The following is a 101,794-nucleotide window of genomic DNA, read 5'->3' on the forward strand; positions in this document are numbered from 1 at the left end:
AACTGAAGGGCACCGTCTTCAAATACAGGCAATCCGTCCTCCTGAATTTGAACATATTCATACGCACCTGCTGATGGAATGCCACGGGCAAACAGGTTGTTTCCGACCTCTCCACCTGACGTTTCAACCAAAAACCCCGGTATGGATTGCAATACGTTGGCCGTTGTGGGTGCTGCATATTCGCTGATTACTTTAGCATTCAAAGTCGTGATGGCCACACTGGACGACAACTTGGTCTTGGGATTGGAAGCGCCGGTAATTACTACTTCTTCCAGACCCAACAGATCATCCTTCAGCACAAAATTGAGGGTAACGGGTCCCTCTGTTATATCCACGGTTTGGACCAGGGTTACGAACCCAACAAATGAAGCTTCAACCTGGTAGGTGCCCGATTCAAGGTTAGCGATCTCAAACGAACCATTCATATCTGCCGAAGCTCCGGTTGAGGTATCTTTGATTTTCACACTGGCACCAATCAAGGCAGCACCATAACTATCCAGGACTTTACCAGTTATACTTCCTCCTTCGAGCACTTCTATATACGCTTGATCGTGTTTACTGGCTTTCACCACACTAATATTATTATTGACTTGTCTGAAATGTAGATTGGCCTGTCTCGACATCTCATAAAGGAGATCTCCTATGGTGATACCCTTGCGGTTTATATTGATTTTTACCTTTCGGTCTATCTCAGAGTTGTTATAAGCAAATTCAAAATCGGATTGTGATTCAATCGCTTTGAAGGCCTCTGCTAAAGAAGAATTTTCAAAATTTACTGAAACTGTTGCTTCGTAAACATTCATTCTGTGCTGCGCATTTCCGCTGCTGGCTACTACCAGTGTCAGGGTGAGACATTGCAAGAAAAATCCAATAAAAGCGTAAAACGAGCTCATGATTAGTACATGCAGTATTAATTTTTTCATAACTTTAAATGTTTAATAATGTAAATGATTAAGTATCTGTTTTTGATATTTAAGAGTTTAGAGAGCGGATATTGGCGTATCTGCTCTTTTTTTTTCTAACTGGTATTGGTTTTTGTCATATATGCTTATTGTTTTTTGAAATTTATTTTCACTGATTTCTCATTGATTTCATGATCAAAATTGAGAGCAAAACCCATACTGATCAGTATGTTGTTCAAGCTTTCATTCCTGTATCGGGTCGAGAAGCTGATATTGTCATTTACTAACCCCTCCGGACTAATTTCCACATCAAACCATCTTTCTAATTTTTTTGTGATGGTTTCAAAATCATCATATTCAAACACGAGGACGCCCTCTGTCCAAAGCCCCATATCCTCAGTGGCCATGGTCGATAGCTCAGCCTGCTTTTTTCGCTTATCGTAAACCAGTTTTTGACCTGGAACCAGTATGTAGGTCTCTGTAGTATTTGCCGTACCAGACACCTCTACTTTAAGTTTTCCGGTTTTCAATTGAATCCTCGATACGGTTTCATTTCGATGCGCTTCTATATTGAATGAGGTACCAAGAACAGTAGCACTCAGTTCTCCTAGACGTACTACAAATGGGCGTTGGACATCCCTGTTTACTTCAAAAAACGCTTCTCCTTCCAACTCTACTTCCCGGAGATCGGAGTCAAATTTGCTCAAATAACGTAGTGAACTGCCAGCGTTTAAAGTTGCCGTCGACCCATCTGAAAAGGCGAGTTTAGACTTTCTTCCATACGGATTGATTTTAGCTATGGCATTTTCTACTATAGCCTCATTTTTCGAATCCATCTCATTGTAAAAGAAAACATAGGAGGCAATCATGAGGAGGGTTAGGGATGCCGCCACTCTGGCCGTCCATTTCCACTGATTGCTTCGGACCTTTTCAGACATAGAAATAACCCTGGATTCATTTCCCTGTAGCACCTTTTGCAACACCTCGTTGAAGTCAGATTCTGAGGGCTCTGATTTTTCAAAATTCATGGCCAGAATCAATTCCTTAGCCTGTAGAAATGCATCCTTATTGGTAGGGTGAGAGTGCAGCCACTCTTTCCAAAATAAATTCGACTCACTATCAGGTCTCTTTACCCACATTACAAAAGCCTCGTTTTGCAGGAAGTAATCAATGTCGTAGTTGTTTTTGTTCATTTCTCCTTGTATTCATCTATAGAAGGAGCGAAACATCAGAATGACATCAATATTTTTTGATTATTTTCAACTTTCCTTAAAAAAACAGCTCAGAAGCCTCAGGACAGGTCTTTCAAAGCTTCTTTTAATTCACCAAGTGCTTTATATATCAGGTTTCTGGCCGACTTCACATTTTTCAGTTCCATCACTTCAGAAATGTCTTCGTAGGACATACCTTCATAGTAAAAGTGGTACACAACTTCCTTCTGTCTGGAAGTCAAGTGTGTCAGCGCTACGTTGAGTTTCTCTACTTTTTCACTGTTTAGTTGCTGCTCGATGAGCTTGTGCTCATGCGAAAAGACGAAGGAGAAGTTGTACCCGTCTTGCTCCGGAGAATATTGAACAGATTTCTGTTTGCCTTTGTAGTAAAGTACTTTTCTTCGAATAGATTTAAAAAGATAGCGCTTGATTGAGTCGGTAGCTGACAGGTTTGTTCTTCCTTTTCTCAACTCAATGAACAAATCCTGAATAGCATCCTTGATAAGATCCTTATCGTGGGTAAATTGGCTAGCATATTGATAGAGCAGTTTAAAATATTTGCTGTAAATGAATATAAAGGCAGACTCGTTATATTTTTTGAACTCTGTCCAAATTTCACGGTCTGGTTTATTCTCAAAGATACTTGACCCTTCCTGGTCGAATCCAATCTTTGTAGAACCTTCTTCAGAACTAGAATTATCACCGTGAAAATGTATGGATGGCATGGTGCCAATTTATGGCTAATAATAATATTATCAAAAATAGGAATACGAAGTTGCCTGCCAGAAATGAGTAAAATAGTCCATTTTGAGACTGAAGAGGGGGGAAATCAGCACGCTTTGCATAAGTGCGCCAGTGGGAATAAAAAGGTGTAGTTGCGCCGAAGGCATCCCTTTGGGACAAACTACACCTAGCAACTGCCTATTTTTTCATTCTACACTCTACACCCAGTGGGGGTTCAATACGCCAGAACAATATGGAAATACTAAATATTCAAAATGCGCTTAACCTATTGTCCACTTTTTTGTTGCAAGTCCGTGGCATCCTCGTTACGCTATCGCTAAACGAGGACGATTGAGGTAATAGGGCCGCACTGTCACGCTTTTGCAAAGTGCGACAAATCTAATCAAGCATTTGCCCTGCGATCTCCCGAATAGTCTCTTGCACTGCTAAACACATAATCATGAGGTTCATACACATAACCCTCTTCAACTGGATTTTGATGATATATTCTAATCGTTGATCTATCATCTCATTTGACGATAAATGTATGGGATGAAAGCCGTCTTGCCGTACCTTGAAATTGTTCCCCTCTGGTCTTCGCTACTCGGTCCACTAAGACCTATTCAATAAAGTGTACATCAATTTTCCCTTCAATTTCTTTTGATACTACCCATAAGTGAATATAGCAATAATAGCAGGCCCGTGCGGACGCTCTTCCTCATTATAGGTCGTAGGACCGCTGCGCTTAACCTAAGACCAGAGGGGTGATAACCTTCAATGGGCATTCTTTCACAACTTCTAAATGCTATCTTAAATTTCTTTATTCTGAAGAAACAAGACGAAAATGGAAAAGAGATTACTTGGGCAGATAACATCATCTCACCAACAGCTAAAATTGCACTTATCGCTGTCCTAATTATTCTAATATTGAAGGCTATAACCTTTCTGATAATAATGATGTAACTAACCACCAAAGCCCAACCACAAGGTCAGGCTTTGATTTGAATGACTTCGAAAATCCTGCTAAAAGCTCAATTTACAAACTTGCCAGTCGTGGGTTAACTAATTTTCAATTATTTCAAGCTCTTTCATTTCCCATTCTTGACCCTTCTTATTGAAAACAGAAGTGACTTTTATCCCTTCAATTGAATATTTAAAGACAAGTATTATTTCATTTTCATTACGTGTCAAATTCACCAATTCAATTATGGAGCCATCATTACCACCAGCATCTAAAGATGTTATAATATTTACAGAATGTCCAAAACAACTTATCTCAAAACTTTCTTCTACATTCCCTTTAAATAGCACCATTAATGGCAGTCTTTCCATCAGTTCAAAATGAAAATACTTTTTAAGTTTTTCTGTATTTAGAGTTTTCTCGACGACCCATATATCGGCTGTACTCAAATCAATATTAGTATCTTCATTTGATATTGTTTGAGCCTTTGAGCCTAAAACAAAGAGAACTGAAAACATCATTGGTATTATTAACTTTTTCATACGTTAGGGTGATTTTTTACTTGCTTTATGTGCTTTTCTCGCCTTCCTTTTTTGATTTCTATAATCTTTTCTGGCAGCTCTCATATTTCCTTCATCTACAACAACCCCAAAAGAATCTCTTTCCATCTTACTACCTTCTTCCCCTGGATAATCTTTACCATTTTGATCATCTCCCCTATGGGTATCTTCGTGTAATATTGTAACGCCAGTCAGAAATTTATAATCTTTCTTTTCCTCACCTTTTGCTTCGTCCTGCTTCTTAAGTAAATCTTTATCGACCCTTAATTCATCTGAACCTATACCAGGCGTAAACTCTCCATAAGCTCCAGTCAAACTTGCAACTTTTACTAATGGGCCTTTACCCTTCCTTAAATCAGCCTTTAGTTGCTTTTTATCAAGTTGCCCGTATTTTGCCATGGCTTTTTGAACTCCCTTACTCCTTACAAACTTACGGATCTGTCTTACAGCTTGTTTTATGGCTCTCTTTTCTTTTCTCGTAGCACTAGGATCTATCACAAAGCGCCCATCTGGATCAATGAAGGAAATAGGATTATTCATGACATAGTTGTAAGAACTCCACTCATAATACTTCTCCGCAAGTGGATCCACATTGAACCATCTCCCAATATCAGCCATATACATCCTAGCTCCATAATCATGCCAGTTTACGCCCAAGTCATTAATCTCTTCCTTCCCATTATACTTAAAGTTCTGGCTTGTACTCGCCGGTCTATTATAGGAAGTAAACGTCAACCCAAAGGGATAGTAATCATCCTTGCTCACAATAGGGCTATGTGTATGCGTGACCTTCATATCATCAAAGTACACTGGACTTGACACATCACTTTGCATGCTGGTGTAAATATACAAATAGCCCGCCTGATCAAATGTGATGTTATCTAAAAACAAGCGCTCATGGTTGAATGAGGCACTACTACTGATCTCATGGTACCCGGATTGTAATTCGTTGTAATTGTCATCGAACAGGATGTAAGACAGGTAGGCTGCGGGCACAGCATCATTGCCACTACCGCCTATGCCACCTGCTCCGGCAGTCACTGCGTCATTCACACCATCGAAGATGGCTCCTGATTCCCCACCTGCCCCACTGGCTCCACCGAAAGTACCAGCCAGGGACGAAATGAAGCTGGCCAGGGTTACCTGATTGTTGTAGCCTGTGCCGCCTTCGTAATAGGCATGCACTTCCAGGTCGATGGTATCACCTGGTAGCACCCGCAGACTGATGGCCGGTCCGATCAATTCACTGTTATCCAATGCTGCAGCTTCGTTGCCACTAGTGGTGTAGTTTGCACTGCCGTTGGTGGCCCTGGTGCTCAGGTTTTGGAAGTAGGGACTTTCAGTGGCATCGCTTTCGGTTTCCATCGTGGCCAGGTATTCGTCAGTGTCGATAGTGGTTTTGAAGGTGGAGCGCACGTTGCCCAGGTGGTCTTTGAGGTGGTACTGATAATCATAGCTTGAGATTGCTTCTCCCGCCCCTGGCGGGATCGCAATGACGGGTACAATGCGGCCTTCATCATGCTGAATAAATTGCAACACGCTGTCCTCATAGATGAAGGCACCTTGATAATCAGTGCGCTTGGTCAAGGTATCAGCACCATAGACCAGCTGCGCCATCTTGATACCTGCTGCATCGTAGATGTATTCGATACGGTTTGAGCCATCCGCATTCATTTCTACTTTCACAGGTAGATTCAAGTGATTGTACTCAATCTTTTCTATGCCTTTATTGGCATCGCTGATCATGTTGCCGTTGGCATCGTAGACATACTCTTCCGATGTATTCACCCCGTCTTTGAAGCCGGTATCTTTGCCTGAGGCATCAGTGACTTTGGTGAGCTGGTTGCCGACATAGTCGTAATCCAAGTCATCGAATAATTGAGCTACCTGATCGTCATGAACACCGGTTCGCTGTAGGGTCAGAATGTTGCCGTTAGCGTCATAGCTGATGTTGTTCACATCAAAGTCAGCTGCGCCGACCGTTGAGCTGTAATCGGCGCTTTTGATTCGGTTGACGGGGTCATAACTGTAGTTGTAGCTATTGACTGCTGCCTCGAACGGATTTTTCCAGTTCGTGGCTCCAATGTTGCCGTTGTACTGGCCGGCGTCATCATATTTGAGCTGCATATTAAAATAGTCGCTGGCATCCGGCGCCACAGGATCATTGATCTTTGTGAGCCAGCCTCTGATGTTGTATTCATAGTCTATCTCCTGGCTATATTGCCCTGCACTCTCTTTGTTGAGCTTCTTAGTGATCAGCTCTCCCAGCTCGCTGTACTCGTTTTCGATAATGACTACGGCAGTTTCATCGTTGACCTGGTGGGTTACGCTCATCAAGCGATCGCCATGATCATGGGCATAATCCATGGTGATAGTATCTGATGTTTGGGTTAAGGCACTTTCATGATAATGCGTGGTTTTGACAACCAGTGGATGCAACAGACTATAGTATTCATTGACCAGGGAGTCATAGTTGCCTTGATAGTCTTTGGAAACTGTATCGGTCATCCGGTTTCGGCTGTCATAGAAGGTGGCGGATTCGTTCCAGCCCAGGCCAGGAACACTCACTTTAGTACCGGTAACCAGGGTTTTTACCTGGCTTGCACCGGTATAGTCTCCTAACGTCCAGTGATTGCCATCAGAAAATTGGTAGTTGTCGTAATAGGTCACCGTCATCAGGTCTGCTGCTGTGGCTGCAGATGGATAACCCGAACCATCATAACCCATCAAAGCCCCGATGCCAGTATAACTTTCATAAAAATCCGAACCTGCCTGAGCGTTAATCTCCGACTCAATCGCTGCCCGATTTCTGCTGTCTGCGATGATTCCGGTAAGTACAGGTCGGTTTAGTTGGTCATATTTAGTGAAGGACCATTCGCCACCGGCTCGCTGATTGCCATCTCGCGTCAGGACCAATCGGTCTCGTTTGTCATAAATCATCTCTACAGAATCTGCGCCCGGTACCTGTTTCATGACCATGCGTTGACGCTCATCATATCGGTATTGGAAAGCAAAATCTTCCATAAAACCAACCGTGATGTTATTGAAATTCACCGTTACGGTCCGCTGATCTTCTTTGACGCAATGGCCATCGGTATAGGTATAGGTCAACTCGTGTGTACCTATTCCAGCCACATCCGGATCAAAGTTATCAGTGCTAACCCCAGTACCAGACCAGGTACCCCCTGCTGGTGAGCCGGTCAACGCCACTAATCCCTGATCGTTCATTATAGTTTGATTTGATCCGGCATCCACGGGTGTCGTTCTGATGTTAATCAAAACTGTGTTCGAGTAGGCCTCGCAGTTATTTTCGGTGCTTACCCTTCTATAGTACAAGGTCGAAGCAGGAGGTAAATAATTTTGCTGCGTGGCACCTGCCACGTCCTCCCATGTTGAGCCATGGACTGAAGATTGCCATTGATAGGTCACACCCGGCTGGTCTGTACCAGTCATTTCCGTTGGGCTTACCCCCACGCATAAGTCCTGAGCTCCGGCTATTGTACCTGGATCAGGAAGTGGCACAAAAGTGACCAACACTTCGTTGGATACATCAGTGCCACACCCGTTTGAAACAGATCTTCTGTAGTAGGCACTTTGAGTGAAACTCGAAAAGCTCAAATCAGCAGTGGTTTCTCCGACCACTGGGCTCCAACTGGCTTGATCTGTCGACGACTCCCATTGATAGGTAAAAGCTCCCATACCACCGGAAGGCGCGCTTCCGGTCAAATCATTGGGCAAATCTTCGTCGCAAATAGATTGAGTTCCTGAGATCGTACCGGCGTCAAGCGTCACGGCAATACTAATCTCAACGGCCGGGGTAATCTCTGTACCACAGCCAGCACCGGAAGTCGCTTTTCTTCTGTACCAGGTAGTCTGTGATAATGACGAAGGATCGTAGGTTTCACCCGTTGCTCCACCGATATCGGTAAAGCCGTTCGAAGCGTCTGTCGTTGATTGCTGCCACTGATAGGTTATAGCGGTGCCTCCTGTAGCGGAAGCCGTACTTGTTAAAGCTGTCGGATCACCCAGGTTACAAAGTGACTGTATATTACCTATGCTACCAGCTGATAAATCATCATAAATGGTAATGGCCAACGCACCACTATACTGCGTGCCACATCCTGAACCTGAAGTTACTTTTCTTCGGTACCAGGTGGTTTGAGTTAACGCCGGAGGATCATAGGTACTGCCTGTGGCTCCACTAATATCAGAAAAACCGCTGGATGAACTGGTCGTAGACATTTGCCACTGGTAAGTATTTGAGATACCCCCTGAGGCAGATGCTGTATTGGTCAATGCAGTTGGATTGCCATTATAACACAGGGTCTGGGCATTGCCAATGCTACCTGAAGTCAGATTGCCATGGATGCTCACCTTGATAACATTGGTGTATTTCGTTCCACACCCCGAACCGGAAGTCACTCTTCTTCTATACCAGGTCGACTGTGTCAAGGCCGAAGGATTGTAGGTACTACCCGTCGCTCCGCTAATGTTAGCGAATCCACTGGTACTGCCTGAGGTAGATTTTTGCCATTGATATACTCTGGAGGTACCACCGGAGGCTGAAGCTGTGTTGGTCAGGGTGGCTGGGTCACCATTGTAGCAGAGGGTTTGCGCATTGCCAATACTACCTGAAGTCAGACTACCATAGACTGTAATTTTTTGACTGGAGGTGTATTTGTATTGACTACAGGAGTATACTCTTCTTCGGTAATACCTGGTAGCCGTCAAATTGCCGGGTGAATAACTGGTCCCTGTTGCGCCCGAAATATTGGACCAGCTTGAATTGTTAGAAGAAACCTGCCACTGGTAGCTGTAGCTCCCATTGCCACCTCCAGCGCTTGAGGAATTGCCTAAGGTTCCGGCCGAGGCACCATAACAGATCGTCTTGGCACCATTGATACTCCCGGAACTCAAGGAAGACCTTACGGTGATTTTTTCACTTGCCGCATAAGCTGTTTTTCCACAGGAGATCACCCTTCTTCTGTAGTATCGGGTAGCGGTCAGGTTGCCGGGGGAGTAACTGGTTCCTGTTGCGCCGGATATATTGGACCAACTTGAATTGTTGGAAGATACCTGCCATTGATAGCTATAGGAGGATAGCCCCCCACTCGCACTGGAAGAGTTGCCCAAGGTACCGGCTGAAGCGCCATAGCAGATTGTCTTGGCTCCGCTGGTATTACCTCCGCTGAGCGTGTTTGGGTTCACTGTCACATAGACGGATTTGTAACTTCCCCATAGATTATTCAAGGGGGCAAAAGAACGAAGATATACCGTTCTTGAGTTGGTCACTGTATAGGAACTACCCTGATAGCTTTTACTGGTTCCACTGGAAGAGGTTTGCCAATACCATACGATGCCGGCAGGAGCACTAGAGGTTCTGCTTACTACCGTTGAATTACAGTTGTATGACTGGTTAAAACTTGTACTGGGTGCACTAGGAGGTGTTCCCCCGCCACCACCGGGAGGCGCTGCCGGCCCTTGGGCAAAACTGGTCGCGCCACTAAATGTCATCAGTACAACTAAAACGGAAAGAAATATTTTTATGGATTGCATTTGCATAGTCTTTAGTCTTGAAAAAAGGGTTGACATGGCTTTAGTTGTTTATAAATTCTAATGCCGCAGGAGGAAGCACAAATCTTAGATTTGACAGGTCATCGTAGATGTAGTAGGTCTGGAGCCAATCGTTATCATTGACTGGCGCCCCGCTGGATACTTGCACTTTTTTGAGTACTACCTGTCCCGTTTTGTTTTTAAATTCTTCTACCCGACTGCCATTTTCATCAGTGATTGTCGTTTTGTACAATGAGCCTGCTTCATAATGTCCGGATTTTACAATTGAACTTCCGGCAATCTCAAATAGAATCACCTCATTGAGATTATTGTCCCTGTAGCTAAAAGCGACCGGTTTATCGCCATTATCCTTGGCCCAGGCCGCACCGGGAGCATAGGTTTTAAGGGAGCGATTGAGCGGTGAGTTTTCAATTTCAGTCTCGCTGAAGGCATAGTCTCCTGAATTTCCATTAAAAATTCCGTCATAATAGGTATTCTGGTCGGCGAGCATGCCAGGCTTAAAACTTCCGTCACTTACTGGACTTCCTCCCAGCTTGGCCGGATCCAGCGCATAGGGCAGGTGGCTTTTTTTAGCACGACCCAGGTGATCATATTCGATGGGCTGAACGACATCAAATGATCCCGGCGACCCTTTCTTGATTACTGATTGTACAGGACGTCCCAGACCATCCAGATATTGGGTGCGCTCTCTGAACTTATTCTCATTGGGAGCGTTCAGGTCGCTAAACTGTGACAGACCTTCATCTACCACCGCATAGGTCTTCACCTGATTATAATCCGTGGCCACTGTAGGCGTTATCAGCACAACAGACTCAGAAGTCTTGCTCAGACTATTTAGTGTCACGCGTACCTGGTAGGTTCCAGGATCACCGGCTACTAATGTTGGATTTGTTTCTCCAACTACATCTGCCCCGTCTTTGATCCACTGATAGCTGTCATAGCCGGCAGGACTGGTCACCAGGTTAATACTATCCTGGTAGTCCATAACCAGTCCTCCCTTGGTCAGAATTTCCGGATTCGCGTATACCACATTCGTGGCTACAGCGGAATAGGCCTCCTGGCAGTAGCCATTGATGGCTCTGACTCGATATTCCGTATCTTCAGTATTGGTATAACCATGACCTGTACCATAGTTGCCTGAGTCTATCCACTGTGTACCAACCTTCTTTTGCCACATGATATCTCCGGCAGCTCCTGTCACCAACAAACTCCCATTCATTTCTCCAAAACCAGTGGTGTAGCCTGTAATTACACCTCCATTACTGGCCGGCACCAAGACCACAATCAGGTCATCTCTGGTGCTTTCACATCCGGTGGTTTGATTATAATGAGAGACATAATAGGTATTGGCAGCTGATACGGTGTAACTATTGCCGGTATGGAATGTTGTTCCTCCAGTTTCGGTTGTATACCATTTGATGTCATGTCCGGGCAACGGGGTAATCGTAATGGTTTCTGTATCGCCAGCACAAACTGAAACATTAGCGACAGTCGGCTCCGCAGGAATATCTTCGATGGCATAGCTTATTTCTGTCGCTGTTGACCAAAAGCCGAAAGTATCATTCCTGCTTCTTAAATAATGTTTTCCGTTGTTGAGAATTTCCTGTGTGGTGGTCAGTGTAATGATTTCTTCATCAGAATTTATGCTTTCACCGGAGGAAGTACTTTGCCAGTACCAGGTCTCCCCTGAAGGCGGAGTCCCACGTTGTACCCTCACCTCACCGCAACTCGTCAATATTGTTGGTTGACTCGGAGCGGCTGGGCTTTGCTGAATCTGATATCCTATGGTCCTTGCATCAGACCAGCATAAGGAGAGTTTGTATCTGGATCTTAGGTAAATGGTATTCCCTGATGTCACAGTGAAGGTTTGACCTTTGTACAATGGGTCTGTTTGAGTCCCGGAAGGCGTCAATTGCCAAAACCATTCTTCCAACGGATCTGCCGGGTCGGTTCGGGTCAAGGTGGTTGAGCCAACTTGATAGCTGCTTGTAATTGAAGCCGAATTGGGGACATCTGGCTTGGTTTGAACACCATAACTCACGGATACGGCATTCGACCAACAACTGTTGACATCGTGTCTGGCGCGCAAATAGTAAACTATCCCCGAGGTCCGTGTAACAGATACTGCAGAATTGCCTGTATCCGTGCCTGTCGCACTGCTTTGCCAATACCAGGTCACGTTGGTTGGTGGATTGCCCCGTGTGAGTACTGAGCCGCCACAATCATTGGATACCGAAGGTGCGGTAGGTATACCTGGTTTGACTAAGAAATTCGATAAACTTACGGTCACGCTCAAAGATGAAACGCTCCATAGGTCGTTAAGCGGATCATAGGCCTTCAGATAGTATACCGCGGCACTGCTGGCCTGATAGGTGGCCAACTGATAACTTTTACTGGTTCCTGAATTAGAAGTTTGCCAGTACCACAGGACCCCGGCAGGTGGATTACTAGAGCGGGTAATGCTGGATTGCCCACAGTTATGTGATTGTGTAAATGAAGTAACGGGTACTGCCGGTGGATCATCCCCCTCTCCTGAGGGCGGTTGTCCGAGAGCGGTTGTAAAAAGGCTCAAAAGGATAAACATGACCATCGCACAACGTGAAGCGTAATTGACAATATGTCCAGATGATTTTTTCAAAATGGTTAGCGAGTATCTTTGCATTAGTTTCATAAGTCGAGGTCTTTTATTGAGCGGAAAGGTCAGCATAGTGGTAATCATAAGCCTGGCGTACATGACCATCCTGATCCTTGATCAGTTTAAGTCTGCCCAGGTCATCATATTCGTAATAGGTGATCTGTCCATCCGGGCCGGTTTCAGAAGTAAGCCCAATCGCAGGATCGTAGGTATAGGTGGTGATCAGCGCATCAGACAAAGCGGATGCGTTTCTCATCGTATCCAGCACAGATCTCAGGGTTTCTTCATCACAATTACTCCCATCCTGACAATGATCATCATCGGCATTCGATGCCGATTGAATCGCACTTACAAATCCCGAAACATCAGCATAAGCTGCATTCACCACTTTGGCCACAACCTGGGATTTTTGATAGCCCCAGATGTAGGAAACAATCAGATCATTTTCTTTTTGCAGCGATAATACATGGCCCTTATCATCACGCTTCAGTATGGTTCCGGTTGATCGGTAAGAGTTAAATATCTCTCCATCTGCAGAGCCAGAGAAGCTGGCCGAAGGTGCATCCGTATCATAGGTATAAAAGGTCTTCGGTACGAACAGGTCATCCGTGGTCAAATGTTCATATTGCACGGCACTGGCCGAGGCCACCAAACCATCTACGGTATTGATCTTTTCTATAGGAACTGCGATAATATTTCGATTCACCATAGTGTCCAATACCGAGTTCTCCAGATAAGGATAGTCTTGCGGGTATTTGGTTTGACTGATCAACTGCTGGCCCAGGCTATTGGTGGTGATCTGTTTTGATAAGCCGAGATGATCAGGATTGTCATAGACAAAGTCTGTGACTGTCGTCACCGGATTCTGACCATTTTCATCATAGGTGACCTGGGTAGATTTAGACAAGTAGCTCCAGTAATCTTTGAAGCTATATTCCATGATGTCGGTGGCTTCAAGAGATCGGGTAACGATTACTGTATCAGCTGAAGTTTTGTTGTAACAGGGCAGTATGGCTACTACAACATCTCTATTATCACTATCCGGCCTCCTGCAGCGCCAACCCCGCCAAAATAGACTCGTCCCTCTTGCATGTATATGATTCGCTACACATATGTTGTCAATGATTTCGTCATTTGTTGAATCGTTATCACAGACTTTTACATAATCGCTATGAAATGGAAAGTCATATCTCTTATTGATTACCAAGCTGTTGCCAGCACCCTGCTGACGTTGGTCCAATTGGTATTCATTCGTTGTTTTTGATAAAATGATGTTTTGATCCTGATCACGTTTGTAGAGGATGGTCTCAAGCTCTTGTCCATTGTCCCAGGCAGAATTGTTGAGCGGCTGATTTTGGAAGTAGGAACCATAGATCAGTTTTCCGGGGGTATCGACAGATATCCTAAATTGATGCTGCTCGCCTCCTCCCTCAAAATTTTCTCCATGGCTTACATTCACATAACGATAGGTAATGTGACTTCCACCCGTCAGATATAGATTGTGTACACTGCTGGAATGCAATTGACCATAAACCAGTATTTGATAGTTTCCAACAGGACCGTCTGTGCATTGTTGTGATTGTTGTGTCTTCACAAAATATGCTGGCTGATGCCTGACTTCTCCAGATGAAGTAGCCAAGTCATTCATAGGCCCGTAGTAATAAGTTTTAATGTTATTCTTATCACTCAAATCATGGTTGGTTAATCGTTTGATCCGAAGGCCGCCTACTTTTTTTGACACAGCCTTCAAATCCGGAGCAGCAGAATAGTAATCAAATGAAAAATTGATCTGCATCCCTCTTTCTGCACTTACTTCCAGTGCGTATCTATGGCCGGCAGTGACCTCAAAAGTACCTGAGAGGCTCTCTCCGTCGCTGACATTGATACTCAGGGCTATGCTTCCATCGGTGATATCCAAAATAGTCGCCCAAGTCATATCATGAATGGGCATGGTCACAAAAGCCGACGAGTTCACGTTGTATTCAATAATCTGTCCGTGGGCGAACGTACCCAACTGGTAGGTCTGAGTTGTTACTTCAGGAAGTGCGTTGAGTGCAGCACCCTGGACTGATTTCGCAATATTAGTAGTAGCATGATAGACCAGTTCCTGAACTTCTGCCTCATTGAGCTCAAAATCAAAGGTGGTACTACCTCCGGTAGGGTAAGTAATTCTCTTTAGAACCCCTTTTTTTGTCGCTTCGAGGTTAGGTTCGCGGTTAGCGTTATATGAAGCGAAAGGATACGGGCCTAAAAATTCATTTTCATGTCCTTCTCCATCGAGCAACGTGGTATTGCCAGCAGCATTGTAGTATCCCCAATGATCCCGATCATAACTCAATAAGGCGGGAAAGGCCTCCTGATCTTCATACTCAAATGCATGAACTCTGTGAGACACCTGGCTGGCATCCTTTTCGGTAACGGACGTCAAAAACATACGGTTATTGGTCGTGGTCACATAGGATAGATCAAACTGCCTTCTTAGTCCCTGCACCCCTGAGCTATCCAGTACCGATTGTAGCATTTGTGTTGCTCCCCGATCGAATAGGATCTGCCCATAGCCCGTCGAATAAATCCTGGTTAATCGTCTTTCTTTTACCTCAACACTAGAGGTACAGGTCGTTGTAGGATAGCTGGGTGGCTGAGTATCGCTTGCACAAGCCTGGGACTTAGAAACCAGGCTTTTAGCCGTCTGACTGATACCGGAATTATAGGTGTGATGATAGAGGTCATATTCAAAATTCACTTCACTACCATTCGGATTCTCGATTTTTACTAAATAAAAAGCTGTCTCTGTGAAGGTATCGTAGTTTTTGCCGCAACCAGCCCCTGACCAGCTCGATTTGGAATATTCAGTACCGTTGGTTCCTCCAAAATAAAACACAGTCCCGTCGCTGGCGATAATCTTAATACTATTGTCCTGAGTAGCTGACTCGTCTACCTGTCTTTCGACCTGGAAATTCTGCCTTGGATAGATATAAGTCTCTCCATTTCTATCCATGACAAATCTCCCCGAATAACCCAGGAAGTTAAATGAGTAAGTATCTAGTTCAGAATCAAAATGGATGTTTTCATCATCCTCGGCCAGGTCGATATAATGAAGGGCATCAAAATCATCCATAGACATATTTTCGGGGTATGGCACCTGACCCGGTCCATCAGGTCTGTCTTTCACCGTTCGGGTGATTACTCCCCCTGCGTTCAAAGACCAACCCATGCCTACCCAGCTGGGAGATTGGTCTACTTTCAGTCCACCGGAATAATAGCTCAATGAAATAGGCACCTGGATATCTCCGGTACTAAACACCGTCAGCGGAATAGAAACGCTGGGCAAACCTGACGATAAGCTAACTGGGATTTCTCCGTATTTGCCTAAAGCGGCGGCCGTAGGAGAAGGAGGCAAAACTGCAGCCTCTATTTCATCCATACTAAATTGGGCAGCCGAATATGGTATCCAAAGTAACATAGCTGCTGCAAAGGATAATACCGAGCGATGTACCCTCCTTCGGCTTCTAACATCAGAGTTAATTTTCATCATGATTTTGTATTCTTGAAGTGTTTAGCCCTGTATTGCCAGAGCAACTGCAGGACGACTATTTGATTTCCTATCAGGGAGTTTTCGGAAGGGTATAAACAGATGTCAAAAAGGTAAACATCTACCTGGCATTTTTTTCAATTAAGTTTCCATTGTTTACTTTTATCCCAACATCATATTACTTTATTGAAAACCATTTCACTTGAACAAATAAGGGCAGAATTAGCCACAGGCAATAATGACTGTCTCAAAGTAATATTTGATAATTACGCCCTTTATTGCGTCGGACTACTGATCAAAAAAACAGGTTGTTCGGAAGAAGATGCTGAAGATATATTGATGGATGCAGTACTTAACTTTAGAGAGAAGGTACTGCATGGACAAATTGAATACCTCACCAACCTTAAAGCCTATCTTTTTTCTACTTGTTACCACATGTGGCTGGCGAGATACAATAAAGAAAAAATACAGCGTAAACAGCTTAATGAGGTTTATGATGAACTATATGACAATGACATGATTATTTCACGCAAGGAAAATCATCGTAAAATCAGTTTTCAAGCTTTAAACCGCCTGGGAGATAAGTGTAAAACGCTATTGACGTTGTTTTACATTGAAAATAAGCGAATGACTGAAATAGCCGAAATTATGGGTTTTACTGGTGCCGACGTAGCTAAGACTTCCAAATCACGATGTTTCAAAAAACTTCTTTTGGAAGTAGACCAGCTTCAGAAAAATATCAAAGATACCCTGGTGTGATGCAACTTTCTGACTACGATATTACCTTAATTGAGAAAAACTTGGACCATGAGCTATCGATAGAGGAAAAGAAAGAATTTCAACAGAAAGTTGAATCTTCTGAGTCTTTTGCTGCACAATGGCAACGTGCGCAAACCACTCTTGCAGATCTAAAGCACGAATCACTCAAAAAAGAGATGCGTACCATCTATTATCAATCTAAGGAGGACACAGTCAAACGCATCAATTATAAAAGAATAAGTCTTGTTGCAGCTTCTGTAGTTATTTTAATGACTTTAGGGTTGTATTGGATAAATGTAGCAACGCAGCACGATAGATTATATCAGGCCTACTATGAAGTTTATCCACCTAACCCCAACTTAAGAGGAGAACAAGAAGATACCCAGTCTGCAATGGAACATTATCGCAGGGGTGACTATCAAAAAGCTCTCGTAGTTTTTTTGGATAAATACTCCAAAAGAAGTGAAAATGAAGATCTAGCCATTTATATAGGTAATTGCTATCTCGAACTGAATCAGCCTTATGCTGCCATCGAGTACTTTTCTTTGGGCACAAAAAATCAGGACAAGATAACCAGCCACAATAACCAATGGTATCTGGCACTAGCCTATTTGAAAAACGATCAGGTAAAATTGGCCAAGAATGTCTTAAACCATATCATAGATCAAAATCAGCTGTTTAGTCCCGAAGCAACCATCTTAGTTCAGGAGCTCGAATAGCAAGGAAAAATTTCTATCTTGCGATTTACCAAGGAATAATTGAAAATGCTTAAGCCTAAAAAGAGAATCGTGCTAGCTTTTACATTAACTATTTTGCTGGCAACATCACTTCATGGCCAAGAGTCATTGAAAAGTGATACTACTTTGGCCAATTATTACTATCAACGTGGAGACTCACTATTGAGCCAGGGTAAATACGATAGTGCACTTCACTATCTTAATTCGTCAGTCGACCTATTTAAGAGCACTCTGTACACGAAGAGATATTTAGAAAGTCTTGCCAAGCTAGCAAAAGTTTATTCCAGATCTCATGATTTTGCTCGTTGTCTTGAAACCTCTCATCTGGTTTTAAAGGAGATTGGTGAAAATATTGAAGGAAAGGAATCCCTTTTGGCTGCTGGATATTTAAATATTGGTAATGTTTATGTCACTATTGGTTCCTTGGATTCGGCACATTTTTACTTAAACAAGGCCCTTGCCATTCTTAATGAACACAAGGGAGATCCCTACGACTTATCCAAGGTCTATGCTAACATTGGTCGATTATATACAGAGGAAGGTAAATATGATCTGGCTCTCGAAAACCTGCTCTTGGCACTCTCAATCATGGAGGGAAATATTCAATCTGATGATGCTCAACTAGCCATTGTTTATAATAATATTGGTAATATCTACTCTGATATAAACTCCTATGAGTACTCACTGAAATACTTTAACAAAGCAATTCAGCTAACAAAAAATAGATATGGGACTGAGCATCGACACCTTGCTTACTTTTATAATAATATGGGGCTTGTTTATTTTAGAATGGGCATTTACCATATGGCACTTGAATATTACCTCAATTCAATCGAGATCGTTGAACAAGCCGAATTTGTTGATGACATGAATAGAGGCTTTACGTATGCTAATATCTCAGATACCTACCGGATGCTAAAGCAATATGATCGTGCGTTGGAAGTTCATCAAAAAGCCCTGGATCTGATTATAGGGCATTTTGGATCTAATCATTATTACGCAAGCATGCACCTTTTTAATAAAGCAGAAATTTATTTTGATCAAGGGAAATACAGGGAGGCATTAGAACAAAAACTGAGTACACTTAAACCATTGGTTGATCAATTTGGAGATACACACCCTTTGATAGCGGAAAGCAGGGCAAGTGTTTCACTGATTTATTCTAAGTTGGGAGACTATAACCTGGCAGCGAGCCAATTATTGAAATCGATCAAAACATACAAGCAGTTACATGGAAATAAAAATGCAGCTTTGGCAAAAATTTATTACAACCTGGGTATTGTACGTTACGATCAAAAAAACTTCAAAGAAGCCGGTCAATACTTTCAACAAAGTCTGATCGCCAATGTGTCAAATTTTAATGACACTTCAACCTTAGTCAATCCTTCTTTAAATAATTCCTTTGATCCGCTTTACTTGCTACATGCACTCAAATCAAAAGCGCTATGCTGGCTGAAGAATCCCGAAATTCGTCTCGATCAAGATAAACAAAGGTTGGCATTGTCTACCTTTGAACTTTGTGATCAACAGGTTAATCAATTGAGAAGATCATTTCTCAACTTCGAGGATAAAATTGAATTAGCCAAAACTTTTTCTGTTATTTATGAAGGAGCTATTCGATTGAACCTGGAATTATATGAAGTCACTCAAGATCCGGTCTATTTAAATAAGAGCTGGCAATTCATGGAAAAAAGCAAGGCGGCTCTGCTCTCAGAATCAGTTCGGGCCAAAGAGGGCAAAAGAAGGGGGCTCTTACCAGAGGATTTAATTGCCACAGAGCAAAATAACCTTACCGAACAAGTCTATTTCAAATCTAAAATATTGCAGAAATCCAACGACTCGCTCGATAACAAGCGATTCAAGGAAAAGTTGTTTTCACTGAGACGAACCCATGATTCCTTGGTTGAAGTTTTTAAGAAAAAATACCCTTCATATTACCAATTAAGATACCAGGAAGCTTCTGTAAATATTTCCGACTTTCAAAAAGAGCTAGCAGCTAACACGGCAATGATAGAATATTTCGAAGGTGATAGCACTTTCTATGTTATGGCCATTTCCAAAGATCAAGTCCGAACCGCTCAAATAGATAAAAGTGATAAGATTAACCAAAGCGTTGATGGCTTCAGACAGGTCGTTGATCTATGGAGTAAAGGTCAAAATACTGAAGAGACTTTTAATCAGTTTATCAATTACTCTCATAAGCTATACGCTTTGTGCTTTGCTGATATCATCAATCAAATCCAAATCGATAACTCTATCCAGGGACTCATTATTATTCCGGATGGGAAATTATACTATGTGCCTTTTGAAATCTTACTCAGCAAACCTTCTGAGAGCCAAACGGGAGATTACAGGGCGTTAGATTATTTGATTAAAAATTATACTATTAGCTATGGATATTCAGCTTCGTTGGTTCATAAAGATAATGGGTCATCCGAATCAATAAGTAACAATTACATAGGTTTTGCTCCTTCTTATCCCAACCCCACAGGCGATCAAACTCTTTACGAAGCTGGCCAATTTAGAGACGCGGTAGCGGATTTGCGATGGAATGAAAGTGAAGTGGAAACCATCGCCAACTTATTGGATGGAAAATCTCAACTAGGTTCAGAGGCACGGGAGGATTTGTTCAAGAAAGAGGCCGCTAATTCAAGTATCGTTCATTTGGCTATGCACGCGCTGATTGAGGATAATGACCCCATGTATTCGAAATTGGTATTTGCGCAAAGCGAAAACGACTCTATCGAAGATGGTTATCTGCATACATATGAGCTGTTCGGTATGGACCTAAATGCTGAAATGGTAGTATTGAGTGCTTGCAATACAGGTTTTGGTAAACTGGAGAGAGGAGAAGGCATACGAAGTTTGGCTTATGGGTTTACCTCAGCGGGGTGCAAAAGCACGGTAATGAGCCAATGGTCTGTAGATGATCAATCAACTAACCAGATCATGAACCTATTTTACCAAAACCTGAACAAAGGTATGACAAAAAGCAGGGCGCTCAGTAAAGCGAAACTTGAATTTCTTCAAAGTGCTGACAAGGCTTATGCCAATCCTTTTTATTGGGGAGGCTTTGTGGTATTTGGTAATACTTCCACAATTGAATTCGATAGGGATAATGCCTGGACGTATATTTTAGCCTCAGGAGCATTTTTGATCCTGATCAGCCTTATCTTTTTTAAATCAAAAAAAAGAAACTATTCCTGACTTTATTTCATATAATCACTATTGAAATTCCCATGCTTAAAAACAAAAAATCCCGCTAATGCAGGACTCTAAAATTTCTTAGCGAGTCTTCCTATTACAATTACACCCGATTGATCTTGATCTGGAAAGTGAAATAGGAATATTCACTATTTACCTTATCAAATTTGTAGTTGAGCTTCTCTCCTGTTTTACGAGCCAACTGTATCAGCCCCAAACCGGCAGTCCCCTTTTCGGAAAACTCTCCATTGCTCAGCGTCTCTTTATATAGGGCTCTAAGGCCATCTTTGTCCGTATTATTCACCTCTTCAATCTTGTCCTTCAAATCATAAGTGTGTTTTGTAGGGATAAAATTACCAGTGATAATGTTATAGTATTTTTCCTTAGCGATAACGGTAATCAGGCCAGATTTAGCATCGTGCTCTGAAATCTCTTTGAAGTGTCCTTTCACTTCATCCATATGATGATAAAGATTGTGCACACATTCTACTGCTGCACTGTAAAACATCTTCTGAACCTTCTTGTCAGTCTCAGTCATGTTCACCTTTCTGTCAAGTGTTTCGATCACCGAGGTTACTAAATCAAACGTGATTGCGCCTTTATACATGAGCAACACATTTTCATTATATATTTTATTGTACAAATCGAAACTGTTAACATTTTTCGTTTCTGCCTCAGATTCGCTCTTTTTCTTTACATCTTCAATCATGTCGTGTTGAGTAGATTTTTCCTCCTTCCATTCATCGAAGGCCCCGAGCATTTCATTTGTTTTTTCATCCATATAGTTACAAACCCAATACTACGGTATAGGTACACTATGGTTTAAATCTACAAAAATAATATGTTAAACTCCAATTATTTAAAATTTGGAAATAAATAGGTCCATTTTTTAAAATTATAAAAATGGATATTAAGAAATATCAGGCAAAGATTTTTGCTCTGACGAGTTTGCCTATCTTTGGAAAGTGAGGATAATTAGAAGCATTTCCTTTGCGGTTCTATTGTTTTTTCTAGCCTTTGGTGCTACTGGGTCAGATTTGACTTGGAAAGAGCTCAAACAGAAAAAAGACGGAACCGTGACCATTTACTATCGGAGTACAGAGCCGTTTCTTATTCGCGAAACGGATGGTTCTTTGCGCGGCCTTGAATATGAGATGATGGTGGGCTTCAAGTATTTCTTATGGAATAAGTATGGCATTCGCCTCAATCTGGACTGGCAATCTAAGGAAAGTTTCAAATATGTTTTTGGGCTCATAAAAAATAACCCAAAGGAGGGTGAATTTGGCCTCGATATCATATCGAGAACCTCTACCCGGGAAGAGGAGGTGGGCTTCTCAAACCCCTATTTTCCTGATATCCAGGTATTGGTTTCTGACAAGTCTATTCCAACTGTCAGTTCTCTTGATGAGTTCAAAAAAACCTTCCACAAATTCACCGCAATATCGGTGGCAGAAACAACTTATGATCAGTACTTGAAAAATATCAGGGAAGAACACGATTTGGACTTTGCCATCATATACAAAGAAACAAGTAATGAGATTTTGGAAGGAATCCTTGAGCAACCAGGTAGATTCGGATATATGGACTTGCCCAATTACCTGATTGCACTCAATCAAAATCAGGAAATCAAGCGCCAACCCATTTTACCGATTAAGGGGATTGGTTTTTGCGTTATTTTCAAAAAAGGGAGCGATTGGGAAATACCAATAAATGAATATCTCGCCAGCCCGGATTATGAAATTTTAAGAAATAAAGGTATTCAGAAATACCTGGGTAATGATGTCTATGACCTGATCGAGAACATTTCCAAAGGCGAAGATGAAGGAATGGTTCTTTTGCTTAAAGAGAAGGAACTGGTGGACAAAGAATTGTCAGAACAGTCCAAACAGGTACAAAGACAAGCTTACATCACCAATATGTTACTAGCCTGTGTGGTAGTGGTAATGATCTTTGCATTCGCATTATTCAACAGAAGCAGAGTTAAATCAAAGGCGAATGAAATCTTGACTGCTCACAGAAATATGATTGAAAATCAAAATGAGTTGTTGAGTAAGAGAAACAATGAACTTTTAGAACTAGATGAAGAAAAAAATAATTTCATTAACATCCTTTCTCACGATCTAAGAGCTCCAATTAACAATATTAGTGGTCTGGCCGGGCTGCTAAAAATGGATGAAAATCTAACTGAAGGTCAAATTAATTCAATAGAACATATAGCCTCCGAGTCAAGAAGGTTAAATAAGATGGTGACCAGAATATTGGATGTAGAACGGATTGAATCTAAAACAACAGATGATTTTAGGGAAATTGATTTAACCGATGTCTTAAACAGGGTGCTTGGCAACTATAAACAACAAGCTCTCAATAAAAAAATCACACTGGCCTTGCACACTGAGGAAGGGCAAAAAGTATTTGGCCTGGACCAGTATCTTTTTCATGTGTTTGAAAATCTGCTTTCAAACGCCATTAAATTCTCCCCTCTCGGTGAGGCGATTTGGGTCAAAGTAGAAACTGTTAACGGAGTTCATCACATTAGCTTCACGGACGGAGGTCCAGGACTAACTGAAGAAGATCAGAAGCGGATGTTTAAGAAATTCCAAAGACTTAGCGCTAAGCCTACTGCCGGGGAAAGGTCGACTGGACTGGGACTGTCGATAGTCGCAAAATATACGGGACTGCTGGGAGGAAAACTAGAATGGAAGTCGGCACCAGATCAGGGAACAACTTTCATTGTAAAGCTCAAGGCAGTATAACAAAAAAGGGGAATGCCCCCCGACATCCCCCTGTAACCCAAAACTGTCTTTATTATTTTAAAAGAACTACGCTTCCTCTGGCAGGTAAAATGAGCGCCGACTGGCTCTTCGAAACCTCACCTTGGCTCCAAACTATCGAGCTGTAGTCCGATAGAGTTTGTGCACCCAGTTCTACTTTCTGATTTGAGAGATTATGAACCACAGCCGCAGATGTTTCACCATAATTTCTGGTAAACGCTACGATATTGTAGGTTCCAAAATCCAAATTCTGAATATCTCCCAATGAAAAAACGTCTCTTTTTTTCAGAGATATGAGCGATTTATAATGACTTAATAAGGACTGGTCGTCTCTAACCTGCTTCATTGCAGGCTCTACAGATGTCGCAGTCGTGTAAACTGGTTGCATCCATGAAGTTCGCGCACCATCAAGCTCATCTGCATCCCAAACCATGGGTTCTCTAATATTTTCATCAGGCTTCAAGCCAAGCATACCAATCTCTTCTCCATAGTAGATATAGGGAGTCCCCGGCAACGTAAATAGCATAGATGCAGCCAGTTTAATTTTGGACTGATCATTTCCTAAAACTGACGCAACACGGTTTTGATCATGATTGCTGAGAAAACTCGCCTCCACAAAATTCTGATTGTACTTTTCAAACCATGGCAATGAGGTGTTGATAACGTCCGCAAGGTTAGCAGTAGAATCTATTTGATAGCTGTGTCCGGCGATATTGGCTGCTACCACCCTTTCTTTGTTGATTGATTCTAAAATGCTGAAAGCCCGATCAAAGTTAAATAGCGAGGTGAATCCTGCAGCATATGGGGACGCTGTGTTCGCATCGGCCCAAACCTCTCCTATCAGATATACGTCAGGATTTATTTTTTCCATTTCCGTTTTAAATTCTTTCCAAAAGGCGTGACTATCCTCAGCCCTGTCGTCCGGATATATATGCTTAGCCGCATCGAGTCTAAACCCGTCAACACCCACGTCGGTCAACCAAAACTTACCGGCCTCATACATCTCTGCTCTGACTGCTGGATTATCATAGTTCAAATCAGGCATTCCTCCATAGAAGAAACCATAATAATGCTCCTTAGTTGAATCTCCATTTACAGGATGCCATTGGCGAATATTGTCAGAGTCAAAAGACGTCACCTTTTTTGCCATTTGCTCTACAATCGAGTCTTTGTCTGCCCAGACGTAGTAGTCCCTGTACTTGGCGTTTTTTCCTTGCATGGCATTTTGAAACCATGGATGATCATACCCACTATGATTGATTACAAAGTCCATGACGACTTTTATGTTTTTCTGATGAGCTGCCTGGATAAAGGCTTTGAAATCCTCTATGGTTCCATAATCGGGATGAATTCCCAAATAGTCAGTCACATCATATTTGTGATAACTGGGAGAAGGAGACATTGGCATCAGCCAAATGGCATCAATACCCAAATCCTTGAGGTAGTCCAGCTTGGAAGTCATACCATTAATATCCCCGATCCCGTCGCCGTCAGAGTCGGCGAAAGATTGCACAAAAATTTCATAGAAAACAGCCTGATTCCAGGCTACAGGCAAGCTCTTATTCTCAGCATCCTGACTCATCTCACGGCCACCACAACTGGTAATGATCAGCAGGAGGATATAATATATTAATTGTTGTTGTAGTTTCATAAAGCGGCTTGTTTTGATACCTGAGGTTTATTTTTTGATAAATTTAGCGGATAAGGATTGTTGTCCATTTTCGATCCTGAAGGAATAAACACCAGCAGGCAACCTTGAGACATTGAGGTCCAATTTTTGTGCGTTTAGCTGCCCTGACATTACATTTTGTCCAACTAAATTAGTGATTGTCCAATTTTGATTTTGAAAGTTTACGCTACTTGCCACCAGACTGATGTTTAATGTCTCTGTGGTTGGATTCGGATAGCATAGTACTCCATTACTGATATCAGTGAAGTTAATGGCCGTAATAATTCCTTCCTCTGGTGTATGCAATTGGTGATCTGTGTAAATATGAAATTCACCTGGACTCATAGTAATTACGGCATTTGCGTCTGTTACATCAATTTCTTTCCCTGAAATGAAATCATACCAAGTACCAGTGTGCTGGAAATTCGGGTTGATTGTACCCTCAGCTACATCAAAATTGCCAAGTATCACGACACTTGTATCTGAATTGGTAATATGAATCGACTTATAGAGGCCGTCGGGATTCCATGTAAAGTCTCCTTTGGTAAAGACGTCATATTCATTTCTAAGCTTAATTAGCTCTTTATAGGTAAGTAATAATTCCTTCCTCTTAACATTTTCCAGATATTCCCACTTCTCCGGTTTTCTTCCCGTTCGGCCATTTTCATCAATAGAAATATCGTATCCAAACTCGCCCCATTGCCAGAACATTTTTGGTCCAGGTATTGTAAAGAAAAAAGCCGCCGACAATTTCAATCGATCAATGGCATTGCTGAATTCCCTCACTCTGTATACACCTGCCTCAACTCCAAGTTTCAACAGGTTATACATCTGCCGTTCCTCATCATGACTTTCCATATATGAAATCAGGTAGTTGTTTGTCCAGTCTCTTTCTTTATAGTATCCCCAAGCCAGAGATTTGTTTTCTCCTAAACCAAGTGCGGCATCATTGTAATCATGATTGCTGTTCCCCCAAAGCATCATTCCATAGTCTGACAATTCGAGCTCTTCATCATTATCCGCGAAATGCTCCAATATCACATAGGCATCTGGAGTATGCGACCAGATCGCATCGGCCATTCTTTTCAAGATTGCAATTCGTGAATCATCCTTTTTACCCCAGTTGCTTACACTACCTGCTGCGTCCACTTGCGTAAAGCCCTTTGACAGGTCGAACCTATAGCCGTCAAAGTGGAACTCGTTGAGCCAGTAATGATTGATCGAATCAAGCCAATTCTTCGTGTAGGTGCTCTCATGGTTGATATCTGAAAACACATTGAAGGGGTGCTTGGCTTCCTGATTAAACCAGGGGTTTTCAACGGTCGGAACGAAATCATCATAATCAAAGTACATCTGAGCATATGGGGATGGAATATCATTCTGGTTCATCACCATATCAAGAATCACCGCCATTCCCAATCCGTGCGCTTCATCAATAAATTCTTTCAGGTCATTCTTTGTACCATAAGCCTTGTCGACAGCAAACATAAAAGTGGGATTGTATCCCCAACTATCATTGCCATTGAATTCCATAATTGGCATGAGTTCTATGGCATTCACGCCAAGACCTTTAATGTAACTCAAAGTATCGATCAAAGACTGGTAATTCATATGATCTTCGCCTAAGAAATCTCTTACGAGTAATTCGTAGATCACAAGTTCTTCCTTTTCCGGTTTCGTAAACGAGGGATTTTTCCAGGAAAAAGGTGTTTGATTAGTTTGCAATACTGAAGCCCTGTTGTGATACCAGTTGGCATGAATAGCACCTTCGGGATAGGTCATCAAACCAGGATAAGTTGTCTCCGGAATCCACTTGTCGTCTGTGTCCAGAATTTTATCTGCATGTGGGTCTGCAATCCAAATTTCTTCATCTATCAAGTACTGGTAGGCATATTCTTCTCCACTTGTCAGCCCTGAAATTTCCAACCAAAAATGCTCGCCGTCTTTGGACATTTGATAGGCGGGATCAATTTTCCAATCGGTAAAATCGCCAATCAGATAGACTGAAGACTTCGTTGGAGCCAAAAGAGAAAGAATGACCTTAGTCTTGTCACTCTGATAATTGATGCCGTCTATGACTCCCGTTGGCCTCGTGGCAGTAACCGTAGCAGACCTAACAGTGTAGGAGAAACTTTCAGTATCCTCCTCCGTCCCGTTGTTAGCCGTTATTTTAACATCATGTATACCATTTGACGCAGCTGTCAATGCAAAATCCAGTGTGGTTGCACTTGTCTCACTTGCTACTTCTACTCCATCAACGGTGAGACTTAGATTGGCACTTTCCGATGCAACTACAGCTATTGTGATGGATTCTCCTGCATCTACTAACAATGGAAATGAAGAAGGACTGGTAATACTCAAGGCAAATTGATCAGACAAAACATCAAAACCGAAGTCTGCGGTTTGGCCATCATCCCAGGAACGTCCCTTGAGTAGAAGTCCCATTCTTTCTATTTGATCGGCATCAAGATTGAAAAACGTGGTAGGTGTAATAGTTATTGAGTAAAGGTTGCTGTTGCTTGCTGATCGAGTCATCAGTGCTGCACTTTGGGCATCTGTAGCCGGATTTACGTTGGTCGTGGCATCCACATCGCCAGCATCACGATCTACCCATGTCCAGAGCCAAACATCGTCTGTATAACCATTAAGTGGTGTATCTGATGCATCAACGGTGATAGTCACCGGCTGATTGGCTAATGGAAACACCGGATCAGTGGTTACCTGAGCAAGTGAATAAGTTGAAATTAATACAAATAATAGGGCAAGTTTATTCATTGCAATTTGGATTCTTAGGATATGAGCATTTCAGGACACATTTGCACAGCAAGTGTCATTTGTAAAACCATTCACGGGCTATATACCCATGAATGGTCTTTAATATTTGAAAGGTTCTATTTTAGTTTGCTATTAGCTGATAGGTATTATTCGTTACATCCAATCTAATAGTATAATTACCAGCCGTAACTGCAATGTTTGCTCCTCCACCTTCCAGCGATCCGTCGGCATCATTATCTCCAAGATTCAAATCCCAGCCGTCATTTGCACGAAACTTAAGCTCTCCCGCTGTAAGATCAGTGGTAATTTCCCACATCTGACGCTGACCATTATAGGTCATGTCTGTATCAGGATCACTCCAACCGTTTGGCGTAGCATCACCGATAATCGCCCAGTGATCAGTAGCAGTAATGCTATAGGTCAGCGCACCCAAATCAGCTGTAATAATATAGGCCCCTGCAGCAGCAACGCTAAGGTTAGCTCCACCAGCCTCTAAAGTTCCGACTGATCCGCCGTAGTTCACATCCCAGCTTGGTCCATCAGTGATTTTAAATTCGCCCGCAGCATCAAAATATACGATGCCCTCATATACGCTATTAAAATTATATGAGTACAGATTCGCAGCGTCATCAGCATCTGGTGCCCAACCCTGATAGGCTCCTGGCAAATAAAGTAATGGATAATCGATCAAGGTTTCATAAGGAGTCACTGTGAATGTTGACACTTCAGAATAAATGGGATCTACACTATCACTGATGGTAGCAACTACTCTGCTGCTGATTGTAGCAGATTCATTGATAGGCAGCTCCCAACTCAATAAAACAGCGTTGACGTCAGCAACTACTGCCGACCCGGTCAATTCTTCTGACGACACAATACTTGCACTTCCTTCGAACGTTGAAGTCAAGGCTATTTCCACATTGTAGGTTACGGAAGCGGCAAAACCGAAGTCGGCCTCATTCCATGCATAATCAATGGTAGTAGCGGCGTCTGCTTTTACAAACTCCATTCCATCTGCCCCTGGGCTAGTTAAAGCCGGAGCTACAGGATTGCTACTGATAGTCACTTTCTCTGCCTCGTCTTCACAAGCACTAAAAAATGCAACCCCCAGAAGTATATATATATATGTTAATTTTTTCATTGCGTTATTTTTTTGGTTTAAGAGAAAATTCAAATGGAAGTCTGAATAATGCAGACTTCCATTGTCTATTTCCTAATTAGTAACCGTCGTTTTGAATTAGATTTGGATTGGCATTCAAATCGTTACTCGGGATAGGATACAAGTTTCTAAAGGCATCAGTCGCTACTCCGGCCTGTGTATTTCCTTTCCATTCCCACACCATGCTGCCATTCGTAAATTGACCGAACCGAACCAAATCAGTTCTTCTATGGCCTTCCCAGTATAGTTCTCTTCCTCTTTCTTCCAACAGGAAGTCAAGTGTAAGCTCACCTGAGGTTATATTACCTGAAGTGTTGCCATAAGCCCTTTCACGCAAATCATTTACATAGGTAAGAGCGGTTGCGGCATCTCCTCCTGAACCTCCTCTTAGCACTGCTTCGGCATACATCAAATAAGCATCTCCCAATCTGAACACGGGGAAATCAGTACTTACAAAGGTAGGATGTGCGTTTGGCGCAGCACTTCCATCTGAACTGATGTTCTTGAATTTGGTCACGCCAACTCCTTCAGTGAACGTACCTACGTTAGTGATATCCCATGTCCAACTGCTTGGGTCATAGTAGAACATACCTCGTCCGTCTGCTATTGCTGAAAACTCTGGATCACCAGATGAAAAATCAGAGGCAGAAGCTCCAAATTTATTCGCCAGATCCTTGATGGCTCGGATACCTCCCCAACCACCATCTATTCCATTGAGCGGCATTCCACCGCCATTAGATGCGTGTAAAAGAAAGGTCATTCCTCCAAATTGCTGGGTATTGGTACCATCAAAGGCCAATGGGAAAATAATCTCACTGCTCAAATGATTGTCTGCTCTAAACACATTTTCATAGGTAGGATCGATAACGTAAGAAGCTCCAATCACCTGATTAAGGTATGTCAAAGCATCTGTACTGCGATCCGTTCCTGTATACACTTGCGCATTTAGATAGAGTTTAGCCAAAAGCATCCAGGCAGCGCCTTGATCGGCACGTGCGTATTCATTCGCTCCTGCGGCTACCAATGAAGATTGCATATCAAGCAACTCTGTTTCTATGTAAGTAAAAAGGTCGCTTCTGGTAATCCTTTCAGGAAAGAACGCACCCGGTAAGTCTTCCTCGGTGACGAATGGCACATTGCCAAACATATCAATAGCATGCCAGTAAGAAAAAGCTCTCAGAAATCTAGCTTCCGCCTTGTAAGCGTTGAGATCAGTCAAGAATTGTCCTGAGGCACCACCTTCTATGGCTGCATCAACATTTCTAATGAATTCATTAGCTACACTAATCGAGTAAAATACTCTAGAATATAGGGCTGCAATGAAAACATCATTTGGTGCCCAGGTTTGCCAGTGAAAGTTTTTAATGGTCGCATCATCCCAGGCAATAATTGCCTCATCAGTTGATAGCTCTTGCAATCCCCAATATTGACGCAAATAGTTACCAAAATTCTCATCTATCCCAGCAATGTCCGGATCTCCTCCACCGCTACCTTTCTGACCACTTATCGCATAGCTGGCATATATTTTTGCCAATGCTTCTTTATAAGCTGCCTCATTTTCAAATACGTTGTTTGACGTAGCCACATTTGGATCTATAGGCTCTACGTCCAAATCACTGATGCATGACGAAAACAAAACTGTCGCCACAAGCATCAACAAATATGATATATTAATATTTTTCATTTTTTCTTCTTTAGAATTTCAATTAGAAATTAAGATTTACACCCAACATGTATGTTCGTGGCCTTGGATAGATATTATTATCAATCCCTACATTAGGACCCAATTTTGCCCCACTGTTAATCTCAGGATCCAATCCACTGTAATCTGTAATTACAAAAGCATTTTGAACCGTAAATGACACTCGACCATTCACCTTGTCAGAGAATATCTTGTCTAAGCTATATCCTACAGAAATATTATCCATTCTAAAGAATGAAGCATCTTCCAGATAGATATCAGACCAATATTGTGCAGTTGTGAATTCTGTATCCTCTACTGCAGTTAAGATATTGGATGTGTAACCTGATTGGTTGTACAAATTCTGATACAATGCTTTGTTAGAAGCGTTGTTGTTGTACACATAATTATTGAGGTTAATTCTTCCAGAAAAGGAGAAATCAAATGCTTTGTAGCTAACTCTTGATGATAAACCAATCAAATACTCAGGTGCAGGATTGTTTCTGTGATACTTGTTCAATTCGTCTCCTGAAACGTTGCCTCCATTTCCTGTCTTGTCAACATATAATCCTTCTATCGGCATTCCATCTTGACCATAAACCTGGCTGAATAAATAGAATGTGTTTGTGGGATTTCCTACACTGTTGATCTGTACATTGTTTCCTACTCCTCCATCAATTTCTCCAGTGTTGTACCCTGGGTATGTCGGATCATCAATAAGTGTCAATTTGGTAATTTCATTCTGATTATAAGTCAGATTTCCAGAAATTTCCCAGTTCAAATCAGGAGTAGAGATGATTCCGGCTGTTAGTCCTACTTCAATTCCTTTGTTCTCAAGTGTACCCACATTTGTAATCAGGAAATTTGAGAAATTGGATCCTGCAGCGATTGGAATCTCATTGATCAAGTCCTCAGTTTCTCTCTTGTAAAAGTCAACAGAACCAGAGAAGCGACCGTCTAAAAAGCCAAAATCCAATCCGATGTTCTGAGTTGTAGTAGTTTCCCATTTGATGTTAGCATCATAAGGGTTTGGACGTTGGGTAGGATAAAAAGTGTTGCCAAATTGATAATAGGCACCTTGCTGACTTCCAGTATAACTTGCTATGTATGGGTAAAAGGACTTGTTATCATCTCCTATGTCTTGCTGACCAGTTTGTCCCCATCCTGCTCTAAGTTTCAATTCACTCAAAGCCGAAACGCCGTTTAGGAAACCTTCTTCATTAATCTTCCAGGCAAATGCAACCGCTGGAAACAAGCCTGACCTTTCACTATCTCCAAATCTTGAAGATCTGTCATTTCTCAAAGTAGCAGTAAGCAAGTACTTTTCTTTTAGGGTATAGTTTAATCTACCAAAAAATGAAAGTAAGAAGTATTCTCTTTTAAAAGCAATGGTATCTGCTCCAGGATCTGATTCAGTCCAAGATCGATTGGCATCGCTCCCGGAAACGTCAAAATGCTGATAAGAATAACCACCAGTCAAATCAAGCTTATGATCTGCTCCTAAAGTTTTGCTGTAGTTAAGATAGAAATCCAGCAAACTGTTTTTTCTTGTTTCTTCATAGTGTTTGATGTTTTGAGCAGGCTCTCTTTCTGACCATGACGCCAAGGGACTCACAATATCATCTCCTTCTGAATCGTAATAATCAAGGCCCAAATTCAGCGTAGCTTTTAAGCCCTCCACAAACGGTAGACTGTAATCAAACTTACCTCCAAGAATATACCGTTGTGCAGAAGAGGTATTATCTCTATAATTCAACTGTGCAACTGGATTGTGCGTGGCAATGTTGATCGGAGCCTCTTCTGGGTCCATGACTAAAGAAGGATCGTGATTAGTCCATGCAGTGTATCCTCCATATCGCGTATTGCCATTGATAATAGGCTGCGTAGGATCGAATGACAATGCTGATCCTATAGCATCTGGGTTAGAGAAATCATTCTCAATATAAGACCCCTTAGCATTTAAACTAACTTTTAAATCTCCATTCAACAATGATGGAGTCACAGCTAGATTAAAAGTAGTACGCTCCATATTGTTGTTTTTCAAAATACCATTTTGATTGGTATAACCCACAGAACCTCTTACAGGTACCCCTTTCAAATTACCGGCTACGCTAACGTTGTGATCTGTAGAGACGGCAGTTTCATAAATCTCGTCTTGCCAATCTGTGTTTTCAGTACCCAGGTTGACCAAAGCGTTGTTGTCAAGTTCTCCACTAGCTACCCTTGCAGCCACGAGAGCTCTGTATTCATCGCCATCATATACCTCTAATGTTTTGATAGGTACACCTACAGATACATTACCATTGTAACTCACCTTCACCTTATCAGATGACCCGCCTTGTTTGGTAGTAATAATGATTACACCATTAGATGCCCTTGATCCATAAATAGCCGTGGCAGAAGCATCCTTCAGCACAGTAAATGTTTCAATGTCATTCGGATTGATCGTTGATAAGGGGTTGGCCATCCCTTTAATGCCTCTACTCTCTAGTGGCATGCCATCGATGACAATTAACGGATCATTGTTTGCTCTCAAAGAAGACCCTCCTCTAATACGAATGGTTGAGCCTGTACCCGCAGCACCACCTTGTGAGGTAATGACCACACCAGGCACCTTGCCTATCAATAATTCCTGTGGTGTAGATATGGCACCTTGATTAAAATCTTGCGAACCAAGGGCTACTACTGAGCCTGTTACATCTCCTCTGTCTACTTCTCCGTAGCCAATTACTACAATTTCTCCCAACTGAGAAATATCATAACCTAATTCTACATCGATAGTCGTTCGAGAGCCTACATTTATCTCCTGTGTCTTGAAGCCGACATAAGAAATAACTAAAACAGTATTCTCTGTAGCCTGAACACTGTAATTCCCATCTATATCCGTGACGGCACCATTTGTGGTCCCTTTTTCGACGATGTTCACTCCAGGGATGGGTTCTCCGGATTCGGCGTCTTTGATTGTTCCAGATACTAGGCTTCCTTGTGCAAACGCACTGGAACTTGAAAGGATGAATAAGACACCCATTCCAAAAAGCATTCTGAAAACCAACTGGTAATAGTTTTTCATAGTGTTTTAATTAATTACGAGTTTTGTTAATTGTACTTTTCTAAGATTTGCTTTCTGAACATCTCGTCCTCTTCGAAAAAAACATCTAATTCAAGCGCTAATAATTAATTAATGTTAACTTCTTGCAAAATCGATTCATATGCTGCTGTCTGCCCAGTACATTAAGGAATTCATCAACTTTTCTTCTTTCTTGCATATTCAATAATAAACCTAAAAACATACAATACAAGCCTAATTCGCAGTTTTTTTCATGCCATTTCGCATGCAAACGATTCCGCAAACGATTTCGGTGGGTATTTTTTTTTGGTTAATTTTTTATTACCCAAGCCAAACCTAATTTTCACCCAAACGGGCTTTTCATCGCAATCAATTAATCAAATAATTGTACTATTGTAATAATTGTTGAATTTAAAATTTGTCAGATGGAATAACTAACTTGCCATCAACCACACTAAAACCTGCATAGTTTAGATGGAGCAATTGTGAATTGTCAGATTATGCATTAGGTTTATCACCTCATGGAAATCCGACTCCATCGAAGTATTAAAAAACCAACATATTGGAAACATTAATAATTCCCAAAAAACCGTTTAGATAGGGTATAGTCAGCTATAAAGATAACGTATAACGCAATGAAAAGCAGCCAAGTCACGATTAAGGATCTCGCCAAAGCACTTGGCATATCTCCGTCTACTGTTTCGCGTGCTTTAAATGACCATCCGGATATCAGTCCGGAAACCAAGAAAGAAGTCAATGATCTGGCAAAAAGGCTTAACTACGAACCCAATGTAGTAGCGCAAAACCTCAGAAGTCAAAAGACCAACACGATAGGTGTCATCATACCAGAAATCGTGCATTTCTTCTTTTCAACCGTTATTTCAGGGATTGAGGAAGTTGCCTACAAGGCTGGGTATACCGTTATGTTTTGCCAAACCAGCGAATCCTACGAAAGAGAAGTGAAAGACACTAAAGCCCTGCTTAATCAGCGTATAGATGGCCTGATTGTATCATTTTCTAAAGAAACGAAACACTTTGAGCATTTTCATGAGGTAGCCGAAAAGATTCCTCTAGTGCTGTTTGATAGGGAAACGGATGAGCTTGATGTGAGCAAAGTGGTTGTCGATGACTACGACGGAGCGGCTATGGCCACACAGCACCTGATCAATCAAAAGAGTCAACGAATCGCCCATTTGGCTGGTCCTGATAACCTTACGATAGGTGCTGAGAGAAAACGAGGATATGAGGATACACTGAAGAAAAACAATATGAAGGTGAATCCTGACTACATCCTACCATGCTTCAGGGGAACATTGGAGGAAGGGTTTCATGCTATGCAGAGACTCCTGGACTTACCCACTCCACCAGACGCAGTCTTTTGCACCAACGATACAGCCGCTTATGGCGCCATGCGGGCGATTAAGGAAGCAAACCTTAAGATACCACAAGACATTGCTATAGTTGGATTTAGCAACTGGCAGTTTTCATCGTTAATAGAGCCTCAACTCACCACTGTTTCACAGCCCGGAGTAGATATGGGTAGAGCAGCTGCCAAGCGTCTGATTGCTGAGCTAAAAGACAAAGACCTGAGAGAGCAGCCCATCCGCCAAGTACTAAAAACTGATCTGATTATCAGAAAATCATCAAAACGTCCCTAATTATTTTGCATTTCTATGCAAACGATTGAAACCAGCCAAAAACCCACAAAAAAGCCCATATTAAGCATTTTTAGTACTTCTACTATTTTAAAACATTTGCGAATGACCCAAAAAGAAGTCTAGTTTTAAGTGCTTTTTGAAACATTTCGTGTCCTCTTCGGAAAACATCTTCCAAGCACTTTATACAAGATAAATTGTTTTATGATTGTTGAAGAGAGAAAAAACATAACTACCAACGGAACATCAGTACGGGGGTCGTTATTATCTTATCGGCTAGACACCTTTGGCTTTTATGGCAAGACCGAATCCGAGAATATATGCCTTGAGGTTTATGAGGAAGGAATGGTTCGTGTAAGGATTTCGAGAAACGAGAGTTTCGATGACTTCCACTACGCATTGGGTAACAATCTCAATCCAAAGTCTATTGATTTTCTTGAAAAAGAAGACAGTATCGTTATTTCGACCAGCCGAGTAGAAGTATCGATCATGAAGTTTCCCTTTCGTATCATATTCAGAAATGAAAAAGGTGAGGTAATCAATGAGGATGACACATCTTTTGGTACTTCCTGGATTGGAGAGCAAGTGACCACCTACAAAAAATTACAACCTAACGAAAAATTTATTGGGCTCGGTGAAAAAACCGGACCACTCAACAAAAAAGGAAGGGGCTACCAAAATTGGAATACAGATCATTTCGGGTACGACAAAAACACCGACCCTTTATATTGCTCGATTCCATTCTACATGGGTATACATAATAACATGTCCTATGGCATCTATCTCAACAACTCCCATAAAACCCACTTTAATTTCGGAGCATCCAACAACAGGTTCTCCAGCTTCTCCGCGGACGCCGGGGACATGGATTACTTTTTTATTCACTACGACAATGTAAATGACATTATAGGTAGCTACAGTAGATTGACCGGTAAAATGGGACTGCCTCCTAAATGGTCTCTTGGCTATCAACAGTGCAGATACAGTTACTATCCGGAAGCAGAAGTCCTCAACACTGCCCAGACCTTCCGAGACAAAGAAATTCCCGCCGATGTAATCGTACTGGACATACACTACATGGACAAATACAAAATCTTCACTTGGGACAAGGAAAGGTTCCCATGTCCGGAGACCATGATAGAAAAACTGAAGGCACTAGGGTTCAAAGTAGTCGTGATGTGCGACCCTGGGATTAAAGTAGAAGAAGGCTATAAAGCCTATGAAGATGGAATTGATAAAGATGTGTTCATAAAATATCCAGATGGCACCAACTACGAAGGCGAAGTCTGGCCTGGATGGTGCCATTTTCCGGATTTTACCAAAGAAGAGACCAGGGAATGGTGGACGGACCAGCTGAAATCTTACAGTGATGTGGGTATTGAGGGCTTTTGGAACGACATGAACGAAATCGCCACATGGGGGCAATCTCTTCCTGAATTGATTGAATTTGATTTTGATGGAGTGAAAGGCTCAACCAGAAAAGCTCGAAACATCTACGGTCTGATGATGGCCAAAAGTACGTGGGAAGCTGCCAGGAAAAACTTGGCAGGTAAGCGTCCTTTCAATCTGACTCGCGCAGGATTTGCAGGTATCCAAAAATACGCTGCAGTGTGGACCGGTGACAATGTGGCCTCTGATGAACACATGCTTTTGGGCATGCGCATGCTCAACAGTATGGGGCTTTCAGGTATTCCGTTTGCAGGATTTGATGCCGGTGGCTTTATAGGCAATGCGTCCGAAAACTTATTTGCCCGATGGATATCTATGGCAGCATTTACACCCTTCTTTAGGGGACATTCCAATGTAAACACCAAATCCAGCGAACCCTGGACACACGGTGAACACACCGAAGAAATTTCAAAAAACTATATCAGTCTAAGATATAGATTAATGCCTTATGTATACGCTACTTTTTATGAGGCCAGCGAAACAGGAACGCCTGTCAATCGCTCATTGGCCATCAATTATACCCACGATGAAAACGTGTACAATGAAGCCTATGAAAATGAATTCCTATTTGGAAGTTCAATACTCGTAGCACCTGTTTCAAGTGAAAAAGAAATAGAGAAGATCTATTTGCCTGAAGGTGAGTGGTACGATCTATTCACAGATCAAAAATATGCTGGTAATCAGGAAACTTTGATTGAATGTCCGGTAGAAAAACTACCTGTATTCGCACAAGCTTCGGCAATCATCCCGGTACAGTCGCAAGTATACAGCAATCAGGAAAAGCCTGATCAACTGCTCGAAATACACCTTTACAAGGGAGAAAATAAAAATTCCTTCGTCTATTATGAAGATGACGGTGAATCCTACGATTTTGAATCCGGCTCATACTACAAACGATCAATTTGCTATGATCCACAGCTTCAACAACTTAGCTTTAGCCAAAAGCAGGGATCATTTGAAAGTAATTTCTCAGAAGTGAAGTTGTATTTTCACGGATTTGGAACGGATGAATTGAACAAACTTTCGATTGAAAAAGAAGATTATAGATTTATTGCTCCACTTTCAAATTTCGACCCTATCGATTCTGTAAAACACGAGGATTACAAAATATCAAATCTACCCTACACTACTTTCAAACTTAAAAACGACGAATTTTCAATAAATTGGAAATAACGATTTCTATCAACCTATGAAACCCGAATGGCCGGAGCAAATTTAAAAGGACACACAAAGGGATCGGTCCGCCGAAGTGGATTAACCTTTTGCACAAAACAGACGCCCTTGTAAGACAAAATAAACATATGAAAAAATTAATACTAGTAGCATGCATGGCTGGCTTAATAAGTTGTGCCGTGGATAAATCAAAAGAATTGCAAACCCAAATTTCTTCACCTGAAGACAAAATGTCCATGACATTTTACCTACTGGCTGACGGATCTCCAGGCTACACAGTGAGTTTTGACAACAAGGTGGTGGTAGATAGCTCCAGGCTCGGATTTGAACTCGGTGACCAACTCAGTCTTCGAGACGGATTCGAAATTTCGAATACGCTAACAACCTCTTTGGACGATACCTGGGAGCAACCCTGGGGTGAGCAGCGACTGATTCGCAACAATTATAACGAATTGAAGGTTGAGCTTACAAACAAAAATCAAATCAACCTGAATATCATTTTCCGTCTGTTTGACAATGGTTTTGGTTTTAGATATGAATTTCCGCAGCAAGAAAAATTGGCGGAATTCGAGATCATGGACGAATTATCAGAATTCAACATGTCTGATGATCACGAGGCATGGTCGATCCCAGCCTATGCTGGCAATCGCTACGAATATCTATACAAAAAAGCACCCGTTAGTGAATTTGGAATGGTGCATACCCCACTGACCATAGAAACTAAACACGGCCTGTATCTTCATATGCATGAAGCCGCGCTTTATGATTACCCCAGCATGGTTGTTAAAAACATGGGAGGAACAAATTTAAAATGTGACCTCGTACCTTATAGCAAAACCAATCCGGTAAAAGCTTATCTTAAGGCTCCATTTAGTACACCCTGGAGAACGGTGCAAGTAGGAGAAACACCAGGCGAACTGATCACTAATTACACGATTCTCAATTTGAACGAACCGAGCAAAATAGAAGATACTTCTTGGATCAAACCAGGCAAATACATTGGTGTATGGTGGGAAATGTTTATCAATCTTGGTACGTGGCACCAAGGCCCCAAACATGCTGCAAACACTGAAAATGTTAAGAAATATATCGATTTCGCGGCAGCCAATGACTTCTCAGGTGTGTTGGTCGAGGGCTGGAATTATGGCTGGGATGGCAATTGGATGGGCGGTGGTACCAAGTTTGAATTTACCAAACCTTATCCGGACTATGATATCGAATATTTGAGTAAATATGCAGCTGAAAAAGGTGTTTATATAATCGGTCATCACGAGACCGGCGCGGACACCGAAAATTACGATGAGCAGTTGGAAGATGCGTATCAATATCTTGAAGATCACGGTATGAAGGCGGTAAAAACTGGTTACGTAGAAAACGGAGATACTTTACCAAACGGCTTGTATCACCATGGACAATACTTCGTTCAACATTTTCAGCGTGTAATAGAGACAGGCGCAAGACACAAAACCATGATCGTCGCTCATGAGCCAATCAAAGATACCGGCAAGCGTAGAACCTGGCCAAACATGGTATCCAGAGAAGGCGCCAAAGGGCAAGAGTACAACGCCATGGGAGGAAGTCCAACCGATCATGTGGCTACGATCCCCTTTACTCGCTCCCTTTCAGGACCTTTTGATTACACACCTGGAGTATTTGATATTAGAATCAAAACCAGTCCTGACCAGGTCAAAACAACGATTGGGAAAGAACTGGCACTCTACACCATTATTTATGCACCTATGATGATGGCGAATGATTTACCCGAAAACTACGAAGGGCATCCTGCATTTGAGTACATCAAGGCGGTTCCCACAGATTGGGAAACCACGAAAGTCATCGACGGAAAAATTGGCGACTATATAACTATTGCACGACAAGAGAGAAAAACCGATAACTGGTTTGTTGGTGCAATCACCGACGAAAACCCTAGAGGTTTCCAATTGGCCCTCGATTTTCTAAAGGAAGGTATCACCTACAATGCCACCATTTACGCTGACGGTGAAGATTGTCACTTTGTAGACAATCCTACCTCATACGAAATCAAAAACATGGAAGTCACCTCCACTACTACACTAGATATGAATTTAGCCGCCGGTGGTGGCGCAGCCATCAGCCTATATCCTAAGAACTAATGAATAAACACAAAATCATATTATTCGGTCTATTGACTCTGATTACTCTTGCCTTTGCATGCGAATCACCGAAGCAAGAAGTTACCCCTGAGGCCATCACCTTCCCGGAACGAGCCGCTGGAATGACGATCTATGAAGTCAATATTCGTCAATACACACCAGAAGGTACAATCAATGCTTTTGCCCAGCACCTACCGCGCCTGAAGGATTTAGGGGTTGAAATGCTTTGGATTATGCCAGTTCAGCCCATCGGTATGGAACAGCGAAAGGGTTCATTAGGTAGTTACTATTCTATTGCCGACTACTCTTCAATCAATCCTGAATTTGGAACCATGGAGGACTTTAAGGCCTTAGTAAAAAAAGTACACGAACTAGACATGGTTATCATTCTGGATTGGGTGCCAAATCATACAGCCTGGGACCATCCATGGATCAACGAACATCCTGAATATTACGCCAAGGATACCTTGGGAAATATCACCTATGAGGCCGACTGGAATGATATTGCCTTGCTCGACCATACCAGCCCGGAGCCTCGTCAGGCTATGATTAAGGAAATGAAATTCTGGATAACGGAGACTGATATCGATGGTTTCAGATGTGATCATGCCGCGCACGAAATCCCATTGTACTTCTGGGAGGAAGCAACAGCCGCCCTAGATCCGCTTAAAGATCTATTTTGGTTAGCTGAATGGGATGAGCCGAGGTTGCACACGAGTTTTCATGCCTCCTATTCGTGGGAACTGCTACATCTGACAGAGCATGTAGCCAAAGGAGAAAAAACCGCCCATGACATAGACAAATTCATCCAAAAGGATTTGGCACGATATGGTAAGAATCCATTCCGTATGACCATCACTACTAACCATGACGAAAATTCATGGGCAGGAACCGTTTTCGAAAGATACGGTGAAGGACACAAGGCCTTCGCCACCTTCATCTTTACGGCCTATGGATTCCCTATGATCTACAGCGGACAGGAGGTTGGACTCGACAAGCGGTTGCTATTCTTTGAAAAAGACACCATCAATTGGGAGGATCCAAAGAAACTTACTTCCTTCTATACGAAATTGGTACAATTGAAAAAAGACAATGAAGCGCTTTGGAATGGAGGCTTTGGAGGTACACCTTTGCGAATTAGCCAAGATGAATGGGTTTATGCATTTCAAAGACAGAAAAACAATAATCAGATAATTGGTATCATCAATATGTCTGGAGAAAAACAAACATTTAATCTAACTGATGCGTCTGTGGCAGGCAAGTACGAAGATGCATTCACCAATCAATCTTATACCTTGGGCATAGACGAATCAATTGACCTGAAACCTTGGCAGTATTTGATACTCGAGAAAAACTAACTGATGGAAAAAAGACGCTTAAGCTTTTGGGAAGTATGGAATCTGAGTTTTGGATTTCTGGGCATCCAAATGGGCTTTGCCCTCCAGAATGCCAATGCCAGTAGAATTCTCCAAATTTTCGGGGCTGATGTGCACGAATTATCCTGGTTTTGGATTGTAGCACCACTTATGGGATTGATTGTTCAACCTATCGTAGGGCACTACAGTGATCGTACCTGGACCCGAATGGGTAGAAGAAAACCCTTTTTTCTTACAGGCGCCATCATTGCTTCTATTGGTCTCATATTGATGCCTAGTGCAGGTGCCCTTACGTCCATTTTTCCTGCGCTCTGGATTGGTGCAGGAATGCTGATGGTTATGGATGCTTCCTTCAACATCGCCATGGAACCTTTCCGCGCTTTGGTGGCGGATATGATGCCTGCAGATCAGCGCACGTTGGGGTTTAGTATTCAAACGGCACTCATCGGAATTGGCGCGGTCGTAGGATCCTGGCTACCCTATGTGCTGACCAACTGGTTTGATGTGTCTAATCAGGCTGGGGTCGGCGAGGTTCCATTCAACTTGATTCTATCATTTGTCATCGGAGCGGGAGTGCTCGTGACGAGTATTATGGTCACCATACTTTCTACGAAAGAATATACACCAGAAGAACTAGCAGCATTCGATACCACAGGTGAAGCTGACAAACCACAAGAAGAAAGCTTGCTCAATATCTTCACCGATTTCAAAAATATGCCGTTCACCATGCGCCAATTGAGTTGGGTGCAATTTTTCTCCTGGTTTGGCCTGTTTGGTATGTGGGTGTTTGCAACACCAGCCATCGCTCATCATGTGTATGGCCTTCCACTCTCCGATAACAGCTCCAAAATGTACCAGGATGCTGGAGATTGGGTTGGGATATTGTTCGGCGTCTATAATGGAATTTCGGCGATCTATGCTTTCTTCTTGCCGGCTATTGCCAAAAAAATAGGTCGAAAGTCCACACATACCGCCTCACTCCTATTAGGTGGATTTGGATTGCTTAGTATTTACTTGGCACCTGACCCCAATTTCCTTATTATCTCAATGGTTCTGATTGGTATTGCCTGGGCCAGTATTTTGGCCATGCCTTATGCCATGTTGGTGGGTTCCATACCCGCACACAAAATGGGTGTATACATGGGAATATTCAACTTTTTCATCGTTGTACCTCAGATCGTTAATGCACTCATAGGAGGCCCCTTAGTAAAATATTTGTACGGCGGCAATCCCGTATTCGCCCTAGTTACCAGCGGTGTAGCATTCATCATAGCCGGCCTGCTGAACCTAAAAGTCAAAGACGCTTAATCAGGATACCGATAGATTTTAGTGAATAGTAAAAAAGCACCGCAGTTTGTGGTGCTTTTTGCTTTTGTTCCAGCTCTCGTCACATGGAGAACTGTAGGAAAAGTCCGTTCCTGGTCCCCGTCATGTGGAGAACTGCAAGACATGTCCTTGCCTGGTCCTCGTCACTTGACGAGAGTTAAAAACACGCACAAATCAGAAAATTTTTCAGAAATTCTTCTCAACAGACCTATAATCGTTCTTTTACGGGTTTAAAAAGCGCATCGCTCATAAATAAAGCAGCATAATATTGCATTTTATTGCAAATAAATGCATGTTTGATTTTTAGCATAACTAAACCAATTAACTTTTAACTTAAACTTATCGACAGCTATGAAAGAGACAATCTATGTTTTGTTGTTTGCGTCTTCGTTATGGATAACGACGTCTGCTAGTGCCCAAATCTCGGGCGAATCACCACCATTTGCGCTATCAATTGCTCAACTTAAGAGTTGGACATCTACCGGATCAACAGCCTCAGCTGCCAATGTATCCACCGAACCGTTAGCTACCAGGTTTACGCAATCCAATACGCAATTGAATCCAAATCTGAGTAACAGTATCAAGATTCTATCTGCCCCGGACGGTATCAACAATAAGGGTAACTACACCACAGAACAGAGTCAATTCAATCTTTTCAATTTTACTCATTGGCAGTACATTGATGTATTGAATTGGTTTGGCGGTACAGCCAGCCTCAATGTGATGATTCCCTCCAAGCCCTGGGTGGATGCAGCACATAAGAATGGTGTGAAGGTTATAGGATCATTATTTTTTGCACCTACAGCCTTTGGAGGCAGCTCTGCTACGGTTTCCCAACTTTTTGATAAAGATGGTTCGGGTAATTATATCGCCGCAGACAAATTGATCGCCATTGCTCAATACTACGGATTTGACGGTTGGTTAATCAACCAAGAAACGAGCACGACTAGTCAAAATGCCAATGATATGCGTTCGTTTATGGCATATTTACAAAATAACAAACCGGCTGGAATGGAAATTCATTGGTACGACGCGATGATCGAATCCGGTCCTGTAAGTTGGCAAAACACGCTAAACAGTCAAAATGATGCATTCTTACAAGATGGCACACAACGTACGTCGGATGCCATTTTCACCAATTACAACTGGAGTAGCAGCATGGTTACTCAAGCTGCCAGTCACGCTGCTTCCTTAAGCAGAAGTGCGTTTGATGTATATACCGGTGCAGACATGTGGCCTGACAGAAATGCTCAAACTGCATTTACCAACACTACATGGATTGATAATATATTCAATGGTAACACCAACCCCAAAACCTCAATCGCCCTTTTTGCCACCAACTTTACCTTTGACAAATTCAATAACTTCAGCACCAATCCCGCAGATGTGCAGAATTTCTACGACACAGAAGTCCGGCTATTTTCCGGAGATGATCGCAATCCGTCTACCACCGGTTCAGGCTGGAAAGGAATTGCCAACTATGTCCCCGCAAGATCAACCATAACCAGCTTACCTTTCGAAACCAATTTCAACACCGGACATGGTCAGGTCTTTTCGACCAACGGCTCACAAATCTCCAAAAACTGGCATGATTTATCAAAGCAGGAGATTCTTCCGTCCTGGCAATGGATCTTTCAGGGAGGTACAGGTTTAAGCGCTCAGTTCGACTTCGGCACCGCTTACAATGGCGGGTCCTCGGTAAAAGTGACTGGTACAGGCTCGGGAACCAATACTTTGAGACTGTATAAAACACAACTTGCTGTAAGCAACCAGACTAAAATTGATTTGGTATACAAAAAGGGGTCTACTGGCGCTACAAATATGAAAGTGGCAATAGCATTTAGTGACAATGTCTCTACTTGGGTAACCTTTGACGTAGGCAACAGCCCCACGAGTGGCTGGAACACAAAGACCATTGACTTGAGTGCCCACACCGGCAAGCAAATATCTGTAATTGGCATTCAGTTCACTGCCGGGTCGGCCAGTATGAACCTTGGCCAGGTAAAGGTACATAATGGTCCGGGCGGTGGAAACACAGATGCCATAGCCAATTTCACAGGCAGCCCGACAAGCATAGAAACAGGGCAAACCGTTACATTTAATAATGCGTCGGTCAATGCCAGTTCATATGCCTGGACTTTTAGCGGTGGTACACCAGCGTCAAGTACTGCAGAAAATCCTACGGTCACCTACAACAACACCGGGACTTTTGATGTCACCCTGGTAGCCACAGGCACAACCAGCGATACTGAGTCAAAAACCAACTATATCACGGTAAACGCACCTGGCACCACTATGGTGGATCACACGGACCCCGTCGGTACCGGTACAATTACCCGACGTGCGGAGATTAATTCAGCCGAAAGTGCAGCCAAAGCCTTTGACAATTCTACCACTACCAAATGGCTTGACAATGGCGGCACCCCCACCTCGGGAAACCCTAGCTGGATCCAATTGCAACTGCCAGCAGCAAAAACAGTAACAAAGCTCACGATTACAAGTGCCAATGACGCACCAGACAGGGATCCTGAGAACTTTGTATTGAAGGGGTCTAATAATGGGACAAACTTTACTACACTTAGTACGTGGTCCAGTGAAACCTTCAGTACAAGATTCCAAAAGAAAGAATGGACATTTAGCAACAGCACAGCATACACCTACTATCGTCTTGAAACCACTAAAAACAAGGGTAATATCAGTATGACGCAGCTTTCAGAAATCGAACTCATCGGGCCTGCCGGCGGAGGTGGAGGTGACACACAAGCACCAACGGTACCGACAAATCTAACTGCAGCAAATGCGACTCAAACGACCGTAGATTTGAGTTGGACCGCTTCGACTGACAATGTAGGCGTGACCGACTATGACGTGTATAACGGAACCACACTAATCACCACAGTCACCGGTACTACCTACCAGGCCACCGGACTCACAGCCAACACCGCCTATACCTTTACGGTAAGGGCCAAAGATGCTGCAGGAAATCAATCTGCCGCCAGCAACGGTACAACAATCACGACTCAGCCAGGTTCCACACCCACCTATTGCAGTTCACAAGGCAATACCATCACAGACGAATGGATAGCTTCGGTGGTCGTAGGTTCTTTCACCAATACATCGACCGCCTCACAATACACAGATTACACCTCGCAAAGCATTGCGATGACGCCTGGTGCCTCAGTGAGTATTACATTGACACCGGGATATTCCGGAACGAACTATGCTGAGTATTTCAAAGCATGGATTGATTATAATCAAGATGGAGACTTTACTGATGCAGGAGAAGAAGTATTTAGTTCAGGAGGAACGGTCACGTCAGCTACCTCTGGTACAATTTCGGTGGCAGCCTCAGCGAGTGGAACCACTCGGATGCGCATTAGTATGAAGTACAATGGTGCACCTACTTCCTGCGAGACATTCACCTATGGCGAAGTAGAAGATTACACGGTGAACTTTTCAGGCTCTTCTTCCAGAAATGCAGGTGGTGGCGATGACATCCCTGTAACGTTCGCGGCAGCCAATATCGAATCTGAGCTGGCCTCCTTTGAGTTGTATCCCAACCCTTCGACTACTGGTATTTTTGAAGTGGTACTACGCCTATCAGCAAAGAAAATTGGATACGCCAAAATCTATGACATGCAAGGTGCGGTCGTATTGAGTCAGCCATTGATCAGTGACGGCCGAGCGCTCCAGACTGCTAGATTTAATATGCAAAATTTCCCTAAGGGTATTTATTTGGTAAGAACTACAGCAGGGGCTACGGTACATCAAGGTAAAGTGGTCTTAAAATAATTATCCAATAATGGGCTTTGGATAATCCTTCAATAACTCCCGGCCATGTGTTGGGAGTTATTATTTTTTCCTCCTGAGACTATCCTTTCCGGAGTGCAAGCCTAAATCCGTACACCGCTAATTCTCCCTGCATAAAGTCCAGGTCTAAGGCTCTTTCAAAACCCATGCTTTCATACATAGCCCAGGCCACTTGCATGGCTTTCGTGGAGTGAATAACCATCGTCTTCTGCCCTTCTGTTCTGGCGATATCCAGACAGGTTTTCGTAAGCAACTTCCCGAGCCCACCCCCTCGTACATCAGGGTCCACCGCGAGTAGACGAAACCCAGCTGCATTTTTCTCGTGCGTGGCTGTACCCCCTGAACCATAGTATTCCATATCTCCAAAATAAACCACTCCCCCTCCGATATGGCCTTCAGAGGAAACAGCTACCAACAATCTCGTTTCCGGATTTTCAGTGAAGTTGCCAATATTCGCCAGCTTATCATAATACGTTGGTTGCTCCACTGGTTTGGGAAATCCTTCTAGTTGTGCGTATACCTTAACCATCAGCTCTCCAATAGTTTGAAATTCTTCGGGCTTCGCGTCTCTGATGGTATATGTTGCATTCATAATTAATTCGGTGCTAAAAAAAGGCAACTACTTTGTTGACCGCGACTTCGTTTTTATTCCTCTACAATTTTTTTGATATGCTGTAGCACATCGTTCCAAAACTCATCTGACCTCCGTTGTTGTTTTTCTGTCGGAATCCTATCTTCAGAAACAGACAGCTGTGTCTTACCCTCCTTTTTAAAAAGTTGGAAAGACCAAACTCTGTAGTTTTCCGGGACATCTGGAATTCCTTCTAAATCACTCCAATGGGTATACTGTAGATGCACTCCGGGTGAGACCTTTAGCAAGATCCCTTTTTCAATATACTTGTTGCCATTATACTCTCCACTGAAAGTGATGGTGCTTCCTTCTTGCCAATCAGATTCAACTGCCGCTCCAAAAAAGTACTTTTTGGCTATAGCCGGCGTTACCAGAGCCTGCCAGACTTCATCCTCTGAAGCATGGATTTCAATATTTGCCTTTGATATATAGGTGTTATTCATTTTTTAAAATCAGGAAGAAGTACTTTTTTCAATCCATTTCTTTTTCTCAAGTCGCATGACAGAGCAAATACTTCCATCAAAATCCCTTGTTTCTACGAATTGGAATCCGATTCGTTCATAAAAACGAATGGCAGCTGTATTGGTCTCCAGCGGATCAATCAAAATGGCCGTAACCTTTTCATCCGTAAAACAACGACCGATAGCCAGATTCATCATAATCGTGCCATATCCTTTTCCCAAATCCGTTTTCTCCCCTATCCAAATATCGATGGCGCGCAGATTATCCGGGACCTCTCCCCAATAATGAGTCTCTTCTTTGGCAGGATCAATGATTTGTACGAAACCAATCGGTCTTCCATCCAGCTCCGCAATGAGCTGCTCTCTCCAATCCGGAAAATGAAGCAAATCGTCTCCCCAACCCCAGTCGTCAGGGTCACTGGCTATTACATGCGGTTGTTCGTCCCAATGCTTCAGTAAAGACAAATCGTCTATGCTGGCGTGACGGAATGAAATAGAAGGGTTTGTTTTCGACATCAATTGTGCATTACAAATTTTCTCAAATACACTAACGGATTTCAAATAGAAATGGGTAGATGTTTTATTTCGGCTCCAATGTCATCACGTAGTCATAGCTCTCATCAAGATACACTGCGACCTTATCCAAATCTTTTAGCATTTCTTCCGGAATCAAAATATAACCATTCATAACTGCGCCATATGATTTATAAAAGGTAGTATTAAATTCCTGCATGTACTTTTCCTGTACGTCTTTAGAGAACCGAATACCTATCTCTCCTGCCTTATTCAACAACGAGAACATATAACCATTGGCAGAGGTGTAAGGCATAGTTTTACCTTTGCGCTCGAACCTTTCGCATTTCGCAACCAGCTCATCGTACAGTTTTAATTTTTCTTTCCACATAAACTAACTATTGTTTTTCTACAAATGATTTGAACTGTCGCAACCACTTCTCCGCTGGTTTGCGATACATACCCGGAAAAAGGATGGCCATCAATCTGGGCATGACCCAATCGATCCGTGTATACTCATATTCGAATTCGTATCTGGTCTCATTTTCAGAGAGCTCAACAAAATTACATTTCATTGTATTGTCCATATGTTCATGATGATAATGGGCCTCAAATGAGTCTGGCAAGCGGTTAGACGTAATAGTCTCTGTCAGAATCATCTTGCGTCCACTATGTTCGTAATACATTTTTGAAATGGCTCCATCCTGACCCGCCGACCCGCTGACCAGTTCCTTGCTTACAAATCCGTCTTGATATTCTTTCAGATTAGCAGGGTCTGCAAATAGTTTAGTAACTAGGTTTATGGGTTTGCTAATGTCAATTGATCCTTTGTGTTTCATACAATTACTTAATTTGTCGGCTCATAGATAATCAGATCCAGTAGCAATCAGGTTACCTAAGTATTTTGTAACCTGATTTTTTTGTCAATGTACCATTTTTAATCTCTCTAAGGTATTCTGAGGGTGAATAACCCGTCTGAGATTTAAAGGTTCGATAAAAGGAGACCTTGTTATTAAAACCGGAACCATAGGCAATATCTATTAATCTTATTTCATCCATCCGTGTATTGCGCATCAGGGTTTTGGCCTCTTCCAGACGGTATTGTGCCAGCAGGTTTTTGAACGAACAACCGAATCGTTGATTGATCAGCTCGGATACATAGGAGGTAGATTCTCCTACAGATTGGGCAAATGCCTCAAGATTGAGCGTATCGTCAAGATGGATTTTGTCAGTTTCGAATTTATTTTTAATGCGTTGTTCGGTCTGTTTGTATTTATCCAAATCACTCAATTCCGGTTTCCGCTTGCTATTAAATACCGAGGATCTATTGATGAGTTTGTAAGCAATAGATTGAATGATGAATGTCATGATCAGCATGCTGATTTGATTGAATGTTGGAAATTTCATCCACCCCAAAGGACTAAAAATGAAATAGATAAAGTGGGCCAGAAGAAAATAGCTGTATGAAAATAACACGGTTAGGTACCAATTGACCAAGGCATTATTTTTCACCAGAGTTTTAAATTCTCTAAGTACTCTGATGGCCATGTACATATAAATTCCAATATGAAAGAAAAAGCTCAAACTGAGGTAAAAATCAAAACTTTGGTAACTGGGCACCTTATTCATAAAAGCACGCACCATGTCCAACTTAGCATCCGGTGCCATGGCATAAAATGGTAGATTGAAGACCAATAGGATTACAAATGGAATAAAATGAAGGTAATGTACCTTGCGTAATTTGAATTGACCATTGACCAGGACAAAGGCCATAAAAAGCAAAAGAGGGGGCTTAAGAAAACTAATAGGATAACTAATGCCAATCAAATGCGGAACCGCATCAATGAGTCCACTACCAACAAGTAAACGCTCAAAAAGTGTAATCCCTTCAATGATAAGAAACCAGGCAAAAAATCTCCTAAAAGAGGTCTTATCTTTCCCGCTTAGCAGAACCAAGGAAATAAAGAAGGCCTGACAGGCCCCAAAAGCAATCAGGAAACTTAACATTAAAGCCATATCGAGCATAGCGAATATCCAATCGAAAAGTACACTATGAGGATAATGTTACGAGATTTGACTGAAAGTAGCAAAACTGCCTATTGCATTACCACATAAGCCAACTGAGTTTGTGTGACTTGGTGTTGCCAATCTATAGGCTGATAGGCATCGAGGCGGATGATGAATGGCTTCGATTCATCCGCTTGAAAGATCAACTCTTGATAGTTTCCCAGATCTTTGCTTTTGAATTGGACGGTTTCGTACTCCTTACCTGTCAGGCTTTTGCTTATTATAGGTTTCCATTCTTTTGACTTGCCTATGATCAGTTTATACTTCGAATCTTCTTTCAACAATTTTGGCGCAAGGGCCGCAAATCCTAAATCATAATACTCAGCATTGACTTCTGGCAATCGCCGAAACTCATTTAATGAAATAGGCTGTTCAGCCAATTGCCAATAGGGAATAAATGGGAAATGATTGAAAACAAAAAGCTCCGGCGGAGTTCGATAAAAAAAGGGCGAGACCTTTTCTTCAACACGTGTAGTGGCTGCCCATGTCACATCGACCAGTGACCAGGTATTTTCTAGTCTCACTACATTCCATGTATGGGCTATTTCCAGGCTGTCGGACAAAATAAGCCCTTCTTTGCTTTTTGCATATCCATCTACCACCTCGCATTCGATGTCGAATTCATTCAGAAACAGCTTGTACAAGATGGCATAGCCCGAACAAATTGTTCTCTTAGATTCGAATACGTCTAGTGCGTATGGGCGTGTCACTTGTCCATGAACAGCTACCAGATTCTCTGCAATAGCATAGTCGTATTGAATATTTTGAGCCATCCAGTAATAAAAGAATTTGGCAATGTCATTCTTTTCCGTGTAGGCCTGGGTTACATAATTAATAAGCTCTTTATAAGAATGGTCTGCATGTTCTGGAAATCGTGTATTCTTCGATTCAGGAATTTGAGCCGAAAGATGGCAAAACATGAATACACCGAACAGAACAGAAATAGCCTTCATCTAAACAAGATATCAAACCTAAAAACCAATTCAAAGCTTGAATTGTCCAACAAACAGGATCAGTTTGATTGATGACACTATTCCTTCTGTTGATAGCTCTTGGCTACCACAATCAAGTTTAGCGAACTGATTTTATATTTGGTTCTTGTAAGTACGGCTTGGATCAGCCAACCACAAGAAATGTAGGTTGCCAACTCTCGACTGCACGAGGAAATCAATTCACCTTCAACAAGTCTTTATTGACCTTCAAACAAAACTATGTGTGACGTGTCAATTAGCTTCTTTCCATTATTCAAATTGACCTCAACATAAAACTTGGTAGACTTTGGAAGCCCATTATGTTTTGTAAGTTTCATATGAAATGACTGATATTCCTTGTCAAGATCACCATCAGAAAATTCTTGCAAATTGGTTCCATCGTCTACAGGCGAAGTGAGTTGAAAATCAGAGGCAATATTTACTGTGTCCTCATTGATAACATTAATCATAAACAATTCGACGGTTTCTATGGAATCGGGCCAGAGATGTTCGTACGCACAACATCCTGGACTGGGCTCTTGAACGACATTTTCAAACAAATTCAGGCCAACGGCAATTCCAAAATCGCAAGTACATACACTATCCTCAAAGCCAAAGAAATATGTATCCCCTTGATTATAGTAAGGGATCAAATCGACTGAAGAAAACTCACTCGATATGATTTCAATATTCTCACATCTATCATAACAACTATATGACTCTTCATAAAAGTCGCAAGACATGATGGCTAGCATCATAAAATAAAAACAATAATGAGAGGTAATTTTAGAATAGGATGCCATTTGCAGGGTAGGTTAGTCTTACCAATAAGACCACCTACTTAGATGCAACCCCCAAAATCTGGTCTCAACAATTAGTACATCATGAAATAGTTAAAAAAAGATAAAACCTGCCGTATTGAATCTCGTATCTGTCCGGATTAGAGGACATCAATGAACTGTCATTAGCTATGGCATCGGCACACCACAACCAAACAGCGATCGCATTGGTTCATCCACATAAGTAAATATACCGAATGGCGAGTAGGCAAAATTATAGACTTAAATTTTCGCGAATTACTATTATATTGTATAGTAATTCAACCAAGTGATATTAAACCCAAAAATAACCGCAGGATGAAAAAGCTAATTCTTACAGCCACGGTGCTCTTTTTTCTAAGTACGATTAGTTATGCACAAAGCAAAAACGACCTAAAAGGCCCAAAAGCTAAAAACTACAAAGTTTGGAAAAAAGATAAAAAGACGGTACCTGTCTATACGACGGCGAACAAAAAGTCACTCTTGGGACCTAAAGCTAAAAACAAGAAACCTGGAACCGCCAAAGGTGAAAAGGTATTGGTGATTAGAGATGATAAAAGATCGAGCGCAAAGGGCCCAGCTGCTAAGAATTATAAGCCCTGGAAGTAAGTGCCTGCATATTTCAGTATAATTAGCAAGAGTTATGCTATGAATCCTATTGTCCCAATCACATCTCGATACCTGTTGGTGTCACATATGGGTTGATTTAAACCAAGTGCGTTTAACATATGAGTATTTCAATCGTTGGAAACAAAATCAGGCTCACAGAGACCGAAGCGGAGCATTTACCGCTAATCATGGCACTTGAACAAGACAACCTTGACTTTATTGGCTCTTTTGATCGTGCAGGGCATCAAGCCTTTATGCACACCACTAATAGCCTCCACCTATCCATGATAGACTTATCAAACGAAGATTTTGTCGGATTCATGTTACTCGACGATGTGCTAAGCCCTCATCGCCACATCGAGTTCAAGCGATTCGTTGTTGGCATTCGCCAAAAAGGATTTGGTCGTGAAGCGATACGACTCTGCAAGAAGTTTTGCTTCGAACAACTCAGTGCCCATAGTTTATGGCTCGATGTATTTGATGACAACCCAAAAGCCATCAGTCTTTACGAATCCGAAGGGTTTGTATTTGAAGGAAAAAAAAGAGAGTGCTTTCTAGATACTAAAGGCTTCCGCTCCCAACGATTTTATTCTATGCTAGAGTCAGAATACAAACCGATCATTTGAATCATTTTAACCAGCTCCTTTTCTTTCATTTATTGGACTTTACAATGCTGCCATTTCACTTTTGGCAGAAATACTAAGGTAAACATCAGGTGAACATACTGCAATAAATACCTCAAAGAGGTGTACAGTAGGTGAACACGGCCTATCAAAATATGCCTTTCCTCGTCTTGAAAGATACATTTGTTATGAGCAACAAACGTCATAACTACTGCGCGCTCAAACATTTTGTATTTCACTATTGATCAGAATACTTTAATCAAGACGCACAATGAAGCAACTATCAAAACATCTCTACCATGCCGTGATGATATTCGGCATGGTGGTCATTTTCAAACAAAACACGGAAGCACAATCCGTAAAAATCACAAATATTGAATTTACCGACAATCAGGTTCATGTAACCTATGATCTGGAAGATTCAATAGTTGGAAGATATTATTCTATCCGTTTGTATTCGTCAGAGGATAATTTCCTGAATCCTTTAGAACAAGGGGCTGGCGAGATAGGAATGGAGATCAAACCAGGTTTGAGCAAGAAAATAACCTGGGACGCAAAAAAAGAACTTGGCTCTTCATTCAATGGAAAAGTGGCTTTAGAACTTCGGGGACGAGTCTTTGTCCCATTCATCAACATGGAAGGATTTGAAGACATTCAGACCATGAAGCGAAAAAGAGACTATAACATAATCTGGACAGGCGGCAGACCGCAGAACATTCTGAATTTTAATCTCTATAAAGGAGAACAAAAAGTACAGACTTTTGCAAACATCGCCAACGTTGGGCATTATAAAATGCAGTTGCCGGCGCACACAAAACCAGGTAAGGATTATCGTTTTGTGATAGCTGATACCAAGAATAAAGATGAGGTGGTCAGAACAGCTGAATTTAGAGTCAAAAGGAAAGTACCGCTAGTATTGAAGATTGTGCCTGCTGCGATCTTGTCAGGAGCGATTATATATTTCGCTGGCCAATCACCATCCTCATCAGCCCCTACCGAATTCTCGATTCCAGACCCAATTCTTCCTAATTAAATGCTTGATATCATGAGAAATTTCATTAAAATATTTTTAATCACAGCCCTGCCATTTACTGTATCCCATGGTGCAATGGCGTTTTGCACTACCCCTGGAAGCTTCACCTTAAACAGCCCATCTTCTAGCAACATTTACGGGACTTCGATTAATTTGACCTGGGGCACATCGACTAATGCAGTGACCTACTTGGTAAACTACCGTGTATCCGGAAATGTCACATGGTTGGATGGGGGAAGTACTACAGGAACATCCGCCACGCTCTCCGGGCTCTCTTATGGTACTACTTATCAGGTGAAAATTACTGCCACCAACATTTGTGCAGGACCTCCTCCTGAATATGAGCCAATAACCTCCCAGCGTGATTCAAACACTCGCACAATTACGACCGAGCCCCAATCAACGACAACCAATGCAGCTACCAGTATAAGCACAACTTCATTTACGGCCAATTGGAATAGCCGAACTGGAGCTACAAGCTACGATCTGGACGTTTCTACATCGAGTAGCTTCACTTCTTATGTCAGTGGTTATAACGGCTTAAACGTATCCTCAACAAGCAAATCTGTAACCGGGCTATCTTCAGCTACACGATATTATTATAGAGTCAGATCAGTTAATTCCGGCGGCGAGAGTAGCAATTCCAGTTCAAGAACCGTCTATACCATTCCTGACACTCCAACTATGAATGATGCTAGCAACGAATCACAAACTTCTTTTGATGTCAGTTGGGGCGGAGTGGATAGGGCAGACAGCTACCGCCTTGATGTTTCTACTTCAAGTTTATTTGTTACTTATGTGACAGGCTACAACAACCTAACTGTAACAGGAACATCACATAATGTAACAGGTCTGACAGAAGGCACAACGTACTATTTCAGGGTTCGGGCATACGATTTCAACGGTAATACTACTTCTGCCAACCCAACGGCGAAGAATACCATCACAATACCAGATGAACCTACAGCCACAGCGGCCACTGATCTGACCCAAACCTCGTTTACAGCCAATTGGGACAGTGAACTTGGGGCAACCAGTTACAGATTGGACGTCTCTATAATGGATGATTTTTCAAGTTTTTTTTCAGGTTATCAGAATCTCAGTGTGACAGGCACCTCCCAATCCGTAATTGGATTATCCAATGGAACCACATACTATTTTAGGCTTAGAGCAGAGAATGCCAATGGTGTATCCTCCAATTCTAATGAAGTTGTAACTTTAACTATACCTGGAGAACCGGCGGTACAACAAGCAACCGATTTTACTCAAACATCTTTTACTGCCAACTGGAGCGCGGAGATTAGCGCTACAAGCTATCAACTGGATGTTGCATTTGACCAAGGGTTTACCGAATATGCAATGGGTTATCCCATGTTTGGAATTATCGGCTTAGAACAATCTGTCACTGGTTTATCTTCAGGCAAAACGTATTACTATCGGGTTCGTGCTGTCAATAATTCCGGGACCTCGGGCCATTCATCTTCAATCGAAACAATTACGATTCCTGGTAGTCCTTTTTCCTTGCCGAGTGACATCACTGCCTCTTCCTTCGTTGCAGGCTGGGGTGCGGTAATCGGAGCCAGTAAATATTCGATCGATGTATCTACCGTCGATGACTTTTCTTCATTCGTTCCTGGATATGAAAACCTGGAAGTTTTGGACGTTACGCAAGATGTAATAGGGCTTGATCCTGGAACCACTTACTTCTATAGAGTAAATGCAGGAAATACTTCAGGTTATTCTGATTACTCACCGACACGTGAATTAATCACGAAACCAGAAACTCCTACTGCTACTGCGGCCACTGATAAAGAGATAGATAGATTTACAGCTAATTGGGAGGCGATCGCCATCGAACCTAATTCCTACATTATTGATGTTTCTACTTCGGAAGACTTCTCTTCATTTGTCCCCGGATACGATGAAAAAACTGTGTCTACCACTTCCCAATCCATTACGGGCTTGAGCCCTGGAACTATTTATTACTATAGAGTAAGATCAAACAATGACGGCGGATATTCGGACAATTCAAATATCATTGAAGCATTGACTTCGCCAGATGCACCAGTGACAACGGCAGCAACGAATTTGTCAGAAAACTCCATTCAGGCTAACTGGCTTGCAATGGCTGGGGCCAGCGAATATCAACTGGATGTATCTACCGCGGCCAATTTTGCCGAGAGATTGGATGGTTATGATAATATAACTGTATCTGGTACCTCAAAAACGGTTTCGGGACTGGATGGAGGTAGTACCTATTTTTATCGAGTTCGCGCAAAAAATACGTCCGGAACATCTATTAATTCAGAAATTATTGAAACGCTAACAGTTCCTGCGATACCTATAGTATCTACCGCCACAAGCCATTTTGAAACTTCTTTCGATGCTCATTGGGAAGCAGTTAATGGCGTTGAGCAATACTGGTTGGACGTAGCAAAAGATGAGAACTTCAATGATCTGGTTGAAGGTTATGAAGATTTTGCTCTCGACGGCTCTTTATTGTCGCATCAGGTGATTGGGCTTGCAGCGGGAACCGAATATTTTTACCGGGTAAGTGCCAAAAATGCAAGTGGAAACTCAGGACATTCTGCAACTATATCGACCATTACCACGCCCGCACAAACGAGCATAACAGGCTTCGCGGATCATTCTTCAACTAAATTTAGAGTGTCTTGGGAAGGTGTCTTGGGAGTTGATACTTACGAGATTTACGTAGCCACTGATCCTGTATTCAATTCACTTGTAGATGGTAACAGTCCAAAAGTGGTACAAAACATTCTCACGGAGACTTTTATTGAAGGGCTATTGCCAAACACGATCTATTATGTGAAAGTAAGCTCTACCAATACTTCAGGCAGTGCTACCTATTCGGATATTAAAACCACGTCCACAACAAATAGTGATGGCTCAGTAGTGAAACCCTCAATTGATAATCTCAATTTTGATTACAGCAGTTTGAAACTAACCTGGAGTACATCCGGGGGTACAGGAGGTATTACCTCGGTTGTGCTAAGTCATAGAAAGATAACAGAAAGTGACTTTACCTCTGAAGAGGTTACAATTGATCAAGATGGATCATATGAGGTTAATGTGGAGCCCGAATGGATGGATGCATTGGGTATGCAATACCAGATACACATCGAAGATTTAGCTGGCAGATCTGATCTCACAGAAACTATTACTTATAACAGGCCTGTTCAGGACGTCGAAATACCAATTTCTGAAAGTTTTGGGACAACAGTCAATGATTATCAAATCATATCTATCCCGTATGAATTATCGACAACCAGAATCCAAGATTTATTCGAAGGTGTTCTAGGAAATTACAACAAGGCCAAATGGAGATTATTAAAATACAAAAATGATGAAACCGGATACGTGGATTATGAAGAAGGTCTATCAGTGTCCAACGTACAAAGAGGAGCCGGATACTGGTTTATTTCTTCTGAAAGTGTCAACCTCATGTTCGGCGATGGTCAGACCCCCTCTAATACGATAGATGAGCCATTTGAATTAAACTTAACCCAGGGATGGAATCAAATTGGCAACCCATACCTAGAGGATATAAGTTGGGCAGATGTCCTGTCTGCTAATGGTAATCCAGAAACGGTAGGGCCACTTTTCACCTACAATTCCACTAGTGCTGCGTTTGAAGAAAATGATCTATTTCGAGTATTCGGTGGCGGTTTCGTTTTCGCGGATCAGGCTATCATGCTTACAATCCCAGTTGACATCAATTTATCTACTTCAGGAGGAAGATTGCGGAAATCAGTAAAGCCAGATAAAGAAACTACTTCAGGATGGGCCCTGGACTTTAATCTGGCTCAAGGCGATAAGACAAATCAATTGTCGGGCGTAGGCATGAATGCTTCTGCTCAAATGAGTAAAGATCAGTATGATGTCATGACGCCTCCCTACTTTTCTGATCACATAGCTATGCACACCGAACACAACGATTTCTTTTACAAGTCATTTACAAAAGATATCGTAAGTCCGAGAGATCAATATCATTGGGCATTTAATTTACAATCCAATACAAATGAATCTGTAGAGCTTACTTGGGACCATGCCCAAATACCAAATGGTTCATTGATTCTCTATGACTTGCGAGAGAATGCTTTGATCGACATGAGAAACAATAGCTCGTACGTCTTCACCAAAGGCACACAGTCTTTCAATATCTATTACACAAAAGAGTCAGTAGATCTGGGTAACGGATTCCAACTCGGCAAAGGATTTCCAAATCCAATGAATCATCGGATAGAAATTCCATATGCTTTTCATATTGGAGAGGAGGTCTCATCTGCAATATTGACTATATATGATATGCAAGGTATGCAGGTGGTCAATAAGACAGAATCAAATCATGCTCAGGGCGTTAGAGGCCTGACATGGGATAGAAAAAACAATAACGGAGGTCAAGTGGCCAGGGGATTGTATTTCTTCCAAATAAAGTCCAAGACAGGTAATCATTCAGTTGTTACTACCGGGAAAATCATAATTAAATAAGCAATTAGAAATAGTAAATAAAATAATCATGAAGCCATATTTTTTTCTAATCATTGCATCATTACTGCTAGTTTCCAGCAGTATCAAAGCACAAAATCTATCCGATAAATCAAATAGTCTACATCTCAATTTTACTGGCGAGGGGCTGCCGACTTCGCATAGTCTTCCGACTATTAAGTGGATTAATCCTGGTATGGAATACTCAAGTAGTGTGGAAGCTAAAATAAGCATCCAGGCAGCCATTAGCTCTTCTAAAGTTATAAAGAAGGTCACACTAAATATAGGAGATGATCAGAGTGGAGAGGTATTAAGTTCGAAGTTGATTAAGATAGAACCGCACCAGAAGGAAGTAATCATCAATCAATCCATCTGGCTTCCTAATGGTGCGGTTTTCTTAGAGCTGGAAGCAGCAGACAATCATGGAGCAACAGTATCTGCCCAGCGAAAAATGACCATTGGAGAAGGGGCACTAAAAAACATGATTTCAATGAATAGAAAGGATTATGCCCTGATCTTCGCTACCGACAGGTATGATCACTGGAGTGATTTGGTCAACCCGATAGACGATGCGCATGCCATGGCTAAAATGCTTCAGGAAAACTATCAATTTGAGGTAGAAATAGTCGAAAACGCATCTGTGGAAGAAGTGTGGTCTGTACTCCGGTCATACAACGAAAGAAACTTCAATCCACAGGATCAACTCCTGGTATTTTTTGCAGGTCACGGGCACTACGATGAATCCTTCGGCGAAGGATATGTAGTGGCCTCAAACTCGTTGAAAAATGATGTTGCAAAAACCACCTATATCTCACACAACAGACTCAGAGGAGTAATAGACAATATTCCAAATGAGCATATATTATTAGCTATGGATGTTTGTTTTGGGGGGACTTTGGACCCGGTGCTAGCCCGGTCCAGAGGACTCCAAAGCTACACAGTTTCTGTATCCGATATGCTAATCAGAAAGTTCGACAAACGTACCCGGAAGTATCTGACCTCCGGAGGCAAAGAGTATGTTTCAGATGGAATCCCGGGTAGCCATTCTCCTTTTATGAGCAAACTGCTCTACGCTCTCAGCACAAACGGTGGAGAGGATCGTGTATTGACCATGTCAGAAATAAAGTCCAGTATGGAAAACTTGTCTCAAGTTCCAAGATTTGGGTCTTTCGGAACTGATGAAACCCTTAGTGACTTCGTGTTTATAGCAAAATAGTCGGTAGCACAATATAGAAGAAGCGTAGTTGCTCAAACCCCATTGGATAGGTCCATTTTAGTTGAATAGTGGAAATATCCTGGGGTTTATTTTTTTAAAAATAACTCGCGAACCCAAACTGTACACCCGCTGTCTTCGAAACCGGGTTACCCAGAAAATCCCGTTCCCAATGTCTTCTATAATTAAATTTCAAGAGCGTATTACTTGAAAAGCGTAAACTCAATCCAGGCACTATTGCATAAATCTGATCATAGATATTAGTATTGGTCTCTTCAAAATCATCAATATTGTAGTCGACATATTCTAGTCGATTGATCAGATTCAAAGTCACATCCTTCCAGCCGAGCAGGTCCCTTCTAAATATAGGATAGATCATGTCCAGATGCGTACCAAATTGCTTGGTACCAAACTGCTGGCCATAGGCTTCAGGAATATCTACAGAAGCCCAGGCCGTCTCACCGATCAATTGTAGCTGCGCTATCCTAAAATTATAATCTAGAGCCCAAAGACTTGCTCTCCTTTTGTCCTCTACTGTTTCTCCCTCTATCTCAAATTCGTTATAGATTCCAGTATAGCCAGAAAGTCCAAATTCACCCAAACCAAAGGCATTAAACGCCAAACGGCCGGATATGGCTGGTACGCCATTGTTGTCTTCAGCAAACATTTCTTCAGATTTACCGGCCCCAAAAAAGGTGCGATTTTCTGTATTGGCTATGATGCCATCCTGCAAACCATTCGTTAGATACAACTCATAGGTCATTTTATGCTTGCCAACTGGAACCTTACCATAAAACCCCATTCCCATTTCGGACAAGGTGGAAGGGATAACATTTGTTGAAACCAGTGGCCTGTCTATGAACTCCCATTTCGGACCGTCATGGTTCTGGTTGAAATAACCCACCGGAGGCAATAATATTCCCATTCGAAAAACCAGAGCCGGATGTATTTCGAAATCCAGCAACGCTGTCTCTAATGCAATCTCTTCAGTGCCATGTTCAAACTCCAGCTCTGAAATAAATTTAATTCTCTCGTGTACACTGGCAAACAAAAAGATGTTGAACCGACGCAATTCCATGCTGTAACCGTCTGATATACCATCAGTTGTGAAATAATTTGTATTGCCCTCAACATATCCACCAATAGAAGCCGATGACGCCCCTCCTTGCGCTTTATATATAAATGGTCGGTTGAAAATAGCTTCCAGGTTAGTGTAAGAAGAATCGGCTTCCTGGGCCTTTACTTGCGTAGAAAAGATCAGCACTAAAATTGCTATTACTTGTAATTTTTTCATGTTCGTTATGATCCTATCACCTCATTCAGGTGATATAAATGAAATCGTCGTTAGATGTTACTTTGAATTTTTTTAAATCGTCCTCTGCAGGCCCCGTGAGCACTCTGCCTTTATTGGTAAACTCACTTCCATGACATGGGCAATGCAATTCCTGTCCAAAAGGAACCACTTCACACTCTTTGTGCGTACAGAGCATCAAAACAGCAGAATACATCTCTTCTTCCTTCAGAACAAAAATGGGAGCTGGAAGTCGGTCATCCTTGATAACAACAGATGTCCTCTCCAGGAATTCAGATTTTGCGACCTTTATGCGGTTGTTCTCCACGGCATATTGAGCATAGTATACTTTTGCACAGGAGGAAAGCATACCTCCGCCTGCTAGTGCACCGAGGCATACCATACCACTTTTTTGAATGAATTTCCTTCTCTCCATAGTTATAGAGACTCTAAGAATTTGACCACAAATGCTTTATCCTCTGAGGACAACTCCGTGAAATTCGTTGCCGACTGAGCCGCTTCACCCCCGTGCATCGTAATCGCTGCTTCTATGCTCCTGGCACGTCCGTCATGCAGCAGAAAGTAGCCTCCACCCTGAGCATCCGGCGACAGCCCCAGTCCCCAAAGTGCAGGAGTTTTCCATTCGGATGTAGTAGCCGTGCCTTCGGTATAACCATCGTCCAGCCCAGCTCCCATATCATGCATCAGGAGGTCTGTATAGGGATGAAAAGTTTTGTTGGCCAATGCTTCCACCGCATGATCACCTGTAGTCATCGTAGAGAGATGGCATGATGTACATCCAATTTGCTCAAATAGTATCTCTCCCGATCTCACTTCGGAATCTTCTTCATTTCGTCTTACCGGAGGCTTCAATGTACTTAGGTAAAACACCACCTCGTTTACAGTGGCCGCCGAAACCTCAGGATCATCTACTTGCCCGATAGTAATATCAGACTCATTGTAATTAATAGGGTCGTTCAGGTCGAAATCAGAAGTAATCCCCATGTCTTGCTTATAAGCGCCAACGGTTTGCATTGTTAGATCAATAGCTCCTGCCTTCTTTCCAAAGCGTCCAATATATTGTCCTGAATTAGGCTGGTGATGTGTGCGCGGTTGGAAAAAATCAGGTGGGGTAATGTAATTCGGCACGCCGGAAATACCATCCGCGTCTAAATCCAAAGGATCTGCATTTGCCAGGATATCAGCATCAGTCACGGCTTCCAAAAGCCCTAGCCCAGTCACAGCTGGTGCCAAAAAGGTCGTAACCCCTGTTGCATCTGCGGGAATACGCTCTGCCTCAAATCCTGGTATTGCCCGGTTTTGCAATTGCGGTCCACCTTGTAATAGCATATGATCAAAATTGCCAGATGTGAATTTACCAAACCTCGTTAGCCCAGAGGAAGGGTGACCTTTACCATCTCCCGGATGACAGGCTATGCAGGATGAGGTAACAAAATACGGCCCCAAACCAGTCTCTGGAGTAAATACCTCTCCAAATGCTTCGTCGCCTGCCAGAAAAGTTCTAATCTGAGCTGCAGAAAGACCATCAATTGGTCCATCCAATACTTCGTTGTCAGCTGGTGCACTCGGCATGATCTCGTCACAACTCTGCAAAGCAAAGAATAAGAGGCCCAGGGTATATATTTTTCTCATTTTTACTATTCTAATAATATTTTAAAGCAAAGCTAGTATTATTTTTAGATATGTCTAAAAATATTATTAGAAAATAATAAATTATAACAAAAAAAGGCTCTCTGATTCTTCAGAGAGCCTTTATGCCTTAGATTGAAATTTTAATTATTCATACAAGAGACTGACACTACCTCCAGAAGCATGCAAGCTTACGAGACTGCCTCCACCATTTACTTGGCCTTCTACGATATGGTCTCTTGATGTTCCCGAAAAGTTATCTAACTCGGTTCTTATCGTTTCTCCTCTTAGTAGTAAATCGAGTCCCATGGAATCAGGAACTGTCACGGCAATACTACCATCAGAAGTACGAAGCTCCAGGTCCGCCTCCAATTTCAGCATATTTCCTTTAATCTGACCATCAGAAGTTCTGGCCTTTAATGAACCCGATAAATCTCTAAATGATATACTGCCATCTGACGTATTCAGTACCATATCACCCTGAGATTGACTTAATCGTATATCTCCATCGCTAGTCGTTAATCTTGTGTCACCATTAATATTTTCGGCGTTCAGATCACCATCACTTGTCACCAAACTCACTTCTCCCTTGATGTCTAATAGATCCACATCTCCATCTGAGGTACGGCCGTCCACATTCCCATCGATTGTTCTTAACTTAATATCTCCGTCGCTGGTAATAGGTTCAACATCTCCAACAATTCTGTTTAAATAAATATCACCGTCTGATGTTCGTACATCTACTCTTCCCGTAATTTTCGACGCATCAATATCACCATCGCTACTGCGTAATTTTTGGTTTGCCTTCAATCCCTTGACTCTCACATCGCCGTCAGAGCAGTTTATATTACAAGATGTTTTGAATGGGGTATAAATTTCAAAAGAAATGTTGATTCTGTCCCGCCAATCCATTAGCCTGTATTGGTATTTCTGTTTGACCGATATTTCAAGAAAATCATTGCTAGAGGATATCTCTATTGTAAAATCCTCCTCAAGATCTTCTCTCGATACCTTCAGAAGCTCTCTGTTTCGTTCTACAATGTAGAATACTTCTATTTCATTCTTTTCTGAAGGATAAACATCCACGTCTCCATCACCGGAATTAATCCGCAATGAGGGTGAATCCGATACGCGATAGACTTCATTAAAAGAATATTTTCTGTTTTGCGAAAAGCTCTCCGCAGACAGAAGAACACAAAAAATAAGTAGAAAATTAAATTGAGTTTTATTCATGACTTTGAGGTTTGTAATGACGTACAATCAAAAGACATGACACTTGACTCAGGGTTGCATGAGTCAAAGAGAAATTTAGATTATCTTTTTTGACTTATTGAAACAGATGCTTTTTTGCAGACTCCTTTGATCGGCGGGTTGTGTTTACTCACCGTGCTGTTCACTTGCGTAATAGATGAAAACTGCTTCAGCAACTCACGGCAGATCGATGAGGCCAGAGTTTCCAGCAATTTAGTTGAAACAGACATGACCGTAGATACGATCAAATATATCTCCTCATAGTTAATTGTATGGTCCAGATCATCGTCAGTGAATGTTGTTTCACTCAGGCATACCTCTACATCGACCGTGTACCTGTTGCCTACCTTTCTTTCTTCTTCATAGTACCCATGATGAGCGAAGAAGTCCAATCCCTCCAGCCTTATTGTTGTCATGAATTAATCCTCCAATTCATCAAAAAAGGACAGACCACCTTCCACCGCAACCTCTTTCTTTGGCACGGTTTTCGGCACCACGGGTGTAGGCGCAGTTCTGGAAATTGGGTTTTCCTCCGAGATATAATTCTTTTTGACCGTAGCCTTATCCGATCCTGGTGTCTTTATCTCTTCGATTTTTTCTTCTTTCAACTCAACCGGCTTCACTTTTTCCATTTGAATAGAGTCGATCTTAGAGACACTTTCATCCGAATGATTACTTACCCGCTCTGAAGTTTCACGCAGCAATTGCTTCACCTTCTTGACGTGAGTTTCAATCCCAGATTCCTGATATTTGATTTTCTCTACTTTGCTCATCACATCGCCAGAGAGTAATTTGAGCTGTGAAATGATATTATCTCTTTGATTTTCAATGATGCGATAGTTTTCCTCCAAACCTTTCACTTCATTGGTCATTTCTTCCATAATGTCACGCGCTTCCATTTCCGCTTTTTCAATGATGGCACGCGCCTTATTTTTTGCCTCTCCAATCATCGCATCAGCGTTAATTTGGGTTTCTTTTAAGTGAAGAGCAGCCGTTTTGTTCGCCTGATCTACCACATTGGCTCCGGTGTCCTCTGCTGTCTTCAAAGTTTTGAATAATGTGCTTTCGACGTCTCGGAGTTTTTGAACTTCCTTTTCCAGCTTTTCCTGCTGAACTTTAAGGGCCTTGTTTTCGTCCAACAGTCGCTCCCATTCGTGAGAAAGAGAAAGTAAAAATGCTGCTACCTCGTCTTTGTCCAGTCCTCTGAAAGACTTCTCGAAAGTCTTTTGTCTGATTTCTAATGGAGTAATTTTCATCTCTTTATAGATCGTTTAATAAACACCAAAGGGATCAATTATGATTGAATCACCTCATCCGAAAGATGTCTTGTCCAAGCAATTTCCACCACTAGTTTTCTACACCTAGCAGTCTAAATATACTTTAAATACGTAAAAATCGGTAGTTTATTTACTTATGGGGGCTTATATCTGCAATTATAAGCATTATTTTTCAATATTTATATGCCATACACCAATAGAACGATCATCGCTACAGGACACTAAATAGTTATTATGCGCAAGCCAAAGTAATTTATTTACGGAGGTGAGGTGTCCATTATGCCTCGCTTTGTCTATCACCTTAATCAATTTACGCTGATGATAATCCCAGATTTTGATCGTCTTGTCCATACTCGCTGTAGCCAAATAGCCTCCATCTTGGCGTTCTACAACATCATTAATGGCATACATATGAGCATTGATAGACTCATCTAATTTCAATCCTTCATCAATATTCCAAAATTTCAGCCGCGCATCCCGACTCCCACTTATGACGTAATTGTCCTTTTGCAGCAAGGCAAAGACAGAATTATCATGTGCCTGGACTTCTTCTACTAAGCTGAGGTTCGGTAAGCTGTATTTTCTAATAAATCCATCACTAGAGCCCACTACGCAATGATTGTCGTGTGTTATGAGTATATCGCGAAGGTTCTGATCGCAGACCTCTACTTGATTAACAATTTTTAGTTTCGACAGATCTATAGCGAAAAGCGTACCCTCTCCTGTTGCTACCAAAAGTAAGTCATTGATCATTTTCATATCGAAAATGGCCGATTCTGTAAATTGTAGAGACCCCACTTCCTTGTTTGACAATACGTCTATCAAATGTATGCCTTCATAATTCTGTGCAACGACGAGCAAGTGGCGTTCAGGAACCAACCGTAGGGAATAAACTGAAGCCTGAACCTTAGCAATAAGCCTACCGCTATCAGTTTTGTTGAGGTCCCATTCCACAATATTTCCGTCGCCTCCGGCAGAGTAGAAATGATGAGGCTCAATACCTCGCTCCAGTGTATAAACTGCATCTGAATGACCTGTATACGTTATCGCTTTTTCGATTTGAACCATTTGGTAGCTTATAGCCGAATAGCCGCTTTAATTTTGTCAGCTACATCAGACAGCTCCGATTGTGTCGGTTTCAGCTTTGGACGTGAAAAATTGACATCCTCCATGGCCGTCATCGGGATGAGATGTACATGCGCATGTGGCACTTCCAATCCAATCACAGATACGCCAATTCTTTCACATGGAATAACTTGCTGAATTCCCAGAGCCACTTTTTTGGCAAATAAGTGCAGCCCAGCTAATGTTTCATCATCCAGGTCATAAATATAGTCGACTTCTTGTTTTGGTATGGCCAAACAATGACCGTCCATCAAAGGGTTTATATCTAAAAACGCCAGATAATTATCATCTTCCGCGACAATATGAGCTGGAATTTCACGACTAATAATTTTACTAAATATACTTGCCACTATTGAAGACCTATTTCAAGAATTTCGAATTCAACATTACCTGCAGGTGCTTCAACAATAGCTGTTTCACCTACCTTTTTGCCTAAAAGCCCTTTACCAAACGGTGACTTTACAGAAATCTTAGCAGCCTTAAGATCTGCTTCTTCTTCGGCCACCAGTGTGTACTTCACTTCCATGCCGTTTTTCTTATTTCTTATTTTTACTGTCGAGAGAATTGATGCTTTGGAAGTATCTATTTGCGATTCATCAATTACTCTTGCATTTCCCACTACAGCCTCAAGTTTTGCAATTTTAAGCTCTAGTAGCCCCTGGGCATCTTTTGCCGCATCATACTCAGCATTCTCACTCAAATCTCCCTTATCTCTTGCCTCAGCTATCTGCTTAGCAATGTCTGTTCTGCCGTGCGTCCTCAGATCGTTCAATTCGTCTTTCAACTTCTGAAGTCCTTCTTCTGTATAATATGATACACTCATGTTATTTGATTTATAATAAAAAAGAACGGTCTCATTGCTGAAACCGTTGCTTGCTATTTTCTTAAATATCTATGTAAAAATACGAATTTTACTGACTTTGTCCGGCGAGCCACCTTGAAAATCAACGCTTCGTTTTAGGCATTATTTTGTTTTTTGATCAAATTAAGCGCTGATCCGGCCTTGAACCACTCAATCTGCCCTGCATTATAGGTATGGTTAGTCACTATGGTATCTTCAGAGCCATCTGCATGTTTCGCTACAATGATCAAAGGCTTGCCCGGAGCAAAATCCTTCAAGTCGATAAAATCGAATGTATCATCTTCCTTGATCTTATCGTAATCGGCTTCATTAGCGAATGTCAAACCAAGCATACCTTGTTTTTTCAAGTTTGTTTCATGAATTCTTGCAAACGACTTCACCAATACGGCTCTAACACCAAGATGCCTTGGTTGCATTGCTGCATGCTCTCTTGAAGATCCCTCACCATAATTTTGGTCACCTACTACTATAGTTGGTATGCCAGCAGCTTTATAGGCTCGTTGCGTATCAGGAACCGCACCATATGAACCATCCAATTGATTTTTTACTTTGTCTGTTTCACCATTAAAAGCATTCACGGCACCAATCAAAGTATTATTGGCTATGTTATCCAAGTGTCCACGGAATCTGAGCCATGGCCCTGCCATAGAAATATGATCAGTGGTACATTTGCCTTGCGCCTTGATCAATAATTTGGCACCAGTGATATTTTCACCGTCCCAAGGAGCAAATGGAGACAACAATTGCAGTCTTTTAGAATCATCAGCGACTGAAACCTGAACACCTGAACCATCTGCCGCTGGTTCCTGATAACCGGGATCTTCGACATCAAATCCTTTGGTTGGTAATTCATCGCCTTTTGGAGGATTTAGTTTCACTTGCTCTCCAGCCTCATTGGTCAATGTATCAGTGATTGGGTTAAATCCCAAATCTCCAGATATAGCGATGGCAGCTACCATCTCTGGTGAAGTCACAAATGCATGCGTATTTGGATTACCATCCGCACGCTTAGCAAAGTTTCTGTTGAACGAATGGACGATTGTGTTTTTTTCTTGCTTGTCAGCTCCGGCTCTGGCCCACTGACCAATACATGGTCCGCAGGCGTTGGTAAACACCTTGGTCCCCATTTTCTCGAAAGTCTCAATAATACCGTCTCTCTCTATGGTATATCGCACTTGCTCTGAACCCGGGTTAATTCCAAACTCAGCCTTTGGCTTAATACCATGCGCTACAGCCTGCTCCACAATTGAGGCGGCTCTGGACATATCCTCATAGGACGAATTGGTACAAGATCCAATCAATCCCCACTCTACCTTAGTTGGCCAGTCATTGGCTTCTGCCTTGGCTCTCATCTCACTGATTGGTGTAGCTAAATCAGGCGTAAATGGACCATTGACATGAGGAGCCAAAGTAGACAAGTCTATTTCGATTACCTGGTCAAAATACTGTTCCGGGTTTGCATAAACCTCATCGTCACCTGTTAAGTGTTCTTTAATACCATTGGCCAAATCAGCTACTTCGGCTCTGTCGGTAGCTCTTAAATATCTTTCCATGGATTCATCGTATCCAAAAGTAGAAGTAGTAGCTCCTATTTCAGCACCCATGTTACAAATGGTTCCCTTTCCTGTACATGACAAGTTTTTTGCACCTTCTCCAAAGTATTCAACTATCGCACCGGTTCCTCCCTTTACAGTTAATATACCTGCCACTTTCAGGATTACATCTTTAGCAGATGCCCAGCCACTCAATTCTCCAGTTAGTTTTACACCGATCAATTTAGGAAATTTCAATTCCCAGGCCATCCCTGCCATCACATCTACAGCATCAGCACCTCCTACACCAACTGCTACCATACCCAATCCGCCTGCATTTACGGTATGCGAATCCGTACCAATCATCATTCCTCCCGGGAAAGCATAGTTTTCAAGAACCACTTGATGAATGATACCTGCTCCCGGCTTCCAAAAACCGATGCCATACTTATTGGACACAGTATCTAAGAAATTGAACACCTCGTTAGAAGTATTAATAGCATTTTGTAAATCTTCATCCGCTCCCACTTTCGCTTGAATCAGGTGATCACAGTGCACAGTGGTAGGAACTGCAACTTTAGACTTACCAGCTTGCATAAACTGGAGCAGCGCCATCTGAGCCGTGGCATCTTGACATGCAATTCTATCAGGAGCGAAATCAACATACGATTCTCCCCTTTTATAAGTCGCACTAGGCTGGCCTTCATATAGATGGGAATACAATATTTTTTCGGCCAAGGTCAACGGCTTTCCCGTCAATTCTTTGGCTTTGTTGATTCTATCACCCATTTGGGAATAGACTTTTTTAATCATGTCAAGATCAAATGCCATAATTGCTACTTTTTTAGTTGAAATATTATATTAAAAATTAAATCGGAGGGTCAAATGTTAATTTTTAAGGTTGCAAAAGTACCAATAATTGAAAAATTTGCGAGTACAATTGCGCAGAAATAAGCCCTGACTATAGTATATTTTTTTGATTATTAGCTCAGGAGCTCAATAATCATTTAGATTAAAGTCTGACCAATAATAAACTTCATTATATCCGTAGTGGTGATTATTCCCACGAGATCGCCTTCAGAAGTAACTGGCAAGGCGTGAAATTGATTTTTAGCAAATACTTCTGCAGCATCAAGTATTGTTTTGTCCTGTTCGATTGTTACAGGATTTTGTGCCATGACTTTTCTCAATTCAATCTCAGGAATATTTCTGTTTGCAACACTTACCTTATTAATTATTATTTTATTCACCTCATCAACTTTGAGCACATCAGTATGACTGATCATACCGATTAAAGAACTACCAGTTAAAACAGGAATATGGCGAATTTTTATTTCATTGAAAATTGCCATAACCTCCTTTAAAGAATCTGAAATATCTACCGTAATCAGATCCTGTTCCATTATCTCCGATATTCTTGTATTCAAATTCATGAGTTGTGATTAATAGATTGTTTTACCTAATGTAGTTAATTTTTTGTCTGATAGGAACTAAACGTTAAATCTAAAATGCATGACATCACCGTCTTTAACTACATACTCTTTTCCCTCTATCGCTAGTTTTCCAGCTTCTTTGCATGCCTGCTCCGAACCTAGTGCCTGATAATCAGGAATTTTGAGCACTTCAGCTTTGATGAAGCCTTTTTCGAAGTCCGTATGAATAACACCTGCGGCCTGAGGAGCTTTCCAACCTTTCTTGATTGTCCATGCTCTGACTTCAGTGACGCCCGCTGTAAAATAGGTGATCAAATCCAAAAGATTATAAGCAGCTCTTATTAGCTTATCTAAGCCGGACTCCGTTAGTCCATACTCTCCCAAAAACATTTCCTTCTCTTCGGGATCCTCAAACTCAGCTATTTGTGATTCAATAGCTGCGCTCACCATAACCACCTGGGCATTCTCGTCCGCAACTGCCGCCTTTAAGGCATCCACGTGTTCATTGCCAGTTAAAATTGCTCCCTCCTCAACATTGGCGGCATAGATTACTGGTTTAATGGTAAGCAATTGCAAATCTCCGACTGCCTCTTTCCTCTCATCCGTCAATTCCAGCGATCTTGCATTTTTCCCTGACTCAAGCAATGTCTTATACTCTTCAAGTATTATAAGCACAGCCTTAAGTTTAGGGTCACCCGTTTTAGCCATTTTTGAAATTCTTTGAATTTTCTTGTCAATGGACTCGAGATCTTTGAGCTGTAATTCCGTATCGATCACCTCTTTGTCGGCGACCGGATCAATTCTGCCATCAACATGAACGATATTATCGTCGTTGAAACAACGCGTCACATGCACAATGGCATCTACTTCGCGGATATTGGCAAGGAACTTATTCCCTAATCCTTCACCTTTACTCGCTCCTTTTACCAAACCGGCAATATCTACGAATTCGATGACGGTAGGTAGTACCTTCTGAGGGTTAACTAGTTTTTCCAATATTCCTAATCGCTCATCGGGAACTGTAATGACTCCCACATTAGGTTCTATTGTACAGAAAGGAAAATTGGCAGCTTCTGCCTTTGCATTTGATAATGCATTAAAAAGGGTTGATTTACCTACATTGGGCAAACCTACAATCCCACATTGCAATCCCATTTATATAATACTTTTTGATACTTGAAAAATCCTGTAGCTTTTAAACCCAGACCTAATTTCTACCACTGAAACACGTATGATTGTGTAAACAGGAATGGCAGCAATCATGCCTGGAATGCCTGCTAAACTTGCGGCCGCAAAGATAACAACAAAAATCTCTAAAGGGTGCGCCTTGACACTTTTTGAAAAGATAAGTGGTTGAAGTAGCACATTGTCTGTGGCTTGCACAACAGTGAAAACAGAAGCAATTTTCAGAATAAGAATAACTGTCACTTGATCAAATGAAAAATGACCGCTGGTAGACAGTCCTACAATGATTCCAAACACCCCACCCAGCAATGGCCCCATATAGGGAATTAAATTCGCCACAGCAGCAAATACTGCTATGGTAAGTGCGTATTTGACTCCAAATATCGAAAGCCCAAGTCCAGCGATAGAGAATATGGCCATCATCTGTAACACAAGGCCAATCAAATAATTGGACAGTAGGTGCTCAATCTTATGTATGGCTGAAATAAACAATTCGAAGTACTGATTGGGTACTATTGCAATGAGTCGCCGACTAAGCAGTCCGTTTTCAAGTAAAAGGAAGAATGTGATAAAAGAAATAGCAAGCACGGTAATAAAGAAACCTCCCGTGAAGGTGAGAAGGTTGTTGATGATATTTCTGAAATTTAAGTTACTCACAAATGCAAAGACACTGGTTCGAATAGTCTGTGTCAAACTATGCTCGTCTTCACTCACCAGATTGTACTCTATTAGAAAATTCTCTAACGACACAATGGGTTGTGAAAGATTAGAATATACTTCATCAAAGCTAACATTGGACAAGACATTGACTTGCTCTACAATTAGAGGGATAAAAAGCAGAACAAATGAAAATACGACGCCAATCACCGCGCAGTACGAAATTAAGATAGCAAATGCACGCGGCATACGTACTCGAAAAAGATAGGTTCGACTGATTAGGTTGGTTAGTGGTCTAAGTATGGTAGCCAGAACAATTGAGATGCAGATATAAATAAATATATCGCTGAACAACCATGCACTGAATACAAACAGAACAACAATCGAAACAATAAAAACTAACGTTCTTCTTATCATGGTCTAAAAATAAAAAAAGCTCAAGGAGTACCCAAGAGCTTTGAAGTTTCTTCCTGAAGGAAATGATTTAGTCCCACTTCAATTCGCTATCATCGGTTGACGTAACCGTTTCGGTTTCCGTTTCCGTGGTTTTTTCAAATTCCTCTTTTTCCCTATCAAACTGCTCAAAGTCAATTTCAGGCATCAATTCATCTTTCACATGATTTACTGTATCATTCAATGCTTGAACGAATTTATTGAAGTCTTCTTTGTATAGGAAAATTTTGTGCTTTTCGTAAAAATAACCATCATCCTTGTAGCGTCTCTTGCTCTCTGTAATGGTCAAATAGTAGTCATTCGAACGCGTGGCTTTTACATCAAAAAAATAGGTTCGTTTCCCCGCTCGTACTCTCTCAGAAAATATTTCTGCTCTGTCGTTATCCTTATGATCTTCCACTATTATAGGTATGTTTAAGTTGCTAGAATTTAGATTTTGATGATCAATAAAATTCTTTAAAAGCTTTAAATATACTGTTTTTTATTTCACAAAAGCAAATCACCTATTATATTATGAGGAAGATTAACCCGAGCTTAAATTTTAATTAAAAATTTCGTTTTAAAAGCGGTTAGGAATTATAATATTGGCAACCATCCAGATCATTTCTATCTTGCATACGTTGACCTTTTTAAAAAACATCCTTTGAAATTAGATATAGACCTTAATAAACTAAAAGAGTATGCCAACGTGGAACTACTCGCCCGTCAATTGGTGGAGGGTTTTATCACGGGGCTTCATAAGTCACCTTATCATGGCTTTTCGGTTGAATTTGCGGAACACCGACTATATAACTATGGCGAAAGCACACGCCATATCGACTGGAAAGTGTATGCTAAGACTGATAGATTGTATACCAAGCGATACGAAGAAGAAACAAACCTGAGGTGCTATATCGTTTTGGATACGTCTTCTTCTATGTACTATCCAAAACCCGAACATGGTAAGATCAAATTTTCGATTCTTGCGGGAGCTGCTATTTCATTTCTATTGCAGCGCCAGCGGGATGCCGTTGGGCTATTTTCATTTGGTGAAAAAATAGATTTTCAGTCTGATACCAAATCGACATCCACGCATGTGCATAATCTTCTCAAAAAGTATCAACAGCTCTTTGAACAGCCTCCTATGCATCAAAAGACGGATGTTGCTGCCGTGCTACATGAGGTAGCTGAAAAAATACCCAAGCGTTCTTTGGTCGTCATTTTTTCAGATATGCTCCAAAATGAATCCAATCAGGAGGAAATCTTCTCTGCATTGAACCACCTCAAGCATAACAAGCATGAGGTGTTACTTTTTCATGTCAATGATAAGGAGACTGAGTTGAATTTTGAATTTGAAGATCGCCCGTATCGTTTTGAAGATTTAGAAACAGGACAGGTAGTTAAGTTAACTCCAACGGAAATCAAAAAAGCTTACAAAGAAAGTATGAACGAATCTTTCAGAAATCTCTTTCTTAAATGTTCGCAGCTAAAAATCGATTTCGTGGATGCAGACATCAAAGGTGGGTTCGATAAGATTCTCAGTACTTATCTAACCAAACGAGCCAAAATGGGCTAAGCAGGTCTCCATTTTATCTAACTTTAATTTGATGCAAGACTCCAAAGAACTCAAACTAGCCAATGTTGCCTACTGGATAATCGTGGCTGCCGGAACAATCGCCGTACTTATGTACTTTCAAAATTTCCTGAAGGTATTCTGTATTTCGATTTTGATCTGGTATATCATCAAGAAGCTGAGAGACTTAGTAAGTAAAATTAAAATAGGAAAATTCAGCCTCCCCAAATGGCTGGTAACTATAATAAGTACGGTCGTGGTCTTTTTAGCCATTTACAGTATTGCGAGCATTATTAGTGCCAATTTCCAGAGTCTCGCCAACAACTTCCCTATTTATAGCGATAACATTACGAAAGCGCTGGTAAGTCTTGAAAAGCTACTCGGCATCAAGGAGCTCGACGAGTCGTTCATCGAACTTATTGGAGAATACAAAACCAGTATCGTGGTATATGCTGGATCTTTTGCAACATTGGTTGGTCAGTTTTTGATTATTCTCATTTATGTGATTTTCCTTTTATTAGAAGAGAGCTTGTTTCAACAAAAAATAGAAAAGGTGCTCAAAACTACTAAGGCTGGGATAAATATACATGGCACTATTAGTGCTGTCACCAACCTGTTTGATGACTATCTATCCGTCAAAATTTTCACGAGCTTTCTTACCGGATTGCTTAGTTATTTCGCCTTGTTGATCATAGGTATCGAACTTCCTGCACTTTGGGCGTTTATTATTTTTCTATTCAATTTTATTCCTTCTATAGGGTCGATTGTAGCCACTCTTTTTCCGGCACTATTCGGAATGGTACAATTCGGAGAAACCAGTGTCGCCTTTACTGTCTTGGTTGCCGTTGGGGCAATTCAATTACTAGTAGGCAATTTCTTAGATCCCAGACTCATGGGAGACAGATTAAATATCAGCCCACTTGTGGTACTACTTGGTCTTACACTTTGGGGTTTTATGTGGGGAGTAGTTGGAATGATTCTTTCGGTACCTATTACGGCTACACTAATTATCATCTTTGGACAATTCGAAAATACAAGACCGTTGGCCATTTTACTTTCAAAAAACGGAGAAATACACTTTAGAAAAGAAAAGCAGGGGTAGTTAGTCTTCTTCCCGCATATACTTCTCCAACATAGTCGCACACTGTACCTTGACTTTGTTATGCAAATAGTCCGTCCAGCCCAAAAGAATACCTGGCATCCCAAGTGCCATTCTGCTCCAGCGATAAAAATCGAAGTAGTCCCTATGTCCCACAATGAGTCCATCCCTGAATTCAAATTTTGCATCGATAATATTGTGCACCTTTCGGCCTGTTTTGGAAAATGGGTATTTGGCTTCCCAGTCCACCCCGCCATATTCATTTTCAGACCAGGCATTTTTAAAAGTGATTTCTATATTGTTATTTCCACTCAAAAGCATGGCCCACATGGCGCAGGTCTGATTATAGTCTAAGACTCCAAAGGCCGGGTCTTCAAACTCCAATTCCTTGTGGTAGCAAGAAGCCATGGTCTTGGCATCTTTTTCGTTGAAGGCGGTATAAAACTTCTCGATCAGGGCAACGTGTTCTTTGATTAGCATGATTAGATTTTTAACATTTTCTTAATGAAGCCATCTATGACTCTAACTGGGATCATATTTAGTAATGAATATTTGAAGAACTTCTTTTTGATGACTACATCCGAGGTTTTTGGTCTGTGAGTTTGGAAGGTTTTGAATACTCTGTCAGCAAAATTGTTGGCGTGTATAGCATCCTTTGATTCTTTGTCAACCAATTTCATTAATCTTTTCAATATTTTCCTATAGACCTCAGGCACATCGTCTCCGGTATTCAGCTCAATCTTTCCCCAAATCGGCGTAGCAATTGGTCCTGGATTTATAGTAACTGCATCTATTCCATAGATGAGTAACTCTCTTCGAAGTCCTTCTGTGAAACTATCAACAGCTGCCTTTGAGCTTGAATAGGGTGTCATAAAGGGCATGGCCCGTTTACTTGCAATGGAACTCATATTGATGATCTTGCCTGGTTCGAACCGACAATCTTCGATGGCACCAAGCAGTGGCAGAAAAGCCTTGGTTACGGCAATCAATCCAAATAAATTGACCTCATACTGTTTCCGAAATGCATCTACATCCAACAATTCTACTGGCCCCGTAACCGCTATTCCGGCATTATTGATCAGGAGTTTTAAACCCTCGCCATCGAGTTCATTGGTCAACTTATTGGCTTCACTTGTAATTGCATCCTGATCCGTTACATCAAATAATAAAGGACGGAAATGCTCTCCATGTTCTTGTGAAAGGCGGTCAGCATCTGACTGCTTTCTCAGGCTTCCATATACTGTATATCCCTCATCAATAAATTTTTCGGTACAAGCCAAGCCAATGCCTGTAGATGCACCTGTAATCAAGATATTGCCTTTGGTCATGATTCGAATATAAACAAAAAAGGGGCTGCAAATGCATCCCCTTAATCAAGTATTAATTCTAATCTTTATTTCCAGACGTTCAGATCAAAATCATCGGCAAATTTCGAAGCTTTTTCATAGCCTGCATCATGATGTCGGAAAATGCCCATAGCAGGATCGTTGTGCAACACACGCTTCAAGCATTTTTCTGCTCTTTCGGTTCCATCTGCTAACACTACCATTCCGGCGTGCTGAGAATACCCCATGCCTACACCCCCGCCATGATGGAATGAGATCCAGGTGGCTCCGCCTGTCGCATTGGACATCAAGTTGAGCAGCGGCCAATCTGAAACGGCATCCGTTCCATCCTTCATACCCTCTGTCTCTCGGTTAGGGGAAGCCACGGAACCGCAATCCAAATGATCTCTTCCAATGACAATGGGTGCTTTGACTTTTCCTGTTTTTACTAAATCATTGAAAATCAGGCCAGCCTTTTCTCGCTCACCCATCCCTAACCAACAAATCCTACATGGCAATCCTTGAAAAGCCACTTTCTTTTGTGCTTCCTGAAGCCAGTTGATCATATGCTTATTTTCGGGAAAGGCTTCGATCAATGCCTGATCGGTCACATAAATGTCTTCAGGGTCGCCGGACAATGCGGCCCATCGGAAGGGTCCCTTGCCTTCGCAGAAAAGTGGACGCACGTACTCTGGAACAAAACCATTGAAATCAAAGGCATTGGGTTCTCCGCCTTGCTTCGCAAACTCGCGTATGTTGTTTCCATAATCGAAAGTCTTACTACCCTTCTTTTGTAAGTCCAACATCAGGCCTACGTGACGAGCCATACTTTTCAAAGACAGGTCTTTGTATTTTACCTGATCTGTTTTTCTTAATTCAGCAGCTTCGCCTAATGACAGTCCATTTGGCACATAGCCGAATACTGGATCATGTGCCGAGGTTTGGTCAGTTAATACTTCAGGTACAATACCATCTGCAATTAATTTTTCTAACATGTCCCCAGCGTCAGCTACAAGGCCTACAGAAAGGTTCTCTCCTTTGGCTTTAGCCTCCATCACCCAATCGCGCGCCTCATCATAGGAGTGCGTCATTCGATCGATATATTTGGTATCTAATCTTTTTTGGATTCTCGTAGGGTTGATGTCTGCCCCCAGGAAAGTTGCTCCTGCCATAGTTGCTGCTAGTGGCTGCGCACCACCCATACCACCGAGGCCAGCCGTTACGACCAGTTTACCTTTTAGGCTTCCGCCAAAATGCTTTTCTCCACAGGCCACGAATGTCTCATAGGTACCTTGCAATATGCCTTGTGAACCAATGTAAATCCAGCTACCCGCAGTCATCTGGCCATACATCATCAGGCCTCTTTCTTTCAAAGATTGAAAGTGTTCCCAGTTGGACCATGCCGGAACTAAGTTTGAATTTGCGATAAGCACGCGAGGAGCCTCTGCATGCGTACGAACTATCCCTACAGGTTTGCCAGATTGAACCAGCAAACTTTCATCCTCTTCCAATTTCAAGAGTAGCTCGATGATTTTCTGAAGAGATTCTACGTTTCGGGCCGCCTGTCCAGTTCCACCATAAACGACAAGTTCTGAAGGGTCTTCAGCAACTTCAGCGTCAAGATTATTGAGTAACATGCGCAACGCAGCTTCAGTTTGCCAGGATTTGGCATGTAGCTGGCTTCCTGTAGGCGCTTTATAGGACGGGTGGGCGGCATATTTATTAATAAATTCCGAATACATCATGATTGTATAAGTTAATGTTATGACGATCTGCTGCACTATTGGCAACCGATACAATTTCTTTGTTTTTGATTAGATTGGTAGCGATCACCATATCGTCACCAAAGATTCTGTCTTCTGTGGCAAAACTGATATGCTTCCTGATATGGGCATGTACCTCTTCAAGTATCTCACTCGACTTCAAGGGCTTTCTAAAATCAAAGCCTTGCGCTGCACAGAATAATTCTATACCTAATATGTTTTCGAGATTGTCTAAGATGGTGTTTAATTTCCTTCCTCCGATAGATCCCATACTCACATGATCTTCCTGTCCCAACGAGGTGGGCACGCTATCCGCACTTGAAGGAAAACAAAGGCCTTTGTTTTCGCTTACTAACGCTGCTGAAGTGTATTGAGGAATCATAAATCCAGAATTCAATCCAGTATTGTTCATTAATAAAGCGGGCAGCCCCTCTACATCGCCTTCTAGCATCAGATACACCCTGCGGTCTGAGATGTTCCCGATTTCGGCGGAAGCCAAGGCAGCGTAATCAATGGGCATCGCCATGGGCTGGCCATGAAAATTACCACCACTGATCGTTTTGTCAACACTGCAAATAATTGGGTTGTCTGTTACCGAATTGATCTCGATGGTCAGCATCTCTTTCAGATGAAGCCAGGCATTTCGAGAAGCTCCGTGAACCTGGGGCATACATCTCAGGGAATACGGGTCTTGAACTCGGCTACAATTCTGATGAGAATCGATAATTTCCGATCCTGTTACCAGCTTCTCCAATCTATCAGCTACATAGATTGAACCCTGATAGGGTCTGATCTGATGCAACTCACTATCAAAGGGCTTCATTGAGCCTTTCAATGCTTCCAAACTCATGGCTCCAATAATATCTGCTGTGTCCAGGCAGTTACTCATTCTAACAAAGCCTCTAAGGGCATAGGCTGCGATAAACTGGGTTCCATTGATCAGAGCCAGACCTTCCTTCGGTCCTAGTGCCAATGCTTCTTTGTTTTCTTTTTGAAATAGCTCTGCGGCAGAAATCCATTGTTCATCCTTCCAAACTTTGCCTTCTCCAATCAGCGGCAAAAACAAATGTGCTAAAGGTGCCAAATCACCAGAGGCACCTACTGAGCCTTGCTGCGGAACATAAGGAATAAAATCATTCTCTATATGCCAAATGATTCTCTCTAAGGTTTCAAGAGCAACACCAGAGTATCCCTTGGATAAGGCGTGCACTTTGAGCACCATCATCAGCTTGGCAACATCTAATGGGGTCTCCGCTCCTACACCTACGCTATGGCTGCGTAGGATATTTTCCTGGAGCTTACCGGTATCTTCTTTTGAGATAATGGTTGTACACAGCGAACCGAAGCCTGTATTGACACCATAAACTATCTTTTCTTGTTCGGTAATGTCTAATACATTTTGGCGGCTGGCCAAAATTTTCTGAGTTGCCTCTTCATTTAGTGCACCTTTGGTGCGGCCTTCGACAATATCTAAGGCCACTCCCGGCGTTAAATGATCGATTCCATAATTGAAAATCGTCATAATTTACTTATTTATCAAATGGGTCGTTGTTTTCCTGTTTTATCAGAACAGGAGGAATGAAAAAGTCTACATTTTCAATCTGGAAACAATAATAAGCCGTATTTTTGATTACTGAAAATACTTTGTAGATCAATAATTGATAACAATGAGTAATCAAATAGAATTCAGACATCTCAGATATTTCATGGTGGTGGCCCAGGAGCTTCACTTTCGAAAGGCATCGGAAAGACTCTTTATTACGCAGCCTGGGCTGAGTCGCCAGATCAAGCAGCTGGAAGATGAATTGGGAGTGCAATTGTTTATTCGAAGCAAAAGACAAGTGGAACTAACAGATGCAGGTAGATTTCTTTACAATGAAAGTTCTAATTTGACCAATCAATTGGAGTCCATCAAGCGCTCTATAAAACTCATTGATAAAGGTGAAGAAGGCGAATTGAATATTGGATTTGTGGGATCTGCCATGCAAGCGGTCATACCACATCTCCTACTTAAACTCAATAAAAGATTTCCAAAAATTCATACAAGCCTGGAAGAGATGTCTAATGAAGATCAAATCTTCGCTATTGAGCATAACAAGTTAGACATTGGTTTTATCAGAGCCAAGCAAGCTCCAGAGGGCATTGCCTATCGTCAGATATTCAAAGACAATTTTTCTATAGTTATACCAAAAGCTCATCGAATCAATCAAGAGAACTTTAAAGACCTTAGCCAATTTTCACAGGAGAATTTTATACTATTTTCCAGTGACTATAGCCGAACTTATTACAATAAAGTCATGAGCATATTTGATGACCATGGGTTTGCTCCTAAAATTTCTCACAAATCCGTTCATGCCAATACCATTTTTCGATTGGTTGAAAACGGATTGGGTGTAGCTATCGTTCCAACCTCATTAAAGCATGGCTTCGATTTAGACATTAAATTCATAGAATTGAAAAATGTAAAACAAATCACATACCTATCTCTGATTTGGAAAGAAGGAACAACCAATGAATTGATTAAAAAGTTTGTATCGCTGTTGGATTAAAACTGGTTCTTGAGCGAATACAGTACCTTATGATCTCAAGATTTGGCTAATCGAGTAAAATTAATCCAGTCAAAGGCCACATGGGATGCCACTTCGTTCACATTGAAACTGTCAAATTATAGAAACTATAAGGATTCAGATAATGGCAAATAGCTATTGAGCTTTCAACAACCGCCTAAAATTATCGCAAAAGACAGCCGTCGATATGGCTACATTCAGAGATTCAGCTCCTCCATAGCCTGGAATAAAGACCTCCTGGTCCAGATGTTTTTTAAGGCTTTCATCTAAACCCAATGATTCATTGCCGAATACGATGACAGCTGGTTCATGGAATTTAAGCTGATGAATATTATCCCCCTGTAGTGTGGTACCGTATGCGTAATTAGCCACCGAGAGTACTTCATCAAGCAGAGAGTAGTGTACTTGAACACGTGTAAATGAGCCCATAGATGCAGAAATCACCTTGGCGTTGTAGCAATCGACTGATTCCGGTGAGCACACGATTTGATCGAATCCATACCAATCTGCTATTCTAATCACCGTGCCCAAATTTCCAGGGTCTTTTATCCGATCAAAGGCAAGAATAGATTTTGATTGATCGATTGCTCGAGCTGACGGGATATTTACTACCGCCAATGCGGCATTGTTGTTGGCGAATGTTCCAACTTTAGTCAAGTCTGCTTCCTTCGTTTCAATAATCAGGGAAGAATATTGTGACAACGCTTGGTCATTCCTGATAAGGAATTCTTTGGTGACATAGATCTTTATGACCTCAAAATCAGATTGAAGCAATTCTAGCACATTTTTTGCCCCTTCAACTACAAATTGATTTTCGAGTTGTCTGAATTTTTTTAATTGTAGGGATTTAATGAATTTTGAGTCTCGATTTGAAATCATCAATTGTTGTGCTTTATTTATCAAAATTTAGCTTGTGACAGCATTCACATGAGATCTGATACCCGAAAGCTGACATTTTTCCAAACTTAATGGATAATCAGTAAATCAAGGCAATTGACAATCGACTAGACAGAGAAAACATTAACTACTTCAAATTTTTATATGCGCCCCTATTCCTGGCCATGTTCCTGCTCTTTTTATCAGGATGCATGGGTCGCAGATTTTTGCCAAAGGAGCGGTCTCTATTGGTCGAGCAAAAGCTTGATGGGGCTGAAGGTTTAAATAAAGAAGAAATTCAATCGCTCTATTCTTACAAACCCAATCGGAAAATTCTTTTTATCCCATGGTCTCCTTATGTGGGCGTCTATCAGCGCGGCCTGAAGCGATATGATCCATTGAAGTACGAGCGAAAAAAACAGCAGATAAGGGATAAATACAAGAAGAAAATAGCCCATACGGATAAGGAAAAAAAGATAAAGAAACTTCGTAGTAAGCAAACCAAGAAGATCAACAAACAGCACCGAAATATAAAAGAAGGAAATTTTGGTATGCGAATGGGAGAACCCTTGTCTATTTACGACACAGCCAAGGAAAACCAAACTATGAAAAAAATTCAAGACTACATGTCTACAAAGGGGTACTTCAATGCAAAAGTAAGCTATACAGCCGAAGACAATTTTCGAATGGTCAGCACCATCTACAAGATCGAAAGAAGACAACCTTATGTGATAGATTCTCTATTTTACAACATTCCAGACACTTCCATATACAGGCACGTATTCGAGTCAGGGGAAGAATCGTTAGTTAAAATTGGAGAAAACTATGAACAAGAAAAGCTGGTCAAGGAAAGAGATAGGCTCAATGACCTCATGCTCAATAATGGGTATTATGACTTCAACCGCCAGTTTATCAGTTTTTTGGTAGATTCTTCATTTCAGGACAATAAAAAAGTAATAATAGGGCTCACGATTCGCAATCCCAACAACAAAAATTCGCATGAAATCTATCATATTGATTCCGTATTATTCACGACTGATGCTGACATCACAGATCCTACGAAAACAAGACAAAACGAAAGCTATGAGGGTATTACCTATCAATTTTATAGCAAACGCTATTCTGAGAAAATTCTTGACCGTAGAATTTTTGTAAAACCAGGTGATTTGTACAAAAGGTCTAATGCGCTGGAAACTCAAAAGCAGCTGTCCAATATGGATATTTTCAAATTCATCAATGTAAGCTATGACACCACGGGAGGTCAGTTTGTTGCTAACGTATATACCAGCCCATTAAAAAAATTCCAGACCTCTTCCGAACTGGGTCTAAATGTGAGCAAAGGACTACCCGGGCCGTTTTTCAATGCATCGATTAAAAACAGGAATACATTTCGTGGCTTAGAGGTAATGGAATTAAGTGGTAGAGTTGGGTTTGAAGGTTTATCGGGAGCAACCGACACAGGCAATCCGTATTCGTCATTAGACTATGGTGGAAACCTAGCATTCACATTCCCACAATTCATGCTGCCCTTGGGGGCAAAACTTAAATCAAAATTGGGTCGATTGAACCCAAAAACGAGGCTGTCTTTTGGACTAAACTACACGAATAGGCCTGAATATATAAGAACCAATATAAACACTTCCTTGATCCTGACTTGGCAGAATTACAAAAAACGGCGTAACTACTCACTTAACATTGCGGACATTAGTTATATCGACTCAAATGTAACAGACAGCTATCAGGATTTTTTGGATGAGCTTGAGGACAATGGCAACAATCTGAGCAATTCCTTCTTGCCCTCCTTTGTTAGTAGTACCTGGTTTTCAGTTACGCACAACATCAACGACTATGGCAATCGACAAGAACAGTCAGCCTTTCTTAGATATCAGATTGAGGCTGGAGGAAACCTGTATAGTCAATTAGCTAAAAATACATTTAGCAGAAACCTGGAATACTTCAAATATACCAAGTTCGATATTGACTTTAGATATTCGGCTCCAGTTAATTCTAGAGTAACAATGGCTTATCGCGCACATTTAGGAATAGCTGTTCCTTATGGTGATAATAAGACCCTGCCTTATGAAGAATTTTTCTTTGCAGGAGGAAGTAATAGCATTCGCGCCTGGGAGCCTCGGCGTCTTGGCCCCGGTTCATATCTACCAATTGATGAAACCGGAAATTATAACAACAGTTTCGAACAACCTGGAGAAATTCTCTTTGAGGCAAGTATCGAGCTCAGGCATAAAATTTTTGGTTTTCTATATGGGGCATTTTTTGTGGATGGCGGTAATACCTGGACGATGAGAGAAGAACAGGCCAGGCCAGGTAGCCAGTTTCAATTTGAAAATTTCCTAAAAGAATTGGCAGTAGGAGCAGGATATGGACTCCGACTAGATTTCTCCTTCTTGCTTTTAAGACTTGATGCTGCCTGGAAAATTTATGATCCTGGTAATCAAACCAGGTTTGGTAATGAAATTTCAAGGGGTAGCCTGGATCTACCAGATTATAATAATTACAGTCGTTTAGTATGGAATTTGGGAATTGGTTATCCGTTCTAGGCCCTGAAATAATGAGTAATTGGACAATGAAGTAATGAAGTAATGAATAAAGAGGAGATACAGGAATGGTTTAAATACTTGCAGGATGACATTTGCAACTCATTGGAAAAAACTGACGGTCAAGGCCAATTCAAGGAAGACCTTTGGGATCGTCCAGAAGGTGGAGGTGGCAGGACAAGAGTCATAATCGGAGGCACAATAATAGAAAAGGGTGGTGTCAATTTCTCAGCTGTGAATGGACCTACCCCAACTAAGATATTGGAAGCGCTCCATATTGATAAAGCGGATTTCTTTGCTACCGGTGTGTCCATTGTGATGCATCCTCACAGTCCAATGGTGCCTATTATTCATATGAATGTGCGCTATTTTGAAATGAGCAACGGTGTGAGTTGGTTTGGCGGAGGCATTGATCTCACCCCACATTATGTTGATGAGGCAGATGCCATGTATTTCCATAAACAGCTGAAAAATTGTTGCGATCGTCACGATAACTCCTATTACCCAGAATTCAAAAAATGGGCAGATGATTACTTCTATATAAGACATAGAAAAGAAACCCGTGGAATAGGTGGGATTTTCTTCGATCGCTTGTCGGCGAATAATCAATTTTCGATGGAAGACCGCTGGGCCTTTGTCCAAGAAGTAGGAAATCAGTTTGCCCCATTATACACATACTTCATGTCGAAAAACAAAGATCTTCCTTTCACAGAAAAGGAAAAAGAATGGCAGTACTTACGTCGAGGTAGATATGCAGAATTCAACCTGGTTTGGGACAAGGGTACCAAATTTGGGCTAGATACCGATGGTCGTACAGAATCCATTTTGATGAGCCTTCCTCCTCAGGCCAGTTGGGCATATAACCACATACCAGAGGTCGATTCCAAAGAACAAAATACTCTCAATCAGTTAAAAAAGGGCGTTGATTGGGTTCAATAGTTCTATTTTCGTGAGGCAAACCTTTTCAATGAGTCAACATTAATCATAGAAGAATATGAACTGTGAGAACCTAATGTTTATCTCCAAGTTCTGATGAATAATCAAGGAAATGAATTAGTCCCTCAATAGTATTTAATTTATATCCCTCAGATTCACAGTACTCAACTATTTCCTTTGTGTCCACTCCGCCAATTTGATTCAGCACATCTGAATTGGTGATTTTATATACAGCTCCTTGGTACCGCCTGGTTCGGCTACTCGCATATTTATTGCTTTTTAAGTCATTTTGAGTATCATAAACGAATGTTGTAGATTTGTCCTTTTTTTTACTCGCTAGCTCTAAAATCTGGCCCTCACCTGTGGCCAGATACAATATCTCGGTAACCTTCTCCATTTCGATGGTTCGGTCCTCATTCACATAAGTCTCATTCTTACCTCCACCAGTTCCTCTCACCAAATAATCATATTCATGCCGAGACAGGATAGCTATGGAACTCTTCTTATTTTCATATACGAATTCAAAAAAAGTATTCTTCATTGCCTTGTTCTTTCTTATCTCATAAGGCAAAGAATAATACTTTCTTGCCAAACTATCTGAATCTTGTATTTCGAAATACTTCGCTTTGTTTGCCATAAATGAATGGGTGCCTGTTTCATTTTCTACACTTATAATGCTTGTAATGAAATTGTAGTTTAAGCTTCCTTTTAAAATTGCACCATCAAACAATATGACTTTACCGGGAAGCCATATATTGATTTCTGTATTAAAATTTTTTAGTTGCGCCAAGGCTAAGGAGTCTATCGCTAGGATCAGGTAAAATGTCAAAATGCAAGTACTGATTTTTTTCATTTCGTTGGTGTTTCGTATCGCTTTTGATCAAAGCTATGATTTACTTAATAATACTTTTTCTCCTTATTTGGTTCTTTCGAAAAAAACTTCGGGAGTTGACACAAAAATGGACATTATAGCACCAACTAGATTGAAACATTTTGACGAACCTCCGGCAATAACCCGAATTACAACTTCGTGTGATTCATTACGGCTCGTATTTCATTATAACTAAACTCGCTCCCTAATTTTGCTTTGACTGCATTTGTCCCCTCTCCTTCCCCAACCGCTTTCATGACAGTCCTGATTTGTTCCGCCTTTTCATGGCTGACAAATTCATCCAACGAAAATTTTGTTCCAATAAAACTCATCAGATGTCCTTCAATTGTGGTTTGGTTTAAGCTTCTTTCTTCGGCTATTTGATCTATGGTCTTTCCTTCTTGATACATGCTTAGGCTCAAGAGCTGACTTTCTCCTTTTACTTTCTTTTTGGTGACTTTCTCAATTTCTTTTTCCGCTACTTGTTGTTGTTTCTTCTTTCTTTTTGCCATTTCAGTGAGTAAGTAGGGAAGCTTTTTATCGTCCGCCAGGCCTTTTATAAGCAAAGCCATTTCTTCGAGCAAAAATTGTTTTTGTCTTGCCAGCGCAATCAATTCGTGAACATCACGCATGTATTTCTTCACCCCCGACTTCAGTTTCAATGAATCGTAGTGACCCGATAATGGCTCTAGTACTTCCGTGCTCAAAGCTTCTTTGAAGTAATCTGTAGCCGCTTTTACTCTAGAATTGGTTTGTTGGTAGTTATCATCATGTGCGGTTGGGAGGAGGCCGTTGAGTTGCGCTATGAATTTTCCTGCAGTTTGTTTTTGCTTATCAACAGATGCCTTTACTTTCGAAATCATCTTTAAGGCACGTTCTTTTTCCGGAATTTTCTTTTCTTCCATATTCTGAAAAAAATCTTTGATCGCCCAGGTCAGCCTATTCCAATCAAATGCCTTTAATAAAAAGGCACCCACGTATGCAATTTGTGAACTGATCAATTGGCGATTTAAGTCCTCGGCGGTTTGTTCCCTTGCACTAAAATCTATGGCCGCTTGATCACTACTGATACAGCTGTCTGAAATTTTTGAGTAAAGCACTAACCCATCCAGCGAAGTCAGGCGGCTAAGGGCCACGTATACTTGTCCAGGGGAAAACGACTGCCCGGCATCTATGATTGCATTGTCGAAGGTAAGCCCCTGACTTTTGTGTATTGTGATAGCCCATGCCAAACGAATGGGGTATTGTGTAAAGGTACCTTTCACTACTTCGTCCAGCTGATCGGTTTCTTTATTCAGTTTATACCTTTTATTCTCCCACACTTCTTTTTCAACTAATACCTCATCATCAGAATCAGTAAAAGTCACCGCGATATCATCTTCATCAATGCGCTTTACTAATCCAATTTTTCCATTATAATATCGGGGGTATTCTCCTTTGTCGTTCCTGATAAACATGACCTGGGACCCTTCTTTTAGCTTGAGATCTGTTTCCGCCATAACCGTGGCCTCATTAAAATCACCGGAAACACTGGCCTGAAAGGTATAAACAGCACCCTCTAACTTCTCAAGTTGCTCATTATTGATTACCTCCGCTCTTTTGTTGTGCGTTGTAAGTGTAATGTATTCACCTTTTTGTTTTGGCTCAAAGTTGGGTTTATAGTATTTATTGAGCAGTTCCAGATCACCCTTATCCATTTTATCATTCCTAATCTTGTTCAGAAGGTTGATGAATTTTTGGTCACTTTGACGATAAATATTTTTAAGCTCTAAATATATGGGCGGGGTGTCTTGGAGTGCTTTTGCATCGAAAAAAGAAATTGTTTTATAATATTTCTGAAGAACAGCCCATTCACTATTTCTCACTACTGGAGGCAATTGAAACAGGTCCCCAATAAAGAGTACCTGAACTCCTCCGAATCCACTCCAGTTATTCCTTCTTACCGACTTTAAGATTACATCAATTGCGTCGAGCAAATCTGCTCTCAACATCGATACTTCATCTATGATCAATAATTCAAGTTCCCGTAGCAGCTCTCGCTTTGCGCTATTAAGGCGGAGGTATTTGAGTAGATTTTTCTTATCAAAAAACTCTCCGTATTCTTCACCTGACATACTCTGTTCAGGAATAAAACTACCCATTGGTAACTGGAATAGGGAGTGCAAAGTAACTCCACCAGCATTCATTGCAGCCACTCCGGTAGGAGCAGCAATAACAATTTTCTTATGACAATTATCTTTTATGTATTTCAGGAAAGTTGTTTTCCCAGCCCCTGCTTTTCCTGTGAGATACAAATGTTCATTGGTGGTATTGACATAGTTTGCCGCCAATTCAAATTGGGTGTTGATTTCAATGGGCTCATTCATTAAAAAAAGTATTTTAGGTTAGAAAATACAGTTACGGACATTATCGACAGTTGAAATGCACCTAACATACAAAATCAAACTGTTACAATCTAATGCCATGTAGACATACGATTATACCTATATGGACTCAACAAATTTATTCAAACGTAATTGGAAGGGCCTCTGCCTCAAATTCACCTCCATCAAGGACGTTCAAATTCACTGATATTGAAATATTTTTGGACACAGTAGGAGCTCTTTTTAAATAATAAGAATTAATATGATTAATTGGTTTATCTACCTGTAACAAATAATCAGCTAGGCTTGGAGGATCATTAACATAGTCTTTATTCAATTCTATTATTGAATTTATATTGTCTCCCGCCTTAAATTCGTCATCATAATCCAGATTAGTAGTGAAGACAATGCTTTCAATTTGCTGGACATATCCATGCTGATCTGGTACGCATTGCTCCAACCAATCATCAATTCTAATTAAATCCCCTGTTTGATTCTCTCCTGTGTATGCATATGTTGCACTATTGAAGTAAACCTCCATATAGAAAACATCAAAACCGACTACTTCATTTCCTTGATTTAGACCATCAGATCCATATGACGTATTATATCTGTTTCCAAGTTCTATTGTCTCCAGGCGATAGTGAGAATAGTTATATGTGCTGATTGATTCACAGGATTGCTCATCATTAGAACAACTCGTGAGTAGTAACACAAGGATACAATTTGATATGAGGATATTTTTCAGCATAGGCTTAATTAATCTGGCTTTCCGATTTTCTCATGATAAATTCAATTCTAAGGACTTTATTTGAACCTTCGGACTATCAAAATCATGCAAGGCAGTTTCGAAGTCAGTGGATCGATCAAATATCCCATACACCGCCGAGCCCGTTCCGGTCATAGAGGCATAATCTGCTCCTAATTCTAAGAGCTTCAATTTAATAGATTGAAGCTCCGGGTGAGCTGCGAAAACAGTTTTTTCAAAGTCATTGACAACTGCACCTTGCCAATCTTTTGGAGGTTGTTGAAGTGCGGATTTAATGTCATAGCCAGGCTCTTTCGGAGTGATTCCATCAAAGGCCACCCTAGTATTCACATGAATACCCGGAAAGACTACTACAACTAAATAATCCGACAAGTCAAGTACAATATCCTCCAAGATTTCGCCGACACCAGTCACAAGTTTGGGTTGATTGTCAATAAAGAATGGACAGTCGGCACCAAGGGTTATGGCATAAGCCTCCAATTCTACCTTTGTCAGTCCTATCTCAAATTGTTCGTTGAGCAACTTGAGGGCAAAGGCTCCATCTGCCGAACCACCACCCAATCCCGCCCCCATGGGTACAACTTTGTGTAAGTGCATTTTTACAGGTGGGATGTCATGTTTTTCCTTTAGGAGTTCGTAGGCCCTTACGCAGAGATTAGTACTACCGTCTTCAGGTATATCTAATCCTGACGAGGTAAATACAAATTCATCTGCCGGTACAATTTCAAGTGCATCTTTCCAACCAAGAGGCAAGAAACATGAGGAGAGATTATGATAGCCATCCGTCCGTTTAGAGGTAATGTTGAGACCGATGTTGATCTTGGCGTTGGGAAAGGCGATCATAGGACTAAGTTAATGCCGTCACTTCGAAACGGAGTGAGAAGCCCCCATCGGCCTGTAGGTCCGCTGGGGATTTCTCCTTCCTACGTCAGTCGAAATGACGTGGTAATGTTTATTTCTTCATTTGCTCTATAACGTCTGCTGTGATTCCTGACGAAGAGAAACCACCATCGTGCATCAGGTTTTGCATAGTAACCATCTTGGTCAAATCCGAGAACATTGATACGCAATAATCTGCACATGCATCTGCTGTGGCATTGCCAAGTGGAGACATCTTCTCTGCATAATCCATAAATACATCAAATCCGCCCACCCCTGAACCTGCTGTTGTCATCGTAGGAGACTGTGAAATCGTGTTTACCCTTACTTTCTTCAATCTGGCAAATCTTTCACCATAGCTGCGAGCAATAGATTCCAGCATGGATTTAGCCTGGGCCATGTCTGAATAATCAGGGAAAGTCCGTTGAGCAGCAATGTAAGTCAAGGCAAGAATGGACCCCCACTCATTCATCGCGTCCTGCTTTTCAGCTACTGCCATCACTTTATGAAATGAGATAGCTGAGATGTCCATGGTTTTCAGCATCCAGTCGTAATTCAAATCACCATATTCCTTACTTTTTCTCACATTTGGACTCATACCTATGGAGTGCAATACGAAATCCAATTTTCCACCTAAAACTTCCACAGATTTTGAAAAGAGGTTTTCCAAATCTTCAACGGATGTAGCATCAGCAGGAATTATTTCCGAACCACATTGCTCAGCCAATTGATTGATTGCGCCCATTCTTAAAGCGATCGGGGCATTGGTCAAGGTAAACGAAGCCCCTTGTTCTTTAGCCTTCAAGGCTACCTTCCAGGCAATTGAATTTTCGTCCAAAGCACCAAAAATGATCCCTCTTTTTCCTTTTAATAGATTATTAGACATTTGATTTAATTTCTTATTGGTTTAAAAAAGCGTAAAGATAGTAGTTAGTAGTTGGTATTTAGTATTTAGGTTTTGGTTTTTGGTGCACGTTGCATGTCACTCCATCCCAATTAATTCTCTTGCACTATTCCTTGCGGTATCTGATGGATTTTCACCACCAATCATTTTGGCTATTTCTTCCAGCCGATCAGCAGGCTCTAGTTTTCGGATCATGCTTTCTGCTTTTGCCGCTTCATTATTTTTATAAACAAAATAATGGGCCTGCCCTTTGGCGGCTATCTGCGGAAGGTGACTTATAGATATGACTTGATGGTTGTCAGACATACGTCTCATCATATTGGCCATTTTCATGGCAATTTCTCCGGATACTCCTGTATCTATCTCATCAAACACCACTGTAGGCATGGCCGTTTTGCTGGCAAGCAAATACTTGATGCAGAACATGAGTCGGGAGAATTCACCGCCTGAAGCAACATTGCCAACAGGCTCTGGTTTGATTCCTTTATTTGCGCTAAAAAGAATTTCTATTTCGTCAATGCCTAATTTCCACGGCTCAACGCGTTTATAGACAAATTCCACATGACCATCGGGCATCCCTACTTCAGCAAGCAATTCGTTGAGTGACAAGGAAAATACATCAATCTGGCTTCTTCTCTTTTCCGAAAGTTGCTCGGCTGATTGAATCATCTTTTGCTCTAAATTTTCTTTTTGAACTTTCAGTAGTTTTATTTCCTCTTCCAGATTGATTACTCCTTCGGTTTCAGATTCAAGCTGCTCCTGAATTTTCAACAATCCAGACACATCACTTATCCGATGCTTCTGTTGAAGTTTATAGATCAGATCCAGCCGTAGATTCACCTCTTCCATCCGAGCCGGATTGTGCTCTATATCGTCTTGAAGATTGACCAGATCTCTAATAATGTCAACAATCTCCTCCGTTGCAGATTCAAATCTGACACTTAGTGTTTCCAGTTCCTTAGAAAAAGCAGCCATGTTTCGCAGTACGCTAGTGGCCTCCTTTAATCTATCATTTATGTTAATTTCATTTTCATCAAATTCCGATGAAATCTGAGAAAGCCTAAGTTTAATTTCCTCGGCATGCTCCAGAATCTGCAATTCTTCTTCGAGAGTGGTCTGTTCTCCTTCTTGCAAACCAGCCTCGACTAATTCGTCCAGCAAAAATTTCTTATAGTCCTCATCAGTTTTTGACGACTTTTCTTGATCAAGCAGCTCGGCAAGTTTTTTGGTCAATTTACTATACTCACTGTAATCATTCTGAAACCGAATTAATTCTTTTGAGGTTTGAGCAAAGTCATCCAGTAGCTTCACCTTCACAGATTTATTGCCCAATTGAATGCTTTCATTTTGGGAGTGAATATCGATTAGCCTAAGCCCGACCATTTTCATAACGTCTAATGTAACTGGAACATCGTTGATAAACGCTCTCGACTTACCCTTTGGACTGATCTCTCTTCTTATGATAGACTGCTCCTCAAAGTCCAAATCTTCTTCCTCAAATAAGGTTTCTAACTCAAGTTTAGAAACATCAAACTCGCCTTCTACTACGCATTTCTTGTCTTTGTCGAGGAGCGCTTTCGTATCAGCCCTTTTACCCAAAAGTAGCCCTACTGCGCCCAGCATAATTGACTTCCCGGCACCTGTCTCTCCTGTTATAATATTGAGACCTGCATCAGGCTCCAACTGCAACTTTCTGATCAGGGCATAATTGCTAATGGTCAAACTGGAAATCATGAGTTGGCTATCCTTCTATAGGTACAAAATGATGTCAAAAATAAAAACTTTCAAGATATGTATGTGTCATTCTTTTTCAAAGTTTGATGTTCTGAAAAGATATGATTATCAATTTTCCAGAATCTTGCCAAACTCCTCGGTACGTGCGGGGTCCAGGCTTTTAAGAATGTTGTAAACCTCACGTCTTTGTGCCAAGTCACCTTCCGAATAAATACCAACCAACTCGTCGAGTTTGGCATCCAAAAATGAAATAATCATAATAGACCTTGGTTTAGATCGGTTGGCAGCCTGAACCTTTTTGAGCGCTTCCAAAATATTCGTTCTGCCCTCATCAGGTTGTTCTGCCATCAAGTCCAGGCCTTTAATGTGATATTCATATATCGCCTCTCGCATGGGTTCCATAGTCTGATCTATCGTATTTTCAGAAAGCCAATATCTATTTCTAATGCTATTAAACTGATCCCATCCGGTATACCCCGATTGCTGGGCATTGTTGACTGCTGCCCATGCCGCTTCATAATACTTCTGCCCACCCAGTTCTTCATATGAGTCGTAGTCATACCCCAGAATCATATAGGCGTAATAACCGAGCATAGATGTGATATTGGATATAAAACTTGTAGGTTGAAAGTCCAATGGTTGAGATTCTGTGTATTCAAAATTGAAATCTCTATCTGCAAAATTTATCAACACGGCCTCGTATGAAGAATTATAGACGGGTCTTGCTGCTATCACCTGGACCGTAGCGGAAAAATTACCTAAAGAAGGCTGAGATTCAAGCGTAATGTTTATGCCACACGTAATTCTTTCATTATTTTCAAAACGTTCATCGGCCCATTTTCGGTCATTTAAGAATTTGGCGAACTCTACTTCCATTTCCTGAAATACCCTGCGCTCGGTAGTTTCGATCTGCACGGCATTTACTTTCACCTGACAATTCAATTCCTGGGCTACAACAGAAAAGCAAGTGCCCATTAGAAATAAAAGGAGAAAAGTATTAAGGATGGGTTTTTTCATCTATTTCATAATTACTTTCAATTGCTCGGTGAATCTTCCTTTAGTTAGCACTGCCAATACGGCTAAGAAGTTACTTACTTGAAGGTTTCATGGATGCAATTAACAATGTCCTCAGCAACCTTTTGCTTCGACTTGAGTTCAAAATGCCTCTTTGGCTGATCAACGCTGAAGATAGTAATTTTATTAGTATCCACAGAAAAACCTGCACCATTATCGTTCAAAGAATTAAGGACAATAAGATCAAACTTCTTCTTGTCCATTTTTTCTTTTGCATACTGTTCTTCTTTCTCGGTCTCCAAGGCAAAACCTACGTTAACCTGGCTTTTGGCTTTACGTTTGCCCATTTCCGCAGCGATATCTTTATTCTTGACTAACTCTATGGTCATAGAATCGCCAGTTTTTTTGATCTTCTCTTCGGCAGGAGCTATCGGCCGATAGTCGGCTACCGCTGCTGCAAAAATTGCTATGTCGGTTTGATCATATTTTGCTGATACCTCATTGTACATTTCATCTGCGGATGACACGTGGGTAAGAGCAATCAATTCCGATTCCAACTTGTATTGTCCCGGCCCAGCAATCAAATGGATACGAGCTCCTTCCGAAGCCATAGCATGCGCCAATGCTAATCCCATCTTGCCTGATGAGTGATTACCAATAAAGCGAACTGGATCTATTTTTTCGTAGGTGGGGCCGGCAGTAATCAAGACCTGCTTACCTTCAAATCTTTTTTTTTTTGAGAGGTGTTCCTCTACTTGTTGCAACAAATGCTCAGGCTCAGCCATTCTGCCCTCACCTACCAAACCACTGGCTAGTTCTCCGTGTTCCGCGTCCAACACCAAATGTCCAAATGATTGCAAAATTTTGAGATTCTGTCGTGTTGCCGGATGCCTATACATATCAAGATCCATGGCAGGAGCAATCACAACCGGACATTTAGCTGAAAGGTAAACCGCAGTTAATAGATTGTCGCACAGGCCATGCGCCATCTTAGCCATTGTATTGGCACTAGCTGGTGCTATCAAAAATAAATCGGCCCATAGACCTAATTCGACATGATTTTCCCATTGTCCCCGATCATCTTTTTCAAAAGCTGAAACGACAGGGTTTTTAGAAAGCGTAGATAGCGTAAGTGGTGTAATGAAGGTCTTAGCCGAGACAGTCATAATGACTCTCACCTCGCAGCCTGCTTTGATCAATAGTCTGACCAAAAGAGCGGATTTGTATGCGGCTATACTACCGCATACTCCTAGTAATATTTTCTTCCCCTTCAGCATTGGGGGGCAAATTAAATTTCTATGCCGCCTTCTTCTTTCACCGCATCTCTCACAAGGATTTTTCCTTCAGAAAATTCCTCGATAGCCACGATGGTAGGCTTTGGCATTCTTTCATAAAATTTAGAAATTTCGATTTGCTCTCTGTTTTCGAATATTTCTTCAAGATTGTCCACTGTAGATGCAAATTCTGCTAATTTTCCACTCAATTCTTCTCTTACATTAGAAGAAATTTGTCTTGCTCTCTTTGAAATTACATTGAGAGATTTGTAGATGTTACCTGTGTCTGTTGACAAATCGACAATATCTCTAGTTACAATTGATGGTTTAACCGCCATTATTATGAATTTTTAGATAATTTTTTTGTTTCTTCAAGTGAGTCCACATAGAACTTCTCAGCTTTTTTTAGGAATTCACTGTTTGGGTATTTGTCTATAAACTCTTCATAGAGCTCAATAGTTTTCTGGTATCTTTCTTTTTGCTTGGATTTGATACTCTGCTTGGCGTAACTGTACTCTGAGTCCACCGCATAAAACAATATTTCCTCGTTCAGTTTTGAATCTGGAAATTCATCTGCAAAAGTCTCAAAGGCAACGCGTGCTGCTTCCCACCTTTCCAGTTTATGATATTGCTTAGCATTCTCAAATGCCTTTTTTTCTAGTTTTCTCTGCAACTCATCAATATACTTGGTTGCAGGTTCAGCATATTCGCTATATGGATTTCTATTGATAAAAGTTTGAAATGCATTAACGGCATCTAAAGTACTACTTTGATCGAGGTTATAGTCCGGAGACTGCAAATAAGATGAGTATGCCGACATGTACGCCGCCTCGATGGCCCAGTCACTTCGCGAATAAACCCTGGCGAACTCGTTGAAATAACTACCGCTTAGGATATACTGTCTCTGATGGAAATAACAATAAGCTCTATAAAAACTGGCCTTTTCGGCGTCCAATGTACCCTTAATAATTGGCAACACCTGGTCAAACAGCACACTGGCTTTGTAATATTCTTCTTCTTCGTAGTAGCGAAGTGCGGCGTCGTACTTCATTTTCCAATCCGTACTTTTTTGTAGTCGTTTAAATTCACTACAAGAAATAGCCAAAACAGCTACCAAAACAAGTACAAAATTCCCTAAAAACCTCATTTTTCGCATAAGCCTGCAAATATAGCTTGTTTACCTTAAATTCAACAATTTTTTTCGAGCTGAGATTCTCTTGCTTTTAAGACTTCTTATCGCTCTATAAGTAAATGATCTTTGGTAGAGTTTAGTTGCTTCAAGGCCTCTGTTTTATCCGCCTCCTTCAACATTTTTTTGCCCATTTCGATTTTATCTTCGTTTTGCTCCATCAACTCCTTTGCCCTTCCTTTTAAAATCTTCTCTTGGTCAGCTGGGGAGTCTTCATTTGATTGCTTGTAATAGGTAGCCACGTCATACAACTCAGGCCGTTCATCTTCTCGCCAATCAAAATCTTCTAAGAACATTTGATCTTCCTCCAATTCGTGTGGAGGAATGAACTTAGCCTCGGGCTGTGTATAAAATGAAATATTCTTCATGATGTTCTCCTCAAATCGTAATGTCATGGCACTGCAGAAAATCTTATTCATTCCGATCATAAGACTATCTCCTTTCAACAAAAAATAGTGGCTCTCTCCATTGCCATTGATATCCATTTTCTGCATGTCTCCAAACTCATTAAAATGACCAACCATTTTCCTACCCTTGATCTGATTATGTTGCCCTAAAGTGTCTATTGAAATCAGGAAAGCTCTTCGTCTAAGCGTCATTTGTTTCAAAATGTCTTCTTCGAACTTCAAGTCAATGCTGTCGGAGACCATTTGACTGCTCTTATTCCATAGGATAGGGTCATCGTACATGTGAATAGTTGAATCCGACAAAAAATAAGCAACTGAATCACACTTGCCCTGCATATTACGCTTGAACATTAAAATATTGTAGTAGGCTAGTATTCGCTCCTTATCTTTATCTACATTTTCAATTGAAACTAAGGTATCTGAGGACATGAAAAAGGTATCCTGTCGCATGATACGCTTCATCAATGGTCTACCGTAGACCTTACTGATGCCAGCCTTTTTATCGTAGACAGCCTCATCACCAAAGATCAGTATGTCATCCTTTTTTGAGGTCATGACCACGTTTCCTTTGGCTGTATAAAATTTCTTTTGATCGTCGATAAAAAGCTCATCCCCTGTTACGATGTAATTTCTTGTTTCAATGGTCCCTTCGGCAAAAGTGGTTTGATCCTTGGCAGTCCTGAAACGTCCGCCATCCGCATCAACTGTTGTTCCATCTGCATTTTCGATATAGGTAGGGCCTTTAGTGACGGCAACTTTGGTAATGGAAGAGTATTCCAGCGTGTCAGACTTCAAGTTGAAATCCGGAGACACCAACAGCACATCCTTAAAAAAGAAAGCCTGACTACTCTTAGAGTGATAAACACCATATACACTTGTGAGTGTATTCCTCTCGTCAACAAGCTTACCATTTTCTTTAAACTCTCCTACTTCTGTAACCAGATTATAGTCAAGAATATCAGTATAAAGTACTTTGGTGCCTTTTCGATAGACTACATCTTCGCGAAGTAATGCCATTCCCTCATTACCCTGGTAGGTAAGTGTTTTTGAGGTTATCGTTACAGAGTCGTCTACAATTCTAACTCGACCAAAGGCCTCCATCGTATTGGTGCGCGTATAGTAGTAAGCTGAGTCGCAATAGACTATGGTTGTCTTCTGAGTGAATACTACATTGTGGAGCAGTTTTTTGAATCGAACCTTGCCGTCTCGGGCATTCGTAAGTTTGTCGGCTTTGTATCTGAATTTATCCTTTTTTTGGGCTACAGCACCCATTGAAAAAAGTAAAAAACAAGCAAACCAAAACAAAAAGGTGTTTCGCATAGTGTAAAAATCTGTCGCAAAGCTACATGGAATCCATGAGATAAGTAAACAATAAAATATAAGTGCTGAGCTGCAAATCAGATGCCAAAAACATTTGCATCATCTTTGAAACTGGCATGGTCAGTACACATTATTGAAGACGTGAACGAATCATGCATTGTTTGAGAAAAATATCATCGTCATACAAAAAATAAACACATAAAAAACAGCTAAGTTTGGCCAAAAGCTTACTCGGTGGCCACATTGCAAAGACAATTCGAACGATTTATAAAAAGGGAACATCTTTTTGGCCCGAGCGATAAGCTGTTGCTGGCAGTAAGTGGTGGAGTGGATTCAATTGTGCTCGTTCATCTCATGCATTCGCTAAATTATAAGGCTAGTGTAGTCCATTGTAATTTTCAACTGCGCGGAGAAGATTCCGATCATGATGCTGCGCTTGTTGAGGCAATCGCCAAAAAACATAATTTACCGTTCTATCACAAAAAATTTAATACTTCAGATTATGCTGAGTCACAGCATCTTTCGACACAACTGGCGGCCAGAGAACTAAGATATCAGTGGTTTGATGAATTAGTGAGTGCTCATAGTTTTGATTATTTAATCACTGCTCACCATGGCAATGATCAAATTGAAACCATGCTTTACAATCTTATCAAAGGGACCGGTGCTGCCGGGCTTAGAGGAATTCCACTAAGAACGGACCAAATCCGTAGACCGCTTTTATTTGCAAAAAGAGAGGAGATTGAAGCATACGCAAAGGAACACAAACTCAAATGGAGAGAAGATGCCTCCAACAAGGAGGACAAATACCGCCGCAACCGGATTCGGCTACGAGTTGTCCCGGAACTTAAACACATCAATCCAGGACTGGAAAAGACGATGTCAAATAACAGCAAAAGGTTTGACGCGCTAGAAAAGCTATTGCTAAATCAAGTGACTCTCATAAGTAAGGAGTATTTAAACCAAAATAATAATGGCTATTCGTTGTCGATGAGCTGGTACAAGGCCTCAGAGGGTAGTCTGGCTGTTTTGGTAGAGTTGCTTCGACCTTTTGGATTTAATGCAGACCAGTGCTTTTCCATTGATGAAATCATCGATAATACGGAATCAAACTCCGTTGGCAAACAATTTTATTCTGCACAATATGTGCTAGCTATTGATCGAGGTACCATCCAAATCGTATCAGTACATTCTGATGAAAAGTTCGAGCTCATGATAAATAAGAGTGACGAATTTGTATCCACTCCTCTTGCTGATTTTTCTTTAGAACTTGCGAACTCAAAAGGAGATTGGCCCAAAGACAAAAAAGTGGCTTACTTGGATGCTCAATTCGTTGAATTTCCAATTAAAGTCAGAAATTGGAAGCAAGGAGACAGCTTTTACCCACTAGGTATGAATGGTAAAAAAAAGCTAAGCGATTTTATGATTGATGAGAAAATTCCCGTAAACTTGAAATCAAGAGTTGTGCTTTTCGAGTCAAAAAAAGATATCATCTGGGTAGCCGGACATAGGATTGACGATCGATACAAAATCACACCAAAAACTAAACGCGTATTGATCATAAAAATGACCGACCATGTTTAATCCATTCAAAAAGAAATACAGTAAAAAAGAACTAGACTTGATTGCTTTTTTGGCACAGACCAGACATTTCGAAAAATTGGATGAAGATGAGTTGGCTCTGTTTCTTCCCTACATGTACTTACGCGATTATCAGCAGGATGAGGTTGTGTTTTTTACTGGCGATCCGAGTCATGCCTTGTATATCATCAAGCGGGGCTCTGTGTCACTTTCAATTGATGTTAATGATCGATTCGAGCAGCTTGCAGAAGCCTACCGTGGGCAAGTTTTCGGCGACAACAGCCTATTAGAAAGTGCCAAGCGCATCTACACCACGGTGATCACCTCTGAAAAAGCTGAATTATACGTAATCCCTCAAATCAACCTCCTCGAAATATTGAACGATCATCCTGAGGTTCGTGCCAAGGTCATGACCGCCTTCTCTGAAGTGTATAATGAATACACCACCCAACTGTTTAAAACTTACAAATCCCATTTTGGGTTCTTCGAACTGAGCAAGGTCTATCTGGGAAGGGTTTAAAATCTAAAATCACATTTTCCTATTGCCCATGTGATATCGCAATCAAGAATTGTGGATGGACGAATTGCCGTCTTCAATAAATGACAAAAGTCATAGGGTAAAACTCTTGAAGAATTCATCCTTTTTCTCCAATTAAGAGTAAGATTTGGCTATTTTAGCGGCACAAATTGATCCCTAATTTAGGATCATAAAACACAAACAAGATGAAACCGACATGGTCGGATCAAATAATTGACTAACATGTTCATTAATTGATCTCTTGTAAATCAAATATTATAGTAAACAAAATATAAGCAGATGAAAGTAACCGTAGTAGGTGCCGGAAACGTAGGTGCCAGTGTAGCTGAGTATGTAGCCATGAAAGAATTGGCTGATGAAGTTGTGATCCTGGATATCAAAGAGGGCTTTGCAGAAGGTAAAGCCATGGATCTTAACCAATGTGCCACCCTCAATGGGTTTAACGCCAAGGTAATTGGTACTACAGGTGACTATTCCAAAACTGCAGGTTCTTCTGTTGTCGTGATTACTTCGGGTATTCCCAGAAAACCAGGGATGACCAGAGAAGAACTGATTGGCACAAATGCAGGCATTGTGAAGACCGTAACGGAAAACTTGGTAAAACACTCTCCTGATGCGGTGCTTGTCGTAATTAGTAATCCAATGGATACCATGACTTACCTATCTGCTAAAACGAGTGGATTGGCCAAAAACAAAGTGATCGGTATGGGTGGCACTTTGGATAGTGCAAGGTTCAAATACAGATTATCTGAAGCTTTGGATTGCAATCCAAACGATGTGAAAGGCATGGTGATTGGCGGACATGGTGATACCACTATGATTCCATTGACAAGATTGGCCTCTTACAACTCAACTCCTGCGTCTGACTACATTTCCGCAGAAAGAATGGAGCAAGTATCCGCTGATACTATGGTAGGCGGCGCTACATTGACCGGTCTGCTAGGAACTTCTGCATGGTATGCGCCGGGTGCTGCAGGTGCTGAAGTAGTAGAAGCCATTATCAGGGACAAAAAGATCATGATGCCATGTTCAGTTTATCTGGAAGGTGAATATGGACAAAAAGACATCTGCATCGGAGTACCGGTGATCCTTGGAAGAAACGGATGGGAAAAGATCATTGAGCTGGACTTGAACGATGACGAAAAAGCGAAATTCGAAGCTAGTGCCGCTGCGGTTAGAAAAATGAATGACGCGTTGGAGCTATAAGGTTCAAAATTCAACGGATAAGTTTAAAAGAGGTTAGTCCTCTGCAAATAAAAGCTCCCGCCTGATCGCT

General features: G+C 41.5%; 74 protein-coding genes (1 of these 74 running past the window's edge). 23 read left to right on the forward strand and 51 right to left on the reverse strand.

Going from position 1 to position 101,794, the window contains the following annotated elements:
* The 7 genes from ABJD64_RS20615 to ABJD64_RS20645 form a co-directional block, all read right to left on the reverse strand.
* A protein-coding gene (locus tag ABJD64_RS20615) for a TonB-dependent receptor (RefSeq protein ID WP_348182360.1) crosses the window boundary here: on the reverse strand, positions 1–923 show its beginning. The gene continues 2,038 nt to the left of window position 1, outside the view; only the first 923 of its 2,961 coding nucleotides appear in the window; it begins with the start codon at positions 921–923; its stop codon lies beyond the left edge, outside the window.
* A 125-nt stretch (positions 924–1,048) separates the two neighbouring features.
* Positions 1,049–2,095 (reverse strand): FecR domain-containing protein, encoded by a 1,047-nt coding sequence (locus ABJD64_RS20620; RefSeq protein ID WP_348182358.1) that lies wholly within the window; start codon positions 2,093–2,095, stop codon positions 1,049–1,051.
* A gap of 98 nt (positions 2,096–2,193) precedes the next feature.
* A complete protein-coding gene (locus ABJD64_RS20625; protein WP_348182356.1) occupies positions 2,194–2,838 on the reverse strand; it encodes a sigma-70 family RNA polymerase sigma factor in 645 nt (214 codons plus the stop codon).
* 1,060 nt (positions 2,839–3,898) lie between these two features.
* Entirely contained in the window at positions 3,899–4,339 is a 441-nt protein-coding gene (locus tag ABJD64_RS20630; RefSeq protein WP_348182354.1) for a hypothetical protein, read from the reverse strand.
* 3 nt (positions 4,340–4,342) lie between these two features.
* A complete protein-coding gene (locus ABJD64_RS20635; RefSeq protein WP_348182353.1) occupies positions 4,343–9,913 on the reverse strand; it encodes an RHS repeat-associated core domain-containing protein in 5,571 nt (1,856 codons plus the stop codon).
* 40 nt (positions 9,914–9,953) lie between these two features.
* Positions 9,954–12,602: a DUF6443 domain-containing protein gene (locus ABJD64_RS20640; protein WP_348182351.1), complete on the reverse strand. Its 2,649-nt coding sequence runs from the start codon at positions 12,600–12,602 to the stop codon at positions 9,954–9,956.
* A 13-nt stretch (positions 12,603–12,615) separates the two neighbouring features.
* Positions 12,616–16,101 (reverse strand): RHS repeat domain-containing protein, encoded by a 3,486-nt coding sequence (locus tag ABJD64_RS20645; protein WP_348182349.1) that lies wholly within the window; start codon positions 16,099–16,101, stop codon positions 12,616–12,618.
* Between the two features lie 183 nt (positions 16,102–16,284).
* Between ABJD64_RS20645 and ABJD64_RS20650 the strand changes: the two genes are divergently transcribed.
* From ABJD64_RS20650 to ABJD64_RS20660, 3 genes are all read left to right on the forward strand, one after another.
* Positions 16,285–16,857, forward strand: coding sequence for a sigma-70 family RNA polymerase sigma factor (locus tag ABJD64_RS20650; protein WP_348182347.1), 573 nt, complete (start codon positions 16,285–16,287; stop codon positions 16,855–16,857).
* Positions 16,791–17,576: a hypothetical protein gene (locus ABJD64_RS20655; protein ID WP_348195291.1), complete on the forward strand. Its 786-nt coding sequence runs from the start codon at positions 16,791–16,793 to the stop codon at positions 17,574–17,576. The genes ABJD64_RS20650 and ABJD64_RS20655 overlap by 67 nt, the downstream gene beginning before the upstream one ends.
* Before the next feature lie 69 nt (positions 17,577–17,645).
* Positions 17,646–20,801, forward strand: a complete 3,156-nt coding sequence (locus ABJD64_RS20660; RefSeq protein ID WP_348182344.1) for a CHAT domain-containing tetratricopeptide repeat protein — start codon at positions 17,646–17,648, stop codon at positions 20,799–20,801.
* Between the two features lie 100 nt (positions 20,802–20,901).
* Here ABJD64_RS20660 and ABJD64_RS20665 read toward each other — a convergent pair whose 3' ends face one another.
* Positions 20,902–21,579, reverse strand: a complete 678-nt coding sequence (locus tag ABJD64_RS20665) for a SiaB family protein kinase (protein WP_348182342.1) — start codon at positions 21,577–21,579, stop codon at positions 20,902–20,904.
* Between the two features lie 184 nt (positions 21,580–21,763).
* Between ABJD64_RS20665 and ABJD64_RS20670 the strand changes: the two genes are divergently transcribed.
* Positions 21,764–23,551 (forward strand): ATP-binding protein, encoded by a 1,788-nt coding sequence (locus tag ABJD64_RS20670; RefSeq protein ID WP_348182340.1) that lies wholly within the window; start codon positions 21,764–21,766, stop codon positions 23,549–23,551.
* A 52-nt stretch (positions 23,552–23,603) separates the two neighbouring features.
* Here ABJD64_RS20670 and ABJD64_RS20675 read toward each other — a convergent pair whose 3' ends face one another.
* The 5 genes from ABJD64_RS20675 to ABJD64_RS20695 form a co-directional block, all read right to left on the reverse strand.
* Complete coding sequence (locus ABJD64_RS20675) at positions 23,604–25,220, reverse strand: alpha-amylase family glycosyl hydrolase (protein ID WP_348182338.1); 1,617 nt, start codon at positions 25,218–25,220, stop codon at positions 23,604–23,606.
* 27 nt (positions 25,221–25,247) lie between these two features.
* Entirely contained in the window at positions 25,248–28,013 is a 2,766-nt protein-coding gene (locus ABJD64_RS20680) for an alpha-amylase family glycosyl hydrolase (protein ID WP_348182336.1), read from the reverse strand.
* 121 nt (positions 28,014–28,134) lie between these two features.
* A complete protein-coding gene (locus ABJD64_RS20685; RefSeq protein ID WP_348182334.1) occupies positions 28,135–29,154 on the reverse strand; it encodes a SusF/SusE family outer membrane protein in 1,020 nt (339 codons plus the stop codon).
* A 76-nt stretch (positions 29,155–29,230) separates the two neighbouring features.
* Positions 29,231–30,856 carry a RagB/SusD family nutrient uptake outer membrane protein gene (locus tag ABJD64_RS20690; RefSeq protein WP_348182332.1) on the reverse strand — a complete coding sequence of 542 codons (1,626 nt, stop codon included), beginning with the start codon at positions 30,854–30,856 and terminating at the stop codon, positions 29,231–29,233.
* 22 nt (positions 30,857–30,878) lie between these two features.
* Positions 30,879–33,923 carry a TonB-dependent receptor gene (locus tag ABJD64_RS20695; RefSeq protein ID WP_348182331.1) on the reverse strand — a complete coding sequence of 1,015 codons (3,045 nt, stop codon included), beginning with the start codon at positions 33,921–33,923 and terminating at the stop codon, positions 30,879–30,881.
* A 632-nt stretch (positions 33,924–34,555) separates the two neighbouring features.
* Here ABJD64_RS20695 and ABJD64_RS20700 point away from each other — a divergent pair.
* The 6 genes from ABJD64_RS20700 (at position 34,556) to ABJD64_RS20725 (ending at position 46,823) form a co-directional block, all read left to right on the forward strand.
* Positions 34,556–35,578, forward strand: a complete 1,023-nt coding sequence (locus ABJD64_RS20700; RefSeq protein ID WP_348182329.1) for a LacI family DNA-binding transcriptional regulator — start codon at positions 34,556–34,558, stop codon at positions 35,576–35,578.
* Positions 35,579–35,779: 201 nt separating this feature from the next.
* Entirely contained in the window at positions 35,780–38,197 is a 2,418-nt protein-coding gene (locus tag ABJD64_RS20705) for a glycoside hydrolase family 31 protein (protein WP_348182327.1), read from the forward strand.
* A 128-nt stretch (positions 38,198–38,325) separates the two neighbouring features.
* Entirely contained in the window at positions 38,326–40,329 is a 2,004-nt protein-coding gene (locus ABJD64_RS20710; RefSeq protein ID WP_348182324.1) for a glycoside hydrolase family 97 protein, read from the forward strand.
* Positions 40,329–41,687 (forward strand): alpha-amylase family glycosyl hydrolase, encoded by a 1,359-nt coding sequence (locus ABJD64_RS20715; RefSeq protein ID WP_348182321.1) that lies wholly within the window; start codon positions 40,329–40,331, stop codon positions 41,685–41,687. Before ABJD64_RS20710 ends, ABJD64_RS20715 begins: the two co-directional genes overlap by 1 nt.
* A 3-nt stretch (positions 41,688–41,690) precedes the next feature.
* Entirely contained in the window at positions 41,691–43,013 is a 1,323-nt protein-coding gene (locus ABJD64_RS20720) for an MFS transporter (protein ID WP_348182318.1), read from the forward strand.
* A gap of 369 nt (positions 43,014–43,382) precedes the next feature.
* Positions 43,383–46,823, forward strand: coding sequence for a GEVED domain-containing protein (locus ABJD64_RS20725; RefSeq protein WP_348182316.1), 3,441 nt, complete (start codon positions 43,383–43,385; stop codon positions 46,821–46,823).
* Between the two features lie 79 nt (positions 46,824–46,902).
* Here ABJD64_RS20725 and ABJD64_RS20730 read toward each other — a convergent pair whose 3' ends face one another.
* The 8 genes from ABJD64_RS20730 to ABJD64_RS20765 all read right to left on the reverse strand — a co-directional run bounded on the left by ABJD64_RS20730 (position 46,903) and on the right by ABJD64_RS20765 (position 52,287).
* Positions 46,903–47,433 (reverse strand): GNAT family N-acetyltransferase, encoded by a 531-nt coding sequence (locus ABJD64_RS20730; protein ID WP_348182313.1) that lies wholly within the window; start codon positions 47,431–47,433, stop codon positions 46,903–46,905.
* Between the two features lie 53 nt (positions 47,434–47,486).
* Positions 47,487–47,915 (reverse strand): SRPBCC domain-containing protein, encoded by a 429-nt coding sequence (locus ABJD64_RS20735; protein WP_348182311.1) that lies wholly within the window; start codon positions 47,913–47,915, stop codon positions 47,487–47,489.
* A gap of 9 nt (positions 47,916–47,924) precedes the next feature.
* Positions 47,925–48,449 (reverse strand): GNAT family N-acetyltransferase, encoded by a 525-nt coding sequence (locus ABJD64_RS20740; RefSeq protein WP_348182310.1) that lies wholly within the window; start codon positions 48,447–48,449, stop codon positions 47,925–47,927.
* A 64-nt stretch (positions 48,450–48,513) separates the two neighbouring features.
* Positions 48,514–48,837 carry a hypothetical protein gene (locus ABJD64_RS20745; RefSeq protein ID WP_348182308.1) on the reverse strand — a complete coding sequence of 108 codons (324 nt, stop codon included), beginning with the start codon at positions 48,835–48,837 and terminating at the stop codon, positions 48,514–48,516.
* A 7-nt stretch (positions 48,838–48,844) separates the two neighbouring features.
* The gene (locus ABJD64_RS20750; protein ID WP_348182306.1) at positions 48,845–49,285 is read right to left on the reverse strand and encodes an SRPBCC family protein; all 441 of its coding nucleotides are present in this window, start codon (positions 49,283–49,285) and stop codon (positions 48,845–48,847) included.
* A gap of 52 nt (positions 49,286–49,337) precedes the next feature.
* Complete coding sequence (locus tag ABJD64_RS20755) at positions 49,338–50,462, reverse strand: AraC family transcriptional regulator (protein WP_348195289.1); 1,125 nt, start codon at positions 50,460–50,462, stop codon at positions 49,338–49,340.
* Positions 50,463–50,542: 80 nt separating this feature from the next.
* A complete protein-coding gene (locus tag ABJD64_RS20760) occupies positions 50,543–51,466 on the reverse strand; it encodes a transglutaminase domain-containing protein (RefSeq protein ID WP_348182302.1) in 924 nt (307 codons plus the stop codon).
* 236 nt (positions 51,467–51,702) lie between these two features.
* Entirely contained in the window at positions 51,703–52,287 is a 585-nt protein-coding gene (locus tag ABJD64_RS20765) for a hypothetical protein (protein WP_348182300.1), read from the reverse strand.
* A gap of 333 nt (positions 52,288–52,620) precedes the next feature.
* Between ABJD64_RS20765 and ABJD64_RS20770 the strand changes: the two genes are divergently transcribed.
* The 5 genes from ABJD64_RS20770 (at position 52,621) to ABJD64_RS20790 (ending at position 60,289) form a co-directional block, all read left to right on the forward strand.
* Positions 52,621–52,911 (forward strand): hypothetical protein, encoded by a 291-nt coding sequence (locus tag ABJD64_RS20770; RefSeq protein ID WP_348182298.1) that lies wholly within the window; start codon positions 52,621–52,623, stop codon positions 52,909–52,911.
* 119 nt (positions 52,912–53,030) lie between these two features.
* Positions 53,031–53,537: a GNAT family protein gene (locus ABJD64_RS20775; protein WP_348182296.1), complete on the forward strand. Its 507-nt coding sequence runs from the start codon at positions 53,031–53,033 to the stop codon at positions 53,535–53,537.
* A 268-nt stretch (positions 53,538–53,805) separates the two neighbouring features.
* Positions 53,806–54,567, forward strand: a complete 762-nt coding sequence (locus ABJD64_RS20780; RefSeq protein ID WP_348182295.1) for a hypothetical protein — start codon at positions 53,806–53,808, stop codon at positions 54,565–54,567.
* Between the two features lie 12 nt (positions 54,568–54,579).
* A complete protein-coding gene (locus ABJD64_RS20785) occupies positions 54,580–59,076 on the forward strand; it encodes a T9SS type A sorting domain-containing protein (protein ID WP_348182293.1) in 4,497 nt (1,498 codons plus the stop codon).
* A 28-nt stretch (positions 59,077–59,104) separates the two neighbouring features.
* Positions 59,105–60,289: a caspase family protein gene (locus ABJD64_RS20790; protein WP_348182292.1), complete on the forward strand. Its 1,185-nt coding sequence runs from the start codon at positions 59,105–59,107 to the stop codon at positions 60,287–60,289.
* Between the two features lie 94 nt (positions 60,290–60,383).
* On the opposite strand, the gene ABJD64_RS20795 is transcribed toward ABJD64_RS20790, so the two are convergent.
* The 14 genes from ABJD64_RS20795 to ABJD64_RS20860 form a co-directional block, all read right to left on the reverse strand.
* Positions 60,384–61,580, reverse strand: coding sequence for a hypothetical protein (locus tag ABJD64_RS20795; protein ID WP_348182290.1), 1,197 nt, complete (start codon positions 61,578–61,580; stop codon positions 60,384–60,386).
* A gap of 25 nt (positions 61,581–61,605) precedes the next feature.
* Positions 61,606–62,013 carry a Rieske 2Fe-2S domain-containing protein gene (locus tag ABJD64_RS20800; protein WP_348182289.1) on the reverse strand — a complete coding sequence of 136 codons (408 nt, stop codon included), beginning with the start codon at positions 62,011–62,013 and terminating at the stop codon, positions 61,606–61,608.
* 2 nt (positions 62,014–62,015) lie between these two features.
* Complete coding sequence (locus tag ABJD64_RS20805) at positions 62,016–63,230, reverse strand: di-heme oxidoredictase family protein (RefSeq protein ID WP_348182288.1); 1,215 nt, start codon at positions 63,228–63,230, stop codon at positions 62,016–62,018.
* Positions 63,231–63,374: 144 nt separating this feature from the next.
* Positions 63,375–64,460, reverse strand: coding sequence for a DUF4097 family beta strand repeat-containing protein (locus tag ABJD64_RS20810; RefSeq protein ID WP_348182287.1), 1,086 nt, complete (start codon positions 64,458–64,460; stop codon positions 63,375–63,377).
* Positions 64,461–64,540: 80 nt separating this feature from the next.
* Positions 64,541–64,894 (reverse strand): dihydroneopterin aldolase, encoded by a 354-nt coding sequence (gene folB / locus ABJD64_RS20815; protein ID WP_348182286.1) that lies wholly within the window; start codon positions 64,892–64,894, stop codon positions 64,541–64,543.
* 3 nt (positions 64,895–64,897) lie between these two features.
* A complete protein-coding gene (locus tag ABJD64_RS20820) occupies positions 64,898–65,734 on the reverse strand; it encodes a DivIVA domain-containing protein (RefSeq protein ID WP_348182285.1) in 837 nt (278 codons plus the stop codon).
* A 186-nt stretch (positions 65,735–65,920) separates the two neighbouring features.
* The gene (locus tag ABJD64_RS20825) at positions 65,921–66,823 is read right to left on the reverse strand and encodes a WD40 repeat domain-containing protein (RefSeq protein ID WP_348182284.1); all 903 of its coding nucleotides are present in this window, start codon (positions 66,821–66,823) and stop codon (positions 65,921–65,923) included.
* 8 nt (positions 66,824–66,831) lie between these two features.
* A complete protein-coding gene (locus ABJD64_RS20830) occupies positions 66,832–67,230 on the reverse strand; it encodes an HIT family protein (protein WP_348182283.1) in 399 nt (132 codons plus the stop codon).
* Complete coding sequence (gene greA, locus ABJD64_RS20835; RefSeq protein WP_348182282.1) at positions 67,230–67,703, reverse strand: transcription elongation factor GreA; 474 nt, start codon at positions 67,701–67,703, stop codon at positions 67,230–67,232. The genes ABJD64_RS20830 and greA overlap by 1 nt, the downstream gene beginning before the upstream one ends.
* A gap of 134 nt (positions 67,704–67,837) precedes the next feature.
* Positions 67,838–70,105, reverse strand: a complete 2,268-nt coding sequence (locus ABJD64_RS20840; protein WP_348182281.1) for an aconitate hydratase — start codon at positions 70,103–70,105, stop codon at positions 67,838–67,840.
* A 176-nt stretch (positions 70,106–70,281) separates the two neighbouring features.
* Entirely contained in the window at positions 70,282–70,677 is a 396-nt protein-coding gene (locus tag ABJD64_RS20845; protein ID WP_348182280.1) for a CBS domain-containing protein, read from the reverse strand.
* Between the two features lie 87 nt (positions 70,678–70,764).
* A complete protein-coding gene (ychF, locus tag ABJD64_RS20850; protein ID WP_348182279.1) occupies positions 70,765–71,862 on the reverse strand; it encodes a redox-regulated ATPase YchF in 1,098 nt (365 codons plus the stop codon).
* Positions 71,863–72,966 carry an AI-2E family transporter gene (locus ABJD64_RS20855; RefSeq protein ID WP_348182278.1) on the reverse strand — a complete coding sequence of 368 codons (1,104 nt, stop codon included), beginning with the start codon at positions 72,964–72,966 and terminating at the stop codon, positions 71,863–71,865. It lies immediately after the preceding gene.
* Between the two features lie 67 nt (positions 72,967–73,033).
* Complete coding sequence (locus ABJD64_RS20860; protein ID WP_348182277.1) at positions 73,034–73,402, reverse strand: DUF3276 family protein; 369 nt, start codon at positions 73,400–73,402, stop codon at positions 73,034–73,036.
* 243 nt (positions 73,403–73,645) lie between these two features.
* On the opposite strand from ABJD64_RS20860, the gene ABJD64_RS20865 reads away from it, so the two are divergent.
* Both ABJD64_RS20865 and ABJD64_RS20870 read left to right on the forward strand, forming a co-directional pair.
* Positions 73,646–74,557, forward strand: coding sequence for a DUF58 domain-containing protein (locus ABJD64_RS20865; protein WP_348182276.1), 912 nt, complete (start codon positions 73,646–73,648; stop codon positions 74,555–74,557).
* Between the two features lie 31 nt (positions 74,558–74,588).
* Complete coding sequence (locus ABJD64_RS20870; protein ID WP_348182275.1) at positions 74,589–75,656, forward strand: AI-2E family transporter; 1,068 nt, start codon at positions 74,589–74,591, stop codon at positions 75,654–75,656.
* Here ABJD64_RS20870 and ABJD64_RS20875 read toward each other — a convergent pair whose 3' ends face one another.
* The 4 genes from ABJD64_RS20875 to hutH all read right to left on the reverse strand — a co-directional run bounded on the left by ABJD64_RS20875 (position 75,657) and on the right by hutH (position 80,263).
* The gene (locus ABJD64_RS20875) at positions 75,657–76,133 is read right to left on the reverse strand and encodes a nuclear transport factor 2 family protein (protein WP_348182274.1); all 477 of its coding nucleotides are present in this window, start codon (positions 76,131–76,133) and stop codon (positions 75,657–75,659) included.
* Between the two features lie 2 nt (positions 76,134–76,135).
* The gene (locus tag ABJD64_RS20880) at positions 76,136–76,981 is read right to left on the reverse strand and encodes an SDR family NAD(P)-dependent oxidoreductase (protein ID WP_348182273.1); all 846 of its coding nucleotides are present in this window, start codon (positions 76,979–76,981) and stop codon (positions 76,136–76,138) included.
* Between the two features lie 65 nt (positions 76,982–77,046).
* On the reverse strand, positions 77,047–78,723 hold the full coding sequence (gene hutU / locus ABJD64_RS20885; RefSeq protein WP_348182272.1) for a urocanate hydratase: 1,677 nt from the start codon (positions 78,721–78,723) through the stop codon (positions 77,047–77,049).
* A complete protein-coding gene (gene hutH, locus ABJD64_RS20890; protein ID WP_348182271.1) occupies positions 78,701–80,263 on the reverse strand; it encodes a histidine ammonia-lyase in 1,563 nt (520 codons plus the stop codon). Before hutH ends, hutU begins: the two co-directional genes overlap by 23 nt.
* Before the next feature lie 145 nt (positions 80,264–80,408).
* On the opposite strand from hutH, the gene ABJD64_RS20895 reads away from it, so the two are divergent.
* Positions 80,409–81,290, forward strand: coding sequence for a LysR family transcriptional regulator (locus ABJD64_RS20895; protein ID WP_348182270.1), 882 nt, complete (start codon positions 80,409–80,411; stop codon positions 81,288–81,290).
* Between the two features lie 153 nt (positions 81,291–81,443).
* On the opposite strand, the gene ABJD64_RS20900 is transcribed toward ABJD64_RS20895, so the two are convergent.
* On the reverse strand, positions 81,444–82,187 hold the full coding sequence (locus tag ABJD64_RS20900) for an RNA methyltransferase (RefSeq protein WP_348182269.1): 744 nt from the start codon (positions 82,185–82,187) through the stop codon (positions 81,444–81,446).
* 209 nt (positions 82,188–82,396) lie between these two features.
* On the opposite strand from ABJD64_RS20900, the gene ABJD64_RS20905 reads away from it, so the two are divergent.
* Together ABJD64_RS20905 and hemF are read left to right on the forward strand one after the other, a co-directional pair.
* On the forward strand, positions 82,397–84,742 hold the full coding sequence (locus tag ABJD64_RS20905; protein WP_348182268.1) for a BamA/TamA family outer membrane protein: 2,346 nt from the start codon (positions 82,397–82,399) through the stop codon (positions 84,740–84,742).
* Positions 84,743–84,784: 42 nt separating this feature from the next.
* Positions 84,785–85,678, forward strand: coding sequence for an oxygen-dependent coproporphyrinogen oxidase (gene hemF / locus ABJD64_RS20910; RefSeq protein ID WP_348182267.1), 894 nt, complete (start codon positions 84,785–84,787; stop codon positions 85,676–85,678).
* Between the two features lie 70 nt (positions 85,679–85,748).
* Here the strand turns inward: hemF and ABJD64_RS20915 are convergent, their stop codons facing one another.
* The 11 genes from ABJD64_RS20915 to ABJD64_RS20965 form a co-directional block, all read right to left on the reverse strand.
* On the reverse strand, positions 85,749–86,528 hold the full coding sequence (locus ABJD64_RS20915) for a hypothetical protein (RefSeq protein ID WP_348182266.1): 780 nt from the start codon (positions 86,526–86,528) through the stop codon (positions 85,749–85,751).
* 167 nt (positions 86,529–86,695) lie between these two features.
* On the reverse strand, positions 86,696–88,912 hold the full coding sequence (locus tag ABJD64_RS20920) for a helix-turn-helix domain-containing protein (protein ID WP_348182265.1): 2,217 nt from the start codon (positions 88,910–88,912) through the stop codon (positions 86,696–86,698).
* A 136-nt stretch (positions 88,913–89,048) separates the two neighbouring features.
* On the reverse strand, positions 89,049–89,624 hold the full coding sequence (locus ABJD64_RS20925; protein ID WP_348182264.1) for a hypothetical protein: 576 nt from the start codon (positions 89,622–89,624) through the stop codon (positions 89,049–89,051).
* Between the two features lie 66 nt (positions 89,625–89,690).
* The gene (gene ispE, locus ABJD64_RS20930) at positions 89,691–90,521 is read right to left on the reverse strand and encodes a 4-(cytidine 5'-diphospho)-2-C-methyl-D-erythritol kinase (RefSeq protein WP_348182263.1); all 831 of its coding nucleotides are present in this window, start codon (positions 90,519–90,521) and stop codon (positions 89,691–89,693) included.
* 109 nt (positions 90,522–90,630) lie between these two features.
* A complete protein-coding gene (locus ABJD64_RS20935; protein WP_348182262.1) occupies positions 90,631–91,443 on the reverse strand; it encodes an SDR family oxidoreductase in 813 nt (270 codons plus the stop codon).
* 96 nt (positions 91,444–91,539) lie between these two features.
* Positions 91,540–93,195, reverse strand: coding sequence for a DNA repair protein RecN (gene recN / locus ABJD64_RS20940; protein ID WP_348182261.1), 1,656 nt, complete (start codon positions 93,193–93,195; stop codon positions 91,540–91,542).
* A gap of 108 nt (positions 93,196–93,303) precedes the next feature.
* Complete coding sequence (locus ABJD64_RS20945; RefSeq protein WP_348182260.1) at positions 93,304–94,212, reverse strand: DUF4835 family protein; 909 nt, start codon at positions 94,210–94,212, stop codon at positions 93,304–93,306.
* Between the two features lie 74 nt (positions 94,213–94,286).
* The gene (gene coaBC, locus ABJD64_RS20950) at positions 94,287–95,486 is read right to left on the reverse strand and encodes a bifunctional phosphopantothenoylcysteine decarboxylase/phosphopantothenate--cysteine ligase CoaBC (protein WP_348182259.1); all 1,200 of its coding nucleotides are present in this window, start codon (positions 95,484–95,486) and stop codon (positions 94,287–94,289) included.
* An 11-nt stretch (positions 95,487–95,497) separates the two neighbouring features.
* Positions 95,498–95,821, reverse strand: coding sequence for a DNA-directed RNA polymerase subunit omega (locus tag ABJD64_RS20955; RefSeq protein WP_348182258.1), 324 nt, complete (start codon positions 95,819–95,821; stop codon positions 95,498–95,500).
* Positions 95,822–95,823: 2 nt separating this feature from the next.
* The gene (bamD, locus tag ABJD64_RS20960; protein WP_348196445.1) at positions 95,824–96,639 is read right to left on the reverse strand and encodes an outer membrane protein assembly factor BamD; all 816 of its coding nucleotides are present in this window, start codon (positions 96,637–96,639) and stop codon (positions 95,824–95,826) included.
* A gap of 77 nt (positions 96,640–96,716) precedes the next feature.
* Positions 96,717–98,399 (reverse strand): OstA-like protein, encoded by a 1,683-nt coding sequence (locus tag ABJD64_RS20965; RefSeq protein WP_348182256.1) that lies wholly within the window; start codon positions 98,397–98,399, stop codon positions 96,717–96,719.
* Positions 98,400–98,633: 234 nt separating this feature from the next.
* On the opposite strand from ABJD64_RS20965, the gene tilS reads away from it, so the two are divergent.
* From tilS to mdh, 3 genes are all read left to right on the forward strand, one after another.
* Entirely contained in the window at positions 98,634–99,983 is a 1,350-nt protein-coding gene (gene tilS / locus ABJD64_RS20970) for a tRNA lysidine(34) synthetase TilS (protein ID WP_348182255.1), read from the forward strand.
* The gene (locus ABJD64_RS20975) at positions 99,976–100,500 is read left to right on the forward strand and encodes a cyclic nucleotide-binding domain-containing protein (RefSeq protein ID WP_348182254.1); all 525 of its coding nucleotides are present in this window, start codon (positions 99,976–99,978) and stop codon (positions 100,498–100,500) included. The genes tilS and ABJD64_RS20975 overlap by 8 nt, the downstream gene beginning before the upstream one ends.
* Before the next feature lie 297 nt (positions 100,501–100,797).
* A complete protein-coding gene (gene mdh / locus ABJD64_RS20980; protein WP_348182253.1) occupies positions 100,798–101,724 on the forward strand; it encodes a malate dehydrogenase in 927 nt (308 codons plus the stop codon).
* Positions 101,725–101,794 lie beyond the last annotated feature (70 nt).

The sequence above is a fragment of the Reichenbachiella sp. genome, from assembly GCF_039944555.1.
Lineage (GTDB): Bacteria > Bacteroidota > Bacteroidia > Cytophagales > Cyclobacteriaceae > Reichenbachiella.

Bases quoted from the DNA above. Each gene is read 5' to 3' on its own strand.
- ABJD64_RS20620 (WP_348182358.1), bottom strand. From the start codon at position 2,095: ATGAACAAAAACAACTACGACATTGATTACTTCCTGCAAAACGAGGCT.
- ABJD64_RS20625 (WP_348182356.1), bottom strand. From the start codon at position 2,838: ATGCCATCCATACATTTTCACGGTGATAATTCTAGTTCTGAAGAAGGT.
- ABJD64_RS20630 (WP_348182354.1), bottom strand. From the start codon at position 4,339: ATGAAAAAGTTAATAATACCAATGATGTTTTCAGTTCTCTTTGTTTTA.
- ABJD64_RS20635 (WP_348182353.1), bottom strand. From the start codon at position 9,913: ATGCAATCCATAAAAATATTTCTTTCCGTTTTAGTTGTACTGATGACA.
- ABJD64_RS20640 (WP_348182351.1), bottom strand. From the start codon at position 12,602: ATGAAACTAATGCAAAGATACTCGCTAACCATTTTGAAAAAATCATCT.
- ABJD64_RS20645 (WP_348182349.1), bottom strand. From the start codon at position 16,101: ATGATGAAAATTAACTCTGATGTTAGAAGCCGAAGGAGGGTACATCGC.
- ABJD64_RS20655 (WP_348195291.1), top strand. From the start codon at position 16,791: ATGTTTCAAAAAACTTCTTTTGGAAGTAGACCAGCTTCAGAAAAATAT.
- ABJD64_RS20665 (WP_348182342.1), bottom strand. From the start codon at position 21,579: ATGGATGAAAAAACAAATGAAATGCTCGGGGCCTTCGATGAATGGAAG.
- ABJD64_RS20675 (WP_348182338.1), bottom strand. From the start codon at position 25,220: ATGAAACTACAACAACAATTAATATATTATATCCTCCTGCTGATCATT.
- ABJD64_RS20680 (WP_348182336.1), bottom strand. From the start codon at position 28,013: ATGAATAAACTTGCCCTATTATTTGTATTAATTTCAACTTATTCACTT.
- ABJD64_RS20685 (WP_348182334.1), bottom strand. From the start codon at position 29,154: ATGAAAAAATTAACATATATATATATACTTCTGGGGGTTGCATTTTTT.
- ABJD64_RS20690 (WP_348182332.1), bottom strand. From the start codon at position 30,856: ATGAAAAATATTAATATATCATATTTGTTGATGCTTGTGGCGACAGTT.
- ABJD64_RS20695 (WP_348182331.1), bottom strand. From the start codon at position 33,923: ATGAAAAACTATTACCAGTTGGTTTTCAGAATGCTTTTTGGAATGGGT.
- ABJD64_RS20700 (WP_348182329.1), top strand. From the start codon at position 34,556: ATGAAAAGCAGCCAAGTCACGATTAAGGATCTCGCCAAAGCACTTGGC.
- ABJD64_RS20705 (WP_348182327.1), top strand. From the start codon at position 35,780: ATGATTGTTGAAGAGAGAAAAAACATAACTACCAACGGAACATCAGTA.
- ABJD64_RS20710 (WP_348182324.1), top strand. From the start codon at position 38,326: ATGAAAAAATTAATACTAGTAGCATGCATGGCTGGCTTAATAAGTTGT.
- ABJD64_RS20715 (WP_348182321.1), top strand. From the start codon at position 40,329: ATGAATAAACACAAAATCATATTATTCGGTCTATTGACTCTGATTACT.
- ABJD64_RS20720 (WP_348182318.1), top strand. From the start codon at position 41,691: ATGGAAAAAAGACGCTTAAGCTTTTGGGAAGTATGGAATCTGAGTTTT.
- ABJD64_RS20725 (WP_348182316.1), top strand. From the start codon at position 43,383: ATGAAAGAGACAATCTATGTTTTGTTGTTTGCGTCTTCGTTATGGATA.
- ABJD64_RS20730 (WP_348182313.1), bottom strand. From the start codon at position 47,433: ATGAATGCAACATATACCATCAGAGACGCGAAGCCCGAAGAATTTCAA.
- ABJD64_RS20735 (WP_348182311.1), bottom strand. From the start codon at position 47,915: ATGAATAACACCTATATATCAAAGGCAAATATTGAAATCCATGCTTCA.
- ABJD64_RS20740 (WP_348182310.1), bottom strand. From the start codon at position 48,449: ATGTCGAAAACAAACCCTTCTATTTCATTCCGTCACGCCAGCATAGAC.
- ABJD64_RS20745 (WP_348182308.1), bottom strand. From the start codon at position 48,837: ATGTGGAAAGAAAAATTAAAACTGTACGATGAGCTGGTTGCGAAATGC.
- ABJD64_RS20750 (WP_348182306.1), bottom strand. From the start codon at position 49,285: ATGAAACACAAAGGATCAATTGACATTAGCAAACCCATAAACCTAGTT.
- ABJD64_RS20755 (WP_348195289.1), bottom strand. From the start codon at position 50,462: ATGGCTTTAATGTTAAGTTTCCTGATTGCTTTTGGGGCCTGTCAGGCC.
- ABJD64_RS20760 (WP_348182302.1), bottom strand. From the start codon at position 51,466: ATGAAGGCTATTTCTGTTCTGTTCGGTGTATTCATGTTTTGCCATCTT.
- ABJD64_RS20765 (WP_348182300.1), bottom strand. From the start codon at position 52,287: ATGGCATCCTATTCTAAAATTACCTCTCATTATTGTTTTTATTTTATG.
- ABJD64_RS20770 (WP_348182298.1), top strand. From the start codon at position 52,621: ATGAAAAAGCTAATTCTTACAGCCACGGTGCTCTTTTTTCTAAGTACG.
- ABJD64_RS20775 (WP_348182296.1), top strand. From the start codon at position 53,031: ATGAGTATTTCAATCGTTGGAAACAAAATCAGGCTCACAGAGACCGAA.
- ABJD64_RS20780 (WP_348182295.1), top strand. From the start codon at position 53,806: ATGAAGCAACTATCAAAACATCTCTACCATGCCGTGATGATATTCGGC.
- ABJD64_RS20785 (WP_348182293.1), top strand. From the start codon at position 54,580: ATGAGAAATTTCATTAAAATATTTTTAATCACAGCCCTGCCATTTACT.
- ABJD64_RS20790 (WP_348182292.1), top strand. From the start codon at position 59,105: ATGAAGCCATATTTTTTTCTAATCATTGCATCATTACTGCTAGTTTCC.
- ABJD64_RS20795 (WP_348182290.1), bottom strand. From the start codon at position 61,580: ATGAAAAAATTACAAGTAATAGCAATTTTAGTGCTGATCTTTTCTACG.
- ABJD64_RS20800 (WP_348182289.1), bottom strand. From the start codon at position 62,013: ATGGAGAGAAGGAAATTCATTCAAAAAAGTGGTATGGTATGCCTCGGT.
- ABJD64_RS20805 (WP_348182288.1), bottom strand. From the start codon at position 63,230: ATGAGAAAAATATATACCCTGGGCCTCTTATTCTTTGCTTTGCAGAGT.
- ABJD64_RS20810 (WP_348182287.1), bottom strand. From the start codon at position 64,460: ATGAATAAAACTCAATTTAATTTTCTACTTATTTTTTGTGTTCTTCTG.
- folB (WP_348182286.1), bottom strand. From the start codon at position 64,894: ATGACAACAATAAGGCTGGAGGGATTGGACTTCTTCGCTCATCATGGG.
- ABJD64_RS20820 (WP_348182285.1), bottom strand. From the start codon at position 65,734: ATGAAAATTACTCCATTAGAAATCAGACAAAAGACTTTCGAGAAGTCT.
- ABJD64_RS20825 (WP_348182284.1), bottom strand. From the start codon at position 66,823: ATGGTTCAAATCGAAAAAGCGATAACGTATACAGGTCATTCAGATGCA.
- greA (WP_348182282.1), bottom strand. From the start codon at position 67,703: ATGAGTGTATCATATTATACAGAAGAAGGACTTCAGAAGTTGAAAGAC.
- ABJD64_RS20840 (WP_348182281.1), bottom strand. From the start codon at position 70,105: ATGGCATTTGATCTTGACATGATTAAAAAAGTCTATTCCCAAATGGGT.
- ABJD64_RS20845 (WP_348182280.1), bottom strand. From the start codon at position 70,677: ATGGAACAGGATCTGATTACGGTAGATATTTCAGATTCTTTAAAGGAG.
- ychF (WP_348182279.1), bottom strand. From the start codon at position 71,862: ATGGGATTGCAATGTGGGATTGTAGGTTTGCCCAATGTAGGTAAATCA.
- ABJD64_RS20855 (WP_348182278.1), bottom strand. From the start codon at position 72,966: ATGATAAGAAGAACGTTAGTTTTTATTGTTTCGATTGTTGTTCTGTTT.
- ABJD64_RS20870 (WP_348182275.1), top strand. From the start codon at position 74,589: ATGCAAGACTCCAAAGAACTCAAACTAGCCAATGTTGCCTACTGGATA.
- ABJD64_RS20875 (WP_348182274.1), bottom strand. From the start codon at position 76,133: ATGCTAATCAAAGAACACGTTGCCCTGATCGAGAAGTTTTATACCGCC.
- ABJD64_RS20880 (WP_348182273.1), bottom strand. From the start codon at position 76,981: ATGACCAAAGGCAATATCTTGATTACAGGTGCATCTACAGGCATTGGC.
- hutU (WP_348182272.1), bottom strand. From the start codon at position 78,723: ATGATGTATTCGGAATTTATTAATAAATATGCCGCCCACCCGTCCTAT.
- hutH (WP_348182271.1), bottom strand. From the start codon at position 80,263: ATGACGATTTTCAATTATGGAATCGATCATTTAACGCCGGGAGTGGCC.
- ABJD64_RS20895 (WP_348182270.1), top strand. From the start codon at position 80,409: ATGAGTAATCAAATAGAATTCAGACATCTCAGATATTTCATGGTGGTG.
- ABJD64_RS20900 (WP_348182269.1), bottom strand. From the start codon at position 82,187: ATGATTTCAAATCGAGACTCAAAATTCATTAAATCCCTACAATTAAAA.
- ABJD64_RS20905 (WP_348182268.1), top strand. From the start codon at position 82,397: ATGGGTCGCAGATTTTTGCCAAAGGAGCGGTCTCTATTGGTCGAGCAA.
- hemF (WP_348182267.1), top strand. From the start codon at position 84,785: ATGAATAAAGAGGAGATACAGGAATGGTTTAAATACTTGCAGGATGAC.
- ABJD64_RS20915 (WP_348182266.1), bottom strand. From the start codon at position 86,528: ATGAAAAAAATCAGTACTTGCATTTTGACATTTTACCTGATCCTAGCG.
- ABJD64_RS20920 (WP_348182265.1), bottom strand. From the start codon at position 88,912: ATGAATGAGCCCATTGAAATCAACACCCAATTTGAATTGGCGGCAAAC.
- ispE (WP_348182263.1), bottom strand. From the start codon at position 90,521: ATGATCGCCTTTCCCAACGCCAAGATCAACATCGGTCTCAACATTACC.
- ABJD64_RS20935 (WP_348182262.1), bottom strand. From the start codon at position 91,443: ATGTCTAATAATCTATTAAAAGGAAAAAGAGGGATCATTTTTGGTGCT.
- recN (WP_348182261.1), bottom strand. From the start codon at position 93,195: ATGATTTCCAGTTTGACCATTAGCAATTATGCCCTGATCAGAAAGTTG.
- ABJD64_RS20945 (WP_348182260.1), bottom strand. From the start codon at position 94,212: ATGAAAAAACCCATCCTTAATACTTTTCTCCTTTTATTTCTAATGGGC.
- coaBC (WP_348182259.1), bottom strand. From the start codon at position 95,486: ATGCTGAAGGGGAAGAAAATATTACTAGGAGTATGCGGTAGTATAGCC.
- ABJD64_RS20955 (WP_348182258.1), bottom strand. From the start codon at position 95,821: ATGGCGGTTAAACCATCAATTGTAACTAGAGATATTGTCGATTTGTCA.
- bamD (WP_348196445.1), bottom strand. From the start codon at position 96,639: ATGCGAAAAATGAGGTTTTTAGGGAATTTTGTACTTGTTTTGGTAGCT.
- ABJD64_RS20965 (WP_348182256.1), bottom strand. From the start codon at position 98,399: ATGCGAAACACCTTTTTGTTTTGGTTTGCTTGTTTTTTACTTTTTTCA.
- ABJD64_RS20975 (WP_348182254.1), top strand. From the start codon at position 99,976: ATGTTTAATCCATTCAAAAAGAAATACAGTAAAAAAGAACTAGACTTG.
- mdh (WP_348182253.1), top strand. From the start codon at position 100,798: ATGAAAGTAACCGTAGTAGGTGCCGGAAACGTAGGTGCCAGTGTAGCT.